Raw genomic sequence first — 114,291 nt, forward strand, 5'->3', positions numbered from 1 at the left:
GCCCGCCGGGCGCCCCGGGCCCCGGGGGCCGGGGGGGGGCCCGGCGCGGGGGGGGGGGGGGGGGCCGGGGGGGGGGGGGGGGGGCCGCGCCGGGGCCGCCCGGGGCCCCGCCGGGGCGCCCCCCCCCCCACCCCCCGCACACCGGCCGGGCCCGCCGACGACGGGACCGGAGTACTTCGACGTTCCGGCCGGAGACACCTCGACGCTGCCGGGCCCACAGCTGGGCGAGATTCCGCCGCAGGCCGGTACGCCGTGGGGCGCACCGCAGCCGGAGCCGACCGCCGCCGAGCCGGAGCGGCAGGAGCAGTCGGACCAGCAGGAGCAGGCCGTTCAGCAGGGGCAGCCCGTTGAGCAGGGCCAGCCCGTTCCACAGGAGCCGGGGCAGGCGCAGGGGCCGGTGGTCGCTGAGCCGATGGCCGAGGCCGAGCCGGTCGCGCCCGCCTCCGCCGACGCGCCGGTCCCGCCGGAGGCGCACCCGGAGCAGCTCCAGCACCCGGAGCAGTTCCAGCAGCCCGCGCAGACCGAGCAGGCGGCTGAATCGCTTCAGCAGGCGGCCCCGGCGGAAACGGTCGTCCCCGAGGCGGCCCAGCCGGAAGCCGCGACGGAGGCCGAGCCTGTCGCCGAGCCCCAGCCCGAGCCCGCCCCCGGGGCCCACGCCCCGGTCCAGGCGGTTGATCAAGCCCAGGCCCACGCCCCGGCCGTGGACCAAGCTCAGGCCCAGCCCCCGTCCGGGGCCCTCGCCGACCAGCCGTCCGAAGCCCCCGCCGCGGAAGAGCAGGCTCCGGAGGCACCGGCCCTGGAGGCACAGACCTCTGAGGCCCAGGCGCCGGAGGCACCGGCTCCGGAGGCCGAAGCCGTCGCTGAGACCGAGGCCCCGGCCGAGCCGCAGACGCTCACGACTCCCCACGAGGTCCCGCCCGTCGCGGCGGAGGCCGTTGCCCTGGCACCCGCGGCCGCTCCCGAACTCCAGCCGGTGTCCCCGGAACCGGCCCCGGAACCGGCCCCGGCCCCAGAACCGGCACCGGCACCGGAACCGGCCCCTGCCCCGGCACTGGCCCCTGCCCCGGAAGCCGTGCCCGGGGAGCCGGTGGCCGTGGCCGAAGCGCCGGTCACGGACGAGCCGGTCACGGACGAGCCGGTGGCCGACGAGCCGGTCGCGGCGGCCGCCGTCGACGAGCCCCCGTCCGTCCAGCCCGTGCCCGTGCCCGAGTCCGAGCTCCAGCCGGTCGCGGCGTCGGCTGGGGCCCCGCAGACGGCGGCGCCCGCACCGGAGCCCGTAACGGCGGAGCAGATGGAGGCCGCGGCGGTCCCGGCCCCGGCGGCCGTCCCGGAGGCGGTCGCCGTGGCCGAGGCGCTGGCGGGCCCCGAGATCATCGAGACCCCGGAGCTCGCGGAGCCGCAGGGCCTCGCGGAGCCCGACCGGCCGTCCCAGCCGGTACGGACCGGGGCGGGCTCCGCCTCGGTGCCGCAGCCGGAGCAGCACCAGGTGGCCGACGCGACCCCGCAGCAGCCCGGGGCGGCCGTCGCCGAGCCGTTCACCCCGCCCGCCCCCGGCTACGACGACGCCGAACGCGAAGCGGTGCTGCGGGTCATGCGCGAGCGCCGGGACATCCGCAACGGCTTCCGCGGCGACCCGATCCCGCACGAGGTCCTGCTCCGGGTGCTGGAGGCCGCGCACACCGCGCCGAGCGTCGGCCACTCCCAGCCCTGGGACTTCGTCGTCATCCGCTCGGCGGAGACCCGTCGCACCATGCACGAGCTGGCCCAGAGCCAGCGCGACGCCTACGCCAAGTCGCTGCCCAAGGGCCGGGCGAAGCAGTTCAAGGAACTGAAGATCGAGGCGATCCTCGACACCCCGGTCAACATCGTCGTCACCGCCGACCCCACCCGCGGTGGCCGCCACACGCTCGGTCGGCACACCCAGCCGCAGATGGCGCCGTACTCCTCGGCCCTCGCCGTCGAGAACCTGTGGCTCGCCGCCCGCGCCGAGGGCCTCGGCGTCGGCTGGGTCAGCTTCTTCGACGAGCGGGAGATGGTCCGCGCGCTCGGTCTGCCCGAGCACCTCGAAGTGGTGGCCTACCTCTGCGTCGGCTATGTCGACGAGTTCCCGGAGGAGCCCGAGCTGATGCAGGCGGGCTGGTCGAAGCGCCGCCCGCTGTCCTGGGTCGTCCACGAGGAGACGTACGGCCGCCGCGCGCTGCCCGGCGCCGAGCCGCACGACCTGCTCCAGGAGACGATCTCCGCCATCCGCCCGCTGGACGCCAAGGCGCTGGGCGAGGCGTGGGAGCGCCAGAAGCGGATGACCAAGCCCGCCGGCGCCCTCGGCATGCTGGAGATCATCTCCGCGCAGCTGTCCGGGCTCTCCCGGATGTGCCCGCCGCCGGTCCCGGAGCCCGCGGCCGTGGCCATCTTCGCCGGTGACCACGGGGTGCACGCCCAGGGCGTCACCGCCTGGCCGCAGGAGGTCACCGCCCAGATGGTGGCGAACTTCCTCGGCGGCGGAGCCGTCTGCAACGCGTTCGCGGCCCAGGTCGGCGCGGAGGTCTGCGTCGTGGACGTCGGCGTGGCCACCGAGCTGCCCGCGACCCCCGGCCTGCTGCCCCGCAAGGTGCGCCCGGGGACGGCGGACTTCACCACGGGCCCCGCCCTCAGCCGCGAGGACGTGCTGGCCGCGATCGAGGTCGGCATCGAGACCGCCCGGGACCTGGTCGCGGCGGGCAACAAGGCGCTGCTCACCGGTGAGATGGGCATCGCCAACACCTCCGCGTCGGCCGCCCTGATCTGCGTTTACACGGGGATCGACGCCGCAGAGGTGACCGGCCGGGGGACCGGCATCAACGACGCGATGCACGCCCGCAAGGTCGACGTCGTGCGCCGGGCGCTCGACCTCCACCAGCCGGACCCGGCCGACCCGATCGGGGTCCTCGCGGCGGTCGGCGGCCTGGAGCACGCGGCGATGGCCGGGTTCCTCCTCGGCGGCGCCTCCCTGCGTACGCCGGTGATCCTGGACGGCGTGAGCGCGGGCGCGGCCGCCCTGGTCGCCCGCGCCATCGCCCCCGAGGCGCTCGCCGCCTGCGTCGCGGGCCACCGCAGCGCCGAGCCCGGCCACGTCGCGGCCCTCAACAAGCTGGGCCTGCGCCCCCTGGTCGACCTCGACCTCCGCCTCGGCGAGGGCACCGGCGCGCTGCTGGCGCTGCCGATCGTGCAGAGCGCGGCACGGGCCATGCACGAGGTGGCGACGTTCGACTCGGCGGGAGTGACGGAGAAGTAACCGCTCCGGCTCCGCCCGACGGTGGGGTGCGGGGGCAGGGGAGCGCGCCCCCGCCCCCGCACCCCACCGCGTACCACCCCGTATCGTGTTCCCCACCCGGGAACGCCTGATTCCGCACGTCACAGCCGCTCCACCGCCGCAGCGGCCTCTCCCCAGCACCCCGCACGAGGAGCAGTACCGCCATGGCCGAGCACGCAGACCGCGCCGAGCACACAGCTCACGCCGATCACCCCGCGTACCCCGTGGGGCTGCGTCTCCACGGCCGCCGCACCGTCGTCATCGGCGGCGGCCAGGTCGCCCAGCGCAGGCTGCCGCAGCTCATCGCCACCGGTGCCGTCATCACCCTCGTCTCCCCGTCCGCGACCCCCTCCGTCGAGGCGATGGCGGACGCGGGGGAGATCCGCTGGGAGCGCCGCCGCTACCAGGACGGCGACCTCGCCGATACCTGGTACGCCCTGGTCGCCTCCTCCGACACCGCCGCCAACGACGCCGCGTCCGCAGAGGCCGAGCGGACCCGCACCTGGTGCGTGCGGGCCGACGACGCCGAGGCCGCCACCGCGTGGACCCCCGCCACCGGCCGGATCGACAACATCACCGTCGCCGTCCTCAACACCACCCCCCAGGGCCGCGACCCCCGGCACACCGCCGCCCTCCGCGACGTCATCGTCGAAGGCCTGCGCGACGGGACCCTCGCCACCCCGCGCCACCGCAACCACGCCCCAGGCGTCGCGCTGGTCGGCGGCGGCCCCGGCGACCCGGACCTGATCACGGTGCGCGGCCGCCGACTCCTCGCCGAGGCCGACGTGGTCATCGCCGACCGCCTCGGCCCCCGCGACCTGCTCGACGAACTGCCCCCGCACGTCGAGGTGATCGACGCGGCGAAGATCCCCTACGGCCGGTTCATGGCCCAGGAGGCCATCAACCAGGCCCTGGTCGAGCACGCCAAGGCGGGCAAGGCCGTCGTCCGGCTCAAGGGCGGCGACCCGTTCGTCTTCGGCCGGGGCATGGAGGAGGCCCAGGCGCTCGCCGCCGAGGGCATCCCCTGCACGATCGTCCCCGGCATCTCCAGCACCATCTCCGTCCCCGGGGCGGCCGGCATCCCGGTCACCCACCGCGGGGTGGCCCACGAGTTCACCGTCGTCAGCGGCCATGTCGCCCCCGAGGACCCGCGCTCCCTGGTCGACTGGGCGGCCATCGCCCGGCTGCGCGGCACCCTCGTCCTGCTGATGGCCGTCGACAAGATCGGCGCCATCGCCGCCGCCCTCGTCGCCCACGGCAAGGACCCCGCCACCCCGGTCGCCCTCGTCCAGGAAGGCACCACCGCCGCCCAGCGCCGGGTCGACGCGACCCTCGCGGACGTCGGGGAGCGCGCTGCGGCCGAGGACGTACGCCCACCCGCGGTGATCGTCATCGGCGAGGTCGTCGCGGTCGGCCCGGACTCGCCGCCGGACACCGACCCGGACGCGGCCGGGTGACCCCGTAGTGCGGTCGCTCCACCCCAGGCGTTGGCACCACCCACCGGACAAGGCAGTATCACTCTGTGGCAGACATCATCACCGTCGACGATCCCGACGACCCGCGCCTCGGCGACTACACCGGACTGACCGACGTCGAACTGCGGCGACGGCGCGAGCCCGCCGAGGGATTGTTCATCGCCGAGGGCGAGAAGGTGATCCGGCGCGCCCGCCTCGCCGGGTACGAGATGCGCTCCATGCTGCTCTCCGCCAAGTGGGTCGACGCCATGCGCGACGTCATCCACGAGGTCCCGGCCCCGGTGTACGCCGTCGACCCGGACCTCGCCGAACGCGTCACCGGCTACCACGTCCACCGCGGCGCGCTCGCGTCCATGCGGCGCAAGCCCCTGCCGGCCGCCGACGCCCTCCTCACCACCGCCCGCCGCGTGGTGGTCATGGAGTCGGTGAACGACCACACCAACATCGGCGCGATCTTCCGCAGCGCAGCGGCCCTCGGCATGGACGCGGTCCTGCTCTCCCCGGACTGCGCCGACCCGCTCTACCGGCGTTCCGTCAAGGTCTCCATGGGCGCGGTGTTCTCCGTCCCCTACGCCCGTCTCGAAGCCTGGCCCCGGGCGCTGGAGACGGTACGGGAAGCGGGCTTCCGGCTTCTCGCCCTGACCCCCGACGCCAAGGCCACCAGCATCGACGAGGCGGCCCCGCACCGGCTGGACCGGGTGGCGCTGATGCTCGGAGCCGAGGGGGAAGGGCTGTCCGCCAAGGCCCTGAGGGCGGCCGACGAATGGGTCCGCATCCCGATGGCCCACGGGGTGGACTCGCTGAACGTGGGCGCGGCGGCCGCCGTCGCCTTCTACGCGGTGACGACGGGCCGCCCGGAGAGCTGACCCCCGGTCCTCCCCGGCCTCAGAAGGAGAGCGAGGACCGCTGCCCGTACGGCGACGGGGCGTCCTGCCCGCCCGGGACCGGGGCGTCCGGGGCGAGGGCCCGCGGGGCCCGGTCCGTGACCCGCTCGCTCCCGCCGAGCCCGCGCGCCGGTCCCTGACAGCCCTGCGCCGCCGCGATCCCCAGTGCCACCAGCAGCGTCACCACCACGAACACCACCAGCCGCTGCCGCAGCAGCCGGGGGTTGGCGGGCCGCCGCCCCGCCGAGGTCGTCCGGGCGGCGGGGCGGGTACCCGGCCTGCCGTTGGTCCCCGCGGCCGGTCCCGGCCGCTTGCCGGAACCCGATCGCGTCGTGTTGCGCGGCACCCCCGGCCGCGACCCACCGGTGCGCGGAGCCGCCGGACGCGCGGGCGCGGGGCGGCGCTCCTGCCGCGGACGCGAGCCCGACGGGCCCTCCGTGCGGCGGGTGTGCTGATCGGCGTAGGGATCGGCCATCCGGCCGGTCGGCCGGTCGATCTCCTGGGCGGAGCGCTGGGCGGGCGGCCTGCTCTCGTGCAGCCCCTGGGCCTCGCGCGCCGCGATCTCCTTGAGCCGCATGGACAGTTGCAGGGTGCTGGGCCGCTCCTGCGGGTCCTTCGCCAGACAGGCCCGGATCAGCGGCGCGAGAGCGTCGTGCACCCCGTGGAGCTGCGCCTCCTCGTGCACCACGCGGTACAGCATCACCTCGGAACTGCCGTGTCCGAAGGGGGAGTCGGCCATCGCCGCGTACGCCAGGGTCGCGCCGAGCGAGAAGACGTCCGTCGCGGGCGTCACCGCCGCGCCCCGGACCTGCTCGGGTGCCAGGAACCCGGGCGACCCCACCGCCGTACCGACATGGGTCAGCGTGCTGGCCCCGGTCGCCCAGGCGATGCCGAAGTCGATGATGCGGGGACCCTTGGGGGAGAGCAGGATGTTCGACGGCTTCAGGTCGCGGTGGACCACTCCCGCCTCGTGCACCGCCACCAGCCCCTCGGAGAGCGCGGCCCCGATCGAGGCCACCTCCGCCGCGGCCAGGGGGCCCTCCTCGGCCACCTTGTCGTGGAGCGAGGGGCCGGGCACGTACTGCGTGGCGAACCACGGGCGGTCCGCCTCCAGGTCGGCGGCGACCAGCCGGGCCGTGCAGCCACCGCGGATGCGCCGGGCCGCCGACACCTCACGGGCGAACCGCGAACGGAACTCCTGGTCCTCCGCCAGGTCGGGGCGGATCACCTTGAGCGCCACCCGCTGGCCCCGCCGGTCCGAGCCCAGGTAGACCACGCCCATGCCGCCCGCGCCGAGCCGCCGGTGCAGCCGGAACGAGCCGACGAGACGCGGGTCCTCGCGCCGGAGCCGCATCATCGCCATCGTCTGCCCATCCCCGCTGCCTGGTCCGCCTGACGAGGCACAGCTTACGTACCCCGCGCCCGGCGCGCTCAGAGGCCGCGCCCTCCCCGGGGAGGGGATTGTCCGGGCCCGGCGGGAGAGGTGAAGAGGGGTCAGGGTTCCCCCGTTGCGGCCCCTATGCCCATCGGCCCCCGCCAAGACGCCGACGGACAGGGGAGTTTGGGGCCGACGACTGCCGCCGCCGCTGGCCTGGCCCCAAGCCCGTGACGCCTGCTCCGGGATACCGGGCGGTGGTGTCCGCGGCGGCCCTCGGGACGGGTGCGGCCGGTCGGCGGACGTGAGTGAAGTCACCCGCCGCCCGCCCCTCGGACCCCCGGGCGTCCCCTCGGGGATGACCCCAGCCTTCCGGCCGGGCGTCTCCACCCAGGGGAGTACACCGGCCGCCGGGGGCTCATCCTCCGGGAGGCCCGGTATTCGGTACGCGGGCATGACGCCCCCCGCCCTCCGCTTACCTAATGTTGAGGTCAAGCGGCGGGCGAGCACTCGTCCCCCGAGGTCACACGCCCGCCGCTCCCGATCAGGTCAGGAGAGGAACCATGGCGGACACGGCAACGCGGACAGTGGTCCGTATGCGAGGGCGCAAGGCGTACGCCTCGTTCGGCGCCCGCCCGTCCGGCACCCGGCACCCCTTGGTGGCGACGGCCATGGTCCTTCCCCTGGCGGCCCTGCTGGTGGTCGTCTTCGGCGGCTGGGAAGCGGTGGTCACACAGGCGTCGTCCGTGGCGGTGATGCTGGGGCGCTGAGCGGCGCCCCGGGGTCCGGAAGAGCGGTCCGGACCCGCGTCATCCGGCCAACAGCCCCGTGGGGACGGGGGTGCGGCGGACGGCAGCGTTTGTCCGGTCAGCTGGGGAGCTGACCGGACATCGCGCTGTCCGGGCCCGTGCGCGCCGCCGGTCGCCGCCCCGGCCCGGTCCCGCCCGGGGGCGCGTTACGCTCACGGCGGGACCGGTGCCACAGCCGGGCAGACCGTCGCCGGGGGAGCCCTTGACCAGCACCGAGACCTCAGCCGTGGACGATCTGGGTGCCCTCGCGCACCGCCTCTCCCACCCCGCCGCCACACCCTGCGTATGCGAGGCGCCCCGGGTGCTGGCGGACCGGCCGGACGGCACCGTGGTCCGCAGCGGTACGACGGTGGCCAAGGCCCACGCCCCCGGCACCGACCGCGAGGCCCTGGCCGCGCGGATCGCCGTGGCCGCAGACCCGCGGCTGGCCGGCATCCTGCTCCCACCGCTCACCGCCCCGGCCTCCCCGGCCGCCCCCGGACCCGGCACCGCCGTCCGCGGCACCCGGCCCCCGGCCGCGTCCCGGCCCGTCACGCTCTGGCCGTACGGGGAACCCGTCGACCCCAGCGATCCGCAGGCCGCTCCCTGGGCCGACGCCGCCGTGCTGCTCGCCCGGCTCCACCGGACACCGCCCCCCGTCCCGTTCCCGCCCATGCGAGGCCCCGCCAAGGCGGCAGAGGCCGTCGACCGGATGCGTACCGCCCTCCCCGGCCACCCCTCGGCTCTCCCCGTGCTGGCCGCCTGGGACGCCCTGCCCGCCTGGGCCCGGGACGAGACCCCGGCGCCCGGGGCCAGGGGGCGGTTCCTGTGCCACGGGGACCTGCACCTGGGCCAGCTCGTGCGCCACCCGGCCCCGGACGGGCCCTGGCTGCTCATCGACGTCGACGACCTGGGGACGGGCGACCCGGCGTGGGACCTCGCCCGCCCCGCCGCCTGGTACGCGGCCGGGCTGCTGCCGCCCGAGGACTGGCTGACCTTCCTGGACGCCTATCGGTCCGCCGGTGGCCCCGCCGTGCCGGCCGACGGGGATCCCTGGCCCGCGCTGGACGTCCCGGCCCGCGCGCTGACCGTACAGACGGCGGCCCTGGCCCTCGTCAAGTGCGCCGCCGGGCAACGGGATCCGGACGAACCGGAAGCGCTGATGCTCGCATCCTGTGCCCGAATCGCTACGTCACCGCCCGAGTTGGCGACCGGCCCGGCGTCGTAGGCTGAACAGGCCGTCACCGGGGGGACTTTCCGGCGGCGGCGTGACGACAGCGACGAGGGCGAGGGAGCCGAGCCGATGATGCAGTGTCCCAAGTGTCACGCACAGATGCACACGTACAACCGCAACGGCGTCCAGATCGAACAGTGCAGCGGCTGCCGGGGGATATTCCTCGACTACGGCGAGCTGGAGTCGCTGACCCGGCTGGAGTCGCAGTGGTCCCAGCAGGCACCGCCCCCGCCGCCGGTCCCGGGGGCCTATCCGTCCGCCCCCGCCGCCCATGCCCCGGCCTGGGGCGCACCGCAGCACGGACACGGCGGGCACTACGGCCACCACCGGCAGAAGGGCTTCGGCCGGATGCTCTTCTCCTCCTGACTCCTCACCGTCGCGAGGAGCGTGGGCACGACGAAGAGGACCCCCGGCCGTCGAAACGGCCGGGGGTCCTCGGTGGTGCGCGATACTGGGATTGAACCAGTGACCTCTTCCGTGTCAGGGAAGCGCTCTCCCGCTGAGCTAATCGCGCGGGGTGGTCCTGCGTTTACCGCGTGTGCACTACGTGCGCGATACTGGGATTGAACCAGTGACCTCTTCCGTGTCAGGGAAGCGCTCTCCCGCTGAGCTAATCGCGCGGGGATCCTTACGGACCGTGATCCTTGCGGATCAGTGGACGATACTGGGATTGAACCAGTGACCTCTTCCGTGTCAGGGAAGCGCTCTCCCGCTGAGCTAATCGTCCTTGGAGGTGGAGACGGGATTTGAACCCGTGTAGACGGCTTTGCAGGCCGTTGCCTCGCCTCTCGGCCACTCCACCAGGGACGGGGGCCCGGGAAGAATCCCCCGTCTCTGCGAGCGGACGACCAGGTTCGAACTGGCGACCTCAACCTTGGCAAGGTTGCGCTCTACCAACTGAGCTACGTCCGCTTGTCTTTCCCGGTGCGCTTGCGCGTCCCGGCGACGAGTTGAACTCTAGCGGATTCCCGGGCCAGCACAAAAACGCGTTTACGCAGCGTGCTGCCCGGACCTCGGCCCGCTCCCCGCCCCGGCGCAGGTCACCACGTACCGTCCTAGACTCACCAGGGTGTCCGACCTCGCCCCCCTGGCCCGCTTCGGCGGCCTCGTCGCCTCCGGTCTGCGGGACGTGACCCATGATCCGGCGGCGCTCGACTCGTCCGGTTTCTGGGCCGTGTGCGCCGACTTCGAAGGCCGTGTTGTCTGCGCCCGCTTCGCCACCGTACGCCGCGAGCCGGTGCCCGCTCCCGTGCCCGGAGCCTGGCGCGGGCCCGGCACGGGGGAGTGGATGACCTCACTGGACCGTGACGCCTACACCGCGGGCGTACGGCGCATCCGTGAACACATCGCGGCGGGCGAGGTCTACCAGGCCAACCTCTGCCGGGTGCTCTCCGCACCGTTGCCCGACGCCGGGGCGGGAGCCGACGTGGACGCCCTCACCGCCCTGCTGGCGCGCGGCAACCCGGCCCCGTACGCGGGAACGATCCGGCTCCCCGCGCACGGGGTGGAGATCGCCACCGCGTCCCCCGAGCTGTTCCTCGGGCGCGACGGCCGGGTGGTGGAGTCCGGGCCGATCAAGGGCACCGGCCGGACCGAGGAGGACCTGCTGGACAAGGACCATGCCGAGAACGTCATGATCGTCGACCTGGTCCGCAACGACCTGGGACGCGTCTGCGCGACCGGCAGCATCACCGTGCCCGATCTCTGCGTGACCGAGAAGCATCCGGGCCTCGTCCACCTCGTCTCCACCGTCCGGGGGCGGCTGAGCGACGGGGCGGGCTGGCCGGAGCTGTTCGGCGCGGCCTTCCCGCCCGGATCGGTCACCGGGGCGCCGAAGTCCAGCGCGCTGCGGATCATCGCCGGGCTGGAGCGGGGTCCGCGCGGCCCCTACTGCGGTGCGGTCGGCTGGGTCGACGCCGACCGGGGCACCGCCTCCCTCGCCGTGGGCATACGCACGTTCTGGATCGACCGGACCGGGCCCGCGCCGCTGCTGCGGTTCGGAACCGGCGCGGGCATCACGTGGGGATCGGACCCGGAGCGCGAGTGGGAGGAGACCGAGCTGAAGGCGTCGCGGCTGCTCGCGGTAGCGTCGGGCGCGTACCAGGAGACAGGAAGGACCGCGCCATGAGGATCTGGGTCAACGGCCGACTGCGGGACGCCGACGACGCCCGGCTGTCGGTGCTCGACCACGGACTGACCGTGGGCGACGGCATCTTCGAGACCGTCCGCACCAGCCAGGGGCGTCCCTTCGCCCTGACCCGGCACCTCGACCGGCTCACCCGGTCCGCCCGCGGTCTCGGTCTGCCCGACCCGGACCTCGACGAGGTCCGCCGGGCCGTGGCGGCGGTCATCGACGCCAACCCCGTACCGCTGGGGCGGCTGCGGATCACCTGCACCGGCGGGCTCTCCCCGCTCGGCTCGGACCGGGGGACCGCGGGGCCGAGCCTGGTCGTCGCGCTCGACGGGGTCAGCCGCCGCCCGGACAGCACCGCGGTGATCACCGTCCCCTGGACACGCAACGAACGCGGCGCGCTCGTCGGCCTGAAGACCACCTCGTACGCCGAGAACGTCCTCGCTCTCGCCCGCGCCCGTGAGCGCGGCGCCTCCGAGGCGCTGTTCCCCAACACGGCCGACCGCCTCTGCGAGGGGACCGGCTCCAACGTGTTCGTCGTCCTGGACGGCCGTATCCACACCCCGCCGGTGGCCTCCGGGTGCCTGGCCGGGATCACCCGCGCGCTCGCCGTGGAGTGGACCGGGGCGGAGGAGACCGACCTGCCGATGGAGGTGCTCGCCGAGGCGCAGGAGGTGTTCCTGACCTCGACGCTCCGCGACGTCCAGGCGGTGCACCGGATCGACGACCGTGAGCTGACGCCCGGCCCCGGACCGGTGACGGCCAAGGCGATGCGGCTCTTCGACGAGCGGGCCGGGAACGACCTGGACCCCTGACCGGGAACGACCTGGACCTCGGACCGGGAACGACCTGGACCTCGGACCGGGACCGGGCGGCGGCCGCGGTCCGGGTCGAAAAGCGGGTGACGGGCCGCCCGGCGGGGGATACAACCCCTTGATGACCACCACACTCCGGCCGTCCGGGCCGCTTCAGGAGAACGTCGACGGGGTGCGGGCGCGCCGCTACGACGTGTGCGACAACGGGCGCCCCGTCGGAGCCGTGGAGATCGGCACCGACGAGGCGTTCGGTCCCACGGCGGGCGTCCTGCGCTCGCTGAGCGTCGAGGAGGCGCGCCGCCGGCGCGGCCGGGGCGTCATCGCCTCGCTCGCCGCCGAGGAAGTGCTGCGCGGCTGGGGATGCGTCCAGGTGCGCGCGGAGGTCCCCGCAGACAACGAGCCGGCCCGCCGCCTGGCCGCCGCCCTCGGCTACACCGAACGCAGCCGCGTCATGGCCAAGACCCTCGACCCCGGCGCCCCGGCCCCGCTGCCCGCCGGGCTCACCGCGCGGGCGATGAGCGAGGAGGAGTTCGCGCACTGGAGGCAGGACGCGGTCCGCTCGTACGCCCGGAACTGGGTCGAGCGCGGAGTGCCGCCGGAGCAGGCGCGGATCAAGTCGGAGCACGACCACGCCGTCCATCTCCCGGACGGCCTCGCCACCGCGGGGGTGCGGTTCGCCGTGCTGGTGGCGGCGGGCGAGGCCGTCGGCCATGTGTGGGTGGCCCGGCGGGAGACGCCCCCGGGTGGGGCCGACGGATACGTCTTCGACGTGGAGGTGCGCGAGGGGCACCGGGGCCGGGGATACGGCCGGTCCCTGATGCGGCTGGCCGAGGACATTACCCGTTCCTGGGGCGCGGACCGGCTCGGGCTGCACGTCTTCGCCACCAACACCCCGGCCCTGCGGCTGTACGAGTCCCTGGGCTACGCGACCACGCGCTACCACTTGGCCAAGGCGCTGTAGCCGCTCCGCCCGCCTGGGTCCTGCGTCCCGCCCGGCCGGAACGCGCGCCCGGCGTCCCGGCCTCCCGGGGACCGGCCGGGGCCCTACGCCTCCCGCGCGGCCAGGAGGCGGTCGGCGATCTCCTCGATCCGCTCCCGCAGCCCCTCCTGGCTCTTGCCGCCGTCCAGCCGCTCGTCGCCGATCACATAGGTGGGTGTTCCCGTGACGCCGATCGCCTTGCCCTCGGCCTGGTCGGCGTCGACGATCAGCAGATGCCTGCCGTCGATCAGGGCGGTGTCGAACTCCTCCGCGTCCAGGCCCAGTTCGCGCGCCACGTCGAGCAGCACCGGTTCGCCGTCGCGGCCGAGGCCGGCGTTCCTGGCCAGCAGCGCCTCGATGTAGGGCCAGTCCTGGCCCTGGGCGGCGGCCTCCTCGGCGGCCTGGGCGGCGGCGTAGGCGTGCCGGTGCTTGTCCAGCGGGAAGTGCCGCAGCCGGATCAGGACCCGGTCGCCGTAGCGGGCGCGCAGAGCCCGCACGTCGCTGAGGGCCTGGTGGCAGTCGGGGCACTGGAGGTCGCACCAGAGGTCGAGGACGACCGGTGCGGCGGGGGTGGAATCGCTCATGACCCCAGTCTTTCAGGCCGGCCGGGCTCCGCCCCGCCGGGACCTGGGGAGGAGCCCGGCCCTGAAATGTCCCTGAGGTGGGCCGCCGCCGTGGCCCCGACGGCGGTGCCCGGTGCAGGATGGAAGGGACGTACACCCTGCGGCTGGAGGCCCCGATGCTTGCCGAGACCATCTGTTCCGCGGTGTCGGCGGCCGGGCTGGGCATCGCCGCGGTGAGCGCGTACCGCAAGCGGTTCCTCACGGCGACGCGGATCGCCGCCTACTCCCTCGTCCCGGTCGGGCTCGTGCTGACCGGCGTCGTGGAGTGGGTCGCGGGGATCGCCTTCAAGCCGAGCGTCTGGATAGGTTTCGGGCTGCTCGGTGTCGCCTGGCTGCTGTTCATGACCACCCGCACCGTCGAACGCCGCCGCGGCACCACCCGCGCGGAACGCAAGGCCGCGCGGGCCGCCGGACGGAGCGAGGCCGTCGCCCCGGCCGCCTCAGCGCCGTCGCTCGGAGCGGGAGCCGCGGCGGGTACCGCGGCGGCGAGGCCGAAGCCGAAGAAGCAGCCGGAGGCCGCCGCAGGAGGCGACGACTTCAGCGACATCGAGGCGATCCTCAAGAAGCACGGCATCTGACCGGAGAACCCGGGGGAGGGCTTGTCACCCGCCCCTGAGGTGCCTCCGGTCCGAAAATCCGACGGTGACCCGTACGCGGGAGCGATTTTCCCTGCCCACGGGACGGTGAACTCCTCGGAGAATCAACCGGGTTGATCGCCAACGCGGTCGCGTGTGGGTCATGATCGCCCCGAGATGGTGGATATTTCCCGGGGCGAGGCCCCCGCACCCCCCGTACCCCCTGCCCAAGAGCCGCGCGGCTGCCTGTTCGCGTTGTCCCAGCCGCCCTTGATGATCTTTCTGACGGTCATCGGGAGTCTGCTGCTGATGGCCGCCCTGCACGACCTCTTCCTGCTGTGACGGCCCTCGGAGACGCCGTGCCCCCTCAGCCCGAGGCTTCCTTACGCCGCGCCCGGTACGCCGCGACGTGGAGCCTGTTGCCGCAGGTACGGCTGGAGCAGTAGCGGCGGGAGCGGTTGCGGGACAGGTCCACGAAGGCGTGGCCGCAGTCCGGCGCCTCGCAGCGGCGCAGCCGCTCCTGTTCGCCCGCCACGATGATGAAGGCGAGTGCCATCCCGCAGTCCGCCGCGAGGTGGTCGGCGAGCGAGGCGTCCGGCGCGAAGTAGTGCACGTGCCAGTCGTAGCCGTCGTGGTCGGTGAGCTGCGGGGTGGTCCCGGCCGCCGCGACCAGCCGGTTGACCAGGTCCGCGGCCGTACGGGCGTCCGGGGTCGCGAAGACCTCCGCGAAGCTGGCCCGTACGCCCCGCACGGCGGTCAGGTCCTTCTCGCCGAGCGTGCCGACGCCGCTGATGTGGTGCCGCCCGGCGAAGGCGTACAACGCGGCCACGTCGGGCAGGCCTTCCGTGAGCCCGTCCTCCATGTCGTCGGCAGGCGGTTCGCTCTCCGGTGCGGTGTTGACCAGATCGACCACCGCGTCGAGGGCGATCCGGGTGTCGTGTGGGATCAGCACGCTTCGCTCCCTGGCCTCCGGCGGGCGGGTGCCTGCCGATGGCGGCTGACTCTACTGGCTCGGCCGCTCCCTGCCCGGCCCGGCGGGGGCACGGCTGGGCGGAGGGCTGCCTTCCGGTGGCGGGGGCCACCGGAGCTGCGGCCGTCGGGGGAGCCGGGGCGGGGGCTGATGGTCCACGCGCGCCGACGCCGTCACCGCGGTGGATTCCGCGGTGACGGCGCCGGTGTCCGCCGTATGTGGTTGTCCGCGCGACGCCGTCTCCCCGAGTCGGACGGCGTCGTGCAGCTCTCGGCCTGGCTCAGCTTTCGGCCAGGATGTGGGAGAGCTCCGTGTCGAGGTCGAAGTGGCGATGCTCGGTGCCGGGTGGAACCGCGGCGTCGGTCCTCTTCAGGAACGACTCCAGGGCTCGTGCCGGGGCTTCGAGCAGCGCCTCGCCCTCTGGGGAGCTCAGTGCGATGCATACGACGCCTTGACCGTGACTGCGTGACGGCCAGACGCGGACGTCTCCGGTGCCGGTGGGCCGGTGCAGCCCCTCGGCAAGGAGGTCACGGGCGAAAACCCACTCGACCGTCTCCTCCGCTCCGGTGTGGAAGGTGGCGTGCACGGCATACGGATCGGCCGTGTCATACCGCAGGCCCGCGGGTACAGGCAGTGAGGACTCGCTCGACACAACGAGGCGCAGGTGCAGCTCGCAGCTGACCGTGGTGTTCATAAGCGCCAGGGCCTTTCGCTCAGTGTGCGCTCGGGGATTCGCACGTCGGCGAAATCGACATGCCACCTACGGTGGTGTTGTAAACCCCTCTGACCCATTTGTGATGCTTCGGGTCCCCCGCTCAGCGGCGTGTAACTTTGAGTTATGCGCCCATTCCAGTGACAAAAGTGTGACTGGCTCAGGTCGGGTAGGTTGGCTTCATGAACGCGGAGAGTGACGAGCGGAACAGGGTCGCCGAACGGACTCCCCCGGCGTCCGTCCCGGGGGACCCGGAACGAGGGGAGCGCGAGCTGGGCTCGCGTGCGCCGGGTTTCATCAAGGCGTCCAGACCGCTGCACGTCAGCTGGCAGGTGGGCGTCTTCATCGTCGGCCTCGGCGTCGTGGTGGCCGGGGTGCTGATGCTGGTACTGCCCGGCCCCGGCTGGCTGGTGATCTTCGCCGGGATGGCGATCTGGGCGACCGAGTTCGTCTGGGCCCAGCTGGTACTGCGCTGGACGAAGCGCAAGGTCACCGAGGCGGCACAGCGGGCGCTCGACCCCAAGGTCCGGCGGCGCAACATCATCCTCACCACGGTGGGACTGGTGATCATGGCGGTGCTGGTCGGGATCTACGTGTGGAAGTTCGGGATCACCATGCCGTGGAACATCAGCGAGTGACCCGCGGGTGGTCGGGAAGCGCCGCTGACATGGGGTAATGTGAGCGCTGCGACCGGGCGATTAGCTCAGTGGGAGAGCGCTTCGTTCACACCGAAGAGGTCACTGGTTCGAACCCAGTATCGCCCACCCGGACGCAGGGCCCGGGAGACGGAATCCGTCTCCCGGGCCCTGCGCGTTGTCCGCCCTCCCGGTTCCGGGCCGCACCGCTCGCGGCCCGGAACCGGGACGGCTCACCGCATCCGCCCCAGGGTGCCCTTCAGCCTGCGGGCATCGCGCAGCCGCTGCTCGTACGTCGCCCCCACCACCAGCAACAGCAGCCCGGCCAGGGCCGGCGGCACCCAGCGGGGCAGCGCACCGGCGACCTGGACCACGTACGGCGCCAGCTCGTGCAGCCCGTCCAGCGCCAGCACCGCGCCGCCGAGCACCAGCAGGGCCTGGAGCCGGTACCGCGCCCCCAGCAGCGTGATCACCAGCGCCGCCACCCCCAGCAGCAGCGGCCGGTGCCACTCCGGATCGGTCCAGGCCACCGCCAGGCTCGGCAGCAGCGTCGCCCCGAGCCCCGGCCCGTACGCCGTCCACGAGGACGCCTCGGGGTCCCTGCGCCGCCGCAGGAACCCCACCACCAGGGCGGGCACACTCACCGGCAGGGCGTACGCCTCCGGGAAGGACACGTCCGAGGCCGCCAGCCGCACCCACGTCGCCAGGACGAACAGCGCCGCCGCCAGGTACCCGGCCACCGGCCGCCGCTCGGGGCGCACCGCCGCGCCCGCCGCCAGCACCCCGGACAGGGCCAGCACCAGCGCCAGGAACGGCGCGTCCGCCACCGCGAGACCGACCGCCACGAGCGCCCCCGCCGCCCCGGTCAGCTCCACCGGCAACGCAACCGGGTGCTGCCGCAGCCGCGCCCCCAGGAGCACCGACACCGCGGGCACCAGCAGGAGCAGCGGCGCGCCCTCGTGCGGGGCGAGCCCCAGGGAGCGCCCGGCGAACCCCGTCAGGACGATGCCGCCGACTCCGGCGGTCACCGCGAACACCGCCCGGGGCACCTGCGCCCGCACCCGGACCGCCGCACCGGCGAACAGGACCGTCAACGCGCCGAACACCGCGTAGGACACCGCCTCGGACGCCAGCGACAGCAGCCCCAGGCTCACCGCCCCGCACACCGCGGCCACCAGGGCGGTCACCGGCACCGCCGCCGAGGCGCCCCGGCCGCTTCCGTCGCCCGCGAAGCCCGTGACGGCCGGCACGAGGAGTCCGGCCACCAGGACCGTCTCCCCGGCCACCGCCACCGGGTAGGGCGCGTCCAGCACGGCTCCGGCCAGCAGCAGCGCACCCCAGGCGAGCACGAGGGTGACGGCTCCGGCCGCTCCGCGCACCGAGGCCCCGGACAGCCTGCGGACGGGAGCGGGCCGCGCACCGCCCGGGACGCCCCAGCCCCACGCCCCGTACGGCCCGGCGCCGGGAGCGGCGGACGCGCCAGGAGCACCCGCGGTGCCGACGGCGTCGGGTGCATCGGGGGCGGCCGTTCTCGGCGCGAACAGCGGGGCGGCGGTCCGGGCCACCGCGGGCCACCACCGGTGCGCCGCCCCCAGCGCCCCGGCCACCAGGGCCAGGACCGGCGGAGCCGCGGCCAGCTCCGGCCAGGGCAACGTCGAGCCCACGGCCGCACGGAAGCCGCCCGGGGCCCCCGCCCATACCTCCGACAGCCGCGTCACCGGGCCCAGCAGCACCGCGGCCACCGGCGGCAGCGCCCACAGCAACGACCCGGCCGCGACCACTCCCGACGCCACGAGCACCCCGTGCGTCGCGTTCCTCGGCAGCCGGGACCGTACGGCCGAGGCCAGGGCGATGCCGCACAGCAGATACGGCAGCACCCGCCACCCCTCCGGCGCCGCCGACGCGGGCACACCGCCCACCGCCGCGACCACCGTGAGACCGGCCACCACACCGCCCAGCCGCGCGAAGCCCTCGGACGCCCGCCACGCCCCGGCCAGCGCGGCCCCGGCGGCGGCCAGCAGCAGGACACCCGGAGCCGACGCCCCGAGGGGTCCGGAGGCCGTCACCGACTCGCCCAGACCCACCAGCAGAGCGAAGAATCCCGTCACCGCCCCGCCGACGCCCGCCGTGACCCGCACCCCAAGTCCCGTGCCCCGCAGGACGATCACCCCGTCCAGCACCGCCGTCGCCAGCAGCGCCCAGCCGATGACGAGCACCGGGGCCCCGGCGGCCCACGCCCACAACAGCAGCGGCCACTGGGCGAGAACCACGGCGGCGGGCAGCGGCAGACGCAGCGGGCGGAGCGCCAGGCCGTACACCGCCCACACCGCCGCGAGCACGGCCGACGCGACCGCCGTGAAGGCGAGCCCGCCCACGTCCGGGTCGGCCACCGCGTGCACCGCGTACGCGTCCAGCAGCGTCAGCACCAGGGCCAACGCCCCCAGCGCCTCCGCCGTGGCGCCGAGCTTCCGGCGCAGCAGGACCGCCGGGGCGGCGAGCGCCCCCAGGGTCGCCGCGGCCAGCACGGCCGACCGGCCGCCGATCCCCATCGAACCCCAGCTCACCAGGGTGAAGGCGATCGCCGCGACCGCCAGCAGCAGACCCCCCAGCGTCAGCAGCACGTTCTGGGCGCCGCGCGGCGCGGACGGCTTCGGCGGCACGTAGCCCCACGGCTGCGCCGGGGCTCCGGGCCGGCCGGCGGGCGGAGCGCCCCAGGCGGACGGGTTCCAGCCCGGGGAGGCCGCCGCGGTGGGCGGCCGGAGCGCGGCGAGCAGCCACGCGCGACGCGTCAGCAGCTGGGCCCTGCGGGCGTCCAGCTCGGCCAGTTCTCTGTCGAGGAGGGCCAGTTCCTCGGCGGGCGGGGGCGCATGTTCCATGGACGGGAGTGTGGCCCCGGCTCCGCGGCCCGCACATGGGCTCGAATACTCACTTCCCGGTCCCGGCTCCTGAGGGGAGCGCGGCCGCGAGGAGTTTGAACCAGCCCCGTGAAGCCCTGTATGGTTCAACCCGTTCCCGGGCGATTAGCTCAGTGGGAGAGCGCTTCGTTCACACCGAAGAGGTCACTGGTTCGAACCCAGTATCGCCCACCGGGGAAAGCCGGTCCGCCAGCGTCACGCGGACCGGCTTTCGCGTGTTCCGGAGCCCTCGGCCCCCGGTCCGCTCACGCGGCCGCGGGCAGCTCCGGGCGCAGCGGCCAGGCCGGGTCCACCGGCTCCGGCGTCCCGCTCTTCGCGAACCAGGCCTCCAGGCCGCGCGCCTGGGCCGCGTGCCAGGTCGCCTGGAGCGTGTGCAGTTCGCCCGGGGAGAGCCGTTCCATCCGGGAGGAGAAGCGCCGGCACACCGCGCGCACCAGCTCCAGCGCGGCGGTCGCGTCGGCCACCGCGTCATGGGCCCCGTCGAGGACCACCTCGTAGCTCGCGCACAGATCCGTCAGCGTACGGCGGCCCTTGCGGTAGCGGTCGAGGTGTCTGTCCAGCACCCGGGGGTCCACCACCCGCATCGGCGCCCCGTCCAGATAGCCCGCCAGCGACGACGCCCGGTGCCTTCGCAACTCCCGGTCCAGCAGCGTCAGATCGAACGGTGCGTTCATCACGGCCAGCGGACGCCCCGTGGCGCAGCTCTCGGCCAGCGCACGGGCGATCTCGTCCATCACCGGGGCGGGCCAGCGGCCGTTGCGCTGGAGGTGGTCGTCGGTCAGTCCGTGGATCCCGGTCGCCCCCGGCGGGACCGGAATCCCCGGGTTGACCAGCCAGCGGGTGACGCGGACGCGTCCGCCCGCGGTGTCCTGCGCGACCAGAGCGGCCGAAACGATCCGGTCCCGCTCGACGTCCACGCCTGTCGTCTCCGTGTCAAAAGCGGCCAGCGGCCCCTCGAACCAATGCGTCATCCCCGAACTCCTCGCACCCGCACGGCAGATGGGGTTTCCTCTGCCCGATATCGGTGATACCCGGGCTGTTTGCCGGATACGCCGTTCGCGGGCGTTCCGATGGCGTGGCAACGCGGTCGCGACGTAGGGACGTTGATTCGACGGGTGGGGATCAGGCGCGCGCGGAGGCCGCCTCCGCCGTCCCGCCCGGAAGGCGCGGAGCCATGGGGCTCGCGCGGCCCGCCCCCCCGGGGACCCGCCCGCGCCGAGGCCCCCGGGACGCGCCCGCTCGGGTCGAGGCGGCCGAGCGGGGCCGACTGCCGAAGGCCCTCCGGGGGAACGTCGGCCTCTTCGGGGAGGCGCGTACGGGGGAGGAACCGTGGGGGCCGCCCCGAAGGCGTTCGCGCCGGGGGCCGGGGGCTCGGTACGATTCGTCCTGCCCAGCCGTACGAAGGCGGGCATCCCCCTCAGACAGGAGAGACCGGTGTCAGACGTCCGTGTGATCATCCAACGCGATTCCGAGCGGGAAGAGCACGCGGTGACGACGGGCACGACCGCCGGTGACCTCTTCCCGGGGCAGCGCACCGTCGTCGCCGTGCGCGTCGGCGGCGAGCTGAAGGACCTCTCCCACGTCCTGCGGGACGGCGAGAGCGTCGAGCCGGTGGAGATCTCCTCCCCGGACGGCCTGGACATCCTGCGCCACTCCACCGCACACGTCATGGCCCAGGCCGTGCAGGAGCTGTTCCCCGAGGCCAAGCTCGGCATCGGTCCGCCGGTCAAGGACGGCTTCTACTACGACTTCGACGTCGAGAAGCCGTTCACCCCCGAGGACCTCAAGGCCGTCGAGAAGAAGATGCAGGAGATCCAGAAGCGGGGCCAGCGGTTCTCCCGCCGCGTGGTCTCCGACGAGGAGGCCCGCGAGGAGCTCGCGGGCGAGCCGTACAAGCTGGAGCTCATCGGCATCAAGGGCTCCGCCTCCTCGGACGACGGTGCGGACGTCGAGGTGGGCGGCGGCGAGCTGACCATCTACGACAACCTCGACGCCAAGACCGGCGAGCTGTGCTGGAAGGACCTCTGCCGGGGCCCGCACCTGCCGACCACCCGCTTCATCCCGGCGTTCAAGCTGATGCGCAACGCTGCCGCGTACTGGCGCGGCAGCGAGAAGAACCCCATGCTCCAGCGGATCTACGGCACCGCCTGGCCCACCAAGGACGAGCTGAAGGCGCACCTGGAGTTTCTGGAGGAGGCCGCCAAGCGCGACCACCGCAAGCTCGGCAACGAGCTGGACCTCTTCTCCTTCCCCGACGAGATCGGCCCCGGCCTCGCCGTCTTCCACCCCAAGGGCGGCGTCATCCGCCGGGCCATGGAGGACTACTCGCGCCGCCGCCACGAGGAGGAGGGCTACGAGTTCGTCTACTCGCCGCACGCCACCAAGGGCAAGCTCTTCGAGAAGTCCGGCCACCTGGACTGGTACGCCGACGGGATGTACCCGCCCATGCAGCTCGACGACGGGGTGGACTACTACCTCAAGCCGATGAACTGCCCCATGCACAACCTGATCTTCGACGCGCGCGGCCGCTCCTACCGCGAACTGCCGCTGCGGCTCTTCGAGTTCGGCACGGTGTACCGGTACGAGAAGTCCGGGGTGGTGCACGGCCTGACCCGCTCGCGCGGCTTCACCCAGGACGACGCGCACATCTACTGCACCAAGGAGCAGATGGCCGAGGAGCTGGACCGCACGCTCACCTTCGTGCTGAACCTGCTCCGCGACTACGGGCTCACCGACTTCTACCTGGAGCTGTCCACCAAGGACCCGGAGAAGTACGTCGGCTCCGACGAGACCTGGGAGGAGGCCACCGAGACGCTCCGCCAGGTCGCCGAGAAGCAGGGCCTGCCGCTGGTCCCGGACCCGGGCGGCGCCGCGTTCTACGGCCCGAAGATCTCCGTGCAGTGCAAGGACGCCATCGGCCGCACCTGGCAGATGTCGACCGTCCAGCTCGACTTCAACCTGCCGGAGCGCTTCGACCTGGAGTACACCGGCCCGGACGGCTCCAAGCAGCGCCCGGTCATGATCCACCGCGCGCTGTTCGGCTCGATCGAGCGTTTCTTCGCCGTCCTCCTGGAGCACTACGCGGGCGCCTTCCCGGTCTGGCTCGCCCCCGTCCAGGCGGTCGGCATCCCGATCGGCGACGCCCACATCCCCTACCTCCAGGAGTTCGCCGCCACGGCGCGCAAGCGGGGGCTGCGGGTGGACGTGGACGCCTCGTCGGACCGGATGCAGAAGAAGATTCGCAACCAGCAGAAGAACAAGGTCCCGTTTATGATCATCGCTGGCGACGAGGACATGGCCAACGGCGCTGTCTCCTTCCGCTACCGCGACGGGTCGCAGGAGAACGGCATCCCGGTCGACGAGGCCATCGCCAAGATCGCCCAGGCCGTCGAGGACCGCGTACAGGTCTGATCCGTACGACCGGGTCCGTGCGACCGGTCCGGGCGATCGGATCCGTGCGACCGGACCGGGCGATCGGATCCGTCCGACCGGGTCGGGGTGCGGCAGGAACGGCCCCCGGAGCGCTAACCCCGCTCCGGGTGCCGCCCCTCGTCCTCCCGCGTGAACGTCTGGATCAGCCACGACGAGAACGACCCCGTCACCGCCCCCAGCAGCGCGAGCCCGCAGGCCATCAGTCCCGCCGCCACCACCCGCCCCCAGAACGTGACCGGGGTGGCGTCCCCGTAGCCGACCGTCGTCAGCGTCGCGCACGCCCACCACACCGCGTCGCCGAAGGTGAGGATCGAGGCGCCCGGGGCGCGGTGCTCCAGGTGGTAGACCGCGAGCGAGGCGGCGAGGCCGAGCAGGGCGGCCGTCATCCCCGCGTACGCCATGACGCGTGCGTACAGGTTCAGGCGCGGCCGGTCACGGCGGTGCTGCACCGCCGTGTACACCTGCACCATGCGCAGCGGGCGCAGCAGCGGCAGCAGCAGGACCAGGGTGTCCAGCCAGTGCGTACGCACGAAGCGCGCGCCCAGTCCGCTGAGCCGCAGCCGCGTGAGGTAGTCCGTGAGGAACAGCAGCCAGGTCGACCAGACCAGGGTCAGGGAGATGTCGTGCCACGGCTGGGCGTCGCGCGGGGCCAGCACCCGGACCGCGTACCCCGCCAGGAAGAGCAGCCCCGCGGCGAAGAGCGGGATCTCCGTGCGCTGCTCCCAGCGGGCCGACGCGGTGGTCGCCTCCGGGGCGGGTCTCTCGCTCATCGCCTCAGGATCGCGGGCGGCCGGGCGCCGCGGCCCCGACGACACGCTCCGCACGGGTGACGCAATATGCTGATCGGCATGACGAGTGAGCCGGAGCAGCAGATCGGCGTGGGGACGCCCGACGCATTCCAGCGCCTGTGGACGCCCCATCGGATGGCCTACATCCAGGGGGAGAACAAGCCGAGCGGTCCGGGCGCCGAGGACGGCTGCCCGTTCTGTTCGATTCCGGCGAAATCCGACGAGGACGGGCTCGTCGTGGCGCGCGGCACCTACGTCTACGCGGTGCTCAACCTGTATCCGTACAACGGCGGCCACCTCATGGTCGTGCCCTTCCGCCATGTCGCCGACTACACCGAGCTGGACGGCCCCGAGACCGCCGAGCTGGCGGACTTCACCAAGCGGGCGATGGTCGCGCTGAGGGCGGCATCGGGGGCCCACGGCTTCAACATCGGGATGAACCAGGGCTCCGTCGCCGGGGCCGGGATCGCCGCCCACCTGCATCAGCACCTGGTGCCGCGCTGGGGCGGGGACACCAACTTCATGCCGGTCATCGGCCACACCAAGGTGCTGCCGCAGCTGCTGGGCGACACCCGGGCCATGCTGGCCGACGTCTGGCCCGCGGCCGTCTAGTCCGCCGGACCGCCGCGCCGGTACGCCGTCGCGCCGGAGGCCTCCGCAGCGGCGGGGGCCTCCTCCCCGTAAAGGCCTGTCGCCGTACGGGAACGACGACAGGCTCCTCCGTGCGCGCGGCTACGCGTCGTAGACGTCGGCCTTGCGCGGGGCCGGGTCCTGGACGAGGCCGCTCAGTATCATCGAGCGGCTGTCGAAGCGCTGGGTGTCCACGCCGTTCTCCTCCAGGACGCGCATCGCCGCCGAGTGGACCGCCCGCAGCACCGGGGTCGCGGCCCGCATCGCGTCGTCCGCCATGAAGCGGTGGTTCCACGGCTTGGCCGCCCAGGCGTGCCGCAGCCCGAACGGCTCGGGCAGCACTATCTTCCCGCCCAGGTAGTCCAGCACCGCCGGATACCAGGTCAGCGGGGCCCGCAGCGCGAGCCGGACGACCTCCCGGGCGTCCACCAGCGCCAGCTGGACGTCCCGGGTCTCCCAGAAGCGCACGGCCTTGTTGACCGTCTTCTTCCGGGCCGCGGGCTTGGCGAGGAACAGCCCGTGCACCGGGCCGAGCGCATGACCGGTGACCTCGATGCGCAGCGTCTCGTGGAGCACCGTGACCGTGATCATCATCGTGATCACCAACTGCCCGTCCCACAGGGTGAACTGGACGCCCAGATAGTGCCGGTCGCCACTGCCGAACTGCTGGTGGTTGCAGATCCGCTGTATCTCGTGCGGCTTCACCTGGAAGGTCGCCACGTCCTCCCCGTCGGGGCGGGTCACGGCGTCGGCGTTCTCCCCGATCGGCGAGACGATCCAGTGCTTCACGGACGGCTTGGGGAAGCCGCCGCTGTTGAGCGGCCCGCGCTCCAGCATCTTCAGCTGGTCGTGGATGACCCTGACCAGGTCCCAGCTGCGGAACTGGTGGATCTCCTTCGACGGGTCCTTCGGGACCAGCTCCTCGGCCAGCTGCCAGCTGCCCCAGCGGGTACCCATCCCCAGGACACCCTTGGGGCCGGCGTAGAACACGGCGTTGGACTGCTGCTCCGCCGTCAGCTTCTCCAGCCCCTGGCGCAGCGCCTCACGCGAGGTTTCGTTGGGATTCTTCGGCACCGCCTCGGGGATCTTCGCCATCACCCCGGTGCCGGACAGCAGACTTTCCCAGCGGGCCCGCAGATCCCGGGCCGAGGTCTCCGCGATCCGCCGGGCGAGCAGCCAGCCGATCACCGGAGCCACCACCGCGCCCCGGAAGTACAGGGGCCAGAAGTTGTCCAGGGGCAGCTTCACGATCAGGATCAGGGCACCGACCCCGAAGGCCGCCAGCAGCACCGTGCCGACCGCCCGGAACGCCGTGTCCTGGGACTTGCTGAGCGCGTCCCGGATCCGGAAGACGATCACCCATGCCACCAGGCCGGGCAGGAAGAGGACGCCGAAGACCAGCGTCACCAGTGTGAGCCGGGTGTCACGGGCCTTGCGCAGGTTGTTCGCGGACAGGCAGTGCTCCACCACCGTCTGCGGGTCGGTGCCGAAGGACTGGATGAGCGCTTTGCGGGCCCCGCCCAGCATCCGTTCCTGGACGGCCCGCGCGAACGCCTCGCCCAGATTGGGCTTGAAGTAGTCCGACTTGAACAGCCTCGACGCCCCCGGCTTCACCACGGACTTGTGCCACTCGCTGTTGGCGTCGAGGATCGTCTCGACCGGGCTGTCCCGGTACGCCGCCGAGGCCAGGGCGTTGGTCGCCACCGACTGGCCGCCGGACCCCTGGATCGGGATCTGGGCCCCGGGTGAGAAGTCGAAAACGTCGCTGGCCACTGCCTGTCGCCCCCACTCGCCGCACCGTCTGCTCCTGCGGTGTGCCCAACTACCGGTCGCGGCATACCTTCTGAGCTGCGCCCACAGCGTATCGTCCGGATCACACCGCTGTCCGTCACCGGCGTCGTCCCGAGCGGGTGTGCGACCGTGCGCCGGTCACGCGCCGGGTGATCGCTCCGCGCGGAGCCGCTCCGCGACCTGCGGCGGCATCGCCTCGTGCCGGGCGTAGGCGCGGTCGAAGCGGCCGGTGCCGTGGGACAGCGAGCGCAGGTCCACCGCGTACCGGCCGATTTCGGTCTCCGGGACCTCGGCCCGCACCAGGGTGCGCCCGCCGGGACTCTGCTCGGTGCCCACGACCCGGCCCCGCCGCCCGGACAGATCGCTCATCACCGGTCCCACGAAGTCGTCCGGGACCAGCACACCCACCTCGCAGACCGGTTCCAGCAGCTGGATACGGGCCTGGGCCGCGGCATCGCGCAGGGCGAGCGCCCCGGCGGTCTGGAAGGCGGCGTCCGAGGAGTCCACCGCATGTGCCTTGCCGTCCAGCAGCGTGACCCGCACGTCGACCAGCGGATGCCCGGTGGCCAGCCCCTTCGCGGCCTGGGCCCGTACCCCCTTCTCCACCGAGCCGACGAACTGGCGCGGCACCGCACCGCCGACCACCCTGTCGACGAACTCCACGCCCGAGCCCGGTGGGAGCGGCTCCACCTCGATCTCGCAGATCGCGAACTGCCCGTGCCCGCCCGACTGTTTGACGTGCCGCCCGCGCCCCGCCGCCCGGCCCGCGAACGTCTCACGCAGCGCCACCCGGTGCGGCTCCGCGTCGACCTGGACGCCGTAGCGCTCGCGCAGCCGCTCCAGGGCCACCTCCTGGTGGGCCTCGCCCAGGCACCACAGGACGACCTGGCGGGTGTCGGGGTTCTGCTCCAGGCGCAGGGTGGGGTCCTCGGCGACCAGCCGGGCCAGGCCCTGCGACAACTTGTCCTCGTCCGCCTTGCCGTGCGCCCGGACCGCGAGCGGGAGCAGCGGGTCCGGGGCCGACCAGGGCTCGATCTGGACCGGGTCACCGGCGGGGGAGAGCGTGTCGCCGGTCTCCGCGTCGCCCAGACGCGCCACACACGCCAGGTCCCCGGCGACGCAGGCGTCCAGGGCGCGCTGCTGGCGGCCGAACGGCGAGGTCAGCGCCCCCACCCGGATCTCCGCCTCGTGGCACGGGTGCGGTTCGTGCCCGGCCGTGTCGAGGCCGTGCCCGCACAGGTGGACGGCGTCGTCGGGGCGCAGGGTGCCGGAGAAGACACGGACCAGCGAGACGCGGCCCACGTACGGGTCGGAGGAGGTCTTCACGACCTCCGCGACCAGGGGGCCGTCCGGGTCGCAGACCGGGGCCGGCCGGGGCGTCCCCGAGGGGGTCGTGACGGCGGGCGGGGTGCGCTCCAGCGGAGTGGGGAAGCCGCGCGTGACCAGCTCCAGCAGCTCCACCGTGCCGATGCCCTGCCGGGCGCCCCCGGCAGCCGGGGCCGCGGTCAGGACGGGGTGGAAGGAGCCCTTGGCGACGGCCCGCTCCAGATCGGCGGTCACCGTCGCCACGTCGATGTCCTCGCCGTCGAGATAGCGGTCCATCAGGGACTCGTCCTCGCTCTCGGCGATGATCCCCTCGATCAGCCGGTCCCGGGCCGCCCGCAGCGGCCCCTCCTGGTCCGGTGCGGGCGGCAGCTCGGTCCGCTCACCCGAGGAGTAGTCCAGGACGCGGCGGCTCAGCAGCCCGGTCAGCCCGGTCAGCGGGGCGTGCCCGTCCGGGCCCTCGGGTCCCAGCACGGGCAGGTAGAGCGGGAGCACGGTGTCGGTGCCGCCGCCGAAGAGCCGCGAGCAGATCCGGGTCATCGCCTCGAACGAGGTGCGGGCGGTGTCCAGATGCGTGACCACGATCGCGCGCGGCATCCCCACCAGGGCGCACTCCTCCCAGGCGGCCCGGACGGTCGCCGCCACCGACGCGGCCTCCTGCGCCGCGGAGACGACGAACAGCGCCGCGTCCGCCGCGCGCAGACCGGCCCGCAGCTCCCCGACGAAGTCCGCGTAGCCGGGGGTGTCCAGCAGATTGACCGTGCAGCCGTCCCAGACCACCGGGACCAGCGAGAGCTGCACGGATCGCCCGCGCCGCCGCTCGATCGCGTCGTAGTCGGAGACGGTCGCCCCGTCCTCGACCCGCCCGGCCCGGTTCACGGCGCCCGCCGTCAGGGCCAGCGCCTCGACCAGCGTCGTCTTGCCCGATCCGCTGGGGCCGACCAGCACCACGTTGCGCAGCGCGGAGGGATGGCCGGCCGTCGGCGCACCCCCGGCGGCCCCGGGGTGTGCGCGTGCCTTGTCGCCCATGATGCGTGCCTCCCGGTCGGCGGCGCGGCGCGAGGGTGGGCGACCGCGCGCGGAGCAGCGGTGGCCACGGGCAGGGGGGAGACCGGCGCGGCGGCTTCGGCGACGCCCGCGGTCCTTCGAGCTTGGCACCGGGACGCGGCCGCGTCCATACGTCACGCGCGGACCCGGCACCGGTCCCGCCCGAGCCCGGTCCCCGCCCCGTACGCGGCCCCGGTACCGGTCGCCGGGACACCTCCCGGCGGGTGCCCGTCCGGTGCGGGACGGCGTTGGTGACTACGATGGGCCAGCCGGTGGCCGTAGGGGCCGCGCGGCCAGCCGAACCCTCGGGAAAGCCATGCTGAACAAGTACGCGCGTGCCTTCTTCACGCGTGTCCTCACCCCGTTCGCCGCCCTGCTGCTCCGCCTCGGGGTCAGCCCCGACGCGGTCACCCTCATCGGCACGGCCGGAGTGATGGCGGGTGCGCTGGTCTTCTTCCCGATGGGGGAGTTCTTCTGGGGCACGATCGTCATCACGGCGTTCGTCTTCTCCGACCTCGTCGACGGCAACATGGCGCGGCAGGCCGGGATCTCCAGCCGCTGGGGCGCGTTCCTCGACTCGACGCTGGACCGGGTCGCCGACGGCGCGATCTTCGCCGGATTCGCCCTCTGGTACGCGGGCCGCGGTGACGACACCATCCTCTGCGCCGTCGCGATCTTCTGCCTGGCCAGCGGCCAGGTGGTCTCCTACACCAAGGCGCGCGGCGAGTCGATCGGGCTGCCGGTCGCGGTCAACGGACTGGTCGAGCGCGCCGAGCGACTGGTCATCTCCCTGGTCGCCGCCGGTCTCGCGGGGCTGCACGCGTTCGGCGTCCCGTACATCGACATCCTGCTCCCCATCGCCCTGTGGGCGGTCGCCGTGGGCAGCCTGGTCACGCTGATCCAGCGTGTGGTGACCGTACGCCGCGAGGCGGCCGAGGCCGACGCCGCCGGGGCCGCCGCCGTCGACGGTCCGGCGGAGCAGGGGCACGGGGCCGACCGGTGAGCGGGCTGAAGGGCCGGGTCACCGACGGGCTGTACGGGCTGGGCTGGAGCGCCGTGAAGACGCTCCCCGAGCCCGCCGCGGCGGCCCTCTTCCGCACCATCGCGGACCGGACGTGGAAACGGCGCGGCAAGAGCGTGCTGCGCCTGGAGTCGAACCTGGCGCGGGTCGTCCCGGACGCCGGGCCGGAGCGTCTCGCCGAGTTGTCCCGGGCCGGGATGCGCTCCTACATGCGCTACTGGATGGAGTCGTTCCGGCTGCCCACCTGGAGCCCGGAGCGGATCCGCACGAGCATCGACGTCCACGACGCCCACCTGCTCACCGAGGGCCTGGACGCCGGGAAGGGCGTCGTCCTCGCCCTGCCGCACCTGGGCAACTGGGACCACGCCGGAGCGTGGGTCACCACCGAGCTGAAGGTCCCCTTCACCACCGTCGCCGAGCGGCTGGACCCGGAGTCGCTGTACGACCGCTTCGTCGCCTACCGCGAGGGCCTCGGCATGGAGGTCCTGCCGCACAGCGGCGGAGCCGCCTTCGGCACCCTGGCCCGGCGGCTGCGCGCGGGCGGCCTGGTCTGCCTGGTCGCCGACCGGGACCTGTCCGCCTCCGGGGTCGAGGTGTCGTTCTTCGGGGCCACCGCCCGGATGCCCGCGGGCCCCGCCCTGCTCGCCCAGCAGACCGGGGCGCTGCTGCTGCCGGTGACCCTCTGGTACGACGGTACGCCGGTGATGGGCGCCCGGGTGCACCCGGCGGTCGCGGTGCCGGAGGAGGGCACCCGGGCCGAGAAGACGTCCGCCATGACCCAGGCCCTGGCCGACGCCTTCGCGGGCGGCATCGCCGAGCACCCGGAGGACTGGCACATGCTCCAGCGGCTCTGGCTGGAGGACCTGGAACCCCGAGAGGCCGCCACGTGAAGATCGGCATCGTCTGCCCCTACTCCTGGGACGTCCCGGGCGGCGTGCAGTTCCACATCCGGGACCTCGCCGAACATCTGGTCCGGCTCGGCCACGAGGTCTCCGTCCTGGCCCCGGCCGACGACGAGACCCCGCTGCCGCCCTACGTCGTCTCGGCGGGCCGGGCCGTCCCCGTCCCGTACAACGGCTCGGTCGCCCGGCTCAACTTCGGCTTCCTGTCGGCGGCCCGGGTGCGGCGCTGGCTGCACGACGGCACCTTCGACGTGATCCACATCCACGAACCGACCTCCCCGTCGCTGGGCCTGCTGGCCTGCTGGGCGGCGCAGGGGCCCATCGTCGCCACCTTCCACACCTCCAACCCGCGCTCCCGGGCGATGATCGCCGCGTACCCGATCCTCCAGCCCGCGCTGGAGAAGATCAGCGCCCGGATCGCGGTCAGCGAGTACGCCCGGCGCACCCTGGTCGAGCACCTGGGCGGGGACGCCGTGGTCATCCCCAACGGCGTCGACGTCGGCTTCTTCGCCGGGGCCGAGCCGAAGGCCGAGTGGCAGGGCCGGACCCTCGGCTTCATCGGCCGCATCGACGAACCCCGCAAGGGGCTTCCCGTCCTGATGAAGGCGCTGCCCGCGATCCTCGCCGCCCACCCCGACGCCCGGCTGCTGGTCGCCGGGCGCGGGGACGAGGAGGAGGCGGTGGCCTCCCTGCCGAAGGAACTGCGCGAACGGGTCGAGTTCCTCGGCATGGTCAGCGACGAGGACAAGGCCCGACTCCTGCGCAGCGTCGACGTGTACGTGGCCCCCAACACCGGCGGCGAGAGCTTCGGGATCATCCTGGTCGAGGCGTTGTCGGCGGGTGCGCCGGTCCTCGCCAGCGACCTGGACGCCTTCGCGCAGGTGCTGGACCAGGGCGCGGCGGGCGACCTGTTCGCCAATGAGGACGCCGACGCGCTGGCCGCCGCCGCGATCCGGCTGCTGGGCGACCCGCGGCGGCGGGCCGGACTGCGCGAGCGCGGCGAGGCGCACGTACGCCGGTTCGACTGGGCGACCGTGGGGGCCGACATCCTCGCGGTGTACGAGACGGTGGCGGACGGGGCCGCTTCGGTCGCGGCGGACGAACGGTCGGGGCTGCGCGCCCGGTTCGGACTGGCGCGGGACTGAGCGGCGCAACCGTCGCCGGACCGCCGCCGCCTCCGGTGGGCCGCCCCCCTTGCCTCCGCCGGGGTGACCGGACCTCCGGTGGGGTGAGGGGGCGCGGCGACGGTAGCGTGGGGGCCCGTGACCGTAACCCTCATCTGGATCGTCGTCGCCCTCGTCGCGATCGGCGTGTACCTCAGCTGGACCGCGGGCCGGCTCGACCGCCTGCACTCCCGGATCGACGCCGCCCGCGCCGCCCTCGACGCCCAACTGCTGCGCCGCGCCTCGGTCACCCAGGAGCTGGCCACCTCCGGCGTCCTGGACCCGGCCGCCTCGATCGTCCTGTACGAGGCCGCGCACGCCGCGCGCCAGTCCGAGGAGGACCACCGGGAGGTCGCCGAGAGCGAGCTGAGCACCGCCCTGCGCGCCGTCTTCGGCGAACCGGCCCAGGTCGACGCGGTGAAGGAGGTCCCCGGCGGTGTGGACGCCGCCGTCGAACTGGCCGCCGCCGTACGCCGCGTACCGATGGCCCGGCGCTTCCACAACGACGCCGTACGCGCCGCCCGCGCCCTGCGCCGCCACCGTACGGTCCGGCTGTTCCGGCTGGCCGGGCACGCGCCGTTCCCGCTCGCCTTCGAGATGGACGACGCCCCGCCGGTGGCGCTGGCGGACCGCCCGGGAGCGTAGTTCCGGAGCGGGCCGGGAGCGGGGTCCGGGGGGAAAACGATCCACGGCCTGTCCATTGGCCCTTGCTGTGGACTGGTCCCGCGGCGTTTCCTCGGTGACGCAGCATCCAGCGTCTTTCACCGAGTGAGGTCCCGTGTCCACGCTTCCCAGCACCCCGCAGTCCGCCGAGTCCGCCGCCACCGGCACCGCCCGCGTCAAGCGCGGCATGGCCGAGCAGCTCAAGGGCGGCGTGATCATGGACGTCGTCGACGCCGAGCAGGCGAAGATCGCCGAGGACGCGGGCGCCGTGGCCGTCATGGCCCTGGAGCGGGTCCCGGCCGACATCCGCAAGGACGGCGGCGTGGCCCGGATGTCCGACCCCAACATGATCGAGGAGATCATCGGGGCCGTCTCCATCCCCGTCATGGCCAAGTCCCGCATCGGCCACTTCGTCGAGGCCCAGGTCCTCCAGTCCCTCGGCGTCGACTACATCGACGAGTCCGAGGTCCTCACCCCGGCCGACGAGGTCAACCACAGCGACAAGTTCGCCTTCACCACGCCGTTCGTCTGCGGCGCCACCAACCTGGGCGAGGCCCTGCGCCGCATCGCCGAGGGCGCGGCCATGATCCGCTCCAAGGGCGAGGCCGGCACCGGCAACGTGGTCGAGGCCGTCCGGCACCTGCGCCAGATCAAGAACGAGATCGCGCGTCTGCGCGGCTTCGACAACAACGAGCTGTACGCCGCCGCCAAGGACCTGCGCGCCCCCTACGAGCTGGTCAAGGAGGTCGCGCGGCTGGGCAGGCTGCCCGTCGTGCTGTTCTCCGCAGGCGGTGTCGCCACCCCGGCCGACGCCGCGCTGATGCGCCAGCTCGGCGCCGAGGGCGTCTTCGTCGGCTCCGGCATCTTCAAGTCCGGCGACCCGGCCAGGCGCGCCGCCGCCATCGTGAAGGCCACGACCTTTTTCGACGACCCGAAGGTCATCGCGGACGCCTCCCGCAACCTGGGCGAGGCCATGGTCGGCATCAACTGCGACACCCTGCCCGAGTCCGAGCGCTACGCCAACCGCGGCTGGTAACCACCGATGAGCGACACCCCCCTGATCGGCGTCCTCGCACTCCAGGGCGACGTACGGGAGCACCTGACCGCCCTGGCCTCGGCGAACGCCCTGGCCAGGCCGGTGCGGCGTCCCGAGGAACTCGCCGAGGTCGACGGACTGGTCATCCCGGGCGGCGAGTCCACCACCATGTCCAAGCTGGCGGCCCTCTTCGGCATGACGGAGCCGCTGCGCGAGCGGGTGGCGGCCGGGATGCCGGTCTACGGCACCTGCGCCGGGATGATCCTGCTGGCCGAGAAGATCCTCGACCCCCGCTCGGGACAGGAGACCCTCGGCGGCATCGACATGATCGTCCGGCGCAACGCCTTCGGCCGGCAGAACGAGTCCTTCGAGGCCGCGGTCGAGGTCGCCGGGGTCGACGGCGGCCCCGTGGAGGGCGTGTTCATCCGCGCCCCCTGGGTGGAGTCCGTCGGGGCCGGGGCCGAGGTCATCGCCGAGCACGGCGGTCACATCGTGGCCGTACGGCAGCGGAACGCCCTCGCCACCTCGTTCCACCCCGAACTGACCGGCGACCACCGTCTGCACGCGCTGTTCGTGGACATGGTGCGCGCGGTGAGCTGACCGGACCCCGGTAGGATCTCTCGGGTTCCACTCGATTTTGGTGACGCGAAGGAGAAGGCAGATGTCCGGCCACTCTAAATGGGCTACGACGAAGCACAAGAAGGCCGTGATTGACGCCAAGCGCGGCAAGCTCTTCGCGAAGCTGATCAAGAACATCGAGGTCGCGGCCCGCTCCGGCGGCGTGGACCCCGACGGTAACCCGACGCTCGTCGACGCCATCCAGAAGGCGAAGAAGAGCTCCGTCCCGAACAAGAACATCGACTCCGCCGTCAAGCGCGGCGGCGGTCTCGAAGCGGGCGGCGCCGACTACGAGACGATCATGTACGAGGGTTACGGTCCCAACGGTGTCGCGGTGCTCATCGAGTGCCTCACCGACAACCGCAACCGCGCCGCCTCCGACGTACGTGTCGCGATGACCCGCAACGGCGGCTCCATGGCCGACCCGGGCTCCGTCTCGTACCTCTTCAACCGCAAGGGCGTCGTGATCCTCCCCAAGGGCGAGCTGACCGAGGACGACGTCCTCGGCGCCGTCCTCGACGCGGGCGCCGAGGAGGTCAACGACCTCGGCGAGACCTTCGAGGTGGTCAGCGAGGCCACCGACATGGTCGCGGTGCGCACCGCGCTCCAGGAGGCGGGCATCGACTACGACTCCGCCGAGGCCAACTTCCTGCCCACCATGCAGGTCGAGCTGGACGAGGAGGGCGCGCGCAAGATCTTCAAGCTCATCGACGCCCTGGAGGACAGCGACGACGTGCAGAACGTCTTCGCCAACTTCGACGTGTCCGACGAGGTCATGGAGAAGGTCGACGCCTGAGGCGCGGCCGGCACAGCTCGGTGCGACGGGCCGACGGGGAGACACCCCGTCGGCCCGTCGTCTTGTCGGTTCCGACGCTTTGTCAGCGCGAGCCGATAGCCTGCGGGAACAGATGAGCGAGCGGGTGCGGCGCGCGTCCCGGACGACGGCGAGGACAGGGAGTTCCATGCGGGTGCTGGGCATTGACCCGGGACTGACCCGGTGCGGGGTCGGCGTGGTCGAGGGGGTCGCGGGCCGCCCGCTGACCATGATCGGGGTAGGCGTCGTGCGCACCTCCGCCGACGCCGACCTGGGCGACCGGCTCGTCGCCGTCGAGCGCGGCATCGAGCAGTGGCTCGACGAGCACAACCCGTCCTTCGTCGCGGTGGAGCGCGTCTTCGCCCAGCACAACGTCCGTACGGTGATGGGCACCGCCCAGGCCAGCGCGGTCGCCATGCTCTGCGCCGCCCGCCGCGGCATCCCGGTCGCCCTGCACACCCCCAGCGAGGTCAAGGCCGCCGTCACCGGCTCCGGCCGGGCCGATAAGGCCCAGGTCGGCGCGATGGTGACCCGGCTGCTTCGACTCGACGCGCCACCCAAGCCCGCCGACGCCGCCGACGCCCTGGCCCTCGCCATCTGCCACATCTGGCGCGCCCCCGCCCAGAACCGGCTCCAGCAGGCGGTGGCGGCCCACCGCACGTCCGGCGCGCCCGGCACCCCCCGCGCGCCCGGCGTCTCGCGCACGCCGCGCACCTCCCGTACGCCCGGATCGTCCGGCGACACCCCCGGCGTAGCCGGTACTTCCGGCGCCACGCCCGGCGCGCCCGGTACCCCCCGAACCCCGGGCGCGACCGGGACCTCCGGCGCGTCCCGCGCCCCCCGCACGCTGAAAGGCCGCACCGCATGATCGCCTTCCTGTCCGGCCCGGTGGCCGCCCTCTCCCCGAACTCGGCCGTCATCGAGGTCGGCGGCGTGGGCATGGCCGTCCAGTGCACCCCGCACACCCTCGCCGACCTGCGCATCGGCAAGGAGGCCCGGCTCGCCACCTCCCTCGTCGTCCGTGAGGACTCCCTGACCCTGTACGGCTTCGCGGACGACGACGAGCGCCAGGTCTTCGAACTGCTCCAGACCGCCAGCGGCGTCGGGCCCCGGCTCGCGCAGGCGATGCTCGCCACCCACAGCCCCGACGCCCTGCGCCTCGCGGTATCCACCGGCGACGAGAAGGCCCTGACCGCCGTCTCCGGCATCGGCAAGAAGGGCGCTCAGAAGCTGCTGCTGGAGCTGAAGGACCGGCTCGGCGAACCGGTCGGCGCGCACATCGGCCAGCAGGGCATCGGCACCCCCGTCACCTCCGGCTGGCGCGACCAGCTCCAGGCCGCCCTGATCGGCCTCGGCTACGCCGGCCGTGAGGCCGACGAGGCGGTCACCGCCGTCGCCCCGCAGGCCGAGGCCGCCGTCGCCGAGGGCGCCGCACCCCCCGTGCCCCAGCTGCTGCGGGCCGCCCTCCAGACTCTGAACCGCGCACGCTGACCGGCACCGAACCACCGAAGAGGCCCCGAAGATGAACTGGGACGAGACCGGAACCGAGACCGACGAGCCGACCGGCCCGGTCTTCGACGACCGGCTGGTCGACGCCGACGCGGACGGCGAGGACACCGCCGTCGAGGCGGCCCTGCGCCCCAAGGACCTGGAGGAGTTCGTCGGCCAGGAGAAGGTCCGCGAACAGCTCGACCTGGTCCTCAAGGCGGCCCGCGCCCGCGGTGCCACCGCCGACCACGTGCTGCTCTCCGGCTCCCCGGGCCTCGGCAAGACCACCCTCTCCATGATCATCGCGGCCGAGATGAACGCCCCGATCCGGATCACCTCGGGCCCCGCCATCCAGCACGCCGGAGACCTCGCGGCGATCCTCTCCTCCCTCCAGGAGGGCGAGGTCCTCTTCCTCGACGAGATCCACCGCATGTCCCGGCCCGCCGAGGAGATGCTCTACATGGCGATGGAGGACTTCCGCGTCGACGTCATCGTCGGCAAGGGCCCCGGCGCCACCGCGATCCCGTTGGAGCTGCCCCCCTTCACCCTGGTCGGCGCGACCACCCGGGCGGGACTGCTCCCGCCCCCGCTCCGCGACCGCTTCGGCTTCACGGGACACATGGAGTTCTACGCCCCGGCCGAGCTGGAGCGGGTCATCCACCGCTCCGCCCGGCTGCTCGACGTCGGCATCGACGTCGAGGGCGCCGCCGAGATCGCCGGACGCTCCCGGGGCACCCCCCGTATCGCCAACCGCCTGCTGCGCCGCGTCCGGGACTACGCCCAGGTCAAGGCGGACGGCACGATCGACCGGGAGATCGCCGCCGCGGCCCTCAAGGTGTACGAGGTTGACGCGCGCGGACTCGATCGGCTGGACCGCGCGGTGCTCGGCGCCCTGCTGAAGCTCTTCGGCGGCGGTCCGGTCGGCCTGTCCACCCTGGCGGTCGCCGTGGGGGAGGAGCGCGAGACCGTCGAGGAGGTCGCCGAACCGTTCCTCGTCAGGGAAGGACTGCTGGCCAGGACCCCGCGCGGCCGGGTCGCCACCCCCGCGGCCTGGGCCCATCTGGGACTGGTTCCGCCGCAGCACGGTGCGAAGGGGCAACAGGGCCTGTTCGGGGCGTGACGCGTCACAGGTTGGCCCCCGCAGGAACCCCGGTGCCGTGCTGGGCGTTGTTCCATCGATGCGGACTCATCTAGACTCCGCCGATGCCGCCCTTACAGGTCGGTGTGCCCACCCCCGTATATACAGGCCGCATTCCAGCGCGGTCGTGCGAAGGAATCCCCGTCCCGTGGATCTCATTACTCTTCTCCCCTTCATCGTGCTCATCGGGGCCATGTTCCTGATGACCCGCTCCGCCAAGAAGAAGCAGGCGGCGGCCGCACAGATGCGCAACGACATGCAGCCCGGCACCGGCGTCCGGACGATCGGGGGCATGTACGCCACCGTCAAGGAAGTCCACGACGACACCGTCCTCCTCGAGGTCGCGCCCGGCGTCCACGCCATCTACGCGAAGAACGCGATCGGTGCCGTCCTCGATGACGCGGAGTACAACCGCATCGTCCACGGCGACGAAGAGGAGCTGGACGCGGACGGGACGGTCGTCCCCGACGACGCCTCCTCGCTGACCGGTGAGCAGTCCGCGGACGCCCCCGAGGTCGCCAGGATCGACCTGGGCAAGGACGACTCCGACGCCGACGACGCCCCCAAGGACGTCAAGGACGCCGAGGACGTCAAGGACGTGAAGAGCGCCAAGGACGACGGCAAGACCGACGGCGAAGCCGGCACCAAGTAGTTCTCACGATCCCGGGGACGCCCCGCGCCCACCGGCGCGCGGCGTCCCCGGGACCGTGGGGCCGTCTGCGGGGGGCAGGCCCCCACAACACTTCGTGGCCACTCCGGCGCGTACCCGGCGCGGAGCGGTAGGACAGGGAGAAACGAGAAGGTGGCAGCACCCAAGAAGGGCCGAGGGCCGTCCAGCGACCAGGGCAGGCCGGGGCGTGCCCTGGCCCTGATCCTCATCGCCATGGTCGCGCTCACCGGCGGTATGTTCCTGTCCGGGCACACCACGCCCCGGCTGGGCATCGACCTGGCCGGCGGGACGTCGATCACGCTCAAGGCGAAGAACCAGGCGGGCCAGCCGAACGCGATCAACCAGACCAACATGGACACCGCGGTCGGGATCATCGAGCGGCGGGTCAACGGTCTTGGCGTCTCGGAGGCCGAGGTCCAGACCCAGGGCAGCGACAACATCATCGTCAACATCCCCAAGGGGACCAACTCCGAGCAGGCCCGGGAGCAGGTCGGCACCACCGCCCAGCTCTACTTCCGGCCCGTGCTGGCGGTGCAGGCGAGCACCCCCGAGCAGCCCACGCCCTCCGGCTCCGCGACCCCCTCGGGAACCGCCACACCGAAGCCCGGTGCGTCCGGCACGCCGGACGACAAGAACCAGGGCGAGGAAGCCACCGATCCCGAGGCCACTCCTTCGGCGAGCGCCACCACGCAGGGCCGTGCGGTCCCCGGTGCGCTGAAGAAGGACCCGACCCCCTCGGCCACGGGTTCCGGCGAGCCGAAGCCGTCCGGTTCCCCCGAGGCCACGCCCCCCGCGGACCCGGCGACGGCGAAGCTCCAGGAGGAGTTCGCCAAGCTCGACTGCACCGATCCCAAGCAGCGGACGGAGGCCGCCCAGGGCACCAAGCCCAGCGACTCGATCGTCGCTTGCGGCTCCAACGTCCCCGGCAGCTACGAGAAGTACGTCCTGGGCCCCTCCGAGGTCTCCGGTCGTGACGTCGACCAGGCCCAGGCCACCATCGACCAGCAGTCCGGTCAGTGGATCGTGTCGATGGAGTTCACCTCCGCCGGCGCCAAGAAGTTCCAGACGATCACCGGCCGGCTCGCCCAGCAGCAGCCGCCGATGAACCAGTTCGGGATCGTCCTGGACGGCGAGGTCGTCTCCGCGCCCTCCGTGAGCCAGGCGCTCAGCAAGAACGCCCAGATCTCCGGCAGCTTCGACCAGCAGTCCGCCGAGGAGCTCGGGAACATCCTGTCCTACGGCGCGCTCCCGCTGACCTTCGAGGAGTCGAGCGTCACCACCGTGACCGCCGCCCTCGGCGGCGAGCAGCTCAAGGGCGGGCTGATCGCCGGGGCCATCGGTCTGGCCCTCGTCGTCGTCTACCTGGTCGTCTACTACCGGGGACTCGCGTTCATCGCGCTCCTGAGCCTCGTGGTCTCCGGCATCCTCACGTACACGATCATGTCCCTGCTCGGCCCGGCCATCGGTTTCGCGCTGAACCTCCCGGCGGTCTGCGGTGCCATCGTGGCCATCGGCATCACAGCCGACTCGTTCATCGTGTACTTCGAACGGGTGAGAGACGAGATCCGTGAGGGACGCACCCTGCGCCCCGCCATCGAGCGCGCCTGGCCGCGTGCCCGGCGCACCATCCTGGTCTCCGACTTCGTGTCGTTCCTCGCGGCGGCGGTGCTCTTCATCGTCACCGTCGGCAAGGTGCAGGGCTTCGCGTTCACGCTCGGCCTGACCACCCTCCTCGACGTCGTCGTGGTGTTCTTCTTCACCAAGCCCCTCATGACGCTCATGGGACGGACGAAGTTCTTCTCCAAGGGCGGCCCGTGGTCCGGGCTGGACCCGAAGCGGCTCGGCGCCCACCCGCCGCTGCGCCGCTCGCGCCGTGTCAACGCCCCCACCGAACCGAAGGAGGCGTGAGATGTCGCGACTCGGCAATCTCGGCGCCCGGCTCTACCGCGGCGAGGTCGGCTACGACTTCATCCGCAACCGCAAGATCTGGTACGGCGTCTCGATCCTGATCACCATCACGGCCATCATCGGTGTGGCCGTCGGCGGCCTCCGCATGGGCATCGAGTTCCAGGGCGGGGCGGTCTTCACGACCGACACCAAGGCCAAGATCTCCACCGCCCAGGCCACGGACGTGGCGACCGAGGCCTCCGGCCACCTGGCCATCGTCCAGGAGCTCGGCAACGGCGGCCTGCGCATCCAGATCACCGAGGTCGACACCGCCAAGGCCAACGAGATCAAGGACACCCTCTCCGACGAGCTCGGCATCCCCGCCGAGGAGATCAACGCGGACCTGGTCGGGCCCAGCTGGGGTGAGCAGATCGCCAACAAGGCCTGGACCGGTCTCGCGGTCTTCATGGTCCTGGTGGTGGTCTATCTGGCCATCGCCTTCGAGTGGCGGATGGCCGTCGCCGCCCTCATCGCGCTGATCCACGACATCACCATCACGGTCGGCGTCTACGCGCTGGTCGGCTTCGAGGTCACCCCGGGCACGGTGATCGGTCTGCTGACCATTCTCGGTTACTCCCTGTACGACACGGTGGTCGTCTTCGACAGCCTCAAGGAGGGCCAGAAGGACATCACCAAGCAGACCCGCTACACGTACAGCGAGATCGCCAACCGGTCGATCAACAGCACCCTGGTCCGCTCCATCAACACCACCGTCGTGGCGCTGCTGCCGGTGGCCGGGCTGCTCTTCATCGGCGGCGGTGTGTTCGGCGCGGGCATGCTGAACGACATCTCGCTGTCGCTCTTCGTGGGTCTCGCCGCCGGTGCGTACTCCTCGATCTTCATCGCCACCCCGCTCGTCGCCGACCTCAAGGAACGCGACCCGCAGATGAAGGCGCTGAAGAAGCGGGTCCTCGCCAGGCGGGCGGCCGCGGCCGCCAAGGGGGAGTCCCCCGACGACGGCCCCGAGGACCCGCGCGAGGACACCGCGACCGCGGGCACGGCCGTCGGCCGCCCCCGCTCGCACCGCACCCCCGGGAAGCGCTGAGCGATGACGAGCACCGCCGATTCCACCCGGGAGCTGCTGCGCAGCCGGATCCGCGACGTCGCGGACTACCCGAAACCGGGCGTGGTGTTCAAGGACATCACCCCGCTGCTCGCGGACCCGGTCGCCTTCACGGCGCTCACCGACGCCCTCGCGGAGCTGTGCGTACGGCACGGCGCCACCCGGGTCGTCGGCCTGGAGGCGCGCGGCTTCATCCTGGCCGCGCCGGTCGCGGTCCGCACCGGCCTCGGCTTCGTGCCGGTCCGCAAGGCCGGCAAGCTCCCCGGAGCCACGCTCGCCCAGTCCTACGAGCTGGAGTACGGCAGCGCGGAGATCGAGATCCACGCCGAGGACCTCACCGCCGACGACCGGATCATGGTCATCGACGACGTCCTCGCCACCGGCGGCACCGCGGAGGCCTCGCTGGAGCTCATCCGCCGGGCAGGCGCCCAGGTCGCGGGCGTCGCGGTCCTCATGGAGCTGAGCTTCCTCGCGGGCCGTGCCCGGCTGGAGCCGAAGCTCGCGGGTGCGCCTCTGGAGGCACTGATCACCATCTGAACCGCGGTCCGAAGCGGTCGGCGAGCGCCGGGCAGGCCGCGGACGGACAGCGGACACGAGGGGCGGGCACCCGGGAGACACCGGGTGCCCGCCCCTCGTCGTACGGGCTCCCGGCGTCCCCGGGCGAGGGTTTTCCAGGGGGTCGATACCATGGGCTCTCCGGGTACCCCGGATTCACGAGGAGCGCTCTTGCCAGACGAGGCCCAGTCAGCCGCCGCCCCGCAGCCCGACAAGCCCGCGGCGGCCCCCGCCGCGCCCGCGAAGGCCGCGCCCTCGAACGCGCCCAAGGCCGCGCCCCCGGAGCCCGGCCCCGACGCCGGGCGCCCCCAGTCGGCGGGGCCCGGCGGGTCCGGCGCCCCGGTCGCCAAGCCCGCCGCCCCGGCCGCGCCCGCGAACCCGTCCGCGTCCGGCAGCCCGGCGCAGCCCCCCGTGGCGCAGTCCGCCGCCGAAGGGCCCAAGCCCCCGGCTCCCGCGCCGCAGGCCCCGGCGAAGGCCGCCGCCCCGGGCGGGTCCGCCTCCCGCTCCGGTGGCTCCTCCAGCCGGGTCCGGGCCCGCCTCGCCCGCCTCGGCGTCCAGCGCTCCAGCCCGTACAACCCGGTCCTGGAACCTCTCCTGCGTACGGTCCGGGGCAACGACCCCAAGATCGAGACGGCCACGCTCCGGCAGATCGAGAAGGCCTACCAGGTCGCCGAGCGCTGGCACCGGGGGCAGAAGCGCAAGAGCGGCGACCCCTACATCACACACCCGCTGGCCGTCACCACCATCCTCGCCGAACTCGGCATGGACCCGGCGACGCTCATGGCGGGCCTGCTGCACGACACCGTCGAGGACACCGAGTACGGCCTGGACACCCTCAAGCGCGACTTCGGCGACCAGGTCGCCCTGCTCGTCGACGGCGTCACCAAGCTGGACAAGGTGAAGTTCGGCGAGGCCGCGCAGGCCGAGACCGTCCGCAAGATGGTCGTCGCGATGGCCAAGGACCCCCGGGTCCTGGTCATCAAGCTCGCGGACCGGCTGCACAACATGCGCACCATGCGCTACCTCAAGCGGGAGAAGCAGGAGAAGAAGGCCCGCGAGACGCTGGAGATCTACGCACCGCTGGCGCACCGGCTGGGCATGAACACCATCAAGTGGGAGCTGGAGGACCTCGCCTTCGCGATCCTCTACCCCAAGATGTACGACGAGATCGTCCGGCTCGTCGCCGAGCGGGCCCCCAAGCGCGACGAGTACCTCGCCATAGTGACCGACGAGGTCCAGTCCGACCTGCGCGCCGCCCGTATCAAGGCGACCGTCACCGGCCGCCCCAAGCACTACTACAGCGTCTACCAGAAGATGATCGTGCGCGGCCGTGACTTCGCGGAGATCTACGACCTGGTGGGCATTCGGGTGCTCGTCGACACCGTCCGCGACTGCTACGCGGCGCTCGGCACCGTGCACGCCCGGTGGAACCCGGTGCCGGGGCGGTTCAAGGACTACATCGCGATGCCCAAGTTCAACATGTACCAGTCGCTGCACACCACGGTGATCGGTCCCAGCGGCAAGCCCGTCGAGCTCCAGATCCGCACCTTCGACATGCACCGCCGCGCCGAGTACGGCATCGCCGCCCACTGGAAGTACAAGCAGGAGGCCGTGGCGGGCGCCTCCAAGGTCCGCACCGACGTCCCCAAGAACACCGGGCGCGGCCAGGACACCGTCAACGACATGGCGTGGCTGCGCCAGCTGCTGGACTGGCAGAAGGAGACCGAGGACCCCGGCGAGTTCCTGGAGTCCCTGCGCTTCGACCTCTCCCGCAACGAGGTCTTCGTCTTCACGCCGAAGGGCGACGTGATAGCGCTGCCCGCGGGCGCGACCCCCGTCGACTTCGCGTACGCCGTCCACACCGAGGTCGGCCACCGGACCATAGGAGCACGCGTCAACGGGCGGCTCGTCCCGCTCGAATCGACGCTCGACAACGGTGACCTGGTCGAGGTGTTCACCTCCAAGGCGGCCGGGGCCGGACCTTCCCGGGACTGGCTCGGCTTCGTCAAGTCGCCGCGCGCCCGCAACAAGATCCGCGCCTGGTTCTCCAAGGAGCGCCGCGACGAGGCGATCGAGCAGGGCAAGGACGCCATCGCGCGGGCCATGCGCAAGCAGAACCTGCCGATCCAGCGCATCCTGACCGGCGACTCGCTGGTCACCCTCGCCCACGAGATGCGCTACCCCGACATCTCCTCGCTGTACGCGGCGATCGGCGAGGGCCATGTCGCCGCCGCGGGCGTCGTGCAGAAGCTGGTGCAGGCCCTCGGCGGCCACGACGAGGCCAACGAGGACATCGCCGAGTCCACCCCGCCCTCGCACGGCGGCCGCGGCAAACGCCGGGCCAACGCGGACCCCGGCGTCGTCGTCAAGGGCGTCGAGGACGTCTGGGTCAAACTGGCCCGCTGCTGCACGCCCGTCCCCGGCGACCCGATCATCGGCTTCGTCACCCGGGGCAGCGGCGTCTCCGTGCACCGCGCCGACTGCGTCAACGTGGAGTCGCTGTCGCAGCAGCCCGAACGCATCCTCGACGTCGAGTGGGCGCCCACCCAGTCCTCGGTCTTCCTGGTCGCCATCCAGGTGGAGGCGCTGGACCGGTCCCGGCTGCTCTCCGACGTCACCCGGATCCTCTCCGACCAGCACGTCAACATCCTGTCGGCGGCCGTCCAGACCTCCCGCGACCGGGTGGCCACCTCACGCTTCACCTTCGAGATGGGCGACCCCAAGCACCTCGGGCACGTCCTGAAGGCCGTCCGGGGCGTGGAGGGCGTCTACGACGTCTACCGGGTCACCTCGGCGCGCAGGCCGTAACAGCGGCACCCCGGCGCGCGGCAGGCCGTGACAGCGGTGACGCGAAGGCCCCGGTACGCATCGCGTACCGGGGCCTTCGCGCGGGCGGCGGCAGAAGCGTCAGCCGCCGAACTCCTCCAGGCCCTTCAGCGCCTGGTCCAGCAGTGCCTGACGGCCCTCCAGCTCCTTGGCCAGCTTGTCCGCGCGGGCGTTGTTGCCCTGGGCGCGGGCCGTGTCGATCTGCGTGCGCAGCTTGTCCACGGCCGCCTGGAGCTGACCGGTCAGACCCTCGGCGCGGGCCCGCGCCTCCGGGTTGGTCCGGCGCCACTCGGACTCCTCGGACTCCAGGAGTGCCCGCTCCACCGCCTGCATCCGGCCCTCGACCCTGGGCCGGGCGTCACGCGGTACGTGGCCGACGGCCTCCCAGCGCTCGTTGATGGACCGGAACGCGGCGCGGGCCGCCTTCAGGTCCCGCACCGGCACCAGCTTCTCGGCCTCGGCGGCGAGCTCCTCCTTGAGCTTGAGGTTCTCGCCCTGCTCGGCGTCCCGCTCGGCGAAGACCTCCCCGCGGGCGGCGAAGAAGACGTCCTGGGCGCCGCGGAAACGGTTCCACAGGTCGTCCTCGGCCTCGCGCTGGGCGCGGCCCGCCGCCTTCCACTCGGTCATCAGGTCGCGGTAGCGCGCGGCCGTGCCCGCCCAGTCCGTCGAACCGGACAGCGCCTCGGCCTCGGTGACCAGCTTCTCCTTGGCCTTGCGGGCCTCCTCGCGCTGGGCGTCCAGCGCGGCGAAGTGGGCCTTGCGCCGCTTGGAGAACGCCGAGCGCGCGTGCGAGAAGCGGTGCCACAGCTCGTCGTCCGACTTGCGGTCCAGGCGGGGGAGACCCTTCCAGGTGTCCACCAGCGCCCGCAGCCGCTCACCGGCCGACCGCCACTGCTCGCTCCCGGCCAGCTCCTCCGCCTCGGCGACCAGCGCCTCCTTGGCGTGCTTGGCCTCGTCGGTCTGCTTGGCCTTCTGCGCCTTGCGCTCCTCGCGCCGCGACTCGACCGTCGCCACCAGCGCGTCCAGCCGCCGGCGCAGCGCGTCGAGGTCGCCGACCGCATGGTGCTCGTCGACCTGCTGGCGCAGATGCCCGATCGCCGTCGTCGCGTCCTTCGCCGACAGATCGGTGGTCTTCACCCGCCGTTCGAGGAGGCCGATCTCGACCACCATGCCGTCGTACTTGCGCTCGAAATAGGCCAGAGCCTCCTCGGGGGAACCGGCCTGCCACGATCCGACGACCTGCTCGCCGTCGGCTGTACGCACGTACACGGTGCCCGTCTCGTCGACGCGGCCCCACGGGTCGCTGCTCACAGCGCCTCCTCCACCTGATGTCCGTGAGGGGGTTCGCCCCCCGGGCATCGTCCACAGTTTCCTGGGGCGGGCCTCGCCCGCCCTGCACAACGCCAATCTAGGCGACCGGCCGCCCGGCTGTCCGCACTCCGCGCGGCCGAAATTCTCCGCTCCGGGCCGGTCCGCGCCGAAGCGGCCCGCCACCGCCGGGCCGTCGCCCGGCCCGGCCGCGGGCCGCCCGCGTCAGTCCTTCTCGACCGACGCCTTCTCGACCGTCACGGCCTTCTTCGGCGGACCGTCGGGCTGGTCGCCCTCGACCCCGGCCTTGCCGATCGCCTCGACGGCCTTCAGGGACGCCTTGTCCATCGTGCCGAACGGGGTGTAGGTCGGCGGGAGCTTCGTCTCCTTGTAGACGAGGAAGTACTGGCTGCCGCCGGAGTCCGGCTGACCGGTGTTGGCCATCGCGACCGTGCCCGGCGGGTAGGTCACCGAGCCGTCGGCGCCCGCCTTGCCGAGCGCGTCCAGGTTCTCGTCCGGGATGTTGTAGCCCGGACCGCCCGTGCCGTCGCCCTTGGGGTCGCCGCACTGGAGCACGAAGATGCCCTGGGTGGTGAGCCGGTGGCACTTGGTGGCGTCGAAATAGCCCTTGTCGGCGAGCGCCTTGAAGGAGTTCACCGTCTGCGGTGTCTTCGCCGCGTCCATCGCGAAGGCTATGTCGCCCTGCGTCGTCTTCAGCGACATCGTGTACGTCGCCTTCTTGTCGATCTTCATCGGCGGCAGCGGAGCCTTGCTCTCGCTCTTCGACGGCTCCGGGGAGGGGCTCTGGCTCGCCGCGGCGTCGCTGCCCTTGTCCTTGTCGTCGTCCCGGCCCGCCACCACGAACGCGCTCACCGAGATGACCGCCACCACGGCCACGGACGCCGCGACGATCGCGATGATCCGCTTGTTCCTGCGGCGGGCCTCCTCCCGGCGCTTCTGCTGGCGCTCGAACTTCTCCCGGGCGAGCTGCCGTCGCCGCTGTTCGCTGCTGGACACCGGTGGGGCTCCTTGTGACGTCGTGGGATCTCGTGGGTCGCGAGATGCGGGCCTGAGCTGCCCGTACCGTATATGGGTTACCTGTGTCATGAGGAGCGCCGGTAGGCTCTGGTTCCGCCACGGCCTCGCACCGCGGCCGCTTCCACCGGACGAACCTTAAGGACGATCGTGCTCATTGCCGGGTTCCCCGCCGGGGCCTGGGGGACCAACTGCTACCTGGTCGCCCCCGCCGCCGGTGAGGAGTGCGTGATCATCGACCCGGGCCACCAGGCCGCCCAGGGCGTCGGGGAAACGCTGAAGAAGCATCGGCTCAAGCCCGTCGCCGTCGTCCTCACCCACGGCCACATCGACCACGTCGCCTCGGTCGTCCCCGTCTGCGGCTCCCACGACGTCCCCGCCTGGATCCACCCCGAGGACCGCTACATGATGAGCGACCCGGAGAAGGCGCTCGGCCGCTCCATCGGCATGCCGCTCATGGGCGAGCTGACCGTGGGGGAGCCCGACGACGTCAAGGAGCTGACCGACGGGGCGAAGCTGAGCCTGGCCGGCCTGGAGTTCGGCGTCTCGCACGCCCCCGGCCATACCAAGGGGTCGGTGACCTTCGGGATGCCCGGGGCCGCGGACGTGCCGCCGGTCCTCTTCTCGGGCGACCTGCTCTTCGCCGGCTCCGTCGGACGCACCGACCTGCCCGGCGGCGACCACGCCGAGCTCCTCGACTCGCTGGCCCGGGTGTGCCTGCCGCTCGACGACTCGACCGTGGTGCTGTCCGGCCACGGCCCCCAGACGACCATCGGCCGCGAGCGCGCCGCCAATCCGTATCTGAACGGACTGGACGGCTCGCCGCGCCGAGGACTGTAGACGAGAGACGCAACCACGTGAGCACCTTCCAGGCCCCCAAGGGCACGTACGACCTGATCCCGCCGGACTCCGCGAAGTTCCTGGCGGTGCGCGAGGCCATCTCCGCACCCCTGCGCGACTCCGGCTACGGCTACATCGAGACCCCCGGCTTCGAGAACGTCGAGCTCTTCGCGCGCGGAGTCGGCGAGTCCACCGACATCGTCACCAAGGAGATGTACACCCTCACCACGAAGGGCGGCGACGAGCTGGCGCTGCGCCCCGAGGGCACCGCCTCCGTACTGCGCGCCGCCCTGGAGGCCAACCTCCACAAGGCGGGCAACCTCCCCGTCAAGCTCTGGTACTCCGGCTCGTACTACCGCTACGAACGCCCGCAGAAGGGCCGCTACCGCCACTTCTCCCAGGTCGGCGCCGAGGCCATCGGCACCGAGGACCCGGTCCTGGACGCCGAGCTGATCATCCTCGCCGACCAGGCGTACCGCTCGCTGGGCCTGCGCCGGTTCCGCATCCTGCTGAACTCGCTGGGCGACAAGGAGTGCCGGCCGGTCTACCGCGAGGCGCTCCAGACCTTCCTGCGCGACCTGGACCTCGACGAGGAGACCCGCCGCCGCATCGAGATCAACCCGCTGCGCGTCCTGGACGACAAGCGGGCCGCTGTGCGCGAGCAGCTCACCGGCGCCCCGAAGCTCCGCGACTACCTGTGCGACGCGTGCAGGGCCTACCACGAGGAGGTCCGGACGCTGCTCACCGCGGCCGGGGTCGCCTTCGAGGACGACGAGAAGCTGGTCCGCGGCCTCGACTACTACACCCGCACCACCTTCGAGTTCGTCCACGACGGCCTGGGCTCCCAGTCCGCGGTGGGCGGCGGCGGCCGCTACGACGGCCTCTCCGAGATGATCGGCGGCCCCGCGCTGCCGTCCGTCGGCTGGGCGCTCGGCGTGGACCGCACGGTGCTCGCGCTGGAGGCCGAGGGCGTCGAGCTGGACCTGCCCGTCACCACCAGCGTGTACGCGGTGCCGCTCGGCGAGGAGGCCCGCCGGGCGCTGTTCGGCGTCGTCACCGGACTGCGCCGCGCGGGAGTCGCCGCCGACTTCGCCTTCGGTAGCCGTGGCCTGAAGGGCGCGATGAAGAGCGCCAACCGCTCCGGCGCGCGCTACACCCTGGTCGCGGGCGAGCGCGATCTCGCCGAGGGCGTCGTCCAGCTCAAGGACATGGAGTCCGGCGAGCAGCGCGCGGTGCCGCTGACCGGGGCCCTGGCGGAGCTGACGAAGCTGCTCGGCTGAGAGCGGGGACGCGGCGAGGGCGGCGCGCGCGGCAGGGCCTCAGGTCCTGCCGCGCGCGCTGCCCCGCGCGTTCACAGCAGTCCGTGCCCCATGGCACTGGTCACCGCGGCGGTCCGGTCGCTCACGCCCAGCTTGCCGAAGACCCGCAGCAGATGCGTCTTCACCGTCGACTCCCCGATGAACAGCTTCCGCCCGATCTCCGCGTTGGTGCACCCCTGGGCCACCAGCCGCAGCACCTGCGTCTCACGCTCGGAGAGCCGCGGCAGCTCCGGGACCCCGCGCAGCCGGTCCACCAGCCTCGTCGCCACGGTCGGCGCGAGCACCGTCTCACCCCGCGCCGCCGCCCGGATCGCGTCCGCCAGCTCCGCCCGCCCCAGGTCCTTGAGCAGATAGCCCGACGCCCCGGCCTCCACCGCCTTCAGGATGTCGCCGTCGCTCTCGTACGTGGTCAGCACGACGACCCGGCAGGGCAGCCCCGCCGCCCGCATCCGGCGGATCGACTCGACGCCCCCGCCGCCCGGCATCCGCAGGTCCATCAGCACGATGTCCGGAAGCAGCTCGGCGGACAGGGCCTCGGCCCGGGGCCCGCTGTCGGCCTCGGCCACCACGTCGAGGTCCGGCTCGGCCTCCAGCATCCCGCGCAGCCCCTCCCGTACCACGGGGTGGTCGTCGGCCAGCAGGACACGGATCACGGGGTGCTCCTTCGGGAGGTGTCGGGTGGGAGCGGCAGGGTGACCGTCACCGAGGCGCCCGAGCCCGGAGCGCTGTGGATCTCCGCGCTGCCGCCCGCCTCCTCGGCCCGCGCCCGTACCCCGTCGAGACCGTAACCCGCGCGCGGCGCCCGGGGGTCGAAGCCGCACCCCTCGTCCCGTACGGACAGGGTCAGGGCGTTCGGGGCGTACCCGAGGAGGACGGTCACCGGTACGCGGGGGCCCGCGTGCTTACGGGTGTTGGCGAGGGCCTCCTGGCAGGCGCGCAGGGCGACCACCTCGTACGCGGTCGGCAGCGGCCCGACCTCGCCGGTGACCATCAGCCGGGCCGGGGCCCCGGTCTGCGCGGTGTGCCGCTCGGTGAGCCGGCGCAGGGCCTCCGCCAGTGAGGTGCCGGCCAGATCGGCGGGGGAGCCCCCGGCCACCAGCGCCCGCGCCTCGGCCAGGTTCTCCCGGGCGGTCCGGGTCATCAGCGCCACGTGTCTGCGGGCCTGCGGCGGATCGTGGTCCAGCTCGGACTCGACGGCCTGGGACAGCATCAGCAGGCTGGTGAAGCCCTGGGCCAGGGTGTCGTGGATCTCCCGCGACATCCGCTCCCGCTCCGCGAGAGCCCCGTGGGCCGCCGACAGCCGGGCGATCTCCTCCCGGCCCGCCTCCAGCTCGGCGATCAGCGCGGCCCGCTCCCGGCTCTGCGCGATGATCCGCATCATCCACTGCCCCAGGAACGCGCTGAACGCGAACGTCGCCACCGCCAGCAGCAGCCGGAAGACCGCCTCGCCCACCGAGGGCCGCCACAGCAGCGTCCAGCCCGCGAACGGCACCGCGCCCATGACGCCCAGCACCCACAGCGCACCCCGCAGCCGCAGCAGCGTGAAGCACTGCGGGGCCAGCGCGAACGTGACCAGCTGGCTCTCGTTCACCAGCATCGCGGCGGGGAGGAACAGCAGCACCGCCCCGATCACGTAGCGGCGCGCGGGCCGCCCGTTCCCCGAGTCGTCCAGCATGGCGGGCCGCCCGGCCAGGACGTACCAGGGCAGGTTCAGCGCCACGATCCCCGCCGCCACCGCCCGCACCGGCCAGGACGGCTGGGCGGCGGCGAGGACCACGGCGAGCGTCACCCCCCACACCACGGCGAAGTACGCGTCCCAGGGGCGCAGGGACCGGACCCAGACGTCCAGGTCGCGTGCTCCGTCCGCCCCGGTCAGCCCTCGCGCGGGCTCTTCCAGCGAAACGTCAGCAGACACAGCAGCAACCCTCCGATGCACCACGCGCCCAGCACCAGGGCGACCCGGCCGAACTCCCAGCCTCCCGCCTGCTCCAGCGCCGCCGCCGAATCCGGCAGGAACACCCCACGGAAACCCTGGCACATCCACTTCAGCGGGAACAGCGCACCGAGATTCAGCATCCAGTCGGGCAGCTGGCTCGCCGGGATGTAGACGCCGGAGACGAACTGGAGCACCAGGAACGGCAGGATCACCACCGACCCCGCGCTCCGGCCGGACCGCGGGACGCTGCTGATGGCGATGCCCAGCAACGTGCACGCGGCCGCGCCGAGCAGGAAGATCCAGCCGAACGTCAGCCAGCTGAGCACGTCCGTGGGCAGCCGCAGACCGAACATACCCACCCCCACCAGCAGCAGGACCGCCGCCTCCAGCAGGCCGGTCACCAGGACCAGCCACACCTTGCCCAGAAAGTAGGCGGCGGGCGGCATCGGGGTGGAGATCAGCCGTCGCAGCTGCCGTTCGTCCCGCTCGACCGCGATGGAGATGCCGAGGGACTGGAAGCTGGTCGCCATGATGCCCGCCCCGAGCATCGCGGCGACGTAGAGCTGGGAGAGCGGCACGTCGGTGCCCTCCAGCGTGCCGCTGAAGATCGAGGCGAACAGCACCAGGAAGACGACGGGGAAGGCGAAGGCGAAGACCACCTGGTCCCGCTGGCGGAAGAACTGCTTCAGCTCCAGCCCGCCGCGCAGTGCTCCGAGTCCCCAGACCCCGGGAAGGCTCTCCTTCATCGGTCCTCCTCCCGCTGCCCGATGAGGCGCAGATAGACGTCCTCCAGCGTGGGCCGGGTGACCAGCAGCCCGGGTACCTCCCCGCCGAAGCGTCCGGCGAGCGCGCTGACCGTACGGGTGGGGGTGGCGGTCTCCTCGGAGCACGGGGTGCCGTCCGGTTCCGTCCAGCGGACCGTCGCCCGCGCGCCGTACCGGGAGCGCAGCGCCTCGGGGCTGCCCTCGGCGACGGCGGTGCCCGCCGCGACGACCACCAGCCGGTCGGCGAGCGCCTCGGCCTCCTCCAGGTAGTGCGTGGTGAGCAGGATGGTGGTGCCGCCGTCGGCGAGCAGCCGGATCAGCTGCCAGAACTGCCGCCGGGCCGCCGGGTCGAAGCCGGTGGTCGGCTCGTCGAGGAGGAGGAGCCGGGGACCGCCGATCACACCGAGCGCCACATCGAGGCGCCGTCGCTGCCCGCCCGAGAGCGCCTTGACCCGGGAGGAGGCCTTCGCCTCCAGACCGACCAGGGCGATGGTCTCGTCGGGGTCGCGCGGCCGGGGGTAGTAGCGGGCGAAATGCCGCACCGTCTCCCGTACCGTCAACTCGGCGGGCGCGGATTCATCCTGCCAGACGATTCCGACCTGGGACCGCCAGCGGCGTCCGGCGGTCGCCGGATCGGCTCCCAGCACCTGGACGCTGCCGCCGTCCCGGCGCCGCTGTCCCTGGAGGACACCGACGCAGGTGCTCTTCCCCGCGCCGTTGGGGCCGAGCAGTCCGCACACCTCACCGGGCCGGATGTCCAGGTCGAGGCCGTCCAGCGCCACCAGGTCGCCGTACCGCTTGCGCAGACCGCGTACGTTCACCACGAGTTCCGTCATGGAGCCGAGCATTCCGCGCGGCGGCCCGTTCCCCGCCCACCGGGCGTACACCTTTATGTCCATCGAACGGCTGACCCGTACGGGGGTGCGGCACAATGACCGTGCCCGGCTGACCACTCGGTGACGGAACGGCGATATGACGACTGCAGCGGTAGACCACGACCTCTCCTCCGACCAGGACGAGGGCGGCCGGAAGCGGACCTTCGGGGCCGGGCGCGGTCTGGCCCTGCTCCTGGTGATCACCGGCGCGGCCGGGCTCCTGTCCTCCTGGGTCATCACCATCGACAAGTTCAAGCTGCTGGAGGACCCGTCCTTCACGCCGGGATGCAGCCTCAACCCAGTCGTCGCGTGCGGCAACATCATGAAGAGCGAACAGGCGTCCGCCTTCGGGTTCCCCAACCCGATGCTCGGGCTGGTCACCTACGGGATGGTCGTCGCCATCGGAGTGTCCCTACTCGCCGGGGCCCGCTACCGCGGCTGGTTCTGGCTGGGGCTGAACGCCGGGATGCTGTTCGGCGTCGGTTTCTGCACCTGGCTCCAGTACCAGTCGCTGTACAACATCAACTCGCTCTGCCTGTGGTGCTGCCTGGCCTGGGTCGCCACCATCGTCATGTTCTGCTACGTCACCACGCACAACGTCAGGAACCGCGTCCTTCCGGCCCCCGCCTGGCTGCGCAACGGGCTCACCGAGTTCCCGTGGGTGCTGCCGGTGATGTGGACCGGGATCATCGGCATGCTGATCCTGACCCGCTGGTGGGACTTCTGGACCAGCTGAGCGGGCTCGTCCGGCAGGTGCGCCCGGGGCACTGTCGGCGGGGTCGCTTAGGCTTCATGACGTGGAGCCCGACCTCTTTACCGCAGCCGCCGAAGACCGCCAGGAGAAGGACCCGTCCAGCAGCCCGCTCGCTGTGCGGATGCGTCCGCGCGTGCTCGACGAGGTCGTCGGCCAGCAGCACCTGCTGAAGCCGGGCTCCCCGTTGCGCAGGCTCGTCGGTGAGGGGGACGGCGGCCCGGCCGGCGCCTCCTCGGTGATCCTGTGGGGTCCGCCCGGCACCGGCAAGACGACCCTGGCGTACGTGGTCAGCAAGGCCACCAACAAGCGCTTCGTCGAGCTGTCCGCGATCACCGCGGGCGTCAAGGAGGTGCGGGCCGTCATCGAGGGCGCGCGCCGCGCCACCGGCGGCTTCGGCAAGGAGACCGTCCTCTTCCTCGACGAGATCCACCGCTTCTCCAAGGCCCAGCAGGACTCGCTGCTGCCCGCCGTGGAGAACCGCTGGGTCACCCTCATCGCCGCCACCACGGAGAATCCGTACTTCTCGGTCATCTCCCCGCTGCTGTCGCGCTCCCTGCTGCTCACCCTGGAGCCGCTGACCGACGACGACCTGCGCTCCCTTCTGCGCCGGGCGCTCACCGAGGACCGCGGCCTGGGCGGCGCGGTCGCCCTGCCCGAGGACGCCGAGGACCACCTGCTGCGCATCGCGGGCGGCGACGCGCGCCGGGCGCTGACCGCACTGGAGGCGGCGGCGGGCGCGGCACTGGCCAAGCACGAGGAGCGGATCACCCTGGAGACGGTCGAGGAGACCGTCGACCGGGCCGCCGTGAAGTACGACCGCGACGGGGACCAGCACTACGACGTCGCCAGCGCCCTCATCAAGTCCATCCGCGGCTCCGACGTCGACGCCGCCCTGCACTACCTGGCCCGGATGATCGAGGCGGGGGAGGACCCGCGGTTCATCGCCCGGCGGCTGATGATCTCCGCCAGCGAGGACATCGGCCTGGCCGACCCCACCGCGCTGCCCACGGCCGTGGCCGCGGCCCAGGCCGTCGCGATGATCGGCTTCCCGGAGGCGGCACTCACCCTCAGCCACGCCACCATCGCCCTGGCGCTCGCCCCCAAGTCCAACGCGGCGACGCTCGCCATCTCCGCCGCCCAGCAGGACGTCCGCGACGGGCTCGCCGGTCCCGTCCCGGCGCATCTGCGCGACGGGCACTACAAGGGCGCCGCCAAGCTCGGCCACGCCCAGGGCTATGTCTATCCGCACGACGTCCAGGGCGGTATCGCCGCCCAGCAGTACGCCCCGGACGCGGTCCGCGACCGGCACTACTACACCCCCACCCGCTACGGCGCCGAGGCGCGGTACGCGGACGTCGTCGACCGGGTGCGTGAGCGGCTCGGCCGCACCGGCGACGGCGAACGGACCGAGGGCACGCCCTGACCGGACCCGGTCACCCGTCCCGGTTCCGGGTGCGGGTCAGTGCGAGGCCGCCTCGAACAGGGTGTGCATGGCCCGGCGCAGCCCGGTGACGTCCCGCACGGGTTCGGGGAACTCGAAGCGGGCGTCGAAGCACGCGTCCTTGCTCTCGATGAAGCGGACCCGCAGTCCGAAGCGGTCCAGCGCCACGGGCACGGCGCTCGGCCGACGGTGGGCGCAGGCCTGGGCGGTGCGCTCGCCGAGCAGCTCGCACAGGGTGCCCATCTGCTCGTCGTGGGCGGCGTGCAGATGCTGGAGCAGCTCGACCTCGTGGCTGACCAGCGGGTCGGGCGCCGCGTCCCGGAAGTCCTCCGGCTCGATGTCCTCGGCGCCCCAGAGGTCGTCCACGTAGGCCTCGCCGAACTCCAGGCGCAGCATCATCCGGCCGGGCCGCGCGATGCCGGGTACGGAGGTGAGCCAGCCGGACACCCGGGCGCGGCCGCGGATACGGTGCGGGACGGAGACGGGGGCGACGTCCGTGAGCTCCAGCACGGCGGTCAGCTCGTCGCCCTGGGCGTGCGTCGCGGCCCGTACGGCCGGGGAGTCCGCGGGGAATTCCAGGAACACGTCACCTTCGGGACCCACGCTCCGGCTGTCCGGGATCAGGTGCTCGGAACGGGCCAGATCGAGCCCGGGTACGAGGAGCAGTGCGGAGCAGGTACTCTGTACGAGAGTTCGTGTGCGCTCGGCTGCTGACGGCATCCGAGTGGTTTCAAGCCCGCTGGGACGCGGCTGACCACGATCAGATCGGCCTTCCGTCGTAGCAGCACCCTCTGAAGAGGTGCTGCCGCTGTCTGTGCTGTCCGTGACGTGAGTGGTGTTCCCAGGGCGAGACATGCGATCTCCTTGAGTAAGGTAAGCCTAACCTAACCTACAACGGAGGTCTGGAGAACGTGCCTAACCAGTCGCGTCCCAAGGTCAAGAAGTCGCGTGCCCTCGGCATCGCCCTGACGCCCAAGGCTGTCAAGTACTTCGAAGCGCGCCCCTACCCGCCGGGCGAGCACGGCCGTGGCCGCAAGCAGAACTCGGACTACAAGGTCCGTCTGCTGGAGAAGCAGCGCCTGCGTGCGCAGTACGACATCAGCGAGCGCCAGATGGCCCGCGCCTACGACCGTGCCAAGAAGGCCGAGGGCAAGACCGGCGAGGCGCTGGTCGTCGAGCTGGAGCGCCGTCTCGACGCCCTGGTCCTGCGTTCGGGCATCGCCCGCACCATCTACCAGGCCCGTCAGATGGTCGTCCACGGCCACATCGAGGTCAACGGCGGCAAGGTCGACAAGCCCTCCTTCCGCGTGCGCCCCGACGACATCGTCCAGGTCCGCGAGCGCAGCCGCACCAAGGTCCCCTTCCAGGTGGCCCGCGAGGGTGGCTACGACACCGAGGGTGAGACCCCCCGCTACCTCCAGGTGAACCTGAAGGCCCTGGCCTTCCGCCTGGACCGGGACCCGAACCGCAAGGAGATCCCGGTGATCTGCGACGAGCAGCTCGTCGTCGAGTACTACGCCCGCTGATCCGGGCGCAGCCGCTCTCACCAGCGCTCAGGCCCGCCCCTCCCGGTCGTCCGGGAGGCGGCGGGCCTTCGCTTTCCCCCGGCCGCCCCGCCCGGCCCCGGGCCCCCGCCCGTGCCCGGCGCGTCCGGCGCCCCGGGCCCCCCGCCACCGGACAGCGCCCGCTCGACCGCGGTGTCCGCGTCCAGCCGCCGGCCCGCCCGCAGTCCCTCCTCGTACCCGGCGCTCCCCAGCTCCCGGCGTGCCCGCTCCTCGCACTCCACCCGCGGCCGCCCGTAGTACGCGGAGCCGAACAGCGGGAGCCCCACCGACGGCCACAGGCGCTCCGCCGCGCCCTGGAGCACCGCCGCCTCCCCGGCGTCCCCCTCCTCCGCGGTCACCAGGGCCAGCAGCTCCAGCGAGAGCACGGTGCCCAGCAGGTCGTTGAAGGTACGGCCGATCGTCAGGCACTCCCCGAGCATCTGCCGCGCCCGCGCGGGCGCTCCCCGCTTCAGCGCCGCGTACGCCAGGACGTACAGCGCGTACGCGAGCGTCCACCGCTCCCCGTGGTCCTCGCAGATCTCCCGGACCTCGTCGCAGATGACCGCCGCCGCGTCCAGGTCGCCCAGGAACGCCACCGCCATGGCCAGCTCGACCTGGGCCATCAGGACGTTGCTGTTCAGCTCGCCGATCTCGCGGTAGCGGCCCAGTGCGTCCCGCAGCAGCTCCTCGGCGCGCGGCATGTCGTCCGTGACGATCGCCAGACAGCCCGTGCGGTGCACCGCGTACGCCAGCGCCGTCGCGTCACCGGAGCGCTCCGCCTCCTCCCGGCACTCCTGGAGCGCCGAGATCGCGCCCACCGCGTCCCCCTGGAGCACCGCGACATAGCCCAGCACCCAGAGCGCCTTCAGCCGCGCCGCGTCGTGCGGGGCCGGCTCCTCCAGGACGTGGTCCAGCCAGTGCCGGCCCTCCGACAGCCGCCCGCACCCGGCCCAGTAGAACCACAGCGTGCCCGCCAGGTACTGCGCCAGCCGCACCTCGTCGGGGCTCTCCATGGAGTACTCCATCGCCCGCCGCAGGTTGGGCAGCTCGCTGTCGACCCGGGCCGCCACCTCCGCCTGCCGGGGGCTGAACCAGTCCAGCTCGCACCAGGTCGCGAGCCCCAGGAACCAGTCCCGGTGCCGCCGCCGCAGCCGGGGCGCGTCCCCGGCCGCCACGAGCCACTCCGCCCCGTACTCGCGGACGGTGTCCAGCAGCCGGTAACGGGCCCCGGCCGCCCCGTCCTCGCGCTCCACCACCGACTGGGCCAGCAGCTCGTCCAGGACGTCCAGCACCGACTCGGCGGGCAGATCCGGTCCGCCGCAGACGTACTCCGCCGCCTCCAGGTCGAACTGTCCCGCGAACACCGACAGCCGGGCCCACAGCAGCCGCTGCTCCGGTGTGCACAGCTCATGGCTCCAGCCGATCGCCGTCCGCAGCGTCTGGTGACGGTGCGGCGCCCCCCGGTGCCCGCCGGTGAGCAGCCGGAACCGGTCGTCCAGCCGCAGCAGCACCTGGTCCACCGACAGGGCCCGCAGCCGCCCGGCGGCCAGTTCGAGCGCCAGCGGAAGGCCGTCGAGGCGGCGGCAGAGCTCCAGCGAGACGGCCTGTTCCTCCCGCGTCGGCTCCCATCCCGGCCGCACGGCACGGGCGCGCTCGGTGAACAGCTCCACCGCGTCCGCGTCGGACATCGGGGCGAGCGGGAACGTCCGCTCCCCGTCCACCCGGAGGGGGCAGCGCCCGGCCGCGAGCACCTGGAGGCGCGGGGCCCGGCGCAGCAGTTCCCGTACGAGGGCGGCGCAGTCCTCGACGAGATGCTCGTAGCCGTCGATCACCAGCAGCGTCCGGCGGCCGGACAGGTGCTCGACGAGCGTGGTGCGCGGCGTTCTGGTGGTGTGGTCGGTCAGCCCGAGCGCGTCGATCAGGGCGTGTTCCAGCAGGCCGGGATGGTGGACAGTGGACAGATCGGCGAGGCGGACCCCGTCGCAGTACCGTTTCTCCACCAAGGCGGCGAGCCGGGTGACGCACCGGGTCTTGCCCACGCCGGCCACTCCGGCGACGGTGACGAGCCGGGACTCCTCCAGGAGCCCGGACAGCTCGGCCAGTTCGGGTCCGCGCCCCACGAACCGGTTCAGTTCGGCGGGCAGATCGCCGGAGGTCCCCGGGCGGCGGCCGTCCGGGGCGTCGGGCTGAGGACCGGAGTCCTGCGGGTGTCGCATGAAACACGGAGGGTACTGGCTTGAAAGCTCTCCGTACAATCTCGTCGGCGCACACCCCGCCCAGCCCGCGGAGAATGCGGTAGGGGAGGAGATGCGCGGCGCGATAGGCTCGTGGGACGACGACCGGGTGCGCGCGGGAGCGCGGGACCCGGCCGTACCGACGGAGACAGGCCCCGGCTCCGGGGCCGATCGACGAGCAGAGAGCGGTGCACAGTGTCCGGTGGAGAGGTTGCCGGGATTCTCGTGGCCGTCTTCTGGGCGATCCTGGTCTCGTTCCTCGCCGTGGTGCTGGTGAGGCTCGCCCAGACGCTCAGGGCGACCACCAAACTCGTGGCGGACGTGACCGACCAGGCCGTTCCGCTGCTGGCCGACGCCTCGGCGACGGTGCGCTCCGCGCAGACCCAGCTCGACAAGGTCGACGCCATCGCGAGCGACGTCCAGGAGGTCACCTCCAACGCCTCCGCGCTCTCCACCACCGTCGCCTCCACCTTCGGCGGACCGCTGGTCAAGGTCGCCGCCTTCGGCTACGGCGTCCGGCAGGCCCTCGGCCGACGCACCGCACCCGAGCCCGAGCCCGAACCGGCGCGCGGCCGCTCCGCCGCCCGCCGTACGGTGATCGTCGGCCGGACCGTGCCCTCGGCGCGCGGACGCAGGCGCGACCGCCGAAACCCCCGCGCACAGAAGGACTGATCGAGCGATGTTCCGCCGCACCTTCTGGTTCACCGCCGGCGCAGCCGCCGGCGTCTGGGCCACCACCAAGGTCAACCGCAAGATCCGGCAGCTCACCCCCGAGAGCCTCGCGGCCCAGGCCGCGGACAAGGCGATCGAGACGGGCCACAAGCTCAAGGACTTCGCCCTCGACGTCCGGGACGGCATGGTCCGGCGCGAAGCCGAACTGGGCGGGGCGCTCGGCCTGGAGGCCCCGGTCGACCATGACCTGCCCGTACAGCGGCACTACGCCGTCGAAGCGGCCGAACCGCCCGCGAACACCACGCACCGCAAGCTCCCCTACAAAACGAACAACCGGAATGAGGACCACTGATGGAGTCGGCTGAAATTCGCCGCCGCTGGCTGAGCTTCTTCGAGGAGCGCGGTCACACCGCCGTCCCCTCGGCGTCGCTCATCGCGGACGACCCGACTCTGCTGCTGGTCCCCGCGGGCATGGTTCCCTTCAAGCCGTACTTCCTCGGCGAGGTCAAGCCGCCCGCCCCGCGCGTCACCAGCGTGCAGAAGTGCGTGCGTACGCCGGACATCGAAGAGGTCGGCAAGACCACCCGCCACGGCACCTTCTTCCAGATGTGCGGCAACTTCTCCTTCGGGGACTACTTCAAGGAAGGGGCCATCCAGCTCGCCTGGGACGCCCTGACCAACTCCGTCGAGGACGGCGGCTACGGCCTGGACCCCGAGCGGCTCTGGATCACGGTCTACCTCGACGACGACGAGGCCGAGGCCATCTGGCGGGACAGGATCGGCGTCCCCGCCGAGCGCATCCAGCGCCTGGGCAAGAAGGACAACTTCTGGTCCATGGGCGTCCCCGGACCCTGCGGCCCCTGCTCCGAGATCAACTACGACCGCGGCCCCGAGTTCGGCGTCGAGGGCGGCCCGGCCGTCAACGACGAGCGTTACGTGGAGATCTGGAACCTGGTCTTCATGCAGTACGAGCGCGGCGCGGGCGACGGCAAGGAGGACTTCCCGATCCTCGGCGACCTGCCGTCGAAGAACATCGACACCGGTCTCGGCCTGGAACGCCTGGCGATGATCCTCCAGGGCGTCCAGAACATGTACGAGACCGACACCCTGCGCGTCGTCATGGACAAGGCCACCGAGCTGACCGGCGTCCGCTACGGCGCCGACCACGGCACGGACGTCTCGCTCCGCGTCGTCGCCGACCACATCCGTACGTCGGTCATGCTCATCGGCGACGGCGTCACCCCCGGCAACGAGGGCCGCGGCTACGTGCTGCGCCGCATCATGCGCCGCGCCATCCGCAACATGCGCCTGCTGGGCGCCACCGGCACGGTCGTGAAGGACCTGACCGGCGTCGTGATCGACACGATGGGGGAGCAGTACCCCGAGCTGATCACCGACCGGGGGCGCATCGAGACCGTCGCGCTCGCCGAGGAGGCCGCCTTCCTGAAGGCCCTCAAGGGCGGCACCAACATCCTGGAGACCGCGGTCACCGAGACCAAGGCCGCGGGCGGCAGGGTCCTCGCCGGGGACAAGGCGTTCCTGCTCCACGACACCTGGGGCTTCCCGATCGACCTGACTCTGGAGATGGCCGCCGAGCAGGGCCTCTCGGTGGACGAGGACGGCTTCCGCCGGCTCATGCAGGAGCAGCGCGACAAGGCCAAGGCCGACGCCCGCGCCAAGAAGACCGGTCACGCCGACCTGTCCGCCTACCGCGAGGTCGCGGACGCCTCCGGCGCCACCGAGTTCACCGGCTACACCAGCGTCGCGGGCGAGTCCACCATCGTCGGCCTGCTGGTCGACGGTGTCCCCTCGCCCGCCGCCACCGAGGGCGACGAGGTCGAGGTCGTCCTCGACCGCACCCCCTTCTACGCCGAGGGCGGCGGCCAGCTCGCCGACACCGGCCGCATCCGGCTGGACACCGGCGCGGTGATCGAGGTCCGCGACGTCCAGAAGCCGGTCCCCGGCGTCCACGTCCACAAGGGCGTCGTCCAGGTCGGCGAGGTCACGGTCGGGGCCCCCGTCCTCGCCTCGATCGACGCGACCCGCCGCCGTGCCATCGCCCGCGCCCACAGCGCCACCCACCTCACCCACCAGGCGCTGCGCGACGCGCTCGGCCCGACGGCCGCCCAGGCCGGCTCCGAGAACTCGCCCGGCCGCTTCCGCTTCGACTTCGGCTCGCCCGCCGCCGTTCCCGGCACGGTCCTCACCGACGTCGAGCAGAAGATCAACGAGGTCCTCTCGCGCGAACTCGACGTCCAGGCCGAGGTCATGTCGATCGACGAGGCCAAGAAGCAGGGCGCCATCGCCGAGTTCGGCGAGAAGTACGGCGAGCGGGTCCGCGTCGTCACCATCGGCGACTTCTCCAAGGAGCTGTGCGGCGGCACCCACGTCCACAACACCGCCCAGCTCGGCCTGGTGAAGCTGCTCGGCGAGTCCTCCATCGGCTCCGGCGTGCGCCGTATCGAGGCCCTGGTCGGCGTGGACGCGTACAACTTCCTCGCCAAGGAGCACACGGTCGTCGCCCAGCTCCAGGAGCTGGTCAAGGGCCGCCCCGAGGAGCTGCCCGAGAAGATCGCGGGCATGCTCGGCAAGCTGAAGGACGCCGAGAAGGAGATCGAGAAGTTCCGCGCGGAGAAGGTCCTCGCGGCCGCCGCCGGGCTCGTCGAGTCCGCCCAGGACGTCCGGGGCGTCGCTCTCGTCACCGGCCAGGTCCCCGACGGCACCTCCGCCGACGACCTGCGCAAGCTGGTGCTGGACGTGCGCGGGCGCATCCAGGGCGGCCGCCCGGCCGTCGTGGCCCTGTTCACCACGGCGGGCGGCCGTCCGCTCACCGTCATCGCCACCAACGAGGCCGCCCGCGAACGCGGCCTCAAGGCCGGTGACCTCGTCCGTACGGCCGCCAAGACCCTCGGCGGCGGTGGCGGCGGCAAGCCGGACGTCGCCCAGGGCGGCGGCACGAACCCGGCCGCCATCGGCGACGCCGTCGCCGCGGTCGAACGCCTCGTCACCGAGACGGCGTGACGGACGGGATGACGCCGATGCGCCGCGGACGGCGGCTCGCCGTCGACGTCGGGGACGCCCGGATCGGGGTCGCCTCGTGCGACCCCGACGGGATCCTGGCCACGCCGGTGGAGACCGTGCCGGGACGCGACGTACCGGCGGCGCACCGGCGGCTGGCGGCCATCGTCGAGGAGTACGAACCGATCGAGGTCGTCGTCGGCCTGCCCCGCTCGCTCGGTGGCGGCGAGGGCCCGGCGGCAGCCAAGGTCCGTGACTTCGCCCAGGCGTTCGCCCGTTCGATCGCGCCCGTTCCGGTGCGATTGGTGGACGAGAGGATGACCACCGTGACGGCGGCTCAGGGGATGCGCGCCTCGGGCGTGAAGTCGAAGAAGGGGCGGTCCGTCATCGACCAGGCCGCCGCCGTGGTCATCCTCCAGAACGCCCTGGAGTCCGAACGGGCGTCAGGCAACCCCCCTGGCGAGGGCGTCGAAGTGGTTGTCTGATCGCGATACGGTAACGTTCCGCGCGATGCGGCGGTGTTCGAACAAACACCGCACAGCGAAGCGAAGAGGCGGAACCTCGTCTCGCGGCTCTAGGGGATCGATGACTGAGTATGGCCGGGGCCCCGGCTCCGAACCGTGGCATCCCGAGGACCCCTTGTACGGGGACCAGGGATGGGGAGGCCGGCAGGCCGACCACGGCCAGAGCCAGTACGGCGACCAGCAGCAGTCCTCTCCGCAGGACCCGTACGCCCAGCAGTACCAGCAGTACCCGCATCAGCAGTACGACCAGCACCAGCAGTACGCGCAGCAGCAGTACGGGACGCCCCAGCACGACCCGTACGCCCAGCAGCAGGGGTCCCAGCCGGGGTACGACGGCGGCTGGGACACCGGCGGGCAGGCCTCGATGCCCTACGGGGACCACCCCCAGGACCCGTACGCCCAGCAGCAGCCGTCCGGCTACGACGCGTCGCACGACTACTACGGCACGCCCGAGGCCTACCCGCCCCCGCAGCCCCCCGGCCGCCGCGAGGCCGCTCCCGGTCCGCACCAGCAGCAGGGGGCGGCGGACTGGGACCCGGGCGAGCAGCACGAGGAGACGCACCCCTTCTTCACGGGCGCCGACGAGCCCGCGAGCCGTCGGCCGCGGGACGACGACGATGAACCGGACGACGACGGATCGCGCGCCGCGCGCCGTGACCGCGACGGCGGCGAACGCCGGGGTGGCAAGGGCAAGAAGAAAAAGAACCGCAGCGGCTGCGCCTGCCTGGTGCTCTCCGTCGTCCTGGTCGGCGGGCTCGGTGGGGTGTCGTACGTCGGCTACACCTTCTGGAAGAAGCAGTTCGGCGCCCCGGCCGACTACGCGGGGGACGGCTCGGGCACCCAGGTCGAGGTCGAGATCCCGGAAGGGGCCTTCGGGTACGACATCGCGAACATCCTGCGCAAGAAGGGCGTCATCAAGTCCTCCGACGCCTTCGTCGCCGCGCAGAACGACAACCCCAAGGGCAAGACCCTCCAGGCGGGCGTGTACCTCCTGAACAAGGAGATGTCGGCGGCCAGTGCCATCGCCCTCATGCTCGACCCGAAGAGCCAGAACGCGTTCGTGATTCCCGAGGGGACCCGCAACGTCACGGTCTACACCAACATCGACAAGCGGCTCGGTCTGGAGGAGGGCACCACGGCGAAGGCCGCCAAGACCAACGCGGAGTCCCTCGGCCTGCCCGAGTGGGCCGAGGACAACCCGGAGGTGAAGGACCCGCTGGAGGGCTTCCTCTACCCGGCGGCGTACCCGGTCGCCAAGGGCTCGAAGCCGGAGGACGCCCTCAAGCGGATGGTCGCGCGGGCGAACAAGGAGTACCAGAAGCTCGACCTGGAGGAGAGCGCGCGCAAGCTCGGCCTCAAGAACCCCTGGGAGCTCATCACCGTCGCGAGCCTCGTGCAGGTCGAGGGCAAGTACAAGCACGACTTCGACAAGGTCGCCCGGGTCGTCTACAACCGGCTCAAGCCCGGCAACATGGAGACGGTCGGCCGACTGGAGTTCGACTCCACGGTCAACTACATAAAGGGTCAGAGCACCCTGGACATCGGAGCCGTGGACGACCTGCGGAAGATCGACGACCCCTACAACACCTACAAGATCATCGGCCTGCCCTCCGGCCCGATCAGCAACCCGGGCGCGGACGCCCTGCACTCGGCGATGAACCCCGCCCCGGGCCCCTGGTACTACTTCGTCTCGATCAACGAGGACAAGACCGTCTTCGCGGAGACCAACGAGGAGCACGAGAGGAACCGGCGGGAGTACGAAGAGGGGAAGTCCGGACAGTGAGCGTGGTACACCGGGCCGCCGTCCTGGGCTCGCCCATCGCCCACTCGCTCTCCCCGGTCCTGCACCGCGCCGCCTACGCCGAACTGGGCCTCGACTGGTCCTACGACCGGTTCGAGGTCGACGAGGCGGCGCTGCCCGGCTTCGTCGAGGGGCTCGACCCCTCCTGGGCGGGACTCTCCCTGACGATGCCGCTCAAGCGGGCGGTCATCCCGCTGCTGGACGAGATCAGCGCGACGGCCGCCTCGGTGGAGGCCGTCAACACGGTCGTCCTCACCGAGGACGGCCGACGGGTCGGCGACAACACCGACATCCCCGGCATGATCGCCGCCCTGCGGGAACGCGGCGTCGACAAGGTCGCCTCCGCCGCCGTCCTCGGCGCCGGGGCCACCGCCTCCTCCGCGCTCGCCGCGCTGGCCGCCGTCTGCGCCGGGCCGGTCACGGCCTATGTGCGCGGCCCCGGACGCGCGGCGGAGATGCGGGCCTGGGGAGAGCGGCTCGGGGTCGACGTCCTCACCGCCGACTGGGCGGACGCGCACCGGGCACTGGACGCCCCCCTGGTCATCGCCACCACCCCCGCGGGCAGCACCGACGGCCTCGCCACCGAGGTGCCGCAGACCCCGGGGATCCTGTTCGACGTGCTCTACGACCCGTGGCCCACCGCGCTCGCCGCCGCCTGGTCGGCGCGGGGCGGCCCGGTGGTCGGGGGGCTCGACCTCCTCGTGCACCAGGCCCTGTTGCAGGTGGAGCAGATGACCGGGTGCGCCCCGGGTCCGCTGGCCGCCATGCGACAGGCCGGGGAAGCCGCGCTCGCGGCCCGCTGACCCACCGCGCGGCGGCCCCCGTCCGTCCGTCTGCTGGACCGGCCGCCGGACAGCACCCGCGGTCATGGGAGGATCGGAGACGGCGGGCCAGGGCCGCGCACCCGGTCGCGCCGCTGGATTCCAGGCGCGAGCATGAGGAGACCCGTTGAGCAGGTTGCGCTGGCTGACGGCCGGGGAGTCGCACGGCCCCGCACTGGTGGCGACGCTGGAGGGGCTGCCCGCCGGGGTGCCGGTCACCACGGAGATGGTGGCGGATGCCCTGGCCCGGCGGCGGCTGGGCTATGGGCGTGGTGCGCGGATGAAGTTCGAGCGGGACGAGGTGACGTTCCTGGGCGGGGTGCGGCACGGGCTGACGATGGGCTCTCCGGTCGCGGTGATGGTGGGGAACACGGAGTGGCCGAAGTGGGAGCAGGTGATGGCGGCCGACCCGGTCGATCCGGCGGTGCTGGCCGAGTCGGCTCGTAACGCCCCGTTGACCCGGCCCCGTCCCGGTCACGCTGATCTGGCGGGGATGCAGAAGTACGGTTTCGACGAGGCGCGGCCGGTTCTGGAGCGGGCCAGTGCGCGGGAGACCGCGGCGCGGGTCGCGCTGGGGGCGGTCGCCCGGTCCTACCTGAAGGAGACCGCGGGGATCGAGATCGTCAGCCACGTCGTGGAGCTGGCGGCTGCGAAGGCCCCTTACGGAGTGCTGCCGGTGCCGGGGGACGTGGAGAGGCTGGACGCGGATCCGGTGCGCTGCCTGGACGCTGACGCGTCGAAGGCGATGGTGGCGGAGATCGACCAGGCCCACAAGGACGGCGACACGCTCGGCGGCGTCGTCGAGGTGCTGGCGTACGGGGTGCCGGTCGGGCTCGGCTCGCACGTGCACTGGGACCGGCGGCTGGACGCGCGGCTGGCCGCCGCGCTCATGGGCATCCAGGCGATCAAGGGTGTCGAGGTCGGCGACGGCTTCGACTTGGCGCGGGTGCCGGGTTCGAAGGCCCATGACGAGATCGTGGCGACCGACGACGGCATCCGCCGCAGCTCGGGCCGCTCGGGTGGCACCGAGGGCGGGCTGAGCACGGGTGAGCTGCTGCGGGTGCGTGCGGCGATGAAGCCGATCGCGACCGTGCCGCGGGCCCTGGCCACGGTGGACGTCACCACCGGTGAGGCCACCAAGGCGCATCACCAGCGCTCCGACGTCTGCGCGGTTCCGGCCGCGGGGATCGTGGCGGAGGCGATGGTGGCCCTGGTCCTGGCGGACGCGGTCGCGGAGAAGTTCGGCGGGGACAGCGTGGCCGAGACCGGCCGCAACGTCCAGTCGTACCTCGACCACCTCCAGATCCGATGAGCGGCCCCCTGGTCGTCCTCGTCGGCCCGATGGGGGTCGGCAAGTCCACCGTCGGCGAACTGCTCGCCGCCCGGCTCGGCACCACCTACCGCGACACCGACGCGGACGTCGTCACCGAGGCGGGCAAGCCGATCGCGGAGATCTTCTACGACGAGGGCGAGGAACACTTCCGCGCCCTGGAGCGCCGTGCCGTCGCCGCGGCCGTCGCCGGACACCCCGGCGTCCTGGCCCTCGGCGGCGGAGCCGTCCTGGACGGGACGACCAGGGAACTGCTGGCGGGCCGCCCGGTCGTCTACCTCTCCATGGACGTGGACGAGGCGGTCCGCCGCGTCGGGCTCAACGCGGCCCGCCCGCTCCTCGCGGTCAACCCGCGCAAGCAGTGGCGCGAGCTGATGGACGCCCGCCGCCATCTCTACGAAGAGGTCGCCCGTACCGCCGTAACCACCGACGACCGCACCCCCGAAGAGGTCGCCCAGGCGATCATCGACGCACTGGAACTGCCGGAGGGCGCCCCCGTCCCCGGCGTGGAGAACACCGGCATGACGCAACAGGGCCCCACCCGCATCCAGGTCGCCGGGACGGCGGGCTCCGACCCGTACGAGGTCCTCGTCGGCCACCAGCTCCTCGGCGAGCTGCCCCAGCTCATCGGCGACCGCGCCCGGCGCGTCGCCGTCCTGCACCCCGAGGCGCTCGCCGAGACCGGCGAGGCGGTCCGTCAGGACCTCGCCGGCCAGGGGTACGAGGCCATCGCCATCCAGCTGCCGAACGCCGAGGAGGCCAAGACCGTCGAGGTCGCCGCCTACTGCTGGAAGGCGCTCGGCCAGACCGGCTTCACCCGCACCGACGTCATCGTCGGCGTCGGCGGCGGCGCCACCACCGACGTCGCCGGGTTCGTCGCGGCCAGCTGGCTGCGCGGGGTGCGCTGGATCGCGGTGCCGACCACCGTGCTCGGCATGGTCGACGCGGCCGTCGGCGGCAAGACCGGCATCAACACCGCCGAGGGCAAGAACCTGGTCGGCGCCTTCCACCCGCCCGCCGGGGTGCTCTGCGACCTCGCCGCTCTCGCGTCCCTCCCGGTCCACGACTACGTCTCCGGCATGGCCGAGATCATCAAGGCCGGTTTCATCGCCGACCCGGCCATCCTCGACCTGATCGAGGCCGACCCCGAGGGTGCCCGCACACCCGCCGGGGCGCACACCGCCGAGCTGATCGAGCGGTCCATCCGGGTCAAGGCCGAGGTGGTCTCCAGCGACCTCAAGGAGGCCGGGCTACGCGAGATCCTCAACTACGGCCACACCCTGGGCCACGCCATCGAGAAGAACGAGCGCTACAAGTGGCGCCACGGGGCCGCCGTCTCCATCGGCATGGTCTTCGCCGCCGAGCTGGGCAGGCTCGCCGGGCGTCTCGACGACGCCACCGCCGACCGGCACCGCACGATCCTCGAGTCCGTGGGCCTGCCGCTCACCTACCGGGGCGACCAGTGGCCCAAGCTGCTGGAGAACATGAAGGTCGACAAGAAGTCCCGCGGCGACCTGCTGCGCTTCATCGTCCTGGACGGCATCGGCAAGCCCACCGTCCTGGAGGGCCCCGACCCGGCCGTCCTGCTCGCCGCCTACGGAGAGGTCTCCGCGTGACCCGCACGGTCCTCGTCCTGAACGGCCCCAACCTCGGCCGGCTCGGCTCCCGGGAGCCCGACGTCTACGGAGCCACCTCCTACGCCGGACTCGTCGAGGCCTGCACCGCCCTCGGCAAGGAGCTGGGCTTCGACGTCGAGGTCCGCGAGACCAACGACGAGGGCGAGCTGATCCGCTGGCTCCACGAAGCCGCGGACGGTGCGATCCCGGTCGTCCTCAACCCGGGCGCCTTCACGCACTACTCGTACGGCATGCGGGACGCCGCCGCCCAGCGCACCGCCCCGCTGATCGAGGTGCACATCTCCAACCCCTACACCCGCGAGGAGTTCCGCCACACCTCGGTGGTCGCCGCGGTGGCCAGTGGCACGATCGCCGGATTCGGCATCGGCTCCTACCGGCTCGCCCTGCGGGCCCTGGCCGAGGAACTGACGGGCTGACACCCGCCGGGCCCGGGAGGGTGCGCGGGCACCGCGTGCCCTCCCGGGCCGTTCACCCGAGGACGGCCCGGGAAGGTACGGTGGCCGTCCCATCAGCGCCAGTCGCAGTACGAGACGGAGTGGCACCGGATGCAGCACCCAGTGGGGGCCCCGCTGCCGCCGCCCCACGGCCCCGGCAACGGGCCCGTCGGCCGGCCGTACCAGGCCCAGCACCCCGGCCACCCCGGGCCGCCCCCGATACCCCCGCCCTCCCCGGCCCCCGGCCCGCCGCCGTCATCGTCCCCGGCCCCGACCCCCGGGCAGCTGCCGCCGGCCGCCCCCGCCCCGCAGCCCGGCTGGAGCGGCACCGGCCCCATTCCGCCGCCCTCGGGACCGGCCACCGGCCAGGTCCCGCTGCCTCCGGGCGGCCCCGTCGCCCTCCCCGTACCCCCCGCCGAGCCGGGCACCGGCGGCGCGACCCTCGCCGTGCTCCTGATCGGACCCGCGGGCGCGGGCAAGACCACCGTCGCCAAGCTCTGGGCCGCCCGCCGCCGGGTGCCCACCGCCCACGTCTCCCTCGACGACGTCCGCGAGTGGGTCCGCTCCGGCTTCGCCGACCCGCAGGCGGGCTGGAACGACCACTCCGAGGCGCAGTACCGGCTGGCCCGCCGCACCTGCGGCTTCGCCGCCCGCAACTTCCTCGCCAACGGCATCTCCTGCATCCTCGACGACGCGGTCTTCCCCGACCGCCCGGTCGTCGGCCTCGGCGGCTGGAAACGCCATGTGGGCCCCGGACTGCTGCCCGTGGTCCTGCTGCCCGGCCTGGAGATCGTCCTGGAGCGCAACGCGGCGCGCAGCGGCAACCGCCGCCTCTCCGACGAGGAGGTCGCCCGTATCCACGGCCGGATGGCCGGGTGGTACGGCTCCGGCCTGCCGATCATCGACAACTCCACCTACGACGTCGAGACCACCGCCCGCGTCCTGGACGACGTGCTCGCCCGCTCCGTCGCGAGCCCGCCCGCCTGGTAGCCACGGGACCGTCGAGCCCCCTCGGCCCCCGGTCGGACGCGCTGGCCGGGCGGGCCGCCGCCCCCGCTCCTACGCTCGGACCATGTCAGAGGTGCACGCCGTCCGACGCGGGCTGCTCCGCGACCGGTGCGCCGCCGCGGGCTCCGCGGCCGCCCTGGTCTCCCGCCCCGCCAACGTCCGCTATCTCGCGGGCGGAGCCCCTCCCGGCGCCGTGCTGCTGCTCGGCCCCGGCGAGGACGTCCTGCTCCGCCCCCGCGCCCCGAAGGGACAGCCCGGCCACGGGCGGCCCGACGAGGCGCTCCGGATCGAACCGCTGCCCGCCCCGGACGGCGACCCGGTCGTCGCCGCCGCGGCCCTCGCCGCGGCCGCGGGCGCCGGTTCGCTCGCCGTGGAGGAGCACGACCTGACCGTGGCCCGCCACCGCGCCATGGCGGAGGCGGCCCCGCGCCTGGTCCTGGCCGATCTGGGCTTCACCGTGGAGCAGCAGCGGATCGTCAAGGACGAGGAGGAGATCGGCTGTCTGCGGATCGCCGCCGAGATCACCGACCAGGCCCTGGGCGAACTCCTCGAATCGATCCTGGTCGGCCGCACCGAGCGGCACCTCGCCCTCGAACTCGAACGCCGTCTCGTCGACCACGGCGCCGACGGCCCCGCGTTCGCCACCTCCGTCGCCACCGGGCCCCACTCCGGTCTGGTCCGGCACCGTCCCTCCGACCGCCGGGTCGAGGAGGGGGATTTCCTCTCCGTCACCCTGGGCGCGAGCTACCACGGCTACCGCTGCGAGATCGGCCGGACCTTCGTCATCGGCACCGCCCCCGCCGCCTGGCAGATCGAGCTCTACGACCTCGTTTTCGCCGCTCAGCGCGCCGGGCGGGAGGCGTTGGCGCCGGGCGCCGCCTATCGGGACGTGGACCACGCGGCCCGCCACCTCCTGGAGTCCGCCGGGTACGGGGAGGGCCTCGCGCCCCGGACCGGGCACGGGGTGGGGCTCGAAATCGAGGAGGACCCGCAACTGGCACCGGCGGCCATGGGTAAACTGGACGCTTGTGTGCCGGTCACCGTCGAACCGGGGGTCCACCTCCCGGGCAAGGGCGGTGTCCGGATCGATGACACGCTCGTCGTGCGCCCCGAGGCGGACGGCGGACCCGAGCTACTCACCATGACGACCAAGGAGCTGCTCGCGCTCTAGCGCGGATCCTCGGTCGTTCCACCAGCTTCAGCCCAGGAGATTCCGCAACCGTGGCTTCCACGAACGACCTCAAGAACGGCATGGTGCTCAAGCTCGACGGAGGCCAGCTCTGGTCCGTCGTCGAGTTCCAGCACGTCAAGCCCGGCAAGGGCCCCGCCTTCGTGCGCACCAAGCTCAAGAACGTGCTCTCCGGCAAGGTCGTCGACAAGACGTTCAACGCCGGCGTGAAGGTCGAGACGGCCACCATCGACCGGCGCGACATGCAGTTCTCGTACATGGACGGCGAGTACTTCGTCTTCATGGACATGGACACCTACGACCAGCTCATGGTCGACCGCAAGGCCGTCGGCGACGCCGCCAACTTCCTGATCGAGGGCTTCACCGCCTCCGTCGCCCAGCACGAGGGCGAGGTGCTCTACGTCGAGCTGCCCGCCGCCGTCGAGCTGACGATCCAGCACACCGACCCGGGCGTGCAGGGCGACCGCTCCACCGGCGGCACCAAGCCCGCCACCCTGGAGACCGGTTACGAGATCGGCGTGCCGCTCTTCATCAACACCGGCGAGAAGATCAAGGTCGACACCCGCTCGGGCGACTACCTCGGCCGGGTGAACAGCTAACCGTGGCTGCCCGGAACAAGGCCCGCAAGCGCGCCTTCCAGATCCTCTTCGAGGCCGACCAGCGCGGCGAGTCCGTGCTCAGCGTCCTCGCGGACTGGGTGCGGCTCTCGCGGACCGACGACCGTCAGCCGCCGGTCGGGGAGTTCACGATGGAGCTCGTCGAGGGGTACGCGCGGTACGCGGACCGCATCGACGACCTCATCGTCACCTACGCCGTGGACTGGGAGATCGACCGGATGCCGGTCGTCGACCGGAACATCCTGCGGCTCGGCGCGTACGAACTGGTCTGGCTGGACGAGACCCCGGACGCCGTGGTGATCGACGAGGCCGTCCAGCTCGCCAAGGAGTTCTCCACCGACGACTCCCCGTCCTTCGTGAACGGCCTGCTGGCCCGTTTCAAGGAGCTCAAGCCGAACCTCCGCCGGGAGCAGTAGAGCAGCAGCCCGGCCGCGGCGGTCCGGCCGCGTGCCTCACCGCCGAAGGGACCCTGGCCGGCCGGCCAGGGTCCCTTCGGCGTTCCCGGACACCTCCCGGCGGAGGAGCGGAAGCCGGGAGGCGGGGGAGAAGAACGCCGGGCCGGCGGGGACCTGTCGTGGTCCCCGCCGGCCCGGCGGCACGTTTCTGCTGTTGGGGGAGGGGCGGACCCGCTCGCTCAGCCCTCGTCGTGGGCGACCGCGCGGCGCGCGTCCGCGTCCAGCACACCCCAGCTGATCAGCTGCTCCGTGAGCACGGACGGCGACTGGTCGTAGATCACGGCGAGCGTGCGCAGGTCGTCCTGGCGGATCGAGAGCACCTTGCCGTTGTAGTCACCGCGCTGGCTCTGGATGGTGGCCGCGTAACGCTGGAGCGGACCGGCCTTCTCCGGCGGCACGTGGGCCAGGCGCTCCAGGTCCAGGACGAGCTTCGGCGGCGGCTCGGCGGCCCCGCCCGGCGTCGTGCCGGGCAGCAGCTCCTGCACCGGAACCCCGTAGAAGTCCGCCAGCTCGGCGAGGCGCTGCACGGTCACCGCGCGGTCGCCGCGCTCGTACGAACCGACCACGACGGCCTTCCAGCGGCCCTGGGACTTCTCCTCCACGCCGTGGAGGGAGAGGCCCTGCTGGGTGCGGATGGCACGGAGTTTGGCCCCGAGCTGTTTTGCGTATTCGCTGGACATATGGCTCCCCGGACGCTGGAACAGTGTGCGGCTCCGCCGCGTGGCTGGTAACTCACTGTGAGGTTACGCAGCGTTACTTGGATGCGTCAAGCCGAATGGTCCGGACCGGCACCTCCCGGGGGCGGCGGCAGGGCGCCGTGCACGCCCTGGTAGGGTTGACGACGCAATTTCGACGTCCTTTAAGAGCCGTCCCGTGAGGCGGAGAAGGAGGTCCGTTTCCATGGACGCACAGCACGACGACACCGGCAACGCGGCACGGCCCGTTCTCGAGGCCCCCGACATCGCCCGTGTTCTGACCCGTATCGCCCACGAGATCGTCGAACGCGCCAAGGGCGCCGACGACGTGGTGCTGCTCGGCATCCCGACGCGAGGCGTCTTCCTCGCCCGCAGGCTCGCCGACAAACTCCAGGAGATCACTGGCCGGAAGATGCCGGTCGGCTCCCTCGACATCACCATGTACCGCGACGACCTGCGGCTGCGCCCGGCGCGAGCCCTGGCCCGCACCGAGATCCCCGGCGAAGGGATCGAGGGCAGCCTGGTCGTCCTGGTCGACGACGTGCTCTTCTCCGGCCGCACGATCCGCGCCGCCCTCGACGCGCTCGGCGACATCGGCCGCCCGCGCGCCGTGCAGCTCGCGGTCCTCGTGGACCGGGGCCACCGGGAACTCCCGATCCGCGCGGACTACGTCGGCAGGAACCTCCCCACGTCGCTGCGGGAGACGGTCAAGGTCCAGCTCGCCGAGGAGGACGGCCGCGACGCCGTGCTGCTCGGCGTCCAGCAGGCCGCCCCGGCGGACCCGCAGTAGCCCGAGCCCTCCCGTACGCCCCGCGCCACCGGCGGGCCGTACGGCGGCTCCCGTGCGCCCGCCTGCCTGAAACCCCCTCCAGCCACCCGGAGAACCCCCAGATGAAGCGTCACCTCATCTCGGCCGCCGACCTCACCCGCGACGACGCCGTCCTGATCCTCGACACCGCCGAGGAGATGGCCCGGGTCGCGGACCGGCCGATCAAGAAGCTCCCGACCCTGCGCGGCCGTACCGTCGTCAACCTCTTCTTCGAGGACTCGACCCGCACCCGCATCTCCTTCGAGGCCGCCGCCAAGCGGCTCTCCGCCGACGTGATCAACTTCTCCGCCAAGGGCTCCTCCGTCTCCAAGGGCGAGTCGCTGAAGGACACCGCCCTGACCCTGGAGGCGATGGGCGCCGACGCGGTCGTCATCCGGCACGGCGCCTCCGGCGCCCCCTACCGGCTCGCGACCTCCGGCTGGATCGACGGAGCCGTGGTCAACGCCGGGGACGGCACCCACGAGCACCCCACTCAGGCCCTGCTGGACGCCTTCACCGTGCGGCGCCGGCTGGTGGGCCCCGACGCCGGGCTGGGCCGCGACCTGGACGGCCGCCGCATCACGATCGTCGGCGACATCCTGCACAGCCGTGTCGCCCGCTCCAACGTCCACCTGCTGACCACCCTCGGCGCCCACGTCACCCTGGTGGCCCCGCCCACCCTCGTCCCCGTCGGCGTCGAGCGCTGGCCCTGCGACGTCAGCTACAGCCTCGACGACGTACTGGCGAAGTCCGACGCCGTGATGATGCTGCGGGTGCAGCGCGAACGGATGAACGCCGCCTACTTCCCGACCGAGCGCGAGTACTCCCGCCGCTACGGGCTGGACGGCGAGCGGATGGCGAAGATGCCCGAGCACGCGGTCGTCATGCACCCCGGCCCGATGGTCCGCGGCATGGAGATCACCGCCGAGGTCGCCGACTCCGACCGCTGCACCGTCGTGGAGCAGGTCGCCAACGGCGTCTCCATCCGCATGGCCGTGCTTTACCTGCTGCTCGGCGGCTCCGACACCGCGCTGTCCACCGCCCCCGCCCGTACCGAGGAGAACAAGTGACCATGAGCAAGACCATCATTCGCGGTGCGCGGATCCTCGGCGGCGAGCCCGCGGACGTCCTGATCGACGGCGAGACCGTCGCCGAGGTGGGCACCGGCCTCAGCGCCGAGGGCGCCACCGTGATCGAGGCCGCGGGGCGGATCCTGCTGCCCGGCCTCGTCGACCTGCACACCCATCTGCGCGAGCCCGGCCGGGAGGACTCCGAGACCGTCCTCACCGGCACCAGGGCCGCCGCCACCGGCGGCTTCACCGCCGTGCACGCCATGGCCAACACCTTCCCCGTCGCCGACACCGCGGGCGTCGTCGAGCAGGTCTGGCGGCTCGGCAAGGAGTCCGGCTACTGCGACGTGCAGCCCGTCGGCGCCGTCACCGTGGGCCTGGAGGGCAGGAAGCTCGCCGAACTGGGCGCCATGCACGACTCGGCCGCCGGGGTGAAGGTCTTCTCCGACGACGGCAAGTGCGTGGACGACGCGGTGATCATGCGCCGCGCCCTGGAGTACGTGAAGGCCTTCGACGGCGTCGTCGCCCAGCACGCCCAGGAACCCCGCCTCACCGAGGGCGCCCAGATGAACGAGGGCGTCGTCTCCGCCGAACTCGGACTCGGCGGCTGGCCCGCCGTCGCCGAGGAGTCGATCATCGCCCGCGACGTCCTCCTCGCCGCCCACGTCGGCTCCCGCGTACACATCTGCCACCTCTCCACCGCCGGGTCCGTGGAGATCGTCCGCTGGGCCAAGTCCAAGGGCTGGAACGTCACCGCCGAGGTCACCCCGCACCACCTCCTCCTCACCGACGAACTGGTCCGCACCTACAACCCGGTCTACAAGGTGAACCCGCCGCTGCGCACCGAGGCCGACGTCCTGGCCCTGCGCGAGGCGCTGGCCGACGGCACCATCGACTGCGTCGCCACCGACCACGCCCCGCACCCGCACGAGGACAAGGACTGCGAGTGGGCCGCCGCCGCCATGGGGATGGTGGGCCTGGAGACCGCCCTCTCGGTCGTCCAGCAGACGATGGTCGACACCGGACTCCTGGACTGGGCGGGCGTCGCCGACCGCATGTCCTTCCGCCCCGCGGCCATCGGCCGGCTCGACGGACACGGCCGCCCCGTCTCGGCGGGTGAACCCGCCAACCTCACCCTGGTCGATCCGGCATACCGTGGAGCCGTGGACCCCGCGGGCTTCGCGTCCCGCAGCCGCAACACCCCCTACCAGGGCCGTGAGCTGCCGGGCCGCGTCACCCACACCTTCCTGCGGGGCCGTGCCACGGTCGTCGACGGGAAGCTCGCGTGACAACTCTCACCCCCCTCCACCAGCTGGCCGCCGAGCAGAAGTCGGCGGAGGTGACGGACTGGGCCGCCCGCATCGCCTGGGTGGCCGGTCTGCTCGTCTTCATCGCCCTCGTCTACTGGCTGATGCGCCAGGGCTGGAAGTGGCGCGCCAGCCTCCAGTCCGACCTGCCCGAGCTCCCGGTCACCCCCGAGGGCTTCGCCGACGACGAGCCGCTCCTGACCCTCCGGGGGCGCTACCACGCCTCCACCACCGCGGGGCAGTGGCTCGACCGGATCGTCGCGCACGGCCTCGGCACCCGCAGCCGCACCGAACTGACGCTCACCGCCCGCGGCCTGGACGTCGTACGCCCCGGCGCCGCCGACTTCTTCGTCCCGGCCGACGCCCTGCGCGAGGCCCGCCTCGACAAGGCCCTCGCGGGCAAGGTCCTCCCCGAGGGCGGCCTGCTGGTCATCACCTGGGCGCACGGCGGGAAGCTGATCGACTCCGGCTTCCGCTCGGAGCGCGCCGCCGAGCACCAGGCCTGGGCCGACGCCGTCAACCGGCTCGCCGGCACCCCGGCCACAACCGGACCCACCACCACAACGGAAGGCACCGCACGATGACCCTCTCCGCCCGGGGGGCCCAGGCCCCCGCCGTACTCGTCCTGGAGGACGGCCGCGCCTTCCGCGGCCGCGCCTACGGGGCCGTGGGGGAGACCTTCGGCGAAGCGGTGTTCTCCACCGGTATGACCGGCTACCAGGAAACCCTCACCGACCCCTCGTACCACCGCCAGGTCGTCGTCATGACGGCCCCGCACGTCGGCAACACCGGTGTCAACGACGAGGATCCCGAGTCGGGCCGCATCTGGGTCTCCGGTTACGTCGTCCGCGACCCCGCCCGCAAGCCCTCCAACTGGCGCGCCCAGCGCTCCCTGGACGAGGAGCTGGCCGCCCAGGGCGTCGTCGGCATCAGCGGCGTCGACACCCGCGCCCTCACCCGCCACCTGCGGGAGCGCGGCGCGATGCGCGTCGGGATCTTCTCCGGCGATGCGCTGGCCGACGAGGCCGCGCTGCTGGCCCGCGTCCAGCAGGCCCCCCAGATGGCGGGCGCCGACCTCTCCGCCGAGGTCGCCACCAAGGAGGCCTACGTCGTCCCCGCGATCGGCACCAAGAGGTTCACCGTCGCCGCGATCGACCTCGGCATCAAGGGCATGACCCCGCACCGGATGGCCGAACGCGGCATCGAGGTGCACGTCCTGCCCGCCACCGCCACGCTGGAGGAGGTGTACGCGGTGCGGCCCGACGGGGTCTTCTTCTCCAACGGCCCCGGCGACCCGTCCACCGCCGACCACCCGGTCGCGCTCATGCGCGGCGTCCTGGAGCGCTCCACCCCGCTCTTCGGCATCTGCTTCGGCAACCAGATCCTCGGCCGGGCGCTCGGCTTCGGCACCTACAAGCTGAAGTACGGCCACCGCGGCATCAACCAGCCCGTGCAGGACCGCACCACCGGCAAGGTCGAGGTCACCGCGCACAACCACGGCTTCGCCGTGGACGCCCCGCTGGACCAGGTCTCCGACACCGGGTTCGGCCGCGCCGAGGTCTCCCACGTCTGCCTGAACGACCAGGTCGTCGAGGGCCTCCACCTCCTGGACCGGCCCGCCTTCAGCGTCCAGTACCACCCCGAGGCGGCCGCGGGCCCGCACGACGCCGCGTACCTCTTCGACCGCTTCGTATCCCTGATGGAGGACCAGCGTGCCTAAGCGCTCCGACATCCAGTCCGTCCTGGTCATCGGCTCCGGTCCGATCGTCATCGGCCAGGCCGCCGAGTTCGACTACTCCGGCACCCAGGCCTGCCGCGTCCTCAAGGCCGAGGGCCTGCGCGTCATCCTGGTGAACTCCAACCCGGCCACGATCATGACCGACCCGGAGATCGCCGACGCCACCTACGTCGAGCCGATCACCCCCGAGTTCGTCGAGAAGATCATCGCCAAGGAGCGCCCCGACGCCCTCCTGCCCACCCTCGGCGGCCAGACCGCGCTGAACACCGCGATCTCCATGCACGAGAACGGCGTCCTGGAGAAGTACGGCGTCGAGCTGATCGGCGCCAACGTCGAGGCGATCAACAAGGGCGAGGACCGCGACCTCTTCAAGGGCGTGGTGGAAGCCGTCAGGGAGAAGACCGGCCACGGCGAGTCCGCCCGCTCGGTCATCTGCCACTCCATGGACGACGTCCTCGCCGGCGTCGACACCCTCGGCGGCTACCCCGTCGTCGTGCGCCCCTCCTTCACCATGGGCGGCGCCGGCTCCGGCTTCGCCCACGACGAGGAGGAGCTGCGCCGCATCGCCGGACAGGGCCTCACGCTCTCCCCGACCACCGAGGTGCTCCTGGAGGAGTCCATCCTCGGCTGGAAGGAGTACGAGCTGGAGCTGATGCGCGACCGCAACGACAACGTCGTGGTCGTCTGCTCCATCGAGAACTTCGACCCGATGGGCGTCCACACCGGCGACTCCATCACCGTCGCCCCGGCGATGACCCTCACCGACCGCGAGTACCAGCGGCTGCGCGACGTCGGCATCGCGATCATCCGCGAGGTCGGCGTGGACACCGGCGGCTGCAACATCCAGTTCGCCATCGACCCCACCGACGGCCGGGTCATCGTCATCGAGATGAACCCCCGCGTCTCCCGCTCCTCGGCGCTCGCCTCCAAGGCCACCGGCTTCCCGATCGCCAAGATCGCCGCCAAGCTGGCCGTGGGCTACACCCTGGACGAGATCCCCAACGACATCACCGAGAAGACCCCGGCCTCCTTCGAGCCGACCCTCGACTACGTCGTCGTCAAGGCCCCCCGCTTCGCCTTCGAGAAGTTCCCCTCCGCCGACTCCACCCTCACCACCACCATGAAGTCGGTGGGCGAGGCCATGGCGATCGGCCGGAACTTCACCGAAGCACTCCAGAAGGCGCTGCGCTCCCTGGAGAAGAAGGACTCGCAGTTCGCCTTCACCGGCCCGGCCGGAGACAAGGCCGAACTGCTGGCCGAGGCGGTCCGGCCGACCGACGGCCGCATCAACCTCGTCATGCGGGCCATCCGCGCCGGAGCCACCCAGGAGGAGGTCTTCGACGCCACCCGGATCGACCCCTGGTTCGTCGACCAGCTCTTCCTGATCAAGGAGATCGCCGACGAACTGGCCGCCGCCGAGCGCCTGGACGCCGAGCTGATCGCCGAGGCCAAGCGGCACGGCTTCTCCGACGCCCAGATCGGCGAGATCCGCGGGCTGCGCGAGGACGTCGTCCGCGAGGTCCGGCACGCGCTCGGCGTCCGCCCGGTCTACAAGACGGTCGACACCTGCGCCGCCGAGTTCGCCGCGAGGACCCCGTACTTCTACTCCTCCTACGACGAGGAGAGCGAGGTCGCGTCCCGCACCAGGCCCGCCGTGATCATCCTCGGCTCCGGCCCCAACCGCATCGGCCAGGGCATCGAGTTCGACTACTCCTGCGTGCACGCCTCCTTCGCGCTGAGCGACGCGGGCTACGAGACCGTCATGGTCAACTGCAACCCGGAGACCGTCTCCACCGACTACGACACCTCCGACCGGCTGTACTTCGAGCCGCTCACCCTGGAGGACGTCCTGGAGATCGTGCACGCCGAGTCCCTGGCGGGCCCGGTCGCCGGAGTCATCGTCCAGCTCGGCGGCCAGACCCCGCTCGGCCTCTCCCAGGCGCTCAAGGACAACGGCGTGCCCGTCGTCGGCACCTCCCCGGAGGCGATCCACGCCGCCGAGGACCGCGGCGCCTTCGGCCGGGTCCTGGCCGAGGCCGGGCTGCCCGCGCCCAAGCACGGCACGGCCACCACTTTCGGCGAGGCCAAGGCCATCGCCGACGAGATCGGCTACCCCGTCCTCGTACGGCCGTCCTACGTGCTGGGCGGACGCGGCATGGAGATCGTCTACGACGAGGCGCGCCTCGCCGCGTACATCTCCGAGTCCACCGAGATCAGCCCCACCCGGCCGGTCCTGGTCGACCGCTTCCTCGACGACGCCATCGAGATCGACGTGGACGCCCTCTACGACGGCCACGAGCTCTACCTCGGCGGCGTCATGGAGCACATCGAGGAGGCCGGTATCCACTCCGGCGACTCGGCCTGCGCCCTGCCCCCGATCACCCTCGGCGGCTTCGACATCAAGCGGCTGCGCGCCTCCACCGAGGGCATCGCCAAGGGAGTCGGCGTCCGCGGACTGATCAACATCCAGTTCGCGCTCTCCGGCGACATCCTCTACGTCCTGGAGGCCAACCCGCGCGCCTCCCGGACGGTCCCCTTCACCTCGAAGGCGACCGCGGTCCCGCTCGCCAAGGCCGCCGCCCGCATCTCGCTCGGCGCGACCATCGCCGAGCTGCGCGAGGAGGGCCTGCTGCCGAGGACCGGCGACGGCGGCACCCTGCCGATGGACGCGCCGATCTCCGTCAAGGAGGCCGTGATGCCCTGGTCGCGCTTCCGCGACATCCACGGCCGGGGCGTCGACACGGTCCTCGGCCCGGAGATGCGCTCCACCGGCGAGGTCATGGGCATCGACTCGGTGTTCGGCACGGCCTACGCCAAGTCCCAGGCCGGGGCGTACGGCCCGCTGCCCACCAAGGGCCGCGCGTTCATCTCGGTCGCCAACCGGGACAAGCGCTCGATGATCTTCCCGGCCCGCGAGCTGGTCGCCCACGGCTTCGAGCTGATGGCCACCTCCGGCACCGCCGAGGTCCTCAAGCGCAACGGCATCAACGCCACCATCGTGCGCAAGCAGTCCGAGGGCACCGGCCCGAACGGCGAGAAGACCATCGTCCAGCTCATCCACGACGGCGAGGTCGACCTCATCGTCAACACGCCGTACGGCACCGGCGGCCGCCTCGACGGCTACGACATCCGCACCGCGGCCGTCGCCCGCTCGGTCCCCTGCCTGACCACGGTCCAGGCGCTCGCCGCGGCCGTCCAGGGCATCGACGCCCTCAACCACGGCGGCGTGGGGGTCCGTTCCCTCCAGGAACACGCGGAGCACCTGACCGCGGCCCGCGACTAGCGGCCCGAAGAGGGGGACACCGGAAACGGTGTCCCCCTCTTCGCGAGCCCCCGCCGAGCACGTCGAGCACACCGAGCACCCGAGGACACCTCCCCATGTACAGACTCTTCTTCCGGCTGGCCTTCCAGCGGACGGACGCCGAGCGGGCCCACCACGCGGCGTTCCGCTGGATCCGTCTCGCCGCCCGCGTCCCCGTCCTGCGCACCTTCGTCGCCGCCGCCCTCGCCCCCCGCCACCGGGAGCTGCGCACCGAGGCGCTGGGCCTGCGGATGCACGGCCCCTTCGGTCTCGCCGCGGGCTTCGACAAGAACGCGGTCGCCGTCGACGGCATGGCGATGCTCGGCTTCGACCACGTCGAGATCGGCACCGTCACCGGCGAACCCCAGCCCGGCAACCCCAAGAAGCGCCTCTTCCGGCTGGTCGACGACCGCGCGCTGATCAACCGGATGGGCTTCAACAACGAGGGCTCCGCCGCCGTCGCCGCCCGGCTGGCCGCCCGTAACCCGGTCTTCCGCACCACCGTCGGCGTCAACATCGGCAAGACCAAGGCCGTCCCGGAGGCCGAGGCCGTCGCCGACTACGTGAAGTCCACCGAGGCCCTCGCACCCCACGCGGACTACCTGGTCGTCAACGTCTCCTCGCCCAACACCCCCGGCCTGCGCGACCTCCAGGCCACCGAGTCACTGCGTCCTCTGCTCACCGCCGTACGCGAGGCCGCCGACCGCACCGTCACCGCCCGGCGCGTCCCGCTGCTCGTCAAGATCGCCCCGGACCTCGCGGACGAGGACATCGACGCGGTCGCCGACCTCGCCGTGGAGCTGGGCCTGGACGGCATCATCGCCACCAACACCACCATCGCCCGCGAGAGCCTGGGCCTGAAGTCCGCCCCGGAGCTGGTGGCCGAGACCGGCGGACTCTCCGGGGCGCCCCTGAAGGAGCGCTCCCTGGCGGTCCTGAGCCGCCTGTACGCGCGGGTGGGGGACCGGATCACGCTGGTGGGCGTCGGGGGAGTCGAGAACGCCGAGGACGCCTGGCAGCGCATCCTCGCCGGGGCCACCCTCGTCCAGGGCTACAGCGCCTTCATCTACCAGGGCCCCTTCTACGCCCGCGGCGTCCACAAGGGCCTCGCCGCCCGGCTCGCCGCGTCCCCGTACGCCTCCCTCGCCGAGGCAGTCGGCGCCGACACCCGGAAGAAGGCCGCCCGGTGACCCCCGCACCCTTCGGCGCCCGGCTGCGCCGGGCCATGGACACCCGCGGGCCGCTGTGCGTCGGCATCGACCCGCACGCCTCGCTGCTCGCCTCCTGGGGTCTGGACGACGACGTCGCGGGCCTGGAGCGCTTCACCCGGACCGTCGTCGAGGCGCTGGCCGACCGGGTCGCCGTCCTCAAGCCGCAGTCCGCGTTCTTCGAGCGGTTCGGCTCGAAGGGCGTCGCCGTCCTGGAGAAGGCCGTGGCGGAGGCCCGCGCGGCCGGCGCCCTGGTCCTGATGGACGCCAAGCGCGGCGACATCGGCTCCACCATGGCCGCCTACGCGGCGACCTACCTGGACCAGGACTCCCCGCTGTTCTCCGACGCGGTGACCCTCTCGCCGTACCTGGGCTTCGGCTCGCTGCGCCCGGCGCTGGACATGGCCGCGTCCAGCGGGGCGGGCGTCTTCGTGCTCGCCCTCACCTCCAACCCGGAGGGCGCCGAGGTCCAGCGGGCCACGGCCGCCGACGGCCGCTCGGTCGCCCAGCTGATGCTGGACCACATGGCCGCCGAGAACGCGGGGGTGGCCCCGCTCGGCTCGGTGGGCGCGGTGGTCGGGGCGACGCTCGGCGACGCGGGGGCGGACCTGGCGGTCAACGGGCCGCTCCTCGCGCCCGGCATCGGCGCCCAGGGAGCCACCGCGGCGGATCTGCCGGGGGTGTTCGGCGACGCGGTGGGCAATGTGGTGCCCAGCGTGAGCCGGGGCGTACTGCGCCACGGTCCGGACGCGTCGGGGCTGCGCGAAGCGGCCGAGCGGTTCGCGGACGAGGTCCGGCGCGCCGTCTCCGGCAGCTGACCCTGACACGTTTACAGCGTGTTGACGAATTACTGACCGGAAACCTGGTCGTTATGTCGGGAAAATCCTGGTCGGGTACAGCTGACCAGGACTTTTCGTCTGTTCTCGCTGACTACAGCGGCCCTTGGCGCTAGTCTCCGTCGAGAGCGGCCGAGCACGGGGTGTTCGACGCTCGCCAGGTGGGTGGCGTCCAGCCTCCCCGCCGGTCCGTATCCGACAGATCGACATCCGAGGTGACGTAGGCGTGGCTCTTCCGCCCCTTACCCCTGAACAGCGCGCAGCCGCGCTCGAAAAGGCCGCCGCGGCTCGCCGGGAGCGGGCCGAGGTCAAGAATCGACTCAAGCACTCCGGCGCCTCCCTCCACGAGGTCATCAAGCAGGGCCAGGAGAACGACGTCATCGGGAAGATGAAGGTCTCCGCCCTGCTGGAATCCCTGCCGGGCGTCGGCAAGGTCCGCGCCAAGCAGATCATGGAGCGTCTCGGCATCTCCGAGAGCCGCCGGGTCAGGGGTCTTGGCTCCAACCAGATCGCATCCCTGGAGCGTGAGTTCGGCGGCAGCCCCGCCTGACGTTCTCAGGCACCTCTGAGAACCTGGATAATCGCTCCATGGCTGCAACATCCCGGGGGACGTCCCCCGTACCCCCGGACGTACGTCCGCGGCTGACCGTGCTCTCCGGCCCCTCGGGCGTCGGCAAGAGCACGGTCGTCGCTCATATGCGCTCGGTACACCCCGAGGTCTGGCTCTCCGTGTCGGCGACGACGCGCAAGCCGCGCCCCGGGGAGCGCAACGGCGTGCACTACTTCTTCGTGGACGACGAGGAGTTCGACAAGCTCGTCGCCAACGGCGAGCTGCTGGAGTGGGCCGAGTTCGCGGGCAACCGCTACGGCACGCCGCGTCGCGCCGTGCTGGACCGCCTGGAGGCCGGTGAACCGGTCCTGCTGGAGATCGACCTCCAGGGCGCCCGGCTGGTCCGCGATTCCATGGACGACGCGCGCCTGGTCTTCCTGGCCCCGCCGACCTGGGAGGAGCTTGTGCGCCGGCTCACCGGCCGGGGCACCGAGGCACCCGAGGTCATCGAGCGCCGCCTCGCCGCCGCGAAGGTCGAACTGGCCGCCGAGGCCGAGTTCGATACGACGCTCGTCAACACCTCCGTCGAGGATGTCGCACGCGAGCTGCTAGCCTTGATGCTTCAGGCTTAGATCCGTGTGATCGTCCAGATCCCCTGATCTTTGATCTACACCCCCTTCGGAAGGCAGAGAGTGTCCTCTTCCATCACCACGCCCGAGGGCATCATCAACCCGCCGATTGATGAGCTCCTCGAGGCCACCGACTCGAAGTACAGCCTGGTGATCTACGCCGCCAAGCGCGCCCGCCAGATCAACGCGTACTACTCGCAGCTCGGCGAGGGCCTCCTGGAGTACGTCGGTCCGCTCGTCGACACCCACGTGCACGAGAAGCCGCTGTCGATCGCGCTCCGCGAGATCAACGCGGGCCTGCTGACCTCCGAGGCCATCGAGGGCCCCGCGCAGTAGCAGCGGCATCCGCTCCACCTCAGGCCCGGCGGCCCGCCCGCCGGGCCTGAGGCGTGTCCGGGACCAGGTGTGAACCCCCGACGCCCGGTGAGCGCCCGGTGAGGCAGCATGGGACCCGTACGTAGCCGTTACGGAGCCGAGTGCGGGGAGCAGCAGTGGACAAGCCGAAGGTGGTCCTGGGGGTCAGCGGGGGCATCGCCGCCTACAAGGCGTGCGAGCTGCTGCGCCGGCTGACCGAGTCCGGTCACGACGTACGAGTCGTGCCGACCGCCTCCTCGCTGCACTTCGTGGGCGCCGCGACCTGGTCGGCGCTCTCCGGGCACCCCGTCTCCGACCAGGTCTGGGACGACGTGCACGAGGTCCCGCACGTGCGGACCGGGCAGAGCGCCGACCTCGTGGTGGTCGCCCCGGCCACCGCCGACATGCTCGCCAAGGCCGCCCACGGGCTCGCCGACGACCTGCTCACCAACACGCTGCTGACCGCGCGCTGCCCGGTGGTCTTCGCGCCCGCCATGCACACCGAGATGTGGGAGCACCCGGCCACCCGGGAGAACGTCGCGACCCTGCGCCGCAGGGGTGCCGTCGTCGTCGAACCCGCTGTCGGGCGGCTCACCGGCGTCGACACCGGCAAGGGCAGGCTGCCCGACCCGGGCGAGATCTTCGAGGTCTGCCGCCGGGTGCTGGCGCGCGGGGTGGCCGAGCCCGACCTCGCGGGCCGCCATGTGGTGATCAGCGCGGGCGGCACCCGCGAGCCACTGGACCCGGTGCGCTTCCTCGGCAACCGCTCCTCCGGCAAGCAGGGGTACGCGCTGGCGCGCACGGCGGTGGCCCGCGGCGCCCGGGTCACCCTGATCGAGGCCAACACCCAGCTGCCCGACCCGGCCGGGGCCGACATCGTGCGGGTCGGCACCGCGGTTCAGCTGCGGGAGGCCGTGCTGAAGGCGGCCGCCGAGGCGGACGTCGTGGTGATGGCGGCCGCGGTGGCCGACTTCCGTCCCGCCGAGTACGCCACCGGCAAGATCAAGAAGAAGGACGGCGAGGAGGCGCCCGCGCTCACCCTGGTCCGCAACCCCGACATCCTCGCCGAGGTCTCCGCCGAGCGGGCCCGGCCGGGCCAGATCGTCGTGGGCTTCGCCGCGGAGACCGACGACGTGCTCGCCAACGGCCGGGCGAAGCTCCGCCGCAAGGGCTGCGATCTGCTCGTCGTCAACGAGGTGGGGGAGCGCAGGACCTTCGGCTCGGAGGAGAACGAGGCGGTCGTCCTCGCCGCCGACGGAACACAGACGCCGGTCCCCCACGGCCCCAAGGAGGCGCTGGCCGACACGGTCTGGGATCTGGTTTCCGGGCGTTTCACGCCTATTTCATAATCAACCCTCCGGGCGACCCAAACAGCCGCATACACCGCGAAGCGGCTCCCGGGGCGGGTGAATTGTCCTACTGGTGACCTGTGTGGCGCAGGTCACGGAACTCCCAAAGAGCGAGACACCTGGTCCGACCCCCGGATGTGACCGATAAACTGGCCGACGGCACGCCCCGAGCGCAGCTCTCGGACGTGCCACCCATGATCAGCCAGCAGCCGCTGCAACCCCAGGGAGCGATGTGTCCCGCCGTCTCTTCACCTCGGAATCCGTGACCGAGGGTCACCCCGACAAGATCGCTGACCAGATCAGCGACACGATTCTCGACGCGCTCCTGCGCGAGGACCCCACCTCGCGCGTCGCCGTCGAGACCTTGATCACCACCGGTCTGGTGCATGTCGCGGGCGAGGTCACTACCAAGGCCTACGCCGACATCCCCAACCTCGTGCGCAACAAGGTTCTGGAGATCGGTTACGACTCCTCCAAGAAGGGCTTCGACGGAGCTTCCTGCGGCGTCTCGGTGTCCATCGGCGCCCAGTCGCCGGACATCGCCCAGGGCGTCGACACCGCATACGAGAAGCGGGTCCAGGGCGCCGCCGCGGGCGGCGAGGACGACGAACTCGACAAGCAGGGCGCGGGCGACCAGGGCCTGATGTTCGGCTACGCCTGCGACGAGACCCCCGAGCTCATGCCGCTCCCGGTCCACCTCGCCCACCGCCTCTCCCGGCGGCTGTCCGAGGTCCGCAAGAACGGGACCATCCCCTACCTGCGCCCCGACGGCAAGACCCAGGTCACCATCGAGTACGACGGGGACAAGGCGGTCCGGCTGGACACCGTGGTCGTCTCCTCGCAGCACGCCTCGGACATCGACCTCGACTCGCTGCTCGCCCCCGACATCCGCGAGTTCGTCGTCGAGCACGTCCTCGCCCAGCTCGTCGAGGACGGCATCAAGCTCGACACCGAGGGCTACCGCCTCCTGGTGAACCCCACCGGCCGCTTCGAGATCGGCGGCCCGATGGGTGACGCCGGGCTCACCGGCCGCAAGATCATCATCGACACCTACGGCGGCATGGCCCGCCACGGCGGCGGCGCCTTCTCCGGCAAGGACCCGTCCAAGGTGGACCGCTCCGCGGCGTACGCGATGCGCTGGGTGGCGAAGAACGTCGTCGCCGCCGGGCTCGCCGCCCGCTGCGAGGTCCAGGTCGCGTACGCCATCGGCAAGGCCGAGCCGGTCGGCCTCTTCGTCGAGACCTTCGGCACCGCGGCCGTCGACACCGAGAAGATCGAGAACGCCATCGCCGAGGTCTTCGACCTCCGCCCGGCCGCGATCATCCGGGACCTCGACCTGCTGCGCCCGATCTACGCGCAGACCGCCGCCTACGGCCACTTCGGCCGCGAGCTCCCGGACTTCACCTGGGAGCGCACGGACCGCGTGGACGCGCTGCGCACCGCCGCCGGTCTGTAGACCGCACGGCATCGGCACGACCTGACGGCGGGGCCCGGACACCGAACGCGGTGTCCGGGCCCCGCTGCCGTGCCGCCGCCCCTGTCAGTGGTCTCTGGTAGGAATTCAGCTGTGAGCAGCGACAACGAGCAGCCCCCCGCACCGGGCGCCGGGGCGCCCGAGCCCGGCGCCGGGGCGCCCGGTGCGGGGGCGCCCGAGCAGCTTGCGCTGATCCGGGAGACGGTGCGCCGGGCCAAGGTGCCGCGCGCCAAGCCGCGGACCTGGCGCGGGGCCGCGCTCGCGAAGGAGCTGCCGGTCGCCCGTGTCCTGGTCAACAAGGGCGTCCTCCACCTCGACCAGTACTTCGACTACGCGGTCCCCGCGGAGCTGGACGCCGAGGCCCGGCCGGGCGTCCGGGTGCGGGTGCGGTTCGGCGCGGGCGGGCGCAACGTCCAGGGCGGGCGGCGCGAGGGCGGCGGACTGATCGACGGCTTCCTGATCGAGCGCCGCGCCGACTCCGACTACCAGGGAGCGCTGGCCGCCCTGGCCTCCGTGGTCTCCCCGGAGCCCGTCCTCGGGGCCGAGCTGCTCGCCCTCTGCCGCGCCGTCGCCGACCGGTACGCGGGCAGCCTCGCCGACGTCCTCCAGCTCGCCGTCCCCCCGCGCAACGGCCGCGCCGAGTCCAAGCCCTCGCCCGAACCCCTGCCCCCGCCCCCGCCCCCGGACCCGGGCACCTGGGAGCGGTACGGACAGGGCCCGGCCTTCCTGAGGGCGCTCGCGGAGGGCGGCGCGCCCCGCGCGGTGTGGACGGCCCTGCCCGGCCCGCACTGGCCCGCCGAGATCGCCCGCGCCGTCGCGGCCACGCTCTCCGCCGGGCGCGGCGCGCTCGTCGTCGTTCCGGACGGGCGGGCCGCCGCCCGGGTCGACGCCGCGCTGAGCGATGTGCTCGGCGCGGGACGGCACGCCCTGCTGACCGCCGACTCCGGCCCGGAGAAGCGCTACCGCCAGTGGCTCGCGGTGTGCCGGGGCTCGGTCCGGGCGGTGGTGGGGACCCGGGCCGCGATGTTCGCCCCCGTCCGCGACCTCGGCCTGGTGGTGGTCTGGGACGACGGGGACTCCAGCCACAGCGACGACAACGCCCCCTTCCCGCACGTCCGCGAGGTCCTGGAGCTGCGAGCCGCCCAAGGCCGCTGCGGCTTCCTGCTCGGCTCCACGAGCTGCACGGTCGAGGCCGCCCAGCTGGTGGAGAGCGGCTGGGCCCTGCCCCTGCTCGCGGACCGGGAGCGGCTGCGCGCCGCGGCCCCCCTGATCCGTACGGTCGGGGACGGTGAGCTGGCCCGGGACGGGGCGGCCCGCTCCGCCCGGCTGCCCAGCCTCGCCTGGCAGACCGTCCGCGACGGCCTGCGCAGCGGACCGGTACTGGTCCAGGTGCCCCGCCGGGGATACGCCCCCCGTCTCGCCTGCGAACGCTGCCGCACCCCCGCCCGCTGCCGTCACTGCGCCGGGCCCCTGGAGGCGCCGGACCAGCGGGATCTGAACTGCGCCTGGTGCGGGCGGGCCGAGCACGCCTGGCACTGCGAGGAGTGCGGGTCCACCCGGCTGCGCGCCCAGATCGTCGGCGCGCGCCGCACCGCCGAGGAGCTGGGCCGGGCCTTCCCCGCCGTGCCGGTCCGCACCTCGGGGCGCGACCACATCCTGGACGCGGTGCCCGCCGCCCCCGCGCTGGTCGTCTCCACCCCCGGCGCCGAGCCCGTGGCCGAGGGCGGTTACGCCGCAGCCCTCCTCCTGGACGGCTGGGCCATGCTGGGCCGCCCCGATCTGCGGGCTGGCGAGGAGGCGCTGCGCCGCTGGACGGCCGCGGGCGCGCTGGTGCGCGGCCAGGACGAGGGCGGCACGGTGGTCATCGTGGCCGAGCCGACGCTCCGGGCGGTGCAGGCGCTGGTGCGCTGGGATCCGGCCGGGTTCGCGCGGCGGGAGCTGGCGGACCGTGCCGACCTGCGCTTCCCGCCCGTCTCCCGGATGGCCTCGGTGACCGGACCCGCCGAGGCCCTGGCATCGTTCCTGCCGACCGCGGGGCTGCCTCCGGAGGCCGAGATCCTGGGCCCGGTGCCGGTCCCCTCAGCCGCCCCCGGCCGCCCGCGCAGACCCGGGGACGCGCCGCCGGGGGAGAGCTGGGAGCGGGCGCTGATCCGCGTGGTCCCGGGGCGCGGCGCGGCGCTCGCGAGGGCCTTGAAGACGGCGCTGGCGGCACGCACGGCGAAGGGCGCGGGCGACCAGCTGCGGATCCGGATCGACCCGCCGGACATCGGCTGACCGGGCACCGTCAGCCCCGGCACGCCGACGCCCCGCCGCGCGGCGGGCACGGGCGGGGCGGCGGTACGACGCGGAGCGGGTCAGCCGTTGCGGGGCCCCGGGAACGCGCCGGGGCGGAGCTCCTCGCGGGCGGCGGGCTGGGCCGGCGAGGGGTGCGGGGGCCTCGACCGGGCGGCGGGCACCGCGGGCAGCGGGGCGCCGGACGCGGCGGCGGTGGCCCCGCCCAGTGCGGTCCCGACGGACACCGGGCGCGGCACACCCGCCGCCTCGGCGCCCGGCTCGGCGGCGGGCTGCTGGGCGGCGGCCTTGCGCGTGCCGTAGCGGCGGTGCACGGCCTGCTTGGTGACGCCGAGGGCGGAGCCCACCGCGTCCCAGGAGAAGCCCAGCGAACGGTCGAAGTCCACCGCGGCCGTCACCAGGGTCTCGACGCTGTCCCTCAGCTCCTGCGCGAGGCGGACGGTGGGGGCCGGGGCCCTGCCGTAGACGACGAAGCCCGCGGAGGGGCCGGAGCGGCGCGGACGGTAGACGTTGCCGAGCTGCGCGGTGAGCGTGCGCAGCGCGTCCACCTGCCGCCGGACCCGCTCGATGTCCCGCACCAGAAGGTGCAGACTGGCCCGCGCTTGGGCGTCGTGGGTTGCGTGGTCGGCCATGAAAGAGAAGCCTCTCGAACCGGCGTTGAAGGGGAGCCGGGACGCACGGGGCGGCCCGCTTCGGTCAATCTCCTTTGACCAACGCCCGAGCCGGGTATGTGGTCACGCTGTCGGGGCGTATGCGCATATGCACAGGGCGTGCGCGGAGCGCGTACGCCCCCTCGGCCGGAGTACCACCCCCGGGGACCGGCCGGCCCGCCCGGCGGCGGGCACCCCTGGGACGGCACCCCCTAGACTGGTGCGCTGCTCGTCACCGCACGTCCTGGCCCGAGAGGCAGTCAGCCACCCATGAAGCTCGTCTTCGCCGGTACCCCCGAGGTCGCCGTCCCCGCCCTGGACGCCCTGATCGCCTCCGGCCGTCACGAGGTGGCCGCCGTCGTCACCCGCCCCGACGCCCCGGCCGGGCGTGGCCGCAGGCTCGTCGCGAGCCCGGTGGCCGAACGGGCCCAGGAGGCCGGGATCGAGGTGCTGAGGCCCGCGAAACCCCGCGACGAGGAGTTCCTGGCCCGGCTGCGCGAGATCGCCCCGGACTGCTGCCCGGTCGTGGCGTACGGCGCCCTGCTGCCCAAGTCCGCCCTCGACGTGCCCGCCCGGGGCTGGGTCAACCTGCACTTCTCGCTGCTGCCCGCCTGGCGCGGCGCTGCCCCGGTCCAGCACGCGCTGATGGCGGGGGACGAGGTGACCGGCGCGTCGACCTTCCTGATCGAGGAGGGCCTGGACTCCGGCCCGGTCTTCGGCGTCCTCACCGAGGAGATCCGCCCCACCGACACCAGCGGCGACCTGCTCACCCGGCTCGCCTTCGCCGGGGCGGGACTGCTGGCGGCCACCATGGACGGCATCGAGGACGGCACCCTGCACGCCGTGCCCCAGCCGCACGAGGGCGTCACGCTGGCGCCGAAGATCACCGTCGAGGGCGCGCGGATCTCGTGGCAGGCCCCCGCCCTGCGGGTAGACCGGGTCGTGCGCGGCTGCACCCCGGCGCCCGGCGCCTGGACCCTGTTCCGCGGCGAGCGGCTCAAGCTGATCCAGGCGACCCCCGTCCCGGACCGCACCGACCTGGCCCCCGGCGAGCTGTCGGCGGCCAAGAACAACGTGTACGCGGGCACCGGCTCGCACGCCGTCGAGCTGCTCTGGGTCCAGCCGCAGGGCAAGAAGCCGATGAAGGCCGCCGACTGGGCGCGCGGCGTCCGGATCGCCCACGGCGAGCTGCTGGGGTCCTGAGAGCCTCTCGTGACGGGGTGCCGGGAGCGGCGTCGTAGGCTGGGAGGGTTCGCCCCTCTCACCCTCAGCGGAGCACCTTTCCCGTGAACGACCAGCCGCGTCGCCGTCCCGCCAAGCCCCACCGCCGGCCCAAGAAGGACCCGGTCCGCTTCCTCGCCTTCGAGGCGCTGCGAGCCGTCGACGAGCGGGACGCGTACGCCAACCTCGTGCTGCCGCCGCTGTTGAAGAAGGCGCGCGCCCAGGGCGGCTTCGACGGCCGGGACGCGGCGCTGGCGACGGAGCTGGTCTACGGGACGCTCCGCCGCCAGGGGACGTACGACGCGATCGTGGCGGCCTGCGTGGACCGGCCGCTGCGCGAGGTCGACCCGCCCGTGCTGGACGTCCTCAACATGGGCGTCCACCAGCTGCTCGGCACCCGCATCCCCACCCACGCGGCCGTCTCCGCCAGTGTGGAGCTGGCCCGGGTGGTTTTGGGGGAGGGGCGGGCGAAGTTCGTCAACGCCGTGCTGCGCAAGGTGACCGCGTACGACCTCGACGGCTGGGTCGAGAGGGTCGCGCCGCCCTACGACGAGGACGCCGAGGACCACCTCTCCGTCGTGCACTCCCACCCGCGCTGGATCGTCTCCGCGCTCTGGGACGCGCTGGGCGGCGGCCGTGCGGGCATCGAGGACCTGCTGGAGGCGGACAACGAGCGGCCCGAGGTGACGCTGGTGGCCCGCCCCGGCCGCTCCACCACCGAGGAGCTGGTCAAGGCCCTGGGCGAGGACAACTCCCTGCCCGGCCGCTGGTCCCCGTACGCCGTGCGGATGGCGGAGGGCGGTGAGCCCGGTGCGCTGGAGGCGGTCCAGGAGGGCCGGGCGGGCGTCCAGGACGAGGGCAGCCAGCTGGTCGCCGCAGCCCTGGCCGCCGCCCCCGTGGAGGGGCGCGACACCCGGTGGCTGGACGGCTGCGCGGGCCCCGGCGGCAAGGCCGCCCTGCTGGCCGCGCTCGCCGCCGGACGGGGCGCGACGCTGCTCGCCGCCGAGAAGCAGCCGCACCGCGCCCGGCTGGTCGAGCGGGCGCTCGCCGGCAACCCCGGCCCGTACCAGGTGGTCACCGCCGACGGCACCCGCCCGCCGTGGCGTCCCGGCACGTTCGACCGGGTCCTGATGGACGTGCCGTGCTCGGGCCTGGGCGCGCTGCGGCGCCGCCCCGAGTCCCGCTGGCGGCGCCGCGCCGAGGACATGGAGGCCTTCGCCCCGCTCCAGCGCGGCCTGCTGCGCGAGGCCCTGAAGGCCGTGCGGGTCGGCGGCGTGGTCGGCTACGCGACCTGCTCGCCGCATCTCGCCGAGACCCGGGTGGTCGTGGAGGACGTCCTCGGGGGCCGTGGCGGGGAGCCGGTGGAGGCGGAGTGGGTCGACGCCCGCCCGCTGCTGCCCGGGGTGCCCGCCCTGGGCGATGGTCCCGACGTCCAGCTCTGGCCCCATCTGCACGGCACGGACGCGATGTATCTGGCTCTGCTGCGCCGGACCGGCTGAATACCACCGAGTCAGCGGGGCTCCGCGCGCAGCGGAAGAAGAGCAAAGTACCGGCAAAATGCCCTGAATGCCCTGAATGCCCTGAATGCGCGGACTGCGAGGGCTGTGTACGGCCGCGGAGGGCATCGGGGCGGGGAACCGGCGCGGGACATGGCAGGCTTGGGTCATGGCGCAGATCAACCCCAGCATCCTGTCCGCGGATTTCGCCCGTCTCGCCGACGAGGCGAAGGCCGTCGAGGGCGCGGACTGGCTCCACGTCGACGTGATGGACAACCACTTCGTGCCCAACCTGACGCTCGGCGTGCCGATCGTCGAGGCGCTCGGCCGGGCCACGGACATCCCGCTGGACTGCCACCTCATGATCGAGGACGCGGACCGCTGGGCCCCGCAGTACGTGGAGGCCGGGGCCGGGTCCGTCACCTTCCACGCCGAGGCCGCCGCCGCTCCGGTGCGGCTCGCGCGGGAGATCCGGGCGAAGGGGGCGCGCGCCTCGATGGCGCTCAAGCCCGCGACGCCCGTCGAGCCGTACGAGGACCTGCTCCCCGAGCTGGACATGCTGCTGATCATGACCGTCGAGCCGGGCTTCGGCGGCCAGGCGTTCCTGGACATCATGCTGCCGAAGATCCGCCGTACCCGGGAGCTGATCAGCAAGCACGGTCTCGAACTGTGGCTCCAGGTCGACGGCGGGGTCTCGGCGAGCACCATCGAGCGCTGCGCCGAGGCCGGAGCCGACGTCTTCGTCGCCGGGTCCGCGGTCTACGGAGCGGCGGACCCCGCGAAGGCGGTGCGGGAGCTGCGGGCCCAGGCGGACGCGGTCACGGCCGTCGCCCCCTGGGCGTGCGACCACTGAACCAAGGGCAGATGAACGCGGTCCGGCAGGGCCGATCAAGGAACGCCGGATCTGACAGGATGAACGGCGTATCGGGCGCGTGAACAGCAGTGAGGAGATCGCGGTGTCTGGCATCTCGGCGGGTCGGTCAGCCATGCGGATGGGACCCGCGGAGCTGGTGCAGGCGGCGGCCATGGCCCGCCGGTTCTATCTGGAGGGCAAGTCCAAGATCCAGATCGCCGAGGAGTTCGGCGTCAGCCGCTTCAAGGTGGCCCGGGTCCTGGAGACGGCCCTGGAGCGCGACCTCGTACGGATCGAGATCCGGGTCCCCGCCGAGCTGGACGCCGAACGCTCCGACGCGCTGCGCGCCCGCTACGGGCTGCGGCACGCGGTGGTCGTCGAGTCCCCGGCCGATGAGCAGGACGACGCCGCCGACCCGGAGAACCTGGGCGAGGTCGCGGCCGACCTGCTGGGCGAGCTGGTGGCCGAGGGCGATGTGCTGGGCCTGGCCTGGGGCCGCTCCACCATCCACATGGCCGCCGCCCTCGACCGGCTCCCGCCCTGCACGGTCGTCCAGCTGACCGGGGTGTACGACGCGGGCACCGCGGAGCGCGGCTCGGTCGAGGCGGTCCGCCGGGCCGCCCAGGTCTCCGGCGGCGAGGCCCACCCCATCTACGCCCCGATGCTGCTGCCCGACCCCGCGACGGCCGCCGCGCTGCGTGAGCAGACGGGCATCGCCCGCGCCTTCGAGTACTTCGACAAGGTCACCGTCGCCGCCGTCTCCATCGGCTCCTGGGAGCCGGGCATCTCCACCGTCCACGACATGCTCTCCGACCAGGAGCGCGCCCACTACGCCTCGCTCGGGGTCGCCGCCGAGATGTCCGCGCACCTCTTCGACGCGGACGGCCGCCGGGTGGGCCGCGACCTCGGGGAGCGCTGCATCACGGTGGAGGCGGACCGGCTGCGCCGGATTCCCGAGGTGGTGGCGATCGCGGGCGGCCAGCGCAAGGCGGCCGCGATCGGCGCCGTGCTGCGCTCCGGGCTCGTCACCAGCCTGGTGACGGACACGGCCGCCGCCGACTACCTGCTCACCGAGTCGGCCGCCGGGGTGCGCCCGGCGCTGGAGCGGGCCGACCCCGACGGGGAGTGACCCCCTCCGGCACCGCCGGACGCGATGAGGGCCGGACACCGTATGACGCGATGGGGCCGGACACCGCATACGGTGTCCGGCCCCATCGCGTCGCCCGGCTCAGCCGGCCGGGGGCGCCTTGGCCGCGCACGGGGCGGCCTCGACGGGGGCGGCCTCGGTGCGGGCGGGCGGGATGCCCAGCACGGTCTCCTCCAGATACTCCTCGGGCTCCTCGTACTGGCCCACGTCGGCCGGGTTGTAGCGCGGCGTCCGGCGCGACCAGTCCAGGTTGCCCCGCATCCAGCTGCGCATCCCGTCGAGGTAGGGCACCAGCAGCCCGGACAGCTCCGGATACAGCTCCAGCAGCTCGTCCTCGGCGGTGAGGAAGCGCTCGGTCTCCTTCGCGATCCGCTCCGCGACGTGGTCCAGCGCCTGCTGCTCGCCCAGCCCCCGGTGGTGGCGGACCAGGTGGACGAGGTTGTGGATCTCGCCGAGCACCTGCTCCTTCTCGAAGGAGTACACGTCGTTGGCCCAGCACACGTGGTTGCAGGAGGCTTCCAGGGCGGTGATGAACCGGGGGTCGTTGTGGACCGACTCCGGCGCCTCGATGCCCGCCACGATCTCTATGAGGTCCATGCAGACGTGGATGGCCCCGGTGTGCCGCCGTTTCGCGATGTACGTCTCCTCCGAGGGCACCACGCCCTCGGCCCGGTTGCCCGCCTCCCAGGTCGTCGCGGTCGTGAGGTAGGTGACCAGGTGCCAGGCGAACCGGGTCCGCCAGTGGGGGGCCGCGTTCGGTGTCGTACGTTCCCACAGGTCGGCCAGGGCGATCACGGCGGCCGGGAGCTCCTCGCCCGGCAGCGGTTCGGGGGCCGAGCCGTCGACCACGGCGCGCATCCGGTCGACCACATCCCTCACCCGCTCGGGTGAACGGCCGAGGTGGCCGTCGTCGAGCTGGTCGTCGACGAGGAAGAGCCAGACGAACCAGTCGGCCACCAGATCGAGGTGGCCGGGGTCGGCCGTCGGGTGGACCATGCCGACGAACGCCGCGAAATCGGCTTGCTCGAAGCGGTTCCTCGCGGACTCGCGGTGGACCAGACCGGTCTGTCTGGTCCAGGCGTCCAGATGCCCCCGGGTGTGTCCCACGTGCGGGTTGGTCCGCTGCGGGAACGGGCAGTAGATGTCCGGCAGTTCGCTGTCCACAGGCGGATCTGGATCCTCTCCGGTCAAACGGTGTGCCCAGGGCTGCCGATGTGCCGGAGCGGCGCTTCGGACACCCCCGAGACCTGCGGGTTTGAAGCTACCTGACCCCTTGTCACCCGGTCCAGGGATGCTGATCACGAATGATTCGAATCCCGTTCGGGTACAGTCCGTGGGTAAGGCAGGTTCCACTTGCCCGGGGCCCCCGGCCACCGCGGGAAGCGCTCGTCGGAGCGCCTCTTGGAGGAACGGACGACAGCGGGGGTCTTTTGCTGTGTCTTCGTGGAAACGACCTGCACCGTTTCGTATGAAAAAATGAGTGTTATGCGTTTTCTTGAGCCCGGCACCGGTCGCTACACGGAGTCCCCCGCGGTCCCCTACGACCTCACGTACGACGACGTCTTCATGGTCCCGGGCCGCTCCGCGGTCGGCTCCCGGCAGGGGGTGGACCTCTCCTCGCCGGACGGCACCGGCACCACCATCCCGCTCGTGGTCGCCAACATGACCGCCATCGCGGGGCGCCGCATGGCCGAGACCGTCGCCCGGCGCGGCGGTCTCGTCGTGATCCCGCAGGACATCCCGATCGAGGTCGTCGCCGACGTCGTCTCCTGGGTCAAGACCCGCCACCTCGTCCTGGACACCCCCATCGAGCTGGCCCCCGGCCAGACCGTCGCCGACGCCCTGTCGCTGCTGCCCAAGCGCGCGCACGGCGCGGGTGTCGTCGTCGACGAGGGCCGGCGTCCCGTCGGCGTCGTCACCGACCACGACCTGACCGGCGTCGACCGCTTCACGCAGCTCTCCGAGGTCATGTCCAGGGACCTGGTGCTGCTGGACGCGGACATCGACCCCCGCGACGCCTTCAACAAGCTCGACGGCGCCAACCGCAAGCTGGCCCCCGCGGTCGACGCCGACGGCCGCCTGGTGGGCATCCTCACGCGCAAGGCCGCCCTGCGGGCCACCCTCTACACCCCGGCCACCGACGCCTCGGGCAAGCTGCGCGTCGCCGCCGCCGTCGGCATCAACGGCGACGTCGCGGGCAAGGCCAAGCAGCTCTTGGACGCGGGCGCCGACGTGCTCGTCGTGGACACCGCCCACGGCCACCAGGAGTCCATGATCAGCGCGGTGAAGGCGGTCCGCGCGCTGGACCCGCGGGTCCCGGTCGTCGCGGGCAACATCGTCTCCGCCGAGGGCGTGCGCGACCTGATCGAGGCGGGCGCCGACATCATCAAGGTCGGCGTCGGCCCCGGCGCCATGTGCACCACCCGGATGATGACCGGCGTCGGCCGCCCGCAGTTCTCCGCCGTCCTGGAGTGCGCCGCCGAGGCGAGGAAGCACGGCAAGCACGTGTGGGCCGACGGCGGCGTCCGGCACCCGCGCGACGTCGCGATGGCGCTCGCCGCCGGCGCGTCCAACGTGATGATCGGCTCCTGGTTCGCCGGGACCTACGAGTCGCCCGGCGACCTCCAGCAGTCCGCCGACGGCCGCCTCTACAAGGAGTCCTTCGGCATGGCCTCGGCGCGCGCCGTCAAGAACCGCACCTCGGAGGAGTCCGCGTACGACCGGGCCCGCAAGGCGCTCTTCGAGGAGGGCATCTCCACCTCGCGGATGTTCCTCGACCCGGCCCGCCCCGGCGTCGAGGACCTGATCGACTCGATCATCGCGGGCGTCCGCTCCTCCTGCACCTACGCGGGCGCGGGCTCCCTGGAGGAGTTCGCCGAGAAGGCGGTCGTCGGCATCCAGAGCGCCGCCGGTTACGCCGAGGGCAAGCCGCTGCACGCCAGCTGGAGCTGATCCCGCAGGCTCCCGCCCCCCTCGCATGACAACGCCTCCGCCCCTCCCGGCCGCTCGCGCCCGGAGGGGCGGAGGCGTTCGCGGAGGCTCCAGGGCTGGCCGGTACCGCACTTCAACTCGCTTACGACTTAAGTAATATGAAGCGCACTCAGCTGCCTGCCTCCTGCGGTAAGGGATCTCATGTCCTTCTTCACTGACCTGGCCCATCAGTACATCGACGGCGAGTGGAGGCCGGGGAAGGGGTCCTGGGACATCATCGACTTCAACCCCTTCGACGGGGAGAAGCTCGCCTCCATCCCCGTGGCCACCGCCGACGAGGTCGACCAGGCCTACCGCGCGGCCGAACGCGCCCAGCAGGCGTGGGCCGAGACCAACCCGTACAGCAGGCGGGCCGTGCTGGAGAAGGCGCTGCGGATCGTCGAGGAGCGCGAGGCGGAGATCGGCGAGGCCATCGTCGCCGAACTGGGCGGCACCCGGCTGAAGGCCGCCTTCGAACTGCACCTGGCCAAGGAGTTCCTCCGCGAGGCCATCCAGCTCGCCCTGCGCCCCGCCGGACAGATCCTCCCCTCGCCGACCGAGGGCAAGGAGAACCGCGTCTACCGGGTGCCCGTCGGCGTCGTCGGGGTGATCAGCCCCTTCAACTTCCCCTTCCTGCTCTCCCTCAAGTCCGTCGCCCCCGCCCTCGCCCTCGGCAACGCCGTCGTCCTCAAGCCGCACCAGAACACCCCGGTCTGCGGCGGCACCCTCCTGGCGAAGGTCTTCGAGGACGCCGGGCTCCCCGGCGGGCTGCTGAACGTCGTGATCACCGACATCGCGGAGATCGGTGACACCCTGCTGGAACACCCGGTGCCGCAGGTCATCTCCTTCACCGGCTCCGACAAGGTCGGCCGGCACGTCGCCACGGTCTGCGCCCAGAACCTCAAGCGCGCCGTCCTCGAACTCGGCGGCAACAGCGCCCTGATCGTGCTCGACGACGCGGACGTGGACTACGCCGTCGACGCGGCGGTCTTCAGCCGCTACGTCCACCAGGGGCAGGTCTGCATGGCCGCCAACCGCATCCTGGTCGACCGCGCCGTCGAGGCGGAGTTCACCGAGAAGTTCGTCGCCAAGGTGGCCTCGCTCACCGTCGGCGACCCCGCAGACCCGGCCACCCAGATCGGCCCGCTGATCAACTCCTCGCAGGCCGAGTCCGTCGCCAAGCTCGTCGACCAGACCGTGGCGGCCGGGGCGACGGCCCTCCTGCACGGCGGCGCCGACGGCAACCTGGTCAGCCCCTCCGTGCTCACCGGTCTCACCCCCGACTCGCCCGTCCTCCAGCAGGAGATCTTCGGGCCCGTCGCCCTGATCGTCCCCTTCGACGGCGAGGACGAGGCCGTCCGTATCGCCAACGACACCCCCTACGGACTCAGCGGCGCCGTCCACACCGCCAACACCGAGCGCGGGGTGCGGGTCGGGCAGCGCGTCCACACCGGCATGATCCACATCAACGACGGCACCGTCCACGACGAGCCCATCGTCCCCTTCGGCGGCGAGAAGAGCTCGGGCCTCGGCCGGCTCAACGGCGACTCGATGATCGACGCCTTCACCACCCAGAAGTGGATCTCCATCCAGCACGGCCGCTCGCAGTTCCCCTTCTGACGGCCCGCCCCGACGCACCGGGCGACGGCCCGTGGTCTACTGCGGGTGGCGGCACCGTCCGCCACCCGCAGCCCCGGCCCACCGCAGAGAAGTGAACCGCCCGACGTGCGCCTGAACGACCTCGACGAACGCATCGTCCACGCCCTCGCCGAAGACGCCCGGCGCTCCTTCGCCGACATCGGCGCGGTCGTCGGCCTCTCCGCCCCCGCCGTGAAACGCCGCGTCGACCGGCTGCGCGCCGAGGGCGCCATCACCGGGTTCACCGTGCGCGTCGACCCGGCCGCGCTCGGCTGGGAGACCGAGGGGTTCATCGAGATCTACTGCAGCCGCAACACCTCCCCGGACGCGATCAGGCAGGGCCTCGCCCGCTACCCGGAGATCGCCTCCGCCTCGACGGTGACCGGGGAGGCCGACGCGGTGGTCCAGGTCCTCGCGGCCGACATGCGCCACTTCGAGGAGGTGCTGGAGCGCATCGCGGGGGAGCCGTACGTGGAGCGCACCAAGTCGGTGCTGGTCCTCTCGCCGCTGCTGCGCCGCTACCCGGCGCAGGCGCCGCCCGTCTGAGGACCGCTCGGCCAGTGGCGGACATCACCCCGCTGACCTGGGGTGATGCCTGGCGCAACGATTCGCCGCCAGGGCCCTTTCCCGCGCAACGAATCGACGGTCCACGCGCAACACTCGCGCCTTGTCCGGGCGGATCGGCGCCGCGTACCGTCGGTATGTCTCCCCGCCCCGCCCGCATCGTCCGAGGTCAGCCATGCCGCCGTTGCGCACCGCCCTGCTCCAGAGCTCCGGTCGGCCGACCGTCGTCGCCGAGAACCTGAAGACACTGGACGAGGCCGCCGCGCGGGCCGCGGCGACCGGGAGCGGGCTGCTGGTCACCTCCGAGCTGTTCCTGACCGGGTACGCCATCGGCGACGCCGTCCCCGAACTGGCCGAACCCGCCGACGGCCCCGCCGCGGCGGCCGTCGCCCGGATCGCCGTACGCCACGGCCTCGCCGTCCTCTACGGCTACCCCGAGCGCGACGGCGAGCGGATCTTCAACGCCGCCCAGCTCATCGGCCCCGACGGCGCCCGGCTGGCGAACTACCGCAAGACCCACCTCTTCGGCTGCTTCGAGCAGGAGTGGTTCACCCCGGGCGAGCAGCCGATCGTCCAGGCCGAGCTGGACGGCGTCCGCGTCGGCCTGCTGATCTGCTACGACGTGGAGTTCCCGGAGAACGTACGGGCGCACGCCCTGGCGGGCACCGATCTGCTGCTGGTGCCCACCGCGCAGATGCACCCCTTCGAGTTCGTCGCCGCATCCGTCATCCCCGTGCGGGCCTTCGAGAGCCAGATGTACGTCGCCTACGTCAACCGCACCGGTCCGGAAGGGGAGTTCGAGTTCGTCGGGCTGAGCTGTCTGGCCGGACCCGACGGGGTGGTGCGCGCCCGCGCCGGACGCGGCGAGGAACTGGTGGCCGGCGAGGTGGACCCGGAGTTCCTGGCCGCCTCGCGCGCCGCCAACCCGTATCTCCGGGACCGCCGCCCCGGCCTCTACGGCTCCCTCGCCTGAGCCCGGCCCCTCCCCGAACGTCCCCACCCGCGCAAGGAGTCCGCACCCCATGACGTCCACGGTGCCCAACGCCGTCCAGCACACCGAGGCGGCCGCCCCGCCGATCACCATGTTCGGGCCGGACTTCCCGTACGCGTACGACGACTTCCTCGCCCATCCGGCCGGACTCGGGCAGATACCGGCGACCGGGCACGGCCAGGAGGTCGCCGTCATCGGCGGCGGGCTCTCGGGCGTCATCGCCGCCTACGAGCTGATGAAAATGGGCCTCAGGCCCGTCGTCTACGAGGCAGACCGGATCGGCGGACGGCTGCGCACCGTCGGCTTCGACGGCTGCGACCCCTCGCTCACCGCCGAGATGGGCGCGATGCGCTTCCCGCCCTCCTCCACGGCGCTCCAGCACTACATCGACCTGGTGGGCCTGGAGACCCGGCCCTTCCCCAACCCGCTCTCCCCGGCGACGCCCTCGACCGTCGTGGACCTCAAGGGGGAGTCGCACTACGCCGAGACCATCGAGGACCTGCCGCAGGTCTACCGCGATGTTGCCGACGCCTGGGCCGCCTGCCTGGAGGACGGGGCGGACTTCTCCGACATGAACCGGGCGCTGCGCGAACGCGACGTCCCGCGCATCCGGGAGATCTGGTCGGAACTGGTCGAGCGGCTCGACAACCAGACCTTCTACGGTTTCCTCTGCGACTCCGAGGCCTTCAGGTCCTTCCGCCACCGCGAGATCTTCGGACAGGTCGGCTTCGGCACCGGCGGCTGGGACACCGACTTCCCCAACTCCATCCTGGAGATCCTGCGCGTCGTCTACACCGAGGCCGACGACCACCACCGGGGCATCGTCGGCGGCAGCCAGCAGCTCCCGCTGCGCCTGTGGGACCGCGAGCCGCGGAAGATGGTCCACTGGCCGCCGGGCACCTCGCTCTCCTCCCTGCACGGGGGCGAGCCGCGCGGCGCGGTCACCCGGCTGACCCGCACCGCGGGCAACCGCATCACCGTCACCGACGCCACCGGCGACATCCGCACCTTCCCGGCCGCGGTCTTCACCGGCCAGTCCTGGCTGCTGCTCTCCAAGATCGACTGCGATGACGCGCTCTTCCCCATCGACCACTGGACGGCGATGGAGCGCACCCACTACATGGAGTCCTCCAAGCTGTTCGTCCCCGTCGACCGGCCGTTCTGGCTGGACAAGGCCGTCGACGCCCAGGGCAACGCCACCGGCCGCGACACCCTGTCGATGACCCTCACCGACCGGATGACCCGCGGGACCTACCTCCTGGACGACGGCCCGGACCGGCCCGCCGTCATCTGCCTCTCCTACACCTGGTGCGACGACAGCCTCAAGTGGCTGCCGCTCTCCCCGAAGGAGCGCATGGACGTGATGCTCAAGTCGCTCGGGGAGATCTACCCGGACGTCGACATCCGGAGCCACGTCATCGGCAACCCGGTCACCGTCTCCTGGGAGAACGAGCCGTGGTTCATGGGCGCCTTCAAGGCCAACCTGCCCGGCCACTACCGCTATCAGCGGCGGCTGTTCACCCACTTCATGCAGGACCGGCTGCCCGAGGACAAGCGGGGCCTGTTCCTCGCGGGCGACGACATCTCCTGGACGGCCGGCTGGGCCGAGGGCGCCGTGCAGACCGCGCTGAACGCGGTGTGGGGCGTCATGCACCAGTTCGGCGGGGCGACCGACCCCGCCAACCCGGGCCCCGGCGACGTCTTCGACACGATCGCCCCGGTGGAACTCCCCGAGGACTGAAGCGGGTACGGCCCCGAAGCGCGCAACCGTACGCGGGCGTCAGCGGCACGGAGTGAGCAGCAGACGGCTCACCAGCCCGGCGCCCGCGTCGGTGCGCTGCCGGAACTCCGCGGCCAGCGACGGGAACCCGCGCAGTTCCCACAGCGTGCGGGCCGCCGTCCAGGCGGCCTCACGGGCCTGCTCCAGGTGCCAGCAGCTCAGCAGGTGCGTCAGCGGGTCCGCGACCACCAGCAGCTCGGGTCCCGGCGTCAGATCCTCGCGGACGCGCTCCTCCAGCGACACGAGGAGATCGCCCACCCTCTCGAACTGCCCCTCCAGATCGGCCGGAGCGCAGCCGAGCGTGCGGCAGGTGTCCACCACCGCCAGGACCAGATCGTGCGCCACGTGCGCCTGGAGACCGCTCAGCGCGAACTGCACCGGGCGGACGCCGGGATGCCCCCGGTACCGGACGAGCGGACGCCAGCACTCCGGCACCCGGCCGCCCGCCGTCGCCGCCTCGACGGCCGAGAGATAGCGCTCGGCGCAGCGCACCTCCAGGGCGGTGGCCGCCTCCCGGTCGCCGGACCCGCCCCTTCCCCGGTCCCGTTCGGCCGTCTCGACGGCCGCCAGGTAGACCCGGTTGAAGACCGCCACCCCGTCCCCGGAGGGCCAGCGGGAGCGGAATGCCGCCATCCGTTCGATCACCGGGACACCGCCCGCGCGCGGGCCGCCGGGACCCTTGGCGGGCCCGGACTCCTCGATCTGCGTCATGCGCGGAGCGTCGCAGCCGCGGGCGCGCCCCGACGGTGCCCGGCCCGAGGTTCATCGGAACGGGCGAACACCGGAACGGGCGAGCAACGGCGCCGGAGAAGGGGATCGAGGAGTGCCGGGCCCACGCGCACGGCGCCGCGCCGTCTCCGTACGCTCAGGGCTTCCCTGGACCCGTGCCCCGCTCGCCCGGCGCCTCGCCGTCCTCGCGGCCCTCGCCGCCCTTGTCGTAGGCGGAGGTGCCCGAGTCCAGCAGCGGCTCCTGCGTCTTCAGGTGGGCCGGGGCGAAGGCCCGCAGCACGTGGTAGCCGGTGATCACGACGAGCGTGCCGAGCGCGATGCCGCCCAGCTCGAAGTTGTCGGTGATCTTCAGGCTGACCCCGCCGACACCGATGATGATGCCCGCGGCGGCCGGGACGAGGTTGAGCGGGTTGCGCAGGTCCACCCGGCCGTTGAGCCAGATCTGGGCGCCCAGCAGGCCGATCATCCCGTACAGGATGACCGTGATCCCGCCGAGCACCCCGCCCGGGATCGCGGCGACGACCGCGCCGAACTTCGGGCACAGGCCGAAGAGCAGGGCGAAGCAGGCCGCCGCCCAGTACGCCGCGGTGGAGTAGACCCGGGTCGCGGCCATCACGCCGATGTTCTCGGAGTACGTGGTGTTGGGCGGGCCGCCCACGGCGGTGGACAGCATGGAGGCCGCACCGTCCGCCGCGATGGCCGTGCCGAGCTTGTCGTCGAGCGGGTCGCCGGTCATCTCGCCGACCGCCTTGACGTGTCCGGCGTTCTCCGCGACGAGCGCGATCACCACCGGCAGCGCCACCAGGATCGCCGACCACTCGAAGGCCGGGGCGTGGAAGGAGGGCAGCCCGATCCAGTCGGCCTGCCCGACGGCGGAGAGGTCCAGGCGCCAGTGGTCGACGGCCTCGGCCCCGCCCGCCGGGGAGTGGATCTTCCCGAAGACGAGGTCCAGGACCCAGGACAGCGCGTATCCGAAGACCAGCCCCAGGAAGATCGCGATCCGGGAGAGGAAGCCGCGCAGACACACCACCGCGAGCCCGGTGAACAGCATCACCGCGAGCGCCGTCCACTGGTCCTGCGGCCAGTACGTGGAGGCGGTCACCGGCGCCAGGTTGAATCCGATGAGCATCACCACCGCACCGGTGACCACCGGCGGCATCGCGGCGTGGATGATCCGCGCGCCGAACCGCCGCACCGCGAGGCCCACCAGGAACAGCGCCGCGCCGACCACCAGCACCGCACCCGTGACGGTCGCGCTGTCACCGCCGCCCGCCCGGATCGTGGCCGCGACGCCGACGAAGGAGAGCGAGCAGCCCAGATAGCTCGGCACCCGGCCCCTGGTCGCCAGCAGGAAGATCGCCGTGGCGACGCCGGACATCATGATCGCGAGGTTCGGGTCGAGGCCCATCAGGACGGGAGCGACGAAGGAGGCCCCGAACATCGCCACCACGTGCTGCGCGCCGAGCCCGAACGTACGGGGCCAGGAGAGCCGTTCGTCGGGGCGCACCACCGCCCCGGGCGCGGGGGTCTTCCCGTCGCCGTGCAAGGTCCAGCGCACGCCGAGGCTCATGGTTGCTCCCTGAAGGTCTGCTCGGTGCGCCGGCCGGTCTGCGATCCGGTGTTCGGGTTCCACCTGCGGAAAAGATCAGCGCCATGGTAGTGGGACGGTGTACGGCGACCGTGACGAGGTCCGCCGCCCCGTCCCGCCGTCCCTCCCCGGAGCCCCCGGCCGGGCCCCCGCTCCGGGAGGCGCTTCCCGGTCAGTGCTTGGGCGCCGGGCCGACCGGCCTCGCCCCGCTGCCCGCCGCCGACCCGGTGACCCTGCGGTCGCCCGCCCGCAGCACCCCGGCTCCCACGACCAGGCCGAACGCCAGCACGGTCACCACGCCGAACGACACGACCAGCGAGGTCGTCTCCGCCAGCGCCCCGATCGCGGAAGGGGCGATCAGCCCCGAGGTGTACGTGATGGTCGCGACCCCCGCGATCGCCTGGCTCGGGTTCGGCCCGCTGCGCCCGGCCGCCGCGAAGGCCAGCGGCACCACCACGGCCACCCCCAGCCCCAGCAGCCCGAAGCCGCACAGGGCGGCCGCCGGGACCGGCGAGAAGACGACCAGCAGGCCGCCCGCCGTCGCCAGCACCCCGCTCGTCCGTACGGTCCGCACCGCGCCGAACCGGTCCACGATCCGGTCCCCGGCGATCCGGGCCACCGCCATCATCAGGGCGAACGCCGTGGTGGAGGCGGCCGCGACCCCGGCCGAGCCGCCGAGGACGTCCCGCAGATAGACCGCGGACCAGTCCAGGCTCGCCCCCTCGGCGAACACCGCGCAGAAGCCGACCGCCCCGATGATCAGCGCCGACCTGGGCGGCAGCGTGAAACGCGGCGGCGGTTCCTCGTCCGGTTCCCCGCGCAGATCCAGGACGCCCCGGCAGGCGATCAGCCCCAGGGCCGTGAGGACCAGCGCGGCCAGGAGGTGATGCAGCCGCGCGTCGGTCCCCAGATGCGCGGCGACCGTGCCCGCCGCCGAACCGGTCAGCGTGCCCACGCTCCACATCCCGTGCAGACCCGACATGATCGAGCGGTCGAGCCGGTTCTCCACCTCCACACCGAGCGCGTTCATCGCCACGTCGGACATCCCGGCCGACGCCCCGTAGACGAAGAGCACCGCGCACAGGGTGACCAGGTTGGGGGCGAGAGACGGCAGGATCAGGGCCAGTGTCCACAGCGCCAGCAGCCCGCGCAGGGCCGCCCGAGCGCCGAACGTGTGACTGATCCGGCCTGCCAGCGGCATCGTGAGGGACGCCCCGATCGCCGGAAAGGCCAGTGCGAGGCCGAGCTGGCCCGCGCTCACCCCCGCGTGGTCCTGGATCCACGGCACCCGGGTCGCGAAGCTGCCGGTCACCGCCCCGTGCACGGCGAAGACGGTGGCCACCGCGATCCGCGCGCGTCGCACCTGATCCTCGCCGTACTCGCCGTGGGCCGGGCCGGCCGGGTCGTTCCTCATGCCGTGGTACCTCCCCTGGAACGGTGGGTGCCGGGTGTCCCGGCGCTCCCGCGCGACCTAGCCGGGCGTAAACTATCAGGAACCCTGCCTGATAAATAGTGGACCGGAGCCGCTACGGGAGCGGCCCGGGGGAGTGGGGCGGCGGAGCGATCTGGAAGGATCCCGGTATGCCCGCATCACCGAGCACGGCCCGGGTCATCAACGACCGTCTCGCGTTGCGACTGCTCCAGCAGGAAGGCGCGTTGACCGCCGCGCAGCTCAAGACGCTGACCGGACTCTCCCGCCCCACCGTCGCCGACCTCGTCGAGCGGCTCCAGGGCGCCGGTCTGATCCGGGTCGTCGGAGAGTCCGGGGCGGTCCGCCGGGGGCCCAACGCCCGGTTGTACGGCATCGTCGCGGACCAGGCCCACCTGGCGGCGCTCGACGTGCGCACCGGGAGCGTCAGCGTGGTCGTCACCGATCTGCTGGGCGAGACCCTCGCCGAGGGGTCCCTGCCCATCGGCAGCGGCGTCCGCACCGGACCGGCCGTCGAACGGGCCGCCGCCCTCCTGGAGCGGACCGCCCGCGCGGCCGGGCCCGTACCGCTGCACAGCGTCGGCGTCGGCGCGCCCGGCCTCATCGACCCGGCCACCGGCGAACTGCGCGACACCTCGGGGCTGCCCTCCTGGCACCGGGCGCTCGTCCGCGAACTCCACCGCCGGCTGCCCGCCACCGTGCTGGTGGAGAACGAGACCAATCTGGCGGCCATGGCCGAGCACCGGGCGGGCGCCGCCCAGGACCGGGAGACCTTCGTCATGCTCTGGCTCGGCCAGGGCGTCGGGGCGGCGGTGATGCTGGACGGGAGGCTGCGCCTGGGCGCGTCCGGCGGAGCGGGGGAGATCGGCTTCCTGCCCGTGCCCGGGTCGGGCGGACTGCCCTCGGCGACCGACTGCGCGGGCGGCTTCTACTCCCTGGCCGGGTCCGCCGCCGTGGCCGAACTCGCCGCCCGGCACGGCCTGGTGGCCCCCGGGGCGGTCGCGGAGGGCTACGCGGACGAGGTCGCCGTCGACGCGGTGCGGGGTGCGCTGGCGGCCGGGGAGCGGGGCGGGCCGTTCCTCGACGAACTGGCCGACCGGCTCGCGGTCGGGGCGGCCGCCGTCGTCTCGGTGCTGGACCCCGGGTGCCTGCTCCTGGCGGGAGCCGTCGGCCACGCGGGCGGGGACGGACTGGCCGCCCGGGTCGAGGAGCGGCTGACCGCCATGTCCCCCCTGCGTACGGAGGTCCGCGCCGGTTCGCTGGGCGACGGTGCCGTGCTGCGCGGGGCGCTGCTCGCCGCGCGGGACGCGGCGCAGGACGCGCTGTTCACTCCGGCGGGGGCGGGCTGAGTCTCCCCGCCGTCGGCCCGTCGGCCCGTCGGCCGCACCCGCCCCGGCCGCGCGCGAGCCGCCGCGGCCCGGTCGTGCGCCGGAGACGGCGACAGCCCCGGCGTGGAGGCCTGCGCTGTGCGCTGTACGCCGGAGCCGTGCTCCGTGAGGGATGTGCGGGATGTACCGGATGCGCCGGACGTGCGGGACCCGGCGGTGAACGGGGGCGATCCGCTCACCGCCGGGCGATCAGGGGGCCGGGGCGGTCCGCCACCGGCCCTCGGGGGCGGGACTCAGCAGGCGCCGAGGTCCTTCCAGGCGCCCCACTGGCCGGTGGTGCCGGGCTTCTCGCCCTTCGTCCACCACGAGGCCTTCCACTGGCGGCCGTCCTGGCTGACGGTGGCGCCGCCCTGGTACTCGGTGGCCGCGTTCCACGCCGGAGCCGTGCACGTGCCGCCCGGCTGCGTCGGGGTCGGGGTGGGAGTGGGGGTGGGGCCGGTCGGGTCCGGGGTCGGCGTCGGCGTGGTGCCCGTACCGGGCTCGACCAGCTTGGCGCCGCGGGCCAGGTCACCGGCGAGCGCGTAGGACTTCCCGCCGAAGGTCACGGTCCAGTTGGACGGGGTGGAGGTCGGCAGGTAGTAGACGAAGTCCAGCTCCACCGAGGCGCCGGGCGCCAGTGCCTGCCAGGCCGGGAGCTTCAGGGAGACCCGGTTGTAGGGGCCCTTGAGGCCGCCGACGTTGTTGGCCGCCGTGTGGTCGCCGCGGATGACCGCCGTGCCGAAGCCGGACTGGTCCTTGGCGTTGGCCGGCGCGGAGGTGGCGTAGTCGAACTGGAACTCCGTGCCGCCGGGCAGCGTGGCCCGGGTGCGGTTGGTGATCTTCAGCTTGGGGCTGATCGGGTAGTTGGAGTCGCCCAGCGCGAACTGCCCGAAGGAGACGTCGATGTCCAGCGCCTCGGTCGGCAGGCTGACCGTGGAGCGCTTCGCGCCGTACGGGGCGGCCGATGTGAACGCGTCGTACATCGCGGTCGTCAGCGTGTCGCCGGTCTCGTACTGGCCCTTGGCCGCGTTCCACCCGTAGTCGCCCGCCAGCTCCCAGATCATCGTTCCGCCGATGCCCTTGTCGACGACGTACTGGGCCTTGCGCTTCACCGACTGCTCGTCCTCGGTGGAGAGGAAGACCTTCTTCTGCGCGTTCCACAGCCACGGGGCGACCAGCGTCGAGTCGTACCTGCGGACGTAGGCGCCGGTCAGCTGGGTGTTCGCGGGGAAGCCGTAGTCGGCGAGGTAGTCCCCGGCGATGCCCTTCTCCAGGTTCTTCGCGTGCCACATCGGGTTCGAACCGGCGGGCGACTCCTTGCCGTTGTCGTCCTTGTCGTGCCACAGGTTGTCGATGCCGACCGCGCCGTCCCCGCACTTGGTCAGCCCCGAGCCCGCCGGACAGGTGGTGGCGGCGGCCTTGCCCCACAGGCCGTCGGTGCCGCCCTGGACGTTCTTGAAGCCGCGGGTGTAGTACGGCAGGCCGATGTTGATCCGGCCGGCCGGCATCGAACCGCGGAAGTAGTGGTAGGCCCAGTCGGTGTTGAGGTAGCCGAGGCCGCCGTACTGCGAGGTGGTGTAGACGCCCGCCTGCGCCAGTTCGTTGTCCTTGCCGTCGTCGAAGAGCGAGGCGTTGGGGCCGACGTACTCGTTCCAGGCGCCGTGCAGGTCGTAGGACATGATGTTGACGTAGTCCAGGTACCTCTGCATCTGGTACGTCTCCATGCCCCGCAGCAGATAGCCCGAGGAGGGGGCGGCGACGGTCAGCAGGTAGTGCTTGCCGTCGGCCTGGCCCGCGCGGTCCAGCTTCTCGCGCAGGGTCTTCATCAGGGCGTCGTAGCCCTTGACCAGGCCCGCGCGGCGGCCGTTGGCCAGCGCGTGGTCCATCGGGTGGCCCGCGTCCTTCATGGAGGTCGCGTACTCGTAGTCGATGTCGACGCCGTTGAAGCCGTACTTCTTGACGAAGGCGACGGCGGAGTCGGCGAAGGTGTCGATGCCCGTCTGGTTGACCGAGCCGTCGGCGTTGGTCGCCATCGCGTAGAAGCCGCCGGAGTTGACGCGCTTGCCGTCCGGGCCGAAGTAGCCGCCGGTCTCGGCCCAGCCGCCCACGGAGACCAGGGTCTTCACGTCCGGGTATTGCTTCTTGTACTTCGTCAGCAGGTTGAAGTGGCCCTTGTAGGGGAGCGTCGGGTCCATCTCGGCGCCCGCGACCCCGGGCCAGGTCATGCCGGTGGAGACGTTGTCGGGGCCGTCCGGGCCGACCGAGAGCTTGTTGGAGCCGTCGACGTGCGCGAAGGCGTAGTTGAGGTGGGTGACCTTGTCCCACGGGATGTCCGGGACCAGATAGGCGTCCTTGCCGTCCTTGCCGGTACGCCAGTTGGTGAAGTAGCCGATCACGCGCCGTTTGTGGTCGGCGCCCATCTTCTCGCGCCCCTCGGCGTCGTAGACGGTGCAGTAGGGGCTGGTGACGCCCGGGGTCCGGTACAGCCCGTCGGGGCGACAGGACTCGTGGTCGGTGGCGGCCGCCGACGGTGAGGCGGCGAGGGAGGTCATCAACAGGCCGGCGACGGCGGCGCCCGCGGCCAGCAGCGTGGCTCTCGCTCGGGTGGGGGACAGCATGTGGTCGTTCCTCCTGGGGAGGTCGGCAGAACACAACTGACGGAAAAGGGGTGGGTCTGTCGTGGTCCCGGTGTGCGCTCACCGTCGGACCGAACCTCGGAGGTGACGCAGAGATTAAGAGGACTAGACCAGTGCGTCAATAGGTCTGGACCTTTAAACGCCGACTTTCCCGATGACTACGTTGTCGTCTCCCGATGACGTGAATCCGCCGGATTTGATTGACGTAAACACGACAGGTTCATGTGACCCAGGCCACAACCCTCGCCCGCATGGTCCCCAGGGGTCCGTGGCAGACTGGAGCCGTACCAGTAGCAGCGCACTCCGGGGTCGGTGCAATTCCGAACCGGCGGTTACAGTCCGCGACCCGTCCGCAGCCAGCGGCCGGTTGACCAGGTGAAATTCCTGGACCGACGGTGAAAGTCCGGATGGGAGGCAGTGCGCGGCGGTTCGTCATCGGTACGCCGCCGTCGGCGGACGCACGGCCGGGACACCGTTCCCGGGCCCGGTGTCCGCGGCGTCCCCGTCCTCGGGTCGCGGCGTTCGCGCTGGTGAACCGCTCACTCTGTCGTCATCGACAGGCCCCGGAGTCCGTGCCCGAAGAGGCAGGAGGACCCGGTGGGCACCGCGGCCGACATCACCGCCATGCGCCGAGCGATCACGCTCGCGGCACATGGCCTCGGCTCCACCAGCCCCAATCCGGTCGTCGGATGCGTGATCACCGACGCCTCCGGGGCCGTGGCCGGCGAGGGCTTCCACCAGCGCGCCGGAGGGCCGCACGCCGAGGTCCACGCCCTGCGCGCGGCCGGCGGGCGGGCCCGGGGCGGCACCGCCTACGTCACCCTGGAACCCTGCGACCACACCGGCCGCACCGGCCCCTGCACCCAGGCCCTGCTGGCCGCCGGGATCAGCCGGGTCGTGTACGCGGTCGGCGACCCGGACCCGCGGGCCACCGGGGGTGCCGACACCCTGCGCGCCGGGGGCGTCCAGGTCGGGCAGGGGCTCCTCGCCGACGAGGCCGAGGCGGGCAACGCCGCCTGGCTCACCTCGGTGCGGCTGGGCCGCCCGTACGTCCTGTGGAAGTACGCCGCCACCCTGGACGGCCGCATCGCCGCGGCCGACGCCACCAGCCGCTGGATCACCTCGCCCGAGGCCCGCGCCGACGTCCACCGGCTGCGCGCCGAGGCCGACGCGGTGCTCGTCGGCTCCGGCACCGCCCGCACCGACGACCCCCAGCTGGGCGTACGCGGCATCGACGGCGCCACCCAGCCGCTGCGGGTCGTCGTCGACACCCACGCCACCGCCGTGCGGCGCGGGGCCCGGGTCCTGGACGACACCGCCCCCACCCTGGTCGCCGTCGCCGAGGACGCCCCGGCCGGCCACCTCCCCGAGGCCGTCGTCCTGCGGCTGCCGCGGGCGGCGGGCGGCTCCGGCCTGGACCTCGACGCCCTGCTCGCCGCCCTCCACGGGCGCGGCGTCCGCTCCGTACTCCTCGAAGGCGGGCCCACCCTGGCCGGTGCCTTCGTCGCCGCGGGAAAGGTCGACAAGGTCGTCGGCTATCTCGCCCCCGTGCTCCTCGGCGCGGGCCCCGCCGCCCTCGCCGACGCCGGAATCTCCACCATCGCCCAGGCGTTGCGCCTCGATGTGACCGAGACCGTGCCGATCGGCCCCGATCTGCGCGTCACCGCCGTCCCCGCACCTGCTCGGAAGGGAAACTGAGTGTTCACCGGAATCATCGAAGAACTGGGCGAGGTCACCGCCGTCGAGCAGCTGACCGACGCCTCCCGCTTCCGGCTGCGCGGCCCCCTCGTCACCGAGGGCGCCCGGCACGGCGACTCCATCGCGGTGAACGGCGTCTGCCTCACCGTCGTGGACACCGCCGACGGCGAGTTCACCGCGGACGTGATGGCCGAGACGCTGAAGCGCTCCAGCCTCGGCGCGCTCGCCCCCGGCTCCCGGGTCAACCTGGAGCGCCCGATGGCGCTCGGCGGGCGGCTCGGCGGACACCTCGTCCAGGGCCACGTGGACGGCACCGGCACCGTTCTGGAGCGCACCCCCTCCGAGCACTGGGAGATCGTCTCGGTCTCCCTGCCGCCCGAGCTGAGCCGGTACGTCGTGGAGAAGGGCTCCATCACCGTCGACGGCGTCAGCCTCACCGTCGTCGAGGCCGCCGCGGACCACTTCACCCTCAGCCTCATCCCCACCACCCTCGACCTGACGACGCTCGGCCACAAGCAGCCCGGAGACCCGGTCAACCTGGAAGTCGACGTCATCGCCAAGTACGTCGAGCGGATGCTCGGCGACCGCTCCGGAGAGGAACCGCGATGAACGCCGCCTCCTGGCTCAACTCCGAGGCCTTCACCGTGTTCGGCCAGCACATCAAGTGGTCGGACATGATCGGCAACGTCATCGGGCTGATCGCGCTCGCCCTCGGCTGGCGGCGCTCCATCTGGACCTGGCCCGCCCAGCTGCTCTCGGGCGCCATCCTGCTGGTCGCCTTCGCCTCCGCGCACCTCTCCGGCAGCGCGGGCAAGCAACTGGTCGTCATCGTCGTGGCGCTGTGGGGCTGGTGGTCCTGGAACCGGGGCAGGCAGCAGGCCCAGGACGGCTCCATCGCCGTCCGCTTCGCCACCTGGCGCGAGCGCGCCGCGCTGATCGGCGCCGCGGCCCTCGGCACCCTCGCCGTCGGCGGCCTGTTCACCGCCTTCCCGTCGCTGTCCTGGGACCCCTGGCCCGACGCGTACATCTTCGTCGGCACCGTCGTCGCCATGTACGCCCAGGCGCGCGGCATGGTCGAGTTCTGGTTCGCCTGGCTGCTGGTCGACCTGGTCGGCGTCCCGCTGAACTTCGCCAACGGCTTCGCCTTCTCCGGCTTCGTCTACATCATCTACGGCGCCCTCGTCCTGTGGGGCATGCGCGACTGGTGGCTGCGTACGCGGACACCCGCTCTGGAAGGAGCCACGGCATGACTGCCCAGCCCGCCTGGCTGCACCCCGGCCACGGCCCGCTCCCCGAGAACCTCTCCCTGGACCCGGTCGAGCAGGCGATCCGTGACATCGCCGCGGGCCGGCCCGTCGTCGTCGTGGACGACGAGGACCGCGAGAACGAGGGCGACCTCGTCATCGCCGCCGAGAAGGCCACCCCGGAGATCGTCGCCTTCATGATGAGCGAGTGCCGCGGCCTGATCTGCGTCCCCATGGAGAGCGACGAGCTGGAACGGCTCGAACTGCCGCAGATGGTCGCCGACAACACCGAGTCCATGCGGACCGCCTTCACGGTCTCCGTCGACGCCTCCGCCGTCCACGGCGTCACCACCGGCATCTCCGCCGCCGACCGCGCCACCACCCTGCGGATGCTCGCGGGCGGCACCGCCGGTCCCGGCGACTTCGTCCGCCCCGGCCACGTCTTCCCGCTGCGCGCCCGCTCCGGCGGCGTCCTCGCCCGCGACGGCCACACCGAGGCCGCCGTCGACCTCGCCCGGCTCGCGGGCCTGCGCCCCGCCGGGGCGATCGTGGAGATCGCGGGGGAGGACGGCACCATGCTGCGGCTGCCCGAGCTGATCCCCTTCGCCCGCAAGCACGGCCTGACGATCATCTCCATCGAGGACCTGATCGCCTACCGCCGCAGCAGCGAACCCACCGTCCGCCGTGAGGCACAGACCCGGCTGCCCACGCGGTTCGGCGACTTCACCGCCTACGGCTACCGCTCCACCGTCGACGGGGTCGAGCACGTCGCCCTGGTCCACGGCGACCTGACGGAGCAGAACGGCGA

Annotated in this window: 99 protein-coding genes, 7 tRNA genes and 1 riboswitch (1 of these 107 only partly in view); of the genes, 77 read left to right on the top strand and 29 right to left on the bottom strand. The window is 72.7% G+C overall.

Going from position 1 to position 114,291, the window contains the following annotated elements; translation table 11 throughout:
* The 3 genes from cobT to ACIRRU_RS25705 form a co-directional block, all read left to right on the top strand.
* Positions 1–3,271 (top strand): nicotinate-nucleotide--dimethylbenzimidazole phosphoribosyltransferase (gene cobT / locus ACIRRU_RS25695; protein WP_403684271.1); only part of this gene is annotated, 3,271 nt, incomplete at its 5' end.
* A 182-nt stretch (positions 3,272–3,453) separates the two neighbouring features.
* Complete coding sequence (gene cobA / locus ACIRRU_RS25700) at positions 3,454–4,746, top strand: uroporphyrinogen-III C-methyltransferase (RefSeq protein WP_403684273.1); 1,293 nt, start codon at positions 3,454–3,456, stop codon at positions 4,744–4,746.
* A 65-nt stretch (positions 4,747–4,811) separates the two neighbouring features.
* Positions 4,812–5,630, top strand: coding sequence for a TrmH family RNA methyltransferase (locus ACIRRU_RS25705; protein ID WP_403684275.1), 819 nt, complete (start codon positions 4,812–4,814; stop codon positions 5,628–5,630).
* A 19-nt stretch (positions 5,631–5,649) separates the two neighbouring features.
* On the opposite strand, the gene ACIRRU_RS25710 is transcribed toward ACIRRU_RS25705, so the two are convergent.
* Entirely contained in the window at positions 5,650–7,011 is a 1,362-nt protein-coding gene (locus ACIRRU_RS25710; RefSeq protein ID WP_403684277.1) for a serine/threonine-protein kinase, read from the bottom strand.
* Positions 7,012–7,586: 575 nt separating this feature from the next.
* On the opposite strand from ACIRRU_RS25710, the gene ACIRRU_RS25715 reads away from it, so the two are divergent.
* The 3 genes from ACIRRU_RS25715 (at position 7,587) to ACIRRU_RS25725 (ending at position 9,411) form a co-directional block, all read left to right on the top strand.
* Positions 7,587–7,793: a hypothetical protein gene (locus tag ACIRRU_RS25715; RefSeq protein WP_010057250.1), complete on the top strand. Its 207-nt coding sequence runs from the start codon at positions 7,587–7,589 to the stop codon at positions 7,791–7,793.
* Positions 7,794–8,034: 241 nt separating this feature from the next.
* Entirely contained in the window at positions 8,035–9,039 is a 1,005-nt protein-coding gene (locus ACIRRU_RS25720; RefSeq protein WP_403684279.1) for a phosphotransferase family protein, read from the top strand.
* A gap of 75 nt (positions 9,040–9,114) precedes the next feature.
* Positions 9,115–9,411, top strand: coding sequence for a zf-TFIIB domain-containing protein (locus ACIRRU_RS25725; protein WP_363202423.1), 297 nt, complete (start codon positions 9,115–9,117; stop codon positions 9,409–9,411).
* Between the two features lie 73 nt (positions 9,412–9,484).
* Here ACIRRU_RS25725 and ACIRRU_RS25730 read toward each other — a convergent pair.
* The 5 genes from ACIRRU_RS25730 to ACIRRU_RS25750 all read right to left on the bottom strand — a co-directional run bounded on the left by ACIRRU_RS25730 (position 9,485) and on the right by ACIRRU_RS25750 (position 9,957).
* Positions 9,485–9,559: transfer RNA gene (locus ACIRRU_RS25730), tRNA-Val, on the bottom strand.
* A 34-nt stretch (positions 9,560–9,593) separates the two neighbouring features.
* Positions 9,594–9,665: transfer RNA gene (locus tag ACIRRU_RS25735), tRNA-Val, on the bottom strand.
* Between the two features lie 35 nt (positions 9,666–9,700).
* Positions 9,701–9,772: transfer RNA gene (locus ACIRRU_RS25740), tRNA-Val, on the bottom strand.
* A 1-nt stretch (position 9,773) separates the two neighbouring features.
* A tRNA-Cys gene (locus ACIRRU_RS25745) sits at positions 9,774–9,847 on the bottom strand.
* A gap of 37 nt (positions 9,848–9,884) precedes the next feature.
* Positions 9,885–9,957 (bottom strand) — tRNA-Gly (locus ACIRRU_RS25750).
* A 157-nt stretch (positions 9,958–10,114) separates the two neighbouring features.
* On the opposite strand from ACIRRU_RS25750, the gene ACIRRU_RS25755 reads away from it, so the two are divergent.
* The 3 genes from ACIRRU_RS25755 to ACIRRU_RS25765 all read left to right on the top strand — a co-directional run bounded on the left by ACIRRU_RS25755 (position 10,115) and on the right by ACIRRU_RS25765 (position 12,952).
* Positions 10,115–11,173 carry a chorismate-binding protein gene (locus ACIRRU_RS25755; protein WP_403684281.1) on the top strand — a complete coding sequence of 353 codons (1,059 nt, stop codon included), beginning with the start codon at positions 10,115–10,117 and terminating at the stop codon, positions 11,171–11,173.
* Positions 11,170–11,991 carry an aminotransferase class IV gene (locus ACIRRU_RS25760; protein WP_403684283.1) on the top strand — a complete coding sequence of 274 codons (822 nt, stop codon included), beginning with the start codon at positions 11,170–11,172 and terminating at the stop codon, positions 11,989–11,991. The genes ACIRRU_RS25755 and ACIRRU_RS25760 overlap by 4 nt, the downstream gene beginning before the upstream one ends.
* Before the next feature lie 121 nt (positions 11,992–12,112).
* On the top strand, positions 12,113–12,952 hold the full coding sequence (locus tag ACIRRU_RS25765; RefSeq protein WP_403684285.1) for a GNAT family N-acetyltransferase: 840 nt from the start codon (positions 12,113–12,115) through the stop codon (positions 12,950–12,952).
* 83 nt (positions 12,953–13,035) lie between these two features.
* On the opposite strand, the gene ACIRRU_RS25770 is transcribed toward ACIRRU_RS25765, so the two are convergent.
* Complete coding sequence (locus ACIRRU_RS25770; RefSeq protein WP_403684286.1) at positions 13,036–13,554, bottom strand: DsbA family protein; 519 nt, start codon at positions 13,552–13,554, stop codon at positions 13,036–13,038.
* A gap of 155 nt (positions 13,555–13,709) precedes the next feature.
* On the opposite strand from ACIRRU_RS25770, the gene ACIRRU_RS25775 reads away from it, so the two are divergent.
* Together ACIRRU_RS25775 and ACIRRU_RS25780 are read left to right on the top strand one after the other, a co-directional pair.
* On the top strand, positions 13,710–14,171 hold the full coding sequence (locus ACIRRU_RS25775; RefSeq protein ID WP_403684287.1) for a hypothetical protein: 462 nt from the start codon (positions 13,710–13,712) through the stop codon (positions 14,169–14,171).
* Between the two features lie 174 nt (positions 14,172–14,345).
* The gene (locus ACIRRU_RS25780) at positions 14,346–14,510 is read left to right on the top strand and encodes a hypothetical protein (protein WP_363202428.1); all 165 of its coding nucleotides are present in this window, start codon (positions 14,346–14,348) and stop codon (positions 14,508–14,510) included.
* A 25-nt stretch (positions 14,511–14,535) separates the two neighbouring features.
* Here ACIRRU_RS25780 and ACIRRU_RS25785 read toward each other — a convergent pair whose 3' ends face one another.
* Complete coding sequence (locus ACIRRU_RS25785; RefSeq protein ID WP_403684289.1) at positions 14,536–15,120, bottom strand: CGNR zinc finger domain-containing protein; 585 nt, start codon at positions 15,118–15,120, stop codon at positions 14,536–14,538.
* Between the two features lie 298 nt (positions 15,121–15,418).
* The gene (locus ACIRRU_RS25790; protein ID WP_003959770.1) at positions 15,419–15,832 is read right to left on the bottom strand and encodes an SsgA family sporulation/cell division regulator; all 414 of its coding nucleotides are present in this window, start codon (positions 15,830–15,832) and stop codon (positions 15,419–15,421) included.
* Positions 15,833–16,032: 200 nt separating this feature from the next.
* On the opposite strand from ACIRRU_RS25790, the gene ACIRRU_RS25795 reads away from it, so the two are divergent.
* Together ACIRRU_RS25795 and ACIRRU_RS25800 are read left to right on the top strand one after the other, a co-directional pair.
* Positions 16,033–16,488 (top strand): TIGR02611 family protein, encoded by a 456-nt coding sequence (locus ACIRRU_RS25795; protein ID WP_403684291.1) that lies wholly within the window; start codon positions 16,033–16,035, stop codon positions 16,486–16,488.
* Between the two features lie 54 nt (positions 16,489–16,542).
* Positions 16,543–16,614: transfer RNA gene (locus ACIRRU_RS25800), tRNA-Val, on the top strand.
* A 104-nt stretch (positions 16,615–16,718) separates the two neighbouring features.
* Here the strand turns inward: ACIRRU_RS25800 and ACIRRU_RS25805 are convergent.
* Complete coding sequence (locus ACIRRU_RS25805) at positions 16,719–19,361, bottom strand: SCO7613 C-terminal domain-containing membrane protein (RefSeq protein ID WP_403684292.1); 2,643 nt, start codon at positions 19,359–19,361, stop codon at positions 16,719–16,721.
* Between the two features lie 138 nt (positions 19,362–19,499).
* Between ACIRRU_RS25805 and ACIRRU_RS25810 the strand changes: the two genes are divergently transcribed.
* Positions 19,500–19,571, top strand: a tRNA-Val gene (locus ACIRRU_RS25810).
* A 74-nt stretch (positions 19,572–19,645) separates the two neighbouring features.
* On the opposite strand, the gene ACIRRU_RS25815 is transcribed toward ACIRRU_RS25810, so the two are convergent.
* Positions 19,646–20,371, bottom strand: coding sequence for a 3'-5' exonuclease (locus ACIRRU_RS25815; RefSeq protein WP_403684294.1), 726 nt, complete (start codon positions 20,369–20,371; stop codon positions 19,646–19,648).
* A gap of 463 nt (positions 20,372–20,834) precedes the next feature.
* Here ACIRRU_RS25815 and thrS point away from each other — a divergent pair, with 463 nt between their 5' ends.
* Positions 20,835–22,811, top strand: coding sequence for a threonine--tRNA ligase (thrS, locus tag ACIRRU_RS25820; RefSeq protein ID WP_363202433.1), 1,977 nt, complete (start codon positions 20,835–20,837; stop codon positions 22,809–22,811).
* 113 nt (positions 22,812–22,924) lie between these two features.
* Here the strand turns inward: thrS and ACIRRU_RS25825 are convergent, their stop codons facing one another.
* Entirely contained in the window at positions 22,925–23,602 is a 678-nt protein-coding gene (locus tag ACIRRU_RS25825; protein WP_403684296.1) for a potassium channel family protein, read from the bottom strand.
* A gap of 66 nt (positions 23,603–23,668) precedes the next feature.
* Between ACIRRU_RS25825 and ACIRRU_RS25830 the strand changes: the two genes are divergently transcribed.
* Entirely contained in the window at positions 23,669–24,232 is a 564-nt protein-coding gene (locus ACIRRU_RS25830) for an HIT family protein (RefSeq protein ID WP_403684298.1), read from the top strand.
* A 120-nt stretch (positions 24,233–24,352) separates the two neighbouring features.
* Here ACIRRU_RS25830 and ACIRRU_RS25835 read toward each other — a convergent pair whose 3' ends face one another.
* The gene (locus tag ACIRRU_RS25835; RefSeq protein ID WP_403684300.1) at positions 24,353–26,023 is read right to left on the bottom strand and encodes a hypothetical protein; all 1,671 of its coding nucleotides are present in this window, start codon (positions 26,021–26,023) and stop codon (positions 24,353–24,355) included.
* A gap of 156 nt (positions 26,024–26,179) precedes the next feature.
* On the bottom strand, positions 26,180–28,393 hold the full coding sequence (locus ACIRRU_RS25840) for an elongation factor G-like protein EF-G2 (RefSeq protein WP_403684301.1): 2,214 nt from the start codon (positions 28,391–28,393) through the stop codon (positions 26,180–26,182).
* A gap of 334 nt (positions 28,394–28,727) precedes the next feature.
* On the opposite strand from ACIRRU_RS25840, the gene pgsA reads away from it, so the two are divergent.
* From pgsA to ACIRRU_RS25915, 15 genes are all read left to right on the top strand, one after another.
* On the top strand, positions 28,728–29,414 hold the full coding sequence (gene pgsA, locus ACIRRU_RS25845) for a phosphatidylinositol phosphate synthase (RefSeq protein WP_403684303.1): 687 nt from the start codon (positions 28,728–28,730) through the stop codon (positions 29,412–29,414).
* Positions 29,411–30,322, top strand: coding sequence for a phosphatidylinositol mannoside acyltransferase (locus ACIRRU_RS25850; protein WP_403684305.1), 912 nt, complete (start codon positions 29,411–29,413; stop codon positions 30,320–30,322). The genes pgsA and ACIRRU_RS25850 overlap by 4 nt, the downstream gene beginning before the upstream one ends.
* Entirely contained in the window at positions 30,319–31,479 is a 1,161-nt protein-coding gene (locus ACIRRU_RS25855; RefSeq protein ID WP_363202439.1) for a glycosyltransferase family 4 protein, read from the top strand. The genes ACIRRU_RS25850 and ACIRRU_RS25855 overlap by 4 nt, the downstream gene beginning before the upstream one ends.
* Before the next feature lie 117 nt (positions 31,480–31,596).
* Positions 31,597–32,142, top strand: coding sequence for a hypothetical protein (locus ACIRRU_RS25860; protein WP_363202440.1), 546 nt, complete (start codon positions 31,597–31,599; stop codon positions 32,140–32,142).
* A 133-nt stretch (positions 32,143–32,275) separates the two neighbouring features.
* Positions 32,276–33,196, top strand: a complete 921-nt coding sequence (pdxS, locus tag ACIRRU_RS25865) for a pyridoxal 5'-phosphate synthase lyase subunit PdxS (RefSeq protein WP_403684308.1) — start codon at positions 32,276–32,278, stop codon at positions 33,194–33,196.
* Between the two features lie 6 nt (positions 33,197–33,202).
* Positions 33,203–33,796: a pyridoxal 5'-phosphate synthase glutaminase subunit PdxT gene (gene pdxT, locus ACIRRU_RS25870; RefSeq protein ID WP_363202442.1), complete on the top strand. Its 594-nt coding sequence runs from the start codon at positions 33,203–33,205 to the stop codon at positions 33,794–33,796.
* Between the two features lie 61 nt (positions 33,797–33,857).
* Positions 33,858–34,610 (top strand): YebC/PmpR family DNA-binding transcriptional regulator, encoded by a 753-nt coding sequence (locus tag ACIRRU_RS25875; protein ID WP_205083000.1) that lies wholly within the window; start codon positions 33,858–33,860, stop codon positions 34,608–34,610.
* A gap of 166 nt (positions 34,611–34,776) precedes the next feature.
* Entirely contained in the window at positions 34,777–35,496 is a 720-nt protein-coding gene (gene ruvC / locus ACIRRU_RS25880) for a crossover junction endodeoxyribonuclease RuvC (protein WP_403684412.1), read from the top strand.
* A complete protein-coding gene (gene ruvA, locus ACIRRU_RS25885) occupies positions 35,493–36,119 on the top strand; it encodes a Holliday junction branch migration protein RuvA (RefSeq protein WP_403684310.1) in 627 nt (208 codons plus the stop codon). The genes ruvC and ruvA overlap by 4 nt, the downstream gene beginning before the upstream one ends.
* Before the next feature lie 31 nt (positions 36,120–36,150).
* A complete protein-coding gene (gene ruvB, locus ACIRRU_RS25890; RefSeq protein ID WP_363202445.1) occupies positions 36,151–37,236 on the top strand; it encodes a Holliday junction branch migration DNA helicase RuvB in 1,086 nt (361 codons plus the stop codon).
* Between the two features lie 166 nt (positions 37,237–37,402).
* Positions 37,403–37,906, top strand: a complete 504-nt coding sequence (gene yajC, locus ACIRRU_RS25895; RefSeq protein WP_403684311.1) for a preprotein translocase subunit YajC — start codon at positions 37,403–37,405, stop codon at positions 37,904–37,906.
* A 150-nt stretch (positions 37,907–38,056) separates the two neighbouring features.
* Positions 38,057–39,832 (top strand): protein translocase subunit SecD, encoded by a 1,776-nt coding sequence (gene secD / locus ACIRRU_RS25900; protein ID WP_403684312.1) that lies wholly within the window; start codon positions 38,057–38,059, stop codon positions 39,830–39,832.
* Position 39,833: 1 nt separating this feature from the next.
* The gene (gene secF / locus ACIRRU_RS25905; RefSeq protein WP_403684314.1) at positions 39,834–40,916 is read left to right on the top strand and encodes a protein translocase subunit SecF; all 1,083 of its coding nucleotides are present in this window, start codon (positions 39,834–39,836) and stop codon (positions 40,914–40,916) included.
* A 3-nt stretch (positions 40,917–40,919) separates the two neighbouring features.
* Entirely contained in the window at positions 40,920–41,471 is a 552-nt protein-coding gene (locus ACIRRU_RS25910; protein ID WP_403684316.1) for an adenine phosphoribosyltransferase, read from the top strand.
* Between the two features lie 189 nt (positions 41,472–41,660).
* On the top strand, positions 41,661–44,297 hold the full coding sequence (locus tag ACIRRU_RS25915) for a RelA/SpoT family protein (RefSeq protein ID WP_403684317.1): 2,637 nt from the start codon (positions 41,661–41,663) through the stop codon (positions 44,295–44,297).
* Positions 44,298–44,396: 99 nt separating this feature from the next.
* Here ACIRRU_RS25915 and ACIRRU_RS25920 read toward each other — a convergent pair whose 3' ends face one another.
* Both ACIRRU_RS25920 and ACIRRU_RS25925 read right to left on the bottom strand, forming a co-directional pair.
* The gene (locus ACIRRU_RS25920; protein WP_403684319.1) at positions 44,397–45,626 is read right to left on the bottom strand and encodes a DUF349 domain-containing protein; all 1,230 of its coding nucleotides are present in this window, start codon (positions 45,624–45,626) and stop codon (positions 44,397–44,399) included.
* Between the two features lie 222 nt (positions 45,627–45,848).
* Complete coding sequence (locus tag ACIRRU_RS25925) at positions 45,849–46,640, bottom strand: peptidylprolyl isomerase (RefSeq protein ID WP_403684321.1); 792 nt, start codon at positions 46,638–46,640, stop codon at positions 45,849–45,851.
* Between the two features lie 168 nt (positions 46,641–46,808).
* Here ACIRRU_RS25925 and ACIRRU_RS25930 point away from each other — a divergent pair, with 168 nt between their 5' ends.
* Both ACIRRU_RS25930 and hisS read left to right on the top strand, forming a co-directional pair.
* Positions 46,809–47,498, top strand: a complete 690-nt coding sequence (locus ACIRRU_RS25930) for an MBL fold metallo-hydrolase (protein ID WP_403684322.1) — start codon at positions 46,809–46,811, stop codon at positions 47,496–47,498.
* A 17-nt stretch (positions 47,499–47,515) separates the two neighbouring features.
* Positions 47,516–48,778 (top strand): histidine--tRNA ligase, encoded by a 1,263-nt coding sequence (hisS, locus tag ACIRRU_RS25935; protein ID WP_403684324.1) that lies wholly within the window; start codon positions 47,516–47,518, stop codon positions 48,776–48,778.
* A gap of 71 nt (positions 48,779–48,849) precedes the next feature.
* Here hisS and ACIRRU_RS25940 read toward each other — a convergent pair whose 3' ends face one another.
* From ACIRRU_RS25940 to ACIRRU_RS25955, 4 genes are read right to left on the bottom strand one after another with little or no spacing between them, the layout of a single operon-like run.
* The gene (locus ACIRRU_RS25940) at positions 48,850–49,470 is read right to left on the bottom strand and encodes a response regulator (RefSeq protein WP_403684325.1); all 621 of its coding nucleotides are present in this window, start codon (positions 49,468–49,470) and stop codon (positions 48,850–48,852) included.
* Complete coding sequence (locus tag ACIRRU_RS25945; RefSeq protein ID WP_403684326.1) at positions 49,467–50,732, bottom strand: sensor histidine kinase; 1,266 nt, start codon at positions 50,730–50,732, stop codon at positions 49,467–49,469. The genes ACIRRU_RS25940 and ACIRRU_RS25945 overlap by 4 nt, the downstream gene beginning before the upstream one ends.
* Positions 50,690–51,499 carry an ABC transporter permease gene (locus tag ACIRRU_RS25950; protein ID WP_403684328.1) on the bottom strand — a complete coding sequence of 270 codons (810 nt, stop codon included), beginning with the start codon at positions 51,497–51,499 and terminating at the stop codon, positions 50,690–50,692. Before ACIRRU_RS25950 ends, ACIRRU_RS25945 begins: the two co-directional genes overlap by 43 nt.
* Positions 51,496–52,353, bottom strand: coding sequence for an ABC transporter ATP-binding protein (locus ACIRRU_RS25955; protein ID WP_403684330.1), 858 nt, complete (start codon positions 52,351–52,353; stop codon positions 51,496–51,498). The genes ACIRRU_RS25950 and ACIRRU_RS25955 overlap by 4 nt, the downstream gene beginning before the upstream one ends.
* Positions 52,354–52,489: 136 nt before the next feature.
* Between ACIRRU_RS25955 and ACIRRU_RS25960 the strand changes: the two genes are divergently transcribed.
* Positions 52,490–53,128: a vitamin K epoxide reductase family protein gene (locus tag ACIRRU_RS25960; RefSeq protein ID WP_363202455.1), complete on the top strand. Its 639-nt coding sequence runs from the start codon at positions 52,490–52,492 to the stop codon at positions 53,126–53,128.
* Positions 53,129–53,189: 61 nt separating this feature from the next.
* Positions 53,190–54,569 carry a replication-associated recombination protein A gene (locus tag ACIRRU_RS25965; protein ID WP_403684331.1) on the top strand — a complete coding sequence of 460 codons (1,380 nt, stop codon included), beginning with the start codon at positions 53,190–53,192 and terminating at the stop codon, positions 54,567–54,569.
* Between the two features lie 36 nt (positions 54,570–54,605).
* Here ACIRRU_RS25965 and ACIRRU_RS25970 read toward each other — a convergent pair whose 3' ends face one another.
* Positions 54,606–55,307 (bottom strand): DUF2470 domain-containing protein, encoded by a 702-nt coding sequence (locus tag ACIRRU_RS25970; protein WP_403684332.1) that lies wholly within the window; start codon positions 55,305–55,307, stop codon positions 54,606–54,608.
* Positions 55,308–55,498: 191 nt separating this feature from the next.
* Between ACIRRU_RS25970 and rpsD the strand changes: the two genes are divergently transcribed.
* The gene (gene rpsD, locus ACIRRU_RS25975) at positions 55,499–56,113 is read left to right on the top strand and encodes a 30S ribosomal protein S4 (protein WP_363202458.1); all 615 of its coding nucleotides are present in this window, start codon (positions 55,499–55,501) and stop codon (positions 56,111–56,113) included.
* Positions 56,114–56,130: 17 nt separating this feature from the next.
* On the opposite strand, the gene ACIRRU_RS25980 is transcribed toward rpsD, so the two are convergent.
* Positions 56,131–58,347 carry an ATP-binding protein gene (locus ACIRRU_RS25980; protein WP_403684334.1) on the bottom strand — a complete coding sequence of 739 codons (2,217 nt, stop codon included), beginning with the start codon at positions 58,345–58,347 and terminating at the stop codon, positions 56,131–56,133.
* A 213-nt stretch (positions 58,348–58,560) separates the two neighbouring features.
* Here ACIRRU_RS25980 and ACIRRU_RS25985 point away from each other — a divergent pair, with 213 nt between their 5' ends.
* From ACIRRU_RS25985 to nusB, 13 genes are all read left to right on the top strand, one after another.
* Positions 58,561–59,037: a DUF948 domain-containing protein gene (locus ACIRRU_RS25985; protein ID WP_363202460.1), complete on the top strand. Its 477-nt coding sequence runs from the start codon at positions 58,561–58,563 to the stop codon at positions 59,035–59,037.
* A gap of 7 nt (positions 59,038–59,044) precedes the next feature.
* A complete protein-coding gene (locus ACIRRU_RS25990; protein WP_403684335.1) occupies positions 59,045–59,389 on the top strand; it encodes a DUF6167 family protein in 345 nt (114 codons plus the stop codon).
* Entirely contained in the window at positions 59,389–62,058 is a 2,670-nt protein-coding gene (gene alaS, locus ACIRRU_RS25995) for an alanine--tRNA ligase (RefSeq protein WP_403684337.1), read from the top strand. Before ACIRRU_RS25990 ends, alaS begins: the two co-directional genes overlap by 1 nt.
* 8 nt (positions 62,059–62,066) lie before the next feature.
* A complete protein-coding gene (gene ruvX / locus ACIRRU_RS26000) occupies positions 62,067–62,540 on the top strand; it encodes a Holliday junction resolvase RuvX (protein ID WP_363202548.1) in 474 nt (157 codons plus the stop codon).
* Between the two features lie 100 nt (positions 62,541–62,640).
* The gene (gene mltG, locus ACIRRU_RS26005) at positions 62,641–64,362 is read left to right on the top strand and encodes an endolytic transglycosylase MltG (RefSeq protein ID WP_403684339.1); all 1,722 of its coding nucleotides are present in this window, start codon (positions 62,641–62,643) and stop codon (positions 64,360–64,362) included.
* Complete coding sequence (locus tag ACIRRU_RS26010) at positions 64,359–65,183, top strand: shikimate dehydrogenase (protein WP_403684341.1); 825 nt, start codon at positions 64,359–64,361, stop codon at positions 65,181–65,183. Before mltG ends, ACIRRU_RS26010 begins: the two co-directional genes overlap by 4 nt.
* A gap of 145 nt (positions 65,184–65,328) precedes the next feature.
* Positions 65,329–66,513, top strand: coding sequence for a chorismate synthase (aroC, locus tag ACIRRU_RS26015; protein ID WP_403684343.1), 1,185 nt, complete (start codon positions 65,329–65,331; stop codon positions 66,511–66,513).
* Positions 66,510–68,147 (top strand): 3-dehydroquinate synthase, encoded by a 1,638-nt coding sequence (gene aroB, locus ACIRRU_RS26020; RefSeq protein WP_403684345.1) that lies wholly within the window; start codon positions 66,510–66,512, stop codon positions 68,145–68,147. Before aroC ends, aroB begins: the two co-directional genes overlap by 4 nt.
* Positions 68,144–68,584, top strand: coding sequence for a type II 3-dehydroquinate dehydratase (gene aroQ, locus ACIRRU_RS26025; RefSeq protein WP_403684347.1), 441 nt, complete (start codon positions 68,144–68,146; stop codon positions 68,582–68,584). The genes aroB and aroQ overlap by 4 nt, the downstream gene beginning before the upstream one ends.
* 129 nt (positions 68,585–68,713) lie before the next feature.
* Positions 68,714–69,592, top strand: coding sequence for a Pro-rich N-terminal domain-containing protein (locus tag ACIRRU_RS26030; protein ID WP_403684349.1), 879 nt, complete (start codon positions 68,714–68,716; stop codon positions 69,590–69,592).
* Positions 69,593–69,674: 82 nt separating this feature from the next.
* Positions 69,675–70,781 (top strand): M24 family metallopeptidase, encoded by a 1,107-nt coding sequence (locus ACIRRU_RS26035; RefSeq protein ID WP_403684350.1) that lies wholly within the window; start codon positions 69,675–69,677, stop codon positions 70,779–70,781.
* A gap of 50 nt (positions 70,782–70,831) precedes the next feature.
* A complete protein-coding gene (gene efp, locus ACIRRU_RS26040) occupies positions 70,832–71,398 on the top strand; it encodes an elongation factor P (protein ID WP_403684352.1) in 567 nt (188 codons plus the stop codon).
* A gap of 2 nt (positions 71,399–71,400) precedes the next feature.
* Positions 71,401–71,832 carry a transcription antitermination factor NusB gene (gene nusB, locus ACIRRU_RS26045; RefSeq protein ID WP_363202471.1) on the top strand — a complete coding sequence of 144 codons (432 nt, stop codon included), beginning with the start codon at positions 71,401–71,403 and terminating at the stop codon, positions 71,830–71,832.
* 218 nt (positions 71,833–72,050) lie between these two features.
* Here nusB and bldD read toward each other — a convergent pair whose 3' ends face one another.
* Positions 72,051–72,551: a transcriptional regulator BldD gene (gene bldD / locus ACIRRU_RS26050; protein WP_014157378.1), complete on the bottom strand. Its 501-nt coding sequence runs from the start codon at positions 72,549–72,551 to the stop codon at positions 72,051–72,053.
* Positions 72,552–72,771: 220 nt separating this feature from the next.
* On the opposite strand from bldD, the gene pyrR reads away from it, so the two are divergent.
* The 14 genes from pyrR (at position 72,772) to ACIRRU_RS26120 (ending at position 89,464) form a co-directional block, all read left to right on the top strand.
* Positions 72,772–73,356: a bifunctional pyr operon transcriptional regulator/uracil phosphoribosyltransferase PyrR gene (gene pyrR, locus ACIRRU_RS26055; protein WP_363202472.1), complete on the top strand. Its 585-nt coding sequence runs from the start codon at positions 72,772–72,774 to the stop codon at positions 73,354–73,356.
* 101 nt (positions 73,357–73,457) lie between these two features.
* Positions 73,458–74,444 (top strand): aspartate carbamoyltransferase catalytic subunit, encoded by a 987-nt coding sequence (locus ACIRRU_RS26060; protein ID WP_403684354.1) that lies wholly within the window; start codon positions 73,458–73,460, stop codon positions 74,442–74,444.
* Between the two features lie 2 nt (positions 74,445–74,446).
* Positions 74,447–75,733 (top strand): dihydroorotase, encoded by a 1,287-nt coding sequence (locus ACIRRU_RS26065; RefSeq protein WP_403684356.1) that lies wholly within the window; start codon positions 74,447–74,449, stop codon positions 75,731–75,733.
* Positions 75,730–76,335 (top strand): hypothetical protein, encoded by a 606-nt coding sequence (locus tag ACIRRU_RS26070; protein ID WP_403684357.1) that lies wholly within the window; start codon positions 75,730–75,732, stop codon positions 76,333–76,335. Before ACIRRU_RS26065 ends, ACIRRU_RS26070 begins: the two co-directional genes overlap by 4 nt.
* Positions 76,332–77,471 carry a glutamine-hydrolyzing carbamoyl-phosphate synthase small subunit gene (carA, locus tag ACIRRU_RS26075; RefSeq protein ID WP_403684358.1) on the top strand — a complete coding sequence of 380 codons (1,140 nt, stop codon included), beginning with the start codon at positions 76,332–76,334 and terminating at the stop codon, positions 77,469–77,471. Before ACIRRU_RS26070 ends, carA begins: the two co-directional genes overlap by 4 nt.
* A complete protein-coding gene (gene carB / locus ACIRRU_RS26080; RefSeq protein ID WP_403684360.1) occupies positions 77,464–80,772 on the top strand; it encodes a carbamoyl-phosphate synthase large subunit in 3,309 nt (1,102 codons plus the stop codon). The genes carA and carB overlap by 8 nt, the downstream gene beginning before the upstream one ends.
* Positions 80,773–80,867: 95 nt before the next feature.
* On the top strand, positions 80,868–81,980 hold the full coding sequence (locus tag ACIRRU_RS26085) for a quinone-dependent dihydroorotate dehydrogenase (protein WP_403684362.1): 1,113 nt from the start codon (positions 80,868–80,870) through the stop codon (positions 81,978–81,980).
* A complete protein-coding gene (pyrF, locus tag ACIRRU_RS26090; protein WP_403684364.1) occupies positions 81,977–82,816 on the top strand; it encodes an orotidine-5'-phosphate decarboxylase in 840 nt (279 codons plus the stop codon). The genes ACIRRU_RS26085 and pyrF overlap by 4 nt, the downstream gene beginning before the upstream one ends.
* 244 nt (positions 82,817–83,060) lie before the next feature.
* The gene (locus ACIRRU_RS26095; RefSeq protein ID WP_003970367.1) at positions 83,061–83,384 is read left to right on the top strand and encodes an integration host factor; all 324 of its coding nucleotides are present in this window, start codon (positions 83,061–83,063) and stop codon (positions 83,382–83,384) included.
* A gap of 38 nt (positions 83,385–83,422) precedes the next feature.
* Positions 83,423–84,016: a guanylate kinase gene (gene gmk, locus ACIRRU_RS26100; protein WP_363202480.1), complete on the top strand. Its 594-nt coding sequence runs from the start codon at positions 83,423–83,425 to the stop codon at positions 84,014–84,016.
* Positions 84,017–84,076: 60 nt separating this feature from the next.
* Complete coding sequence (rpoZ, locus tag ACIRRU_RS26105; RefSeq protein WP_003970369.1) at positions 84,077–84,349, top strand: DNA-directed RNA polymerase subunit omega; 273 nt, start codon at positions 84,077–84,079, stop codon at positions 84,347–84,349.
* A gap of 155 nt (positions 84,350–84,504) precedes the next feature.
* Positions 84,505–85,716, top strand: a complete 1,212-nt coding sequence (gene coaBC, locus ACIRRU_RS26110) for a bifunctional phosphopantothenoylcysteine decarboxylase/phosphopantothenate--cysteine ligase CoaBC (RefSeq protein WP_403684367.1) — start codon at positions 84,505–84,507, stop codon at positions 85,714–85,716.
* 232 nt (positions 85,717–85,948) lie between these two features.
* Entirely contained in the window at positions 85,949–87,172 is a 1,224-nt protein-coding gene (gene metK, locus ACIRRU_RS26115; RefSeq protein WP_363202483.1) for a methionine adenosyltransferase, read from the top strand.
* 111 nt (positions 87,173–87,283) lie between these two features.
* Positions 87,284–89,464 (top strand): primosomal protein N', encoded by a 2,181-nt coding sequence (locus tag ACIRRU_RS26120; protein ID WP_403684370.1) that lies wholly within the window; start codon positions 87,284–87,286, stop codon positions 89,462–89,464.
* An 80-nt stretch (positions 89,465–89,544) separates the two neighbouring features.
* Here the strand turns inward: ACIRRU_RS26120 and ACIRRU_RS26125 are convergent, their stop codons facing one another.
* The gene (locus ACIRRU_RS26125) at positions 89,545–90,114 is read right to left on the bottom strand and encodes a hypothetical protein (RefSeq protein ID WP_403684372.1); all 570 of its coding nucleotides are present in this window, start codon (positions 90,112–90,114) and stop codon (positions 89,545–89,547) included.
* Between the two features lie 288 nt (positions 90,115–90,402).
* Between ACIRRU_RS26125 and fmt the strand changes: the two genes are divergently transcribed.
* The 4 genes from fmt (at position 90,403) to ACIRRU_RS26145 (ending at position 94,831) form a co-directional block, all read left to right on the top strand.
* On the top strand, positions 90,403–91,335 hold the full coding sequence (gene fmt, locus ACIRRU_RS26130; RefSeq protein ID WP_363202486.1) for a methionyl-tRNA formyltransferase: 933 nt from the start codon (positions 90,403–90,405) through the stop codon (positions 91,333–91,335).
* Between the two features lie 83 nt (positions 91,336–91,418).
* Positions 91,419–92,852: an RsmB/NOP family class I SAM-dependent RNA methyltransferase gene (locus tag ACIRRU_RS26135; protein WP_403684374.1), complete on the top strand. Its 1,434-nt coding sequence runs from the start codon at positions 91,419–91,421 to the stop codon at positions 92,850–92,852.
* Positions 92,853–93,018: 166 nt separating this feature from the next.
* Entirely contained in the window at positions 93,019–93,702 is a 684-nt protein-coding gene (gene rpe / locus ACIRRU_RS26140; protein ID WP_403684376.1) for a ribulose-phosphate 3-epimerase, read from the top strand.
* A 133-nt stretch (positions 93,703–93,835) separates the two neighbouring features.
* The gene (locus tag ACIRRU_RS26145; RefSeq protein ID WP_403684378.1) at positions 93,836–94,831 is read left to right on the top strand and encodes a sugar-binding transcriptional regulator; all 996 of its coding nucleotides are present in this window, start codon (positions 93,836–93,838) and stop codon (positions 94,829–94,831) included.
* Between the two features lie 99 nt (positions 94,832–94,930).
* On the opposite strand, the gene ACIRRU_RS26150 is transcribed toward ACIRRU_RS26145, so the two are convergent.
* A complete protein-coding gene (locus ACIRRU_RS26150) occupies positions 94,931–96,013 on the bottom strand; it encodes a terpene cyclase (protein WP_403684380.1) in 1,083 nt (360 codons plus the stop codon).
* Between the two features lie 321 nt (positions 96,014–96,334).
* Between ACIRRU_RS26150 and ACIRRU_RS26155 the strand changes: the two genes are divergently transcribed.
* The 5 genes from ACIRRU_RS26155 (at position 96,335) to ACIRRU_RS26175 (ending at position 102,753) form a co-directional block, all read left to right on the top strand.
* A complete protein-coding gene (locus tag ACIRRU_RS26155) occupies positions 96,335–97,801 on the top strand; it encodes a GuaB1 family IMP dehydrogenase-related protein (RefSeq protein WP_403684382.1) in 1,467 nt (488 codons plus the stop codon).
* 180 nt (positions 97,802–97,981) lie between these two features.
* Positions 97,982–99,439 (top strand): aldehyde dehydrogenase family protein, encoded by a 1,458-nt coding sequence (locus ACIRRU_RS26160; RefSeq protein WP_403684383.1) that lies wholly within the window; start codon positions 97,982–97,984, stop codon positions 99,437–99,439.
* A gap of 105 nt (positions 99,440–99,544) precedes the next feature.
* Positions 99,545–100,003, top strand: coding sequence for an Lrp/AsnC family transcriptional regulator (locus ACIRRU_RS26165; protein WP_403684385.1), 459 nt, complete (start codon positions 99,545–99,547; stop codon positions 100,001–100,003).
* A gap of 193 nt (positions 100,004–100,196) precedes the next feature.
* Positions 100,197–100,994, top strand: coding sequence for a carbon-nitrogen hydrolase family protein (locus tag ACIRRU_RS26170; protein WP_403684387.1), 798 nt, complete (start codon positions 100,197–100,199; stop codon positions 100,992–100,994).
* A gap of 49 nt (positions 100,995–101,043) precedes the next feature.
* Positions 101,044–102,753, top strand: coding sequence for a flavin monoamine oxidase family protein (locus tag ACIRRU_RS26175; protein WP_403684389.1), 1,710 nt, complete (start codon positions 101,044–101,046; stop codon positions 102,751–102,753).
* A 39-nt stretch (positions 102,754–102,792) separates the two neighbouring features.
* Here the strand turns inward: ACIRRU_RS26175 and ACIRRU_RS26180 are convergent, their stop codons facing one another.
* From ACIRRU_RS26180 to ACIRRU_RS26190, 3 genes are all read right to left on the bottom strand, one after another.
* A complete protein-coding gene (locus ACIRRU_RS26180; RefSeq protein WP_403684391.1) occupies positions 102,793–103,503 on the bottom strand; it encodes a DUF5995 family protein in 711 nt (236 codons plus the stop codon).
* 154 nt (positions 103,504–103,657) lie between these two features.
* The gene (locus tag ACIRRU_RS26185; protein WP_403684393.1) at positions 103,658–105,091 is read right to left on the bottom strand and encodes a uracil-xanthine permease family protein; all 1,434 of its coding nucleotides are present in this window, start codon (positions 105,089–105,091) and stop codon (positions 103,658–103,660) included.
* A gap of 190 nt (positions 105,092–105,281) precedes the next feature.
* On the bottom strand, positions 105,282–106,523 hold the full coding sequence (locus ACIRRU_RS26190) for an MFS transporter (RefSeq protein ID WP_403684395.1): 1,242 nt from the start codon (positions 106,521–106,523) through the stop codon (positions 105,282–105,284).
* 167 nt (positions 106,524–106,690) lie between these two features.
* Here ACIRRU_RS26190 and ACIRRU_RS26195 point away from each other — a divergent pair, with 167 nt between their 5' ends.
* Complete coding sequence (locus tag ACIRRU_RS26195; protein WP_403684396.1) at positions 106,691–107,887, top strand: ROK family protein; 1,197 nt, start codon at positions 106,691–106,693, stop codon at positions 107,885–107,887.
* Positions 107,888–108,159: 272 nt separating this feature from the next.
* Here the strand turns inward: ACIRRU_RS26195 and ACIRRU_RS26200 are convergent, their stop codons facing one another.
* Positions 108,160–110,523, bottom strand: a complete 2,364-nt coding sequence (locus tag ACIRRU_RS26200) for a chitinase C-terminal domain-containing protein (RefSeq protein WP_403684397.1) — start codon at positions 110,521–110,523, stop codon at positions 108,160–108,162.
* Between the two features lie 312 nt (positions 110,524–110,835).
* Positions 110,836–110,966, top strand: a riboswitch (FMN riboswitch).
* 172 nt (positions 110,967–111,138) lie between these two features.
* Here ACIRRU_RS26200 and ribD point away from each other — a divergent pair.
* The 4 genes in view from ribD to ACIRRU_RS26220 are tightly spaced (each overlapping or abutting the next) and all read left to right on the top strand, a layout consistent with a single transcriptional unit that may run on beyond the window.
* Entirely contained in the window at positions 111,139–112,239 is a 1,101-nt protein-coding gene (gene ribD, locus ACIRRU_RS26205) for a bifunctional diaminohydroxyphosphoribosylaminopyrimidine deaminase/5-amino-6-(5-phosphoribosylamino)uracil reductase RibD (RefSeq protein ID WP_403684399.1), read from the top strand.
* Positions 112,240–112,848, top strand: a complete 609-nt coding sequence (locus ACIRRU_RS26210) for a riboflavin synthase (protein ID WP_363202501.1) — start codon at positions 112,240–112,242, stop codon at positions 112,846–112,848.
* Entirely contained in the window at positions 112,845–113,489 is a 645-nt protein-coding gene (locus ACIRRU_RS26215) for a nicotinamide mononucleotide transporter family protein (protein WP_363202502.1), read from the top strand. Before ACIRRU_RS26210 ends, ACIRRU_RS26215 begins: the two co-directional genes overlap by 4 nt.
* On the top strand, positions 113,486–114,291 hold the 5' portion of the coding sequence (locus ACIRRU_RS26220; RefSeq protein ID WP_403684400.1) for a bifunctional 3,4-dihydroxy-2-butanone-4-phosphate synthase/GTP cyclohydrolase II. It continues 499 nt past the right edge of the window; 806 of the gene's 1,305 nt are visible here — the first part of the coding sequence; its start codon is at positions 113,486–113,488; its stop codon lies off the right edge, out of view. The genes ACIRRU_RS26215 and ACIRRU_RS26220 overlap by 4 nt, the downstream gene beginning before the upstream one ends.

The sequence above is a fragment of the Streptomyces sp. NPDC101181 genome, from assembly GCF_044767975.1.
In the GTDB taxonomy this organism is placed as follows: domain Bacteria; phylum Actinomycetota; class Actinomycetes; order Streptomycetales; family Streptomycetaceae; genus Streptomyces.

Excerpts from the sequence above, each read along its gene's own strand:
- ACIRRU_RS25790 (WP_003959770.1), bottom strand. The coding sequence starts at position 15,832 with ATGAACACCACGGTCAGCTGCGAGCTGCACCTGCGCCTCGTTGTGTCG.
- ACIRRU_RS25840 (WP_403684301.1), bottom strand. The coding sequence starts at position 28,393 with ATGGGCGACAAGGCACGCGCACACCCCGGGGCCGCCGGGGGTGCGCCG.
- aroB (WP_403684345.1), top strand. The coding sequence starts at position 66,510 with ATGAGCGGCCCCCTGGTCGTCCTCGTCGGCCCGATGGGGGTCGGCAAG.
- fmt (WP_363202486.1), top strand. The coding sequence starts at position 90,403 with ATGAAGCTCGTCTTCGCCGGTACCCCCGAGGTCGCCGTCCCCGCCCTG.
- ACIRRU_RS26060 (WP_403684354.1), top strand. The coding sequence starts at position 73,458 with ATGAAGCGTCACCTCATCTCGGCCGCCGACCTCACCCGCGACGACGCC.
- ACIRRU_RS25875 (WP_205083000.1), top strand. The coding sequence starts at position 33,858 with ATGTCCGGCCACTCTAAATGGGCTACGACGAAGCACAAGAAGGCCGTG.
- ACIRRU_RS25970 (WP_403684332.1), bottom strand. The coding sequence starts at position 55,307 with ATGCCGTCAGCAGCCGAGCGCACACGAACTCTCGTACAGAGTACCTGC.
- ACIRRU_RS26065 (WP_403684356.1), top strand. The coding sequence starts at position 74,447 with ATGAGCAAGACCATCATTCGCGGTGCGCGGATCCTCGGCGGCGAGCCC.
- pyrR (WP_363202472.1), top strand. The coding sequence starts at position 72,772 with ATGGACGCACAGCACGACGACACCGGCAACGCGGCACGGCCCGTTCTC.
- ACIRRU_RS26180 (WP_403684391.1), bottom strand. The coding sequence starts at position 103,503 with ATGACGCAGATCGAGGAGTCCGGGCCCGCCAAGGGTCCCGGCGGCCCG.
- ACIRRU_RS25765 (WP_403684285.1), top strand. The coding sequence starts at position 12,113 with ATGACCACCACACTCCGGCCGTCCGGGCCGCTTCAGGAGAACGTCGAC.
- mltG (WP_403684339.1), top strand. The coding sequence starts at position 62,641 with ATGACTGAGTATGGCCGGGGCCCCGGCTCCGAACCGTGGCATCCCGAG.
- gmk (WP_363202480.1), top strand. The coding sequence starts at position 83,423 with ATGGCTGCAACATCCCGGGGGACGTCCCCCGTACCCCCGGACGTACGT.
- ACIRRU_RS25910 (WP_403684316.1), top strand. The coding sequence starts at position 40,920 with ATGACGAGCACCGCCGATTCCACCCGGGAGCTGCTGCGCAGCCGGATC.
- ACIRRU_RS25805 (WP_403684292.1), bottom strand. The coding sequence starts at position 19,361 with ATGGAACATGCGCCCCCGCCCGCCGAGGAACTGGCCCTCCTCGACAGA.
- pgsA (WP_403684303.1), top strand. The coding sequence starts at position 28,728 with ATGCTGAACAAGTACGCGCGTGCCTTCTTCACGCGTGTCCTCACCCCG.
- ACIRRU_RS26155 (WP_403684382.1), top strand. The coding sequence starts at position 96,335 with ATGCGTTTTCTTGAGCCCGGCACCGGTCGCTACACGGAGTCCCCCGCG.
- cobA (WP_403684273.1), top strand. The coding sequence starts at position 3,454 with ATGGCCGAGCACGCAGACCGCGCCGAGCACACAGCTCACGCCGATCAC.
- pdxT (WP_363202442.1), top strand. The coding sequence starts at position 33,203 with ATGAGCGACACCCCCCTGATCGGCGTCCTCGCACTCCAGGGCGACGTA.
- ACIRRU_RS26160 (WP_403684383.1), top strand. The coding sequence starts at position 97,982 with ATGTCCTTCTTCACTGACCTGGCCCATCAGTACATCGACGGCGAGTGG.
- ACIRRU_RS25795 (WP_403684291.1), top strand. The coding sequence starts at position 16,033 with ATGAACGCGGAGAGTGACGAGCGGAACAGGGTCGCCGAACGGACTCCC.
- ACIRRU_RS26035 (WP_403684350.1), top strand. The coding sequence starts at position 69,675 with ATGTCAGAGGTGCACGCCGTCCGACGCGGGCTGCTCCGCGACCGGTGC.
- ACIRRU_RS25825 (WP_403684296.1), bottom strand. The coding sequence starts at position 23,602 with ATGAGCGAGAGACCCGCCCCGGAGGCGACCACCGCGTCGGCCCGCTGG.
- ACIRRU_RS25760 (WP_403684283.1), top strand. The coding sequence starts at position 11,170 with ATGAGGATCTGGGTCAACGGCCGACTGCGGGACGCCGACGACGCCCGG.
- ACIRRU_RS25830 (WP_403684298.1), top strand. The coding sequence starts at position 23,669 with ATGCTGATCGGCATGACGAGTGAGCCGGAGCAGCAGATCGGCGTGGGG.
- rpe (WP_403684376.1), top strand. The coding sequence starts at position 93,019 with ATGGCGCAGATCAACCCCAGCATCCTGTCCGCGGATTTCGCCCGTCTC.
- ACIRRU_RS26085 (WP_403684362.1), top strand. The coding sequence starts at position 80,868 with ATGTACAGACTCTTCTTCCGGCTGGCCTTCCAGCGGACGGACGCCGAG.
- bldD (WP_014157378.1), bottom strand. The coding sequence starts at position 72,551 with ATGTCCAGCGAATACGCAAAACAGCTCGGGGCCAAACTCCGTGCCATC.
- ACIRRU_RS25815 (WP_403684294.1), bottom strand. The coding sequence starts at position 20,371 with ATGACGCATTGGTTCGAGGGGCCGCTGGCCGCTTTTGACACGGAGACG.
- secF (WP_403684314.1), top strand. The coding sequence starts at position 39,834 with ATGTCGCGACTCGGCAATCTCGGCGCCCGGCTCTACCGCGGCGAGGTC.
- ACIRRU_RS26190 (WP_403684395.1), bottom strand. The coding sequence starts at position 106,523 with ATGAGGAACGACCCGGCCGGCCCGGCCCACGGCGAGTACGGCGAGGAT.
- ACIRRU_RS25780 (WP_363202428.1), top strand. The coding sequence starts at position 14,346 with ATGGTGGATATTTCCCGGGGCGAGGCCCCCGCACCCCCCGTACCCCCT.
- ACIRRU_RS26185 (WP_403684393.1), bottom strand. The coding sequence starts at position 105,091 with ATGAGCCTCGGCGTGCGCTGGACCTTGCACGGCGACGGGAAGACCCCC.
- ruvX (WP_363202548.1), top strand. The coding sequence starts at position 62,067 with ATGACGCCGATGCGCCGCGGACGGCGGCTCGCCGTCGACGTCGGGGAC.
- ACIRRU_RS26200 (WP_403684397.1), bottom strand. The coding sequence starts at position 110,523 with ATGCTGTCCCCCACCCGAGCGAGAGCCACGCTGCTGGCCGCGGGCGCC.
- ACIRRU_RS25775 (WP_403684287.1), top strand. The coding sequence starts at position 13,710 with ATGCTTGCCGAGACCATCTGTTCCGCGGTGTCGGCGGCCGGGCTGGGC.
- ACIRRU_RS25955 (WP_403684330.1), bottom strand. The coding sequence starts at position 52,353 with ATGACGGAACTCGTGGTGAACGTACGCGGTCTGCGCAAGCGGTACGGC.
- ACIRRU_RS25950 (WP_403684328.1), bottom strand. The coding sequence starts at position 51,499 with ATGAAGGAGAGCCTTCCCGGGGTCTGGGGACTCGGAGCACTGCGCGGC.
- carA (WP_403684358.1), top strand. The coding sequence starts at position 76,332 with ATGACCCTCTCCGCCCGGGGGGCCCAGGCCCCCGCCGTACTCGTCCTG.
- ACIRRU_RS25980 (WP_403684334.1), bottom strand. The coding sequence starts at position 58,347 with ATGCGACACCCGCAGGACTCCGGTCCTCAGCCCGACGCCCCGGACGGC.
- ACIRRU_RS25725 (WP_363202423.1), top strand. The coding sequence starts at position 9,115 with ATGATGCAGTGTCCCAAGTGTCACGCACAGATGCACACGTACAACCGC.
- ACIRRU_RS26195 (WP_403684396.1), top strand. The coding sequence starts at position 106,691 with ATGCCCGCATCACCGAGCACGGCCCGGGTCATCAACGACCGTCTCGCG.
- ACIRRU_RS25770 (WP_403684286.1), bottom strand. The coding sequence starts at position 13,554 with ATGAGCGATTCCACCCCCGCCGCACCGGTCGTCCTCGACCTCTGGTGC.
- ACIRRU_RS26125 (WP_403684372.1), bottom strand. The coding sequence starts at position 90,114 with ATGGCCGACCACGCAACCCACGACGCCCAAGCGCGGGCCAGTCTGCAC.
- ACIRRU_RS25710 (WP_403684277.1), bottom strand. The coding sequence starts at position 7,011 with ATGGCGATGATGCGGCTCCGGCGCGAGGACCCGCGTCTCGTCGGCTCG.
- ACIRRU_RS26175 (WP_403684389.1), top strand. The coding sequence starts at position 101,044 with ATGACGTCCACGGTGCCCAACGCCGTCCAGCACACCGAGGCGGCCGCC.
- alaS (WP_403684337.1), top strand. The coding sequence starts at position 59,389 with ATGGAGTCGGCTGAAATTCGCCGCCGCTGGCTGAGCTTCTTCGAGGAG.
- ruvB (WP_363202445.1), top strand. The coding sequence starts at position 36,151 with ATGAACTGGGACGAGACCGGAACCGAGACCGACGAGCCGACCGGCCCG.
- ACIRRU_RS25715 (WP_010057250.1), top strand. The coding sequence starts at position 7,587 with ATGGCGGACACGGCAACGCGGACAGTGGTCCGTATGCGAGGGCGCAAG.
- ACIRRU_RS25990 (WP_403684335.1), top strand. The coding sequence starts at position 59,045 with ATGTTCCGCCGCACCTTCTGGTTCACCGCCGGCGCAGCCGCCGGCGTC.
- ACIRRU_RS26215 (WP_363202502.1), top strand. The coding sequence starts at position 112,845 with ATGAACGCCGCCTCCTGGCTCAACTCCGAGGCCTTCACCGTGTTCGGC.
- ACIRRU_RS26145 (WP_403684378.1), top strand. The coding sequence starts at position 93,836 with ATGCGGATGGGACCCGCGGAGCTGGTGCAGGCGGCGGCCATGGCCCGC.
- ACIRRU_RS26030 (WP_403684349.1), top strand. The coding sequence starts at position 68,714 with ATGCAGCACCCAGTGGGGGCCCCGCTGCCGCCGCCCCACGGCCCCGGC.
- ruvA (WP_403684310.1), top strand. The coding sequence starts at position 35,493 with ATGATCGCCTTCCTGTCCGGCCCGGTGGCCGCCCTCTCCCCGAACTCG.
- ruvC (WP_403684412.1), top strand. The coding sequence starts at position 34,777 with ATGCGGGTGCTGGGCATTGACCCGGGACTGACCCGGTGCGGGGTCGGC.
- ACIRRU_RS26170 (WP_403684387.1), top strand. The coding sequence starts at position 100,197 with ATGCCGCCGTTGCGCACCGCCCTGCTCCAGAGCTCCGGTCGGCCGACC.
- ACIRRU_RS25960 (WP_363202455.1), top strand. The coding sequence starts at position 52,490 with ATGACGACTGCAGCGGTAGACCACGACCTCTCCTCCGACCAGGACGAG.